Source organism: Pseudoflavonifractor sp. AF19-9AC (genome assembly GCF_003478995.1).
GTDB lineage: Bacteria > Bacillota > Clostridia > Oscillospirales > Oscillospiraceae > Lawsonibacter.
In genome coordinates, this window is record NZ_QUGI01000002.1 from 214,034 (window position 1) to 310,525 (window position 96,492).

Consider the following 96,492-nt stretch of genomic DNA (forward strand, 5'->3'; position numbering starts at 1 on the left):
GGGGTGTTTGGCTTATGACGTTAAGCCTCAGATTGCTTTAGGCATCAACCTGGAAGCCGATGGTCATGGTAGCGGTAGTGGTACCATTCTCAGCGGTCACAGTAACGGTAATGCTGCTGCTGGCATCAGAAGCACCACTGGCCTTAACGGTTGCGGAACCGCTGACAGCCCAGATACCCTCGTCGGCACAAGTAATGTCGGTGATGGTAACGGTCTTGCCGCCCTTACCGGCCAGGTTCTTGATAACATGAGAGCCAGAGGCATTGATAGTCTGGGTAACCTTAGTCTCCACGCCATCAATCACATAGGTGAAGCCAGTAATCTGAGTGGTGGCCTTGATATCCTCCACAATGATGACCTGGTCGGCAACCTTGTTACTGTCGCTGGTCTTGGTCACGTAGACCTTGTCAGTGGAATCCTTGCTCACGTCGGCTGCGTTCAGTTCGGTGACAGCGCCGGTGTGATCAATGTAGTACACCTCAGTGTTGTTGTTGACAATGTAGGAAGCGCCAGTGGTCTTCAGCACGCCGCCGGTCACCTCAACGCCAACGGTGGAGGGCACGTCGGTGCTGTACTTGGACACCAGAGTGATGATACCATTGCTGTCGGTGGACATGACCTTGTACAGGGTGTTCACAGCCAGATCGGCATCGGCAGCGGGAGTGCTGTCGGTGTTGGCAATGTTATTGATGGCATCCAGCTTCACCTGCTCCACCTTGCCGTTGACAATGGCGTTGAACTGATAATAGTCATCGCCCTTGCCGGACTCGGACTCGGGAACGTAGGTGTAGCTCATGGTGTTGTAGTTGTCGCCGGTGCCGGGGATGTAGACATACTGGCCGTCAGAGCCCTGGATGCTGCTGGAGGCGACCTTAATATACACGAACTTGGCAATGCCGTTATCCACGAAAACCTTATCGGTGGCAGCGACAGCGGTGATGGAGGGCATATTGGCGATGCCGGTATAGACCTTGATCTCGGGATCGGAGGCGGTCTTGGTGTTCACCAGGAAGATGGTATTGTTGTTGCCGATGTAAGAGCCGTTAAAGTTGGCCTTGTTACCAACCAGAGCAGCAGCGGTCAGGCTACCAGTGGTCTTCTCGGTCAGCTCGTACTTGCCCTTGGAATCGACCTTGTAGGTGACGAAGGCGTTGTCAATGGCGGTGGTGGTGGTGTCGTGGTCAGCGGAGACTTTGTTGTCAGCACCACCGGTGCCCTCAACAGCATCCTTGCCGTCAACCTTGGAAACAGTCACGATCTTGTTGGTGCCGTCGGGCATCAGCAGGCGAACCTGACCATAATTGGTCTGGCCCAGCTCGGTGCCGTTGACCCAAGCGGACTCCAGAACGAAAGCGTAGTTGTCGGTGGCCTTGTTGGTGTTCTTCTCAGCCTTGATGATGTTGTTGGCACCGTCCAGATAGAAGGTGTACTCGTTGGTGTAGTCAGCGCTCCAGCTGTTGTTGGCGTTAGCCAGACCAGAGTTGGCATAGGCGGTGCCATTCACAACCAGCTTAGTACCGTCCTGCATGCCGGTAACAGTACCGGTGACAGAAGCGGCCTTGGTGATGTAGGTGGTAACCTTGCCGTCGCCGTCGGTCTCAGTGCCCTTGTAAGCCAGGACCACGTCACCCTTCTTCAGGCCTTCATAGCCCACCACGGTCTTGGTGGTGTTGGCAGCAACATAGCCGCCCATGCCGGTGACACCGGGAACAATCACGCGAGTCTCGTTGTCCACAACCTTGGTGGCAGCATCAGCGGTCAGGGTGTAAACGGTGGGCTCGATGACCACGACGCGATCAACCTGGTTGGCAGTAGTGGCGTTCATGTAGAACTCGATGGTAGAGCCAACCTTCAGAGCATAGGTGTTGGCAACAGCGGCCGCGCCGTTCACGGAAACGACAGTGCCGCTATTGGCGTAGGTGTAGGTCTTCTTCAGCACGTCGGTGACATACTGAGCCACAGTCTTGCCGGACTTGTTAACCACGGCAACGTTGGTAGCCTCGTTGGCGGAGAAAGCAACGTTCTCACCCTTATAAGTCCACTGCTTGCCGGGACGCTTGAAGTCGTCCTGCTGAGAAGCGGTCAGCTTCAGGTCGCCCTTGTACAGCTTCTCGCCCAGCTGAACGGCGTAAGAAGTGGTACCGGTGACCACGGCATCGCCGAAATCATCAGCATAAGAAGCAGTGCTCAGCACGTACTCATACTTGACCTCGCCGATGATGGTGACATCGCCGGTGATGATGGTGGAGCCGCTCTTAACGGCCTCAACAGTATTGGCCTTCAGAGTGTTCAGAGCGATCTGAGCCACATCGTTGCGGGTCATGGCGACGGTAGCGCCGCTCTCAATGCCCTTGAACAGGTCGATCTTGGAGCCCTGCTTCACGGTGGCCAGCTGCCAGTCAGAACCGAAGTCGCTGGTGTACTGGAAGTAACCCAGAGCCTTCATCATCATCAGAGCAGCCTGAGCGGTGGTGACGGAGTCATTGAAGCCGAACTGCTTGTCGTTGTAGCCGGCGGCGATGCCGTTGGCCAGGCAGGCGGCCACAAAGCCCTTGCCCCAGTCGGGCACGTCAGTGAAGGTCAGGTTGGTGCCAGCATAATCGTTGACATCCAGACCCAGCATGTTGGTCATGACCACGGCCATTTCGCCGCGGGTGACCTTCTGGTCGGGGTTGAAGTTGCCGTTGGTGTCACCAGTCATGACGCCAATGGCCTTGATGACCTCAATGGCCTCCACGTTGTCAGCGGAGTCCACATCGGCATAGCTCGCGGCGCCGGTGCCGACCACCATCATGCCCAGGAGCATGACGGAAGCCAGAGCCAGGCTGAGAGCCCGCTTCAGGTTTCTCATTGGAATTCCTCCTTCTAAATTTGACCCTCCGGTTTTTAACTTTTCGGGTCTGTTTCGGGCCTCACGGCCCATTTTTTCAGGTTTCGGGGAACTTTTTCGGTCATTTAGGCCGGTATAACTCCCCTTGCCTCTGCAAGTATAATACCAGACCCAACCCCCAAAGTCAACGGCTTGGACCGAAGTGTAACAAAACCGTAATATTGGGGTGAATAGGCCATTTTGGAGGAATTTCATCACTTTTTTACCGGTTTTATCCGGGTATCTCCCAGCGGCGGACGGGGTTTCGGACACATTTCCGGCCCCCTGAAGCGACACTTTTGCATGTGTCTTCATTAAAATTATTTTTTCCACCGCCTGTGGCATCTCTGTGTGCAACTTTGATGGAAATTGCCCCGCCGCCCGGCGCAGCGGCGGGAGAGGGATGGGTTTTCCACCACCCGGTCAGGAGGGTGGGGAAGATCATAGGGACAGTCTGTGTCCAAACTTTGTTTTTGGTTGTCACTCTTTATGCAGGGATCAATGACCCCATTAGTCCGCCGATTCGTGCTCCTATACTTAAATGAAAAAAAGAGTATTTCGTCCCCCGGGGCGAGTGACTTTCTGTGCAGACAGAAAGTCACCAAAGATCCGTCAAAGGGGAGAGGGATTTCGATTTCCCTCTCCCCTTTGAAATCCCCACTCCTTGAAACGACCAATCTCGTCCTCGCGGACTTCATATCCTTCGCCTCGTCCTAAAGGACAAGGCTCACTCATTTCGTCGCTCGTTCTCTCCCAATAGAACCCGCTTCGCTGGGCTTCCATTGGGTCCCCACTGCGTCCCCCCTATTGGATGTACCCCCCGGGGGTTGGTGCTGCCCTGGAAGGTTCAGCGGAAAATCGGCGGGACAGGCGACGAAACGCGCTGGCGGACGCCGCCCCGGAACGCGGGTACGTCTCACCGCACCGTTCCGCCAATCCCGCGCACGCCCCGGTGACGGGGCGGCCCGCCTGAGCCCTCCCGCGAGGGCAAAACGTTAGGCGCGTTGTATCTTGTAGGAGCAGGAGGTAATCCAACCGCCTCTTAGCGGCAGCGGTTGGCGCTTAGACACCAATCCTGGGCTTTTCCCGCGCCGGTAAGATATTTTCTGCGTTCTTGATGGCTCCCCCGTAAACATATCAGGGGGTCCGGGGTGGAGGCGGCATAAAAACACGGAGTGTTTTTCCAGACGCCGTCCCCCGGTGGCGTTTTGCCTACTTTGCCGACACGGGCAAAGTAGGTCGCCCCGGAGGACGAAATCATCCCCCGCCAAATCAACACCCTAAAACAAGAACCGGTAGGAGCGACGAAAACGGTCACTCCTACCGGTTTCTTTTCTTACGGGCGCAGAGGCGAAGCGTAGCTTCGCAGAAAGTTCTTTGCCAAGCTTTCTTTCAAGAAAGCGGGGAAGCCGCCCTCCTTACATCATATAAGGAAGGCGGCTTTGTTGTTGTACGCTATTGGGCGCTTTTCAGACCTCCATAATAACAGGCAAGATCATGGGAGAGCGCTTGTGATTTCATGTCTTGGCCCGGGAAAGTAAATTCCCCGGGCCGCCGCGCCTGCGGGCGCGCCCCAGCTCTCGCCGGGGCCCCAGACCAAGCGCATCAGACCTCCATAATAACAGGCAAGATCATGGGAGAGCGCTTGGTCTTTTTATAAAGGTAATTGGACAGGTCGCCCTTGATGACACCCTTGATGGCCGACCAGTCCTTGGCATACCGGGTGTCTACGCTCTCGATGGCCTCCAGAGCCACCTGGCGCAGCTCCTCCATCAGGCCCTCGGACTCCTTGACGTAGACAAAGCCCCGGGTGATGATGTCCGGCCCGGACACCAGCGCGCCGTCCTCGCCCGACATGGACAGCACCACCACGATCATGCCGTCCTGAGCCAGGTGACGCCGGTCCCGCAGCACCACGCTGCCCACGTCGCCCACGCCGTAGCCATCCACAAAGACCTGGCCGGCAGTGACGGTGCCGGTGATCTTGGCCGACTTCTGGGTCAGCTCCATCACCTGGCCGATATCCGCGATGAGAATATTCCGGGGATCCATACCCATCTGCTGGGCCAGCTTGGAGTGGATCTGCAGCATGCGCTGCTCGCCGTGAACGGGGATGAAATACTTGGGCTTCACCAGGGCGTGGACGATCTTCAGCTCCTCCTGGCAGGCGTGGCCGGAGACGTGGAGGGCACGCTCCCGCTCGTTGAGCACCTCGGCTCCCTTGCGGTAGAGCTCATTGACCACGTTGCCGATAGCATTCTCGTTGCCGGGAATGGCGCTGGCGGAGATGATGACCCGGTCGCCGGGCATGATCTCCACCTGGCGGTGGGTGTTGAAGGCCATGCGGGTGAGGGCGGACATGGTCTCGCCCTGGCTGCCGGTGGTGATGATGCACACCTTGTTCTTGGGCAGGGACTTGATGTGGTTCAGGTCCATGAGCACCCCGTCAGGGACATTCATATAGCCCAGCTCGGTGGACACCTTCATAATATTCTCCATGGACCGGCCCGAAACGGCCACCTTCCGGCCGTACCGGGCGGCCACGTCGATGATCTGCTGGATGCGGTCCACGTTGGAGGCAAAAGTGGTGACAATGATGCGCTCTTCGCAGCCCCGGAACAGGGCATCGAAGGAGGCACCCACGCTGCGCTCGGAGCGGGTGTAGCCCGGGCGCTCCACGTTGGTGGAGTCGGCCAGCAGGGCCAGCACGCCCTCCTTGCCCAGCTCGCCCAGGCGGGCCAGGTCGATCATGCCCCCCTGGATGGGAGTGGTGTCGATCTTAAAGTCACCGGTGTGAACGCAGGTGCCCACCGGGCACTTGATGGCAAAGCCGCAGGCGTCGGCAATGGAGTGGTTCACGTGGATGAACTCCACGCTGAACTTGCCCGCCTTGACCACGCTGCCCGGCTCACAGGTGATGAGCTTGGTGCGGTCCAGGAGACGGTGCTCCTCCAGCTTCAGCTTGATGAGCCCTGCGCTCATGCGGGTGGCATAGATGGGGGCGGTGACGGAGCGCAGCACGTAGGGCAGAGCGCCGATGTGGTCTTCGTGGCCGTGGGTGATGAAGATACCCCGGATCTTGTTCTGATTCTTGATGAGGTAGCTCACGTCGGGAATGACCACGTCGATGCCGTACATGTCGTCATCAGGGAAGCCCATGCCGCAGTCCACCACAATGATGTCCCCGCCGTACTCATAGACGGTCATATTCTTGCCGATCTCATTGAGGCCGCCCAGAGAAATAATTTTCAGTTTTTCTGCCATAAATACTCCTTTATTCCTTGAAAATGGGTGATGTATGGGACAGAATGGCCGCAATGAACCGGCTATGCTCCTGGCACAGCGGTAAGACGGAAAGAAGGCGCCGGGCCGGCCCTGCCTCGCCGGTTAAAGCGCACATTCCCTTCGTCTGGGCTTCTGTCCTTCGGTTGTATCCGCGGTCCGCTCCGTCTGTGTGCAATTACGGTTGGGAGGCGCGGAATTTATTTAGACGCGGTGGGCGAAAGCCGCCGGCTGCCGCGTATAAATCCAGAATATAGCAGGTACAGTATAGCACATTTTTCATAAAAGTACACTATACGTTTGTAGAGAATCTATTTGTCGCTTTTTTCCGCCCCTTGGGCATCCCGCCGGGCGATTTGCCGGTCCAGCTGGGCCGCCTGGTGGGCGTAGAAGTCGCACAGCTCCGCGGCCAGCTCCAGATCTGGGCCCTCCGCCACCACACGCAGGGCCGACCGCCGGGCCAGAGGGGCCAGGTACACCCAGCCCTCCCCCGACCGCAGCCGCAGGCCGTCCCCCTGGGGCGTGCAGCCCCGCTCCCGAGCCAGAGCCTCCATCACCGTCCCCCGGTTTGCCGACAGAGGCACCTCCCGCTTCCAGGTGGAGAACCGGGGCGTCTTGGAGATGAGGATCTCCAGGCTCTGCCCGGCCGTCCCCATGCGGGCGCAGATCCGGGCCGCCGCGCTGGGGGCCGACCACATCCAGGGCTGCTCCCCGTGGAGGCGGCGGGCCTCCTCCCCGTCACGGCCCAGGCGTAGGATGGTGCCGCTGTACCCGGCGGCCACCAGCTCCACTGCGGCGGTGGCCTGCTGGGGCACCGCCGCCCGGCCCAGGCCGTTTTCCATCTCAATGAGCACCGCCAGGGTGAGCAGCTGCCCGGAATCCAGCAGAGCGCCCCGCTCATCCCGTGCGGTGAGGCGGAAGCCCCCGTGGCCGGCATAAAAGGCGGGGATACCGGGCTGCCACCGGTCCTCCACATGGCAGCCCAGGGCCAGCAGCGCCTCCCGCACCGCCCGGTTTTCCGCCGTGTCCGTCCCTACCGCCGCCCGCACCCGCCGCAGAGGGGCGCGGCCCAGGGCGGCCTTGGCGGCCACCGCCTCTCCCACCTCCTGGGGCGTGATCTCCAGCCGCTCCAGCCGGCCCACCCGGTCGCCCCGGGCCCGAAAAAAGTCGCCCCGGGCCAGGGTGTGCTCCAGCTGCCGCTGCCGCTCCCGCTCCAGGGGCAGGCCCAAGGCGTCAAAGAGGTGAAGGTAAACCTGGCCGCCGTCCGTCTCCTCCACAAAAAGGGAGACGGGCAGCTCCCGCTCCCGGGCCAGCCAGGCGCCCTGGACCGGGCACTCCAGACCGTGAGTCAGGGGACGTCCTCCGGCGGCGGCCACTCCCGCCACCGCCGCCCGGGCCAGCATGCGGGCCCCGGGCCGGTCACTGCACCCCAGTCCCACTCGTCCCGCCGCCCCCAGGGCACTGCCCAGGGCCACCAGACTTTCGGGGCCCAGGTCCTCCCCCAGCACCCCCTGGATGACGCCCTCCTCCCCAAAGCGCAGGGCGCCCTTCTGGCTGCCGCTGGTCACGGACTTGGTAAGCCGGCAGCCGGCGGAGGCGCTCTGCCCCGGCCACAGGCACACCCGCTCCAGCAGCACCGACTCCTCCTCCGCCAGGGCATTTTCGCCCAGCACCGCGCCCTCGTTGAGCACCGCGCCCCGGCGCACCGCCGCGTCCCGGCACAAAATGGCTCCGTACAGAGTGGACCGAGGCCCCGCAGCCGCCCGGGGCAGCAGCACCGACCGCTGGACCATGGCCCGCTCCCCCACCCGGACGCCCCGCTCCAGCACGGTGTGGGGGCCCAAGAGGCACCCCTCTCCCAGCTCCACGTCCTCCCCAATGAAGCAGGGGGGCACCACCTTCACGGAGCGGGGAATGGGCTTGGCGCTCCAGATGCCGGGGGAGCGCTGCGGAAGGCCGGGCTCTACCTTCAATTTCCCGCTCAGGGCATCGCACACACACTCCAGATAGGCGCCGCAGTCCCGCAGATCCCGCCAGCAGCCCTCCAGAGGGACGCTGTGGAGCTTCTCCCCCCGGCGCAGCAGCTCCGGAAACAGGTCTCGGTTCAGATCGGGGCACTCGCCCTGAGGCAGCGCCTCCAGGGTCCTTGGGGAGAGAATGCAGATGCCGGTGCTGACCAGGCTGGTGCCCACCTGGCTCCAGTCTGGCTTGTCCACAAAGCCCTGTACCTGCCCCGCCCCGTCGGCCACCACCAGGCCGTACTCCGGCGGGTCGGTGCGGCGGCTGAGCACCAGGGTGGCCGCCGGGGCCATCTGACGGTGGACCTCCACCGCCCGCGTGAGGTCCAGATCGCACACACACCCTCCGCCCATCACCAGGAAGTCCTCCTCCCCCAGATGGGGCAGGCAGTGCCGCACGCTTCCCGCGGTGCCCAGGGGGTCCTCCTCTTCCACGTAATGAAGTTCCACCCCCAGCCGTGTCCCGTCCCCGAAAAAGGCCCGGATTTCCTGGTCCCGACTGCCCAGGGCCACATACAGCTGGGTAAACCCGTGGTGCCGGAGCAGGGCAATGGTGTGCTCCATCACCGGCCGCCCCAGCAGGGGCAGCATGGGCTTGGGCGTGCCCAGAGACATGGGGCGCAGGCGCACCCCCGCGCCCCCCGCCAGAATCACCGCCTTCATCACATCCCACCGTCCTTTCCTCATTGCCCCCTAGTATTCCCGCCCCGCCCGCCTTTCATCCCCGCTTGTTCTCCGGGCGCAAGTATGCTATACTTTTCCCCAGAAATCAGGACAGGAGGCGGCGCATATGGACATCCGGCCCGGCCGGTACCGCCATTTTAAAGGCGGCGAATACGAGGTGCTGGGGGTGGCCTCCCACTCGGAGACCCAGGAGCCCATGGTGGTGTACCGGGCGCTCTATGGGGAGCGGGGGCTGTGGGTACGCCCCGCCGCCATGTGGAATGAGTGGGTGGAGCGGGACGGCTACGCCGGACCCCGGTTCACCTTTGTGGAGGACCAGACATGAACATTCAGATTTTCGGCAAGAGCAAGTGCTTCGACACCAAGAAGGCGGAGCGTTGGTTTAAGGAGCGGCGGGTGAAGTTCCAGAGCGTGGACGTGCGCAAGTACGGCATGAGCCTGGGCGAGCTGGCCAGCGTGAAGAACGCCGTGGGGCTGGAGGCCATGGTGGACCCGGGCCACCCGGACGCGGTGCTGCTGAGCTACCTGGCCTCCAACGAGGCCAAGCTGGACAAGCTCTTTGAGGACCCCACCCTCCTCCGCACCCCCATCGTGCGCAACGGGAAGCAGGCCACCGTGGGCTACTGCCCCCAGGTGTGGGAGACCTGGTCATAAGAAAGCAGGCGGAGCCGCCGAAAAAAGCGGCTCCGCCTTGTTTTTTTGCCGACCGGATGGTATGCTTTAGAAAAGTCCGGTTTATGGGACACACTTTCCGGTAGGCTTTTCTTATCCCGGCATCCTTTTGTTGTTGAGGAGGAGAGAACATGGCAAAAAGTGCCTTTCAGAAGACCAAGCTGCTCCATCTGGCCCAGCTGCTGCTCCACGAGACCGACGAAGACCACCCCATCACCGTGGCCCGGATGATTGAGGAGCTGGGCCGCTATGACATCAAGGCCGAGCGCAAAAGCATCTACGACGACCTGGAGGCCCTGCGCTCCTTCGGGCTGGACGTGCAGTGCCGGAAGGGGAAGTCCCCGGGTTGGTTCATCGGGGAGCGGGAATTTGAGCTGCCCGAGGTAAAGCTCCTCATGGATGCGGTGCAGTCCTCCCGCTTTCTCACCCAGAAGAAGAGCGACGCCCTCATCCGCAAGCTGGAGCGGCTCTCCAGCGTCCACCAGGCCCGGCAGCTCCAGCGGCAGGTGTACGTCAGCGGCCGCATCAAGGTGATGAACGAGAGCATCTATTATAATGTGGACAAGCTCCACACCGCCATTGCCGGACAGAAGGCCATCACTTTCAAATACTTTGACTACGACATTCGCCGCCAGAAGGTCTTCCACCGGGAGGGACGGCGGTACACCGTCTCCCCCTACGGCCTCATCTGGAACAACGAGAACTACTACCTGGTGGCCTTCGACCACCTGAATCAGGAGATGCGCCACTACCGGGCGGACAAGATGTGTGAGATTGTGGTCACCAATCTGGACCGCCAGGGCCGGGAGCGCTACCCCGACTTTCAAATCGCCCAGTACGGCCAGAAGCACTTCGGCATGTACTCCGGCCGGGAGGTGACGGTCACCCTCCGGGGGAAAAACTCCATGGCAGGGGTGGTGTGGGACCGGTTCGGCCAGGAGGTCATTCTGGTCCCGGACGGGGAGGAGCACTTCACCGTCACCCTGCCGGTGGTGATGAGCCCCCAGTTTTTCGGCTGGCTCTTCGGCCTGGACGGCGGGCTGGTGCTCACCGGTCCCCGTCAGGCGGTGGAGGCCTACCGTCAGAAGCTGTCCGCCGCCGCGGCGGAGCTCTCCACCTGATTGGTCCCCGTCCCCCGCTCCTGGACGCACACCAGATCGTAAAGCCGCAGCAGCGCCGCCGCCAGCACCAGGAAGGCGGCCCCGAAATTCAGGTTGGCGGAGCACTCCGCCCGTCCCCCGGTGCCCCGGGTACTCTGCCAGGTCTCCAGGCTGAGGCCGAAGAAGTAAAGGAGTGCCCCCACCACAATGGCGCTGGCGGGCAGGCGCAGGGGAAATACGTCGGGAAATTTTCCCTCCTCCCCGGCCAAATATCGGCACAGGGCCTCCCGCTGGAGGGCGGTGGCCTTCCAGGAGAGAAACAGGGAAAAGACCATGAGGGCCAGGAAGACCAGGGCCCCATCCACGTCCTCCAGCTGCTTCTGAAGCTCTTCCCGCTCCGAATCTTCCATAAAAACGCACCCCCTCGGTTCAGTTTATCCCGAGGGGTGCGTTTTGTGCGTCAATTCAGGTATTTAGAGCCTCAAGCCAGGGTGGCCAGCTCCACAAAGCGGGTGAGCATGGTGGCCACCTCAGCCCGGGTACTGTTGGCCCGGGGGTTCAAATTGCCCCGGTCGTCCCCGGACAGAATGCCGTTGGCGCAGGCCCACTCCATGGCCTCTCTGGCCCAGGGGGAGACCGTATCTCCGTCCCCGAAGCCGGACAGGGAGCCGCCCTTGGCGGCCACGCCCATCTGCTGGGCACAGCGGTAGAGCATCAGGGCCATGTCCTCCCGGGCAATGGGGGCGTCGGGGGCAAAGGAATTGCCGCCCACGCCGCCGGTGATGCCCTGCTCCACCGCCCAGCTGGCGGCCTGGGCATACCAGGCGTCCGAGGGCACATCCTGGAAGGTATGGCTCTGGCCGGCGGCAGGGTTGCCCTCCAGCTTGTGGAGCACTGTGACCACCATGGCCCGGGTCATGGGCAGGTGGGGAGCAAAGCGGCCGCTGTCCACGCCGGAGAACAGGGTGCGGCTGGTGACAAAGCCCACCTGAGAGGCAAACCAGTCGCCGGCCTTCACGTCGCTGTAGGTCTGGGTGTTGTCCACCAGCTCAATGCGGGCGGAGCTGTCCAGACGGACGGTGAGCCCATCTTTGGTGAGAATGGACTTGGGCAGCACCCGGCGGGTGCCGTCCTCCTTCACCAGCACGGCCACGGTGCCAGGCTTGGGGGTGCAGGGGATGGTCAGGGAGGCCTGCTTCACGCCCTGGGGCAAAGTGACTACGGCGCTCACCGCCCCCGCGGGGGTGGTGGTCACCACCGCGCTGGCCCCGGTCTTTTCGTCGGTGACATTGGTGATCACATCTTCACCCGGCTCCACAGGGGGAACCTCTCCACCGCCAGCACCTCCGCCGCCGGTACTGCCACCACCGCCAGCACCACCGCCGCCGGTACCGCCTCCGCCTCCGGCGGGGGGATCCACGGGCTCCTTGTCTGCGGTGGGCACCTGGAGCATGGCGTTCCAGGCGTCCCGTCGGGCCTGCTGGACCGCCTCAAAAGAGGCGGCGGTGCGGATATCCGCCTGGCCCTTCTCCAGGGCGCTGGCCAGGGCGGCCTGACCCTTGGCGGAGTAGTCCTGCAGGTTCAGGGTCTCATACTCCTGCTGGAGGGTCTGGGCGGCGCTGCGCTTGTGCCCCGCCAGCTCGTGGCGGCTGGACAGGTCGGAGCGCACACTGGCGGACATGTAATAGGTCAATGTTCTGTCCAGTCCATCATAGGAGGCCAGGGCGCTCTGATAGGCGTCCAGGTCCTCGGCGCGGACCTGGCTCATGGGCCGCTGGCTGAGGCCCTCCTCCAGGTCCTCCAGCCACTGGGCCGCCTGGCCCAGAGTCATGAGCTTCTCTACCTGGGGCTGGATCTGGGCGGACGCCGCTCCCAGCACCAGGTTCTGGTCCTCTTCTCCCTCCAGGGGGCAGTACTGGGCCAGGTTGCCCTGCCCGGCACCCTCCAGGGCCTGCTGGGCCAGGCTGTGGGCCTGGGCGGCATTCGCCTGGGTCAGCTTACCGCCGGAAAGATAGGCCAGGGCTTCGCTGTGGGCACTCTCCTAGCGGTCCACCACGTGGTCAATCCGCTCCCGGGCGGTGGGCACGGCCTCCATGTCCGCAATGCCCTTGTCCAGGGCGGTCTGCATGGCGGGCTTCTCCTGGGCGCCCTTGATGTTGTTCACTGCCTGGGTATAGGCGGCAGAGAGGGAATCCCAGTCCTCGCTGGTGTAGGGCAGGGTACCCTCCGTGGCCGAAGCCAGCTCCTGGAACGCCTCCTCCAGCTGGGTCAAATAGGGCTTTTGTATCTCACTGAGAGGCTGACGCCACACGGCATACAGAGTGACTGTGCCGGTGCCGTCGCTGAGATTGAGCACTTGAGCCTCGTTGGGATAGCGCACCGGGCCGTCGGGCTCCAGAGCCCAGCCGGCAAACTCCATGCCGGTCTTTTCGTAGACGTTGGCGGTGAGTTTGACGGCGGTGCCGTAGGTGGCGGAAATGGTGTCCATCGTGCCATCGGTGGCCCCATTCCCGTCCAGCTGAATGGTGTAGGAATTGGGCGTCCAGCGGGCATAGAGGGTCACCCGGTCGCCGTCGGTCTTGGCTCCGGCCAGATTCTTCACCTGCGCTCCGTCGATGAGCGGCTTATCGTCCTCCCCGCTCAGCTGGCTCCACTTCTCAAAGGTGTAGCCCCGGCGCTGGAACTGGTTTTCCGTCAGCTTGAAGGTCTCTCCCCACTTGGCGGAAAGGGGGGCCATGGAGCCCGTGCCGCCGTTGGGAGAGAAGTAAACGGTATACTGATTGGGAACGCGGCGGCTGTACAGGGTCTGGCCCTCGGCCTTCAATTCCTTGGGGGCGGGAATCTGGTACTCCTTATCCAGGAACCACTCCGCCCGGTCGTGGCCCTCAATGGGGTCCTGCTCCTCGTAGTCATCCAGATAGACGGTCAGCTGGGGGGTGTTGGGCAGCTTGATGGTCTCCACCATGTTGTTCCGGGCCACAAAGCCGCCCCCCTCCAGCTTCAGGTTGCCGCTCATGTCCAGGGTGGTCAGCTTATTGTGATCGATGTGGAGAAAGCGCAGCTCGGACAGGTGGGTTACATGGATGGAGGTCAGCCGGTTGGAGAAGGTCTCAATAAACTCCAGGGCGGTGTTGTCCGTCAAATCCAGCGTCTCAAGGAGGTTGTTCCAGCAGTAGAGGGAAAGCAGGCTGGTACAGCCGGAGAGGTCCAGCTCCGTCAGCTTGTTCATCTCGCAGTTGAGGGCCACCAGGTCTCCATGGCCCGAGACGTCCAGCCGGGTCAGCTGATTGTAGCCACAGTAGAGGGAACGCAGCTTGGGATTTTGGCTCATATCCAGCTCGGTTAGCTGGTTGTAGGAGCAGTACAGCCGGGTCAGGTTTGGGTTTCCGGAGAGATCCAGCTCACTCAGCTTGTTCTGAGAGCAGTCCAGCGTCTCCAGATTGGGGAAGGCGGCCAGGCCCTCCAGGCTGGTCAGGCCCTGGCCGGACAGGTCCAGGGAGGTCACCGCCTGGCGCTCGGCCAGGGTCAGGATCCCATCGGCACCGGCCCCATTCAGGTTGTGGGCATCCTTCAGCCAGGCAATGAGCTTTCCGTCCGAAAAGGTCTCGGAAATGGTCAGATCGCCGGCAAGCGGCTCTGTCCGCCCCTGCACCAGGGCAGCGGAGGGCAGGGTCAGCTGGCCCGCCAGCATCAGTGCGGCAGCCGCCGCAGAAATACGTCTTACATACAGTTTCATAGGTTCTCCCAAAGGTAAAATGATCTCATGGTCCGCAGGCGTATGTCGGCCCATTATACCGGTCCCCTCCCCACTGTGCCAACGGGGGAATCGCTGGAAGTTTGCCGTTTTTATCTTCAAAAATTATGTGAAAGGTTGTATCTTGCTATTTTTCAGAACTTTTCCCTCATTTCCCCAACATTTTCCCACTCTTTTTATAGGGAAAATTGCATCCCGTTCTGTGTTTTTATGCCCTTCTCCCGGATATCATGGCAAAAAAGGCCCGGAGGGAACCCCCTCCGGGCGCAGGCCGCGGAAATGTCTTGGGAGGACTTTTCCGCGGCCTGTATTCCGTTACTTTTTCGCCCCATCCGGGGCAAAAAAGTCCTCGCTTTGCTCGCCGCATCCCTTATGTTACAAGGGATGCGGGGAATTTTATTTCATTCGAGGCGGGCCGCTGCCCCCTCGAGCTCCCCCGCCCATTTTTGAACCAGCCGCCTCACTTCAGAGAGATTTGAACGAACCGAGGCCCGGAGGGGGTTCCCTCCGGGCCTTTTTTCAATGCATACGTGATAAACCTGTTTCAGGGGGCGAACCACTGGTTCAGCACCTGGGCCACTCCGTCCTCCTGGTTATATCCGGTAACGAGATCGGCTGCCGCCTTGGTATCGGGGGCGGCGTTGGCCATGGCCACTCCCACACCGGCGGCTCTCAGCATGGAGATGTCGTTGGTGCCGTCACCGAAGGCGGCCGTCTCCTTGGGATCCACCCCCAGCGCCTCACACAGGGCCAGCAGGGCGTGGCCCTTGGTGGCCCGGGCATCGTTGAGCTCCAGGTTCTCCGGCATGGAGATGGACAGCACCGTCTCCGGGTACCGCTTCTCCAGCCAGGCCTTCACCCGGGCCCGCTCCTGGAGGTCCGGGAAATAGAACTGCATCTTCTGAATGTCGCTGCCCGCTGCCCGGACGGTCGCCCGGAAGTCCTCGCAGCGGTGGCGGGTCATGTGCACCAGGCGGATGGACTCCGGGTCGCGGATGTAGTGCTCCAGGTTGTCCAGGTAGCGCCCGTCCATATACCCGTCGTCATTCTGGAAGCAGTCCACCGTGGCGTCGATGGACTCCATATCGTCGAAAATCCGCTCCGCCGTGGCCAGGGGGATCTCCGAGCGGTAGAGGACCCTGTCCTCCTTCCGGTCGTAGGCCTTGGCCCCGTTCATCAAAATGAAGTAGCGGAGGAAGGGCAGCTCCCGCACCATCTCCGGAATGCCCCGGTAGATGCGCCCGGTGGCAATGACGATCTCCGCCCCAGCCCGGGCCGCCCGCTCCAGGGCCGCCCGGTTGCCCGGGGAGAGGGTCTTCTCGTGGGTGAGCAGGGTGCCGTCCAGGTCGGTCAAGATGAGCTTTGGCTGCATATCCTCACATCCTTAAAACTTGGCCCCGCCGAACTCGGCCAGCTGCAGGCCCTTGTTCCGGTCCTGCACCCACTGGATGGACCACTGGGAGGCAAACAGCAGCAGCTGATTGCCCTTGTAGTCCTCCACCAGCTTGGCGTCGTTGGGCAGCAGCAGGTCCTCCTCCTTGAGGGCGGGGGCGTCCTCGTCCTCCTTCACGATCCACCGCAGGTACTCGTAGGGCAGGCCCTCCTTGTAGAGCTCCACGTTGTACTCGCTGCGCAGCCGGTACTCCAGCACGTCAAACTGCAGGGTGCCCACCACGCCCACAATGACCTCCTCCATACCGGTGTAGGGGGTCTTGAAGATCTGGATGGCGCCCTCCTGGGCGATCTGCTCCACACCCTTCAAAAACTGCTTGCGCTTCATGGTGTCAATGGAGCGGATGCGCTGGAAGTGCTCGGGAGCGAAGGTGGGAATGGGGTCAAACTTAAACTTCTTGCTGGGAGAGCACAGGGTATCGCCAATGGAGAAGATGCCCGGGTCAAAGACGCCGATGATGTCTCCAGCGTAGGCCTCCTCAATGATCTCACGCTCCGCGGCCATGAGCTGCTGGGGCCGGGACAGACGGATCTTCTTGCCGCCCTGGACGTGGTAGACTTCCTTGTCCGCCTCAAACTTGCCGGAGACCACCCGCATGAAGGCGATGCGGTCCCGGTGGGCCTTGTTCATGTTGGCCTGGATTTTAAAGACGAAGGCGGAGAAGTCGTCCTCAAAGGAGTCGATGATCTCGTCTCCCGCCTTCCGGGGCAGGGGGGCGGTGGTCATACGGAGGAACTCCTCCAGGAAGGGCTCCACGCCGAAGTTGGTGAGGGCGGAGCCGAAGAACACGGGGGACAGCTTGCCGTGGCGCACCCGGTCCAGATCAAAGTCGCAGCTGGCGCCGTCCAGCAGCTCGATCTCGTCCACCAGCTGGTCCCGCTTGGATGCCCCAATCAGGTCGGCCAGGGCGGGGTCGTCGGGCTCAATGACGGTGGCGGTGGCCGCCTTGGCGTTGGTGTTGGAGGTGAAGTGGATGACCTTCCGGTTCTGCCGGTCGTAGACGCCCTTGAACTCCTTGCCGCAGCCGATGGGCCAGTTCATGGCGTAGGTGTCGATACCCAGTTCCTTCTCCAGCTCCTCACAAAGCTCAAAGGGGTCTCGGGCCTCCCGGTCCATCTTGTTGATGAAGGTGAAAATGGGGATGTCCCGCATGGCGCACACCTTAAAGAGCTTCCGGGTCTGGGCCTCCACGCCCTTGGCAGCGTCGATGACCATGACGGCGGAGTCGGCGGCCATGAGGGTGCGGTAGGTGTCCTCGGAGAAGTCCTGGTGGCCGGGGGTGTCCAGAATATTGATGCAGAAACCTTCGTACTGGAACTGCATCACCGAGGAGGTCACCGAAATGCCGCGCTGCTTCTCGATCTCCATCCAGTCGGAGGTGGCGGCCCGGGTATTCTTCTTGCCCTTGACCTGGCCGGCCTGGGCGATGGCTCCGCCGTAGAGCAGGAACTTTTCCGTCAGGGTGGTCTTACCTGCGTCCGGGTGGGAGATGATGGCAAAGGTTCTCCGGCGCTTGATTTCCGATTCGTACTGTGACAAAAGGGTCCACTCCCTTACAAAAATTCTGATTAAGCAAATTATTTTACCACAAAAGCGCCCCCTCCCGCAAGAGGAGGGGGCGCTTTTTCCAAAAAAGGACGGCGGAGGACCGGGCGCTTCGGTCCTCCGCCGAACGTTTCCCATTTATGCGGCCAGGTCTCCCTCCGCGCCCAGAATCTTGTGGGCGTGGTCCAGGGCCTCCTGGAGCTTTCCATAGGCGGACTTGTTCACCAGGGTGCTGGTGCCCGCCTCATACTCCTCCATGGCCTGGTGGATGTTCAGCAGGAAGCGTTTCTCCCCCACAGGGGCGCTGTCCCGGTGAATCATGTAGTAGGGCACATAGCCCACCTTGGTGACCGTGGTGGTCCCGTCGGGGGCCTTGGTGAGCTCCAGGTCCAGGATGGCGGTGGTCATGGTGGCGGGAGAGGGATCATACTGGTTGGAGATAAAGTTGCCCAGGGAGTAGCACACAAAGCCCTCCCGCGCCTGGCCGTCCCAGCCGGTGACCGAGATGGTCTCGTAGGGCTGGAGCACGTGGGGGTGGCCCCCCAGCACCAGGTCGGCCCCCTGCTCCACCAGGAACTTGGCCAGCTCGGTCTGGTGGCTGTTGGGGGAGTTTTGGTACTCGACACCCCAGTGGATCATCACGGCGATGAGGTCGGTGTCCAGGGACCGGGCGTACTCCAGATCGGCCTTCAGCCGGTCGTAGTCGGGATTGGCCAGGGTGGTGTAGTAGTCCAGGTTGAAGAGGTTCACGGCGTACATCTTGTCCGAGTCCAGTCGATAGCCGTTGAGGCCATAGGTGTAGGACAGGAAGGCCACGGAGATGCCCCCCACGTCGGCCACATGGATGCCGTGGTTTTTATCCAGCTCCTCCTGGGAGCGCTGAGAACCCACATGGGCCAGACCCACTTCGTCCAGCACGTCCAGGGTGCGGTTGATGCCGTCGATGCCCTTGTCTCGGCTGTGGTTATTGGCGGTGGACAGCAGGTCGAAGCCCGCCTCCTTGGCGGCGTAGGCCAGGGCGTCGGGGGAGTTGAAGGCGGGAAAGCCGGAGTAGTTGGGGCCGCCGGCCAGGGTGGTTTCCAGATTGGCCACGGCGTAGTCCGCCTCCTCCAGCTGCTGGGCGGCAAACTGGAACATATGGCTGTAATCGTACTCCCCCGTCTCCGCCACGTAGGCGTCCTTGGTGATGGGCATGTGGCTCATCACGTCTCCGGCCACCATCAGCCGGGACACCACGGGCTCCGGCTCCGGTTCCGGTTCCGGCTCGGGCTGGGGATCGGTCGTCTGAGACTGGGAGGCGGAGGACTGCTCCCCGCCCTGGGAGGCCTCGCCCCGGGGGACATGGGCGCAGCCGGGGAGCAGCAGCGCCAGCGTCAGCGCAAAAGCAAGCAATTTTTTCACAGGACTTCTCCATTTCCGTCAATCAAAATGTTGGCCGCCCGGGGTATCCAAACAGGGCCCTCTTGGTCGAACCCTGTCGAAGCGGCTCAGATGCCCCCATTATATCCGCCCCGGAGGAAAAAGTAAAGCGCCCCAGGGCGGAAAGGCGGTTGACAAGGGCGGCGATATCCCGTAATATTTTTAGTACCAAACAATCAAAACCGACGTCCAAGTGTCCCTCCGGGCGGGGAGCCCGGCGGGAAGAATAGGAAACCGGGTGCAAGACCCGGACGGTACCGCCGCTGTAAGCGGGGGAACGGCGCGGGCGGCGAAAGCCGGCCATTGGGGAAACCTGAGAAGGCTCCGCGCCTTGGGCCGGCCTTGCCCGGCCCCTCCCGCAAGTCAGAAGACCTGCTTGGACCTTTGCTCCGCCCTGTGGAAGGGCGGGGTCGTTCTTCACGCGGGAAACGGCCGCGGCGGCTCAGGCCGCCGCGGCCTTCTTTGCATGGGAACCCGGAAAGGAGGCCGCTTCCACATGAAACAAACCGCTCGTCTCTTTGCCGTCCTGGCCCTCACCGCCGCCCTCACCCTGGGGACGGCTCTGCCCGCTCTGGGGGCTCAAACGGCCCAAATTGACCAGGCGCTGAACCGCGCCGCCGACTACGTCTCCGCCGCCGTGCCCAACCCCCAGGTGTCCTCCACCGGAGGGGAGTGGGCGGTGCTGGGTCTGGCCCGGTGCGGCCGGCTCACCCAGAGCCAGCGCACCGCCTACCTGGCCGCCCTGGAGCACACTCTGGAGGAGACCCAGGGCGTGCTGTCCCAGCGGAAGTACTCCGAGTATGCCCGTGTGGTGCTGGCCCTCACCGCCCTGGGGGAGGACCCCCGGAGCGTGGGGGGCTATGACCTCACTGCCCCCCTGCTGGACACCGAGATGGTGGCGTGGCAGGGCATCAACGGCCCCACCTTTGCCCTGCTGGCCCTGAACGGCGGAGACTATCCCGGCTCGGAGGCCAAAGAGCACTACCTCCAGAACCTTCTCCAGGCCCAGGGGACGGACGGAGGCTGGTCCCTGGCGGGGAGCAAGGGGGACCCGGACGTCACCGCCCAGGCTCTTCAGGCCCTGGCCGCCTACGAAGCCACCAGCCCGGAGGTGGCCCGGGCCATTGCGCGGGGTCTTGACTGTCTGGAAGCATTGTGGAAAAGCGGCTCCTTTGTCACCTCGGAGAGCTGCGCCCAGGCCCTCATCGCCTACGCTGCCCTGAACCGCACCGCCCCCCAGGGAATGGTGGAGGAGCTTCTCTCCTACCAGCAGCCGGACGGCAGCTTTGCCCACCTGCCCGGGGGCAAGAGTGACCTGATGGCCAGCGAGCAGGCCCTGTGCGCCCTCACCGCCCTGGCCCGGCAGGAGCGAAACCTCTTCCCCCTCTATGACATGACCGCCGCCGGGACGGAGCAGGCCAACCCAGACCGACTCACCGCCCTGTTCCGGGCCCGCCCGGCCTGCGCCGCGCCCGACCCCCGGGCCGCCTGACCCGGGCTTAGGAGGAGACCACCTTGAAGAAGAAACAAATCATCATCGCTGCGGCGGCCGTGCTCATTCTGCTGGCCGCCGCCTTCTGGTACGGCGGGGACGCCCCCGGCCTCCAGGGCTGGAGCCTCTCCCAGGATGCCACTCAGAGTTCCGCCGGCTCGTCCCAGGATTCTTCCACCGATTCGTCCGGCCCTTCCTCCTCCGCGGAGCCGGAGGGGGACAACTCCGCTTCGGACGGCGCATCGGCGGAGGGCAGCACCTCTGGGGAGAACACCCAGCCTGCCCCCCAGGAGCCCGGCTCCTCCGCCCAGGGCCAGAACACCTCGGACCAGAGCACGCCCACTCCCGACACATCCTCCAAACCGGAGGAGACAACACCCCCCACTGACCCCCAGCCGGAGACTCCCTCCTCCAGCCAGAACACCCAGCCGGAGGAGCAGGCCACCACCTGCTCCATCTCCATCGTCTGCACCACGGTGCTGGACCACCTGGACTGGCTGACCCCGGGCAAGGAGGACATTCTCCCCGCCGGCGGCGTCATGCTGGCGGCTACCGAGGTGGAGCCCCAGGAGGGGGAGACCGTCTTTTCCCTCCTCCAGCGGATCACCCGGGAAAACGGCATTCCCATGGAGGCCAGCTTCACCCCCGGCACCGGCTCTGCCTATGTGGAGGGCATCGGCAACCTCTATGAATTTGACTGCGGCCAGCGCTCGGGCTGGCTCTACTTTGTCAACGGCATCTCCCCGGGGTACAGCTGCTCGGAGTACACCCTGAAGCCCGGGGACCGGGTGGAGTGGGTCTACACCTGCGATCTGGGTCAGGACGTGGGCGCCACCGTGGCGGGAGGCTAAGTTATGACCTTCTCCAACTGCCATCCGGCGGTGCCGGCCCTGTGGTTTGCCCTGGTACTGGCCTTCACCGTCACCACCTTCCATCCCCTGCTGCTGGGGATTGCCCTGCTCTCCTGCTGGCTGTGGTGGGGACGGCTGGGGGAGCGGCCCGGCACGGGGCGGCTTCTGCCCCTGCTGGTGCTGGCCGCCCTCTTCAACCCCCTGTTCAGCCACGCGGGGGTGACGGTGCTTGCCTACTTCCCGAGCGGCAACCCCCTCACCTTGGAGTCGGTGCTCTTCGGGCTGGGGGCCGCCCTGATGCTGTGGGCCGCCCTGGCCTGTGTGGGCTGCCTGGGCCGGGTGATGACGGCGGACAAGTGGATGTGCCTGCTGGGCCGGGCCGTCCCCATTTTGTCCCTGCTGCTGTCCATGACCCTGGGGGCCATTCCCCGGCTGCGGGCCCGGTTTGCCCAAGTGTCCGCCGCCCAGCGCCGGGTGGGCCGCCGGGGGGATACCCGGCTGGAGCGGGCCCGGCTGGGCCTTCGGAACCTGGGCGTGGTGCTGGCCTGGTCCATGGAGGACGCCCTGGTGCGCTCCGACTCCATGGAGGGCCGGGGCTACGGCCTGCCCGGCCGCACCAGCTACACCAACTACCGCCTGGAGTCCGGGGACCGGGAGCTGCTCATTTTCCTGGCCTGCGCCGGGGGCTACCTGCTGCTCATGGGGCTGCAGGGGGCCCTGTCCTGGCAGTACTACCCCATGGTGAAATGGAGTGGTCTCAGTCTGTGGTCCCTGTCCGCTCTGGTGGACTGGACCCTGTTATGCGCCCTGCCCCTGTATCTGGAGTGGAAGGAGGAACGGGAATGGCACAGCTCCAACTGAATGACCTGACCTTCTTCTACCCCGGCCAGACCGCCCCCGCCCTAAGCAAGGTGAACCTCACCGTGGAGCGGGGGGAATTTCTGGTGCTGTGCGGCCCCTCGGGCAGCGGAAAGAGCACCCTCCTGCGGCTTTTGAAGCCCGCCCTCGCCCCCCACGGCCGGGTGGAGGGCACCCGCCTGTGGGAGGGCCGTCCTCTGGAGGCGCTGGACCGGAGGGAGCAGGCCCAGTCCATCGGCTTTGTCCTCCAGAGTCCAGAGGAGCAGATCGTCACCGACAAAGTGTGGCATGAGCTGGCCTTCGGCCTAGAGAGTTTAGGCTATTCCCAGACGGCCATCCGGGCCCGGGTGGCCGAGATGGCCGCCTTTTTCGGCCTGGAGGGCTGGTTCCACCGGGACACCGCCTCCCTGTCCGGGGGGCAGAAGCAGCTTCTCAATCTGGCCGCCGTCATGGCCCTGGGGCCCCAGGTACTGCTGCTGGACGAACCCACCAGCCAGCTGGACCCCATGGGGGCCCAGAGCTTTCTGGACTGTCTGGGGCGGGTGAACCGAGAGCTGGGTACCACAGTGGTACTGTGCGAGCACCGGCTGGAGGAAGCCCTGCCCCTGGCCGGGCGGTGTGGCGTGCTGGACCGGGGGCGGCTTCTGGTGTGCGCCCCGCCCCGGGAGACGGCCGCTTACCTCCGAAGCAATCAACATTCAATGGCCTCCGCCATGCCCACCCCCGTGCGGGTGTGGGCGGCCACAAAGGGCGAGGGAGACTGTCCTCTCACCGTGGGGGAGGGCCGGAACTGGCTCTCCGGCTATTTTCAAATCCACCCCTTGACCCCGCCGCCCCGGTTGGAGCCCTTCCCTGAGACGGAGCCCGCCCTGGAGGCCCGGGAGGTATGGTTTGGCTACCGGCGGGAGGAGCCGGTGCTGCGGGGGCTGTCCCTCCGGGTGCCTGTTGGGTCCCTGTGCGCCCTCATGGGGGGCAACGGGGCGGGCAAGTCCACCCTGCTCCACCTGCTCTCCCGGGGAAACCGGCCCCAGAAGGGGGAGCTGCAGCTGCTGGGCCGACCTCTGGAGGACTGGAGCGAGACTGAGCTCTTTCAGGGTGCCCTGGCCCTGCTGCCCCAGGACCCCAAGGCCCTCTTTGTGGGCCGCACAGTGGAGGAGGACCTGGCGGAGGTGGAGCCCAGCCGGGAAGGACGGGCCGATCTGGTGCGCCTGTGCCGCCTGGAGCATCTGCTGTCCCGCCATCCCTACGACCTGTCCGGGGGCGAGCAGCAGCGGGCCGCTCTGGCCAAGGTGCTCCTCACCCGGCCAAAGGTGCTGCTGCTGGACGAGCCCACCAAAGGGATAGACCAGCCCTTCCGGGAGGAGCTGGCGGAGCTGCTCACCGCCCTGCGGAAAACCGGGGTCACCCTCCTTATGGTGAGCCACGACATTGAATTCTGCGCCCGCTGCGCCACCCACTGCGCCCTCCTCTTTGACGGGGGCATCACTGCCTGGGGGGATCCCCGGGACTTCTTTGCCCAAAATTCCTTCTACTCCACCGCCGCCTGCCGCATGGCCCGGGACCTGGTCCCCGGAGTCATTACCCCGCCCCAGCTCATTGCCGCCTGCGGGGGAACGGAGGCCGCGGTGCAAACCTCCCAAGCTCCTGGGAAGCAGGAACCGACGGAACCGGCGCAAGCGCCCCTTGCCCCGTCCCAAACGTCTCCCTCCCACAGAAGGCGCTCCCCTATGCCCCAGCGGCTGGGCCTTCTGGCCCTGGTGGTCTGTCTGGCGGCCGGAGTGCTGGCCTGGCGGGGTGTGCCCTGGCTGGCGGGGCTGGCGTCGGGGGCCTGGCTTCCCTCCCTGCTGTGGCTGGGAGCGGCCGCTGTGGCTCTGTGGCTGCTGGGGCTGGGACGGCGGGCTCTGACCCGTCCAAAGCCTGTCCGGGTCAAGGGCGAGGGCCGGTGGCTCACCGCCCTCTTCCTCCTGGTGCTGTGCCCCCTCACTCTGCTGGCGGGCATGTATCTATTGCAGGACCGGAAGTACTATTTCATCTCCCTGCTGGTGCTGCTGGAGGCCCTCATTCCCCTCCTGCTGAAGACGGAGCGCCGTGCGCCCCCCGCCCGGGAGCTGGTGGTGCTGTCGGTACTCATCGCCCTGGCGGTGGCCGGGCGGGGCGCCCTCTTCATGCTGCCCCAGTTCAAGCCGGTGGTGGCCGTGGTCATTGTGGCCGGGGTTGCCCTGGGCGGACAGGGGGGCTTCCTGGTGGGGGCGGGCGCCATGCTGGTGTCCAACTTCTTCTATGTCCAGGGTGCCTGGACCCCCTGGCAGATGGCCGGGGCCGGGCTAATCGGCCTGCTGGCGGGCTGGCTGGCCCCGATGGTGGGCCGAAACCGGGTGACCCTGTGTCTCTTCGGCTTTGTGTCCACCGTGGTGGTGTACGGCGGCCTTTTAAACACCGCCTCCCTGCTCATGTTCCAGCCCAATCCCACCTGGGAGATGCTGGTCACCTCCCTGGCCCTGGGCTTTCCCCTGGATCTGGTCCACGGGGCGGCCACCGCCTTCTTCCTGTGGGCGGCGGGACCCGCCCTGCTGGAGAAGCTGGAACGGGTGAAATTAAAATACGGACTCAACGGGCCGGAATAAGGCAAACAAAAAGCGGTGCCGCTCTCCTAAGAGAGCGGCACCGCTTTGTTACATTCTAAGGGACTTTTTAAGGGGTGGCTTAGAAAATGCCCTGAGCCATCATGGCGTCAGCAACCTTCTGGAAGCCCACGATGTTGGCGCCGGCCACCAGGTCATAGCCCAGGCCATAGCGCTCAGCGACCTCAACAGAGGACTCGTAGATGTTCTTCATGATGCCCTTCAGCTTGGCGTCCACTTCCTCGGCGCTCCAGTACAGGCGCTCGGCGTTCTGAGCCATCTCCAGCTCGGACACGGACACGCCGCCGGCGTTGACAGCCTTGGAGGGGGCGACCACCATGTGCTTCTGGCTCTTCAGGAACTCCAGAGCCTCGTTGGTGGTGGGCATGTTGGCGACCTCGATGTAGTACTTCACGCCGGACTCGGCAATCTTCTTGGCCCAATCCAGGTTGACGTCGTTCTGGGTAGCGGCGGGCATGTAGATGTCCACGTCCTTGACGCCCCAGCACTTCTGGCCTTCCACGAACTCGCAGCCGAACTTCTCAGCATAGGGCTTGCAGTGCATGGGATCCTTGGCGCGCATCTCCAGGATGTAGTTGAGCTTCTCCTCGGTGTCCACGCCGTCGGGATCGTGGATGTAGCCGTCGGGGCCGGCAAAGTAGGTGACCTTGGCGCCCAGCTCAGCAGCCTTCTTCATGATGCCCCAGCCCACGTTGCCGTAGCCGGAAATGGCGATGCGCTTGCCCTTGATGTCCTCGCCGTCGTGCTTCAGAGCCTCGACCAGGTAGTAGACAGCGCCGTAGCCAGTGGCCTCGGGACGCAGGATGGAACCGCCGGTGCACACGGCCTTGCCGGACAGAGCGCCGAACTCGGCAGCGCCCACCAGACGGCGGTACTGGCCATACATATAGCCGATCTCACGGCCGCCGCAGCCCAGGTCGCCGGCGGGGCAGTCGATGTCCTGGCCGATGTGACGATACAGCTCGCTGATGAAGGCCTGGCAGAAACGCATGACCTCGGCGTCGCTCTTGCCGCGAGGATCGAAGTCGGAACCGCCCTTGGCGCCGCCGATGGGCAGGCCGGTCATGGCGTCCTTGAACACCTGCTCAAAGCCCAGGAACTTGATGATGGACAGGTTGACGGAGGGGTCAAAGCGGATGCCGCCCTTGTAGGGGCCGAGGGCCGCGTTGTACTGAACGCGGTAGCCGCGGTTGACATGCCACACGTGGTTGTCGTCCTCCCAGGTCACGCGGAACTCGATGGCGCGCTCGGGCTCGACCATGCGCTCCAGCAGAGCAGCCTTCTCATACTCGGGGTGGGCGTTGATGACGGGCTCCAGAGAGGTCAGAACCTCCTCCACAGTCTGCAGGAACTCGGGCTCGTTGGCGTTCTTTGCTTTGGTGTCGGCCAGGACGCGTTCGATGTACTTGTTCATGATACATTCCTCCTAAACAATAAATCGGGCCTGTAATGACGGATTTCTTGCATTTACGGGGCGATTCAGGGTTCAAAATGAAAAAACGGTTGTTTTTTCCTTCTTTATGTATAGCATACCACAAATCCCGAAAGAGTAAAGCATAATTTTTGTTGAGGTCACCACAACCAAATAACTGTGGTTGGTGGGCTTTCCCACTTTACTGTGATGGTGAGCCAGGAAAAAACAGCCCTTCTCACAAAAAAGAAGGGCTGTTTTTGTATATAATGCAAGTTTTCAGTCAAAGGCCAGACCCAGATAGGCCACAGAGTCCCAATCCCAGCTCCGGGACAGCTCCGGAGCGAGCCATTTGAGCATGCCGAATTGGCCCTTTGTCCGGTTGGCGGCGCACTCATCGGCCATCCGGGGACCACGGACCAGCCAACGCCGGGCGGGGGCCACCCGCCCAAGATCGGAGAGGGCCAGCCGGCAGGCCTCCGGGCTGCCCAGATACTCCTTTAATACCACCAGACCGTCTCCCGCATCCTCGGCGCACAGGCACAGGGGACCGGCAGCGGTATCCCCTACAAAGAGGCCTCCCGTCCCCAGGGCGCAGCACCCGGCCTGATACCGGATGGCGTCCTCGGGGTAGGCAATGTGGGGCAGGTCCGCCAGGAGGGTCTCCCGCACCCGGCCATACACCCCGGGGTCGGCCTGACGGAGGACGGGCGCCCCGGCCGGGGGCAGCTCCTCCGGGGTGAGGGAGAGCTCCATGTGGCGGAAGCACTCCCCGAAGCCGTTGGCCCCAAAGAAGTTGTGCAGGGAGGGCTGGGCAGGGACGGTGGTCACCGCCGGAATGCCCAGGGAACGGAAGTAGTCGTCCGCCCAGGCCAGCAGCCGGCCGGACAGGCCGCGGCTGCGCCAGTCCGGGTGGGTGGCCACGGCGTAGAGGTAGGCGGAGCGGTATTCCCCCCGGCCGGGCACCACAAATTGGGTGTCAAACCAGGCGGTCATGGCCCGCACAGCCCCCTCCGCCTCCAGCACCAGCACCCGCTCTGTGCGGTAATAGGTGGCAAAGAAGTTGTCCACATAGGCCCCGTCATCCCCGAAGGCCAGGCACCAAAGCTCCCGCAGGGCGGGGATGTCCTCCCGCCGGGACAGGCGTACTTGCATAGCGGCTCCTTTCTCAGTAGGAAACAGGGCGGCGGAAGGCTCCGCCGCCCTGTTGGATTTCTTGTTTATAAATGGGGGTATACATCGCTCTTCCGGGGGACGATAAGGGCGCAGACCAGGTAGGCCCAGAAGCCGAAGGATCCCGCAAAAAAGGCGATGACCCATCCTACCCGCACCAGGGTGGGGTCCACGTCAAAGTACTCCGCAATGCCGCCGCACACGCCGGCCAGCATCTTGTAGGGGCCCTCTGTCCGATAAAGCCGTTTTCCGTTCATATCCAATCTCCTTTCCGGGGACCGCCCAGCCGGAAGGCAGAGGCGGCACGTCCCACTTCAGGGGTTTCTCTTCTCTTTCAGGATACGCGAACGGGATGAAAAAATCCATAGGGGAAAGATTAAAAATCCTTAAAATTTCCTCTTTCCCCGCCGCAGCAGCCACAGCCGCCGGGCCAGCAGGGCGGCGGAGATGGTGAAAAACACCTCCAGCGCACTGGTGACCATGCCCCCGGCGGCAAAGAGGACGCCGGAGAAAAAGACGATGCCGCCCCAGTCCCGCAGGTGGTAGGTCCAGCCCTCCAGCTCCTCCCGGCGGCAGGCCAGGCACACCGCCAGCAGCGCCAGCATCAGCAGCACGCAGGCCAGGGCGGCCAGCAGAACATGGAGCTGAGCAAAGCGGGGAAAGTTGTCGGGCAGATAGGGGACCAGCAGGGCGCCGGTCAGACACAGGCAGGCAGCGCTCCCCAGGGCCCGCACGGTGATCCGTCCCCTCCGCCGGGGCAGGGTCCGGGCCAGGGCCAGGAGGATGGTGAAAAAATAGGCGGCCGCCAGAATCCCCCACAGCACAAAGCCCCGGTAGTAGTCCTTTCCCGTCACGGCCAGGACGGAAAAGTTGGTGCGGAACCAGGCCATGCTGCCGGCAAAGAGCAGGGTGTAGGCGGGAATCAGAAAGCAGGCCGTCACATCCGCCAGCAGCCGGGGCCAGTCCGTTTTCCGCCCTTTCAACTGCGCTCCACCTTAGCCACCAGGTCCCCCTTCTCATTGAAGCGGACGGCGCGGATGTCGTTGCCGGTGTTCTTCTTGATCTCATCCAGCCGCAGGCCCTCGGGCACCGAGGACACCAGGGAGAAGGCCACGCCGTGGCGCTTGGCCCGTCCGGTGCGGCCGATGCGGTGGATGTAGTACTCGTTCTCGTCGGGCACGTCGTAGTTAAAGACGGCGTCCACATCGTCAATATCCAGACCACGGGCAGCCACGTCGGTGGCCACCAGTACCCGAATCTGGCCGTCCCGGAACTTCTTCAGGGTCTTCTCCCGGGCGGACTGCTGGATATCCCCGTGGATGGCCTGGCAGGAGATTCCCCGCATGGACAGCAGCCCCGCCAGCCGGTCGGTCATGTTCTTGGTGTTGCAGAAGGCGATGACCCGCTCATAGCCACCCATGGCCAGCAGCCGGGCCATGGTGTCCGCCTTCTCCCCCCGGTCCACCTCCAGGCGGTACTGGGCGATGTCGGGCTTATTGGCCTGGTCGGCGTGGACGGTGATCTCCACCGGCTCCCGCTGGTACACCCAGGAGATGTCCAGCACCTCCCGGGAGATGGTGGCGGAAAAGAGGCCCAGATTGCGCCGCTTGGGCATCTTGTCCAGAATGTGAGTCACGTCCCGGACAAAGCCCATGTCCAGCATCCGGTCGGCCTCGTCCAGCACTACGGTCTGCACCTTGTCCAGCTTCACCGTGCGCCGCTTCATGTGGTCCATCAGCCGTCCCGGGGTGGCCACCACGATCTGGGGGTCCTTCTTCAGCTGGGTGATCTGCTTGTCAATGGGCTGTCCGCCGTAGAGGCACACCACCCGCACGCCCTCCTTGAAGGCGCACAGGTCCCGCAGCTCGTCCTGGATCTGGATGGCCAGCTCCCGGGTGGGGGCCAACACCAGAGCCAGAATGTCCCGGCTCTCCGGGTCGATGTGCTCCACCATGGGGATGCCGAAGGCAAAGGTCTTGCCCGTGCCGGTGGGGGCCTTGGCAATGACGTCCTTCCAGTCCATAAAATAGGGGATGGCCCCGGTCTGGATGGGTGTGGCCTCCACATAGCCCTTCTTCTCAATGGCCCGCATCAGCTCGGGGGACAAGCCCAGCTGGTCGTAACGGGCATGCTCATTTACGGTCTGTCCGTTGATTTCCATGGATTCTTCGTTCCTTCCTCTGTCTGTTGTGATCCAAGGCCTACCCAACCGCACAGAAGATGTGAAACGCCGTTTTTCCCGGCGCGGCCCCGAATCCGCAGGGCAGCTCAGCCGCCCCATAACAATCCAGGATATATTATACCCGTTTTTTCTTCCTTTGTCCATTGTTTCCCCCATTTTGCCCCTTGAGCGGCCAAAAAGGAACCCGTCCGCCGCGGTTTCAGCGGCGGACGGGCTCCTTTGTCAAGAGGAAGGGAAAATGAGAAACAAGGGTTGGAAATTGGGATTACCAGTTGAAGCCGCCGAAGGGCCACTGATAGTAGTAGCCGTTTCCGCTCTGCCCCTGCTGGCTCTGCTGGTTGTCCTGCTGGAGCTGGTTGGCAGACTCGGTCTCGGCATTCTTCTCGTCGAAGGTAATGGAGATCTTCTGCTCCTGCTGGTCCCGGACAATGGTGAGGGTCGCGGTGTCTCCGGCCTTGTAGTTGGTGGACAGAGCGGCGGTAAGGGCGGTGGAGGAGTCCACGGCGGTGTCGTCAATGGCGGTAATAATGTCGTTGACCTGCAGGCCGGCCTTCTGAGCACAGGAGCCCTCGGCCACATACTTGACCACGGCGCCGGCGGAGATGCCGTAGCTCTGGGCCTCCGCGGAGACGTCCTGCACCTGGACGCCCATGTAGGGCTTACCGGTGACATAGCCGTGCTCGATAAGATCGGAGAGAATCTCCTTCACATCGTTGATGGGGAGGGCGAAGCCAAGGCCCTCGGCGCTGACGCCGGACTGGGACTGGGTGTACTTGGCGGAGACGATGCCCACCACGTTGCCGTAGCTGTCAAACAGCGGGCCGCCGGAGTTGCCGGGGTTGATGGCACAGTTGGTCTGCAGCACGTTGAGGGTGGTGGAGACGGTGTTTCCGTTGGAGTCAGTGCTGGAGGTGGTGATGAGCCGGTCCAGAGCGGAGACAATACCGTCGGTGAGGGAGTAGGTCAGCTCGCCCAGGGGGTTGCCGATGGCGTAGACGGTCTCGCCTACCACCAGCTGGTCGCTGTTGCCCAGGGTGACGGGCTGCAGGCCGGTGGCGTCAATCTTGATGATGGCCACGTCGTTGTCCTGCTCGCCGCCCACCAGCTTGGCGGTGTACTTGTCGCCGCTGGCGAAGGAGACCTCGATGGTGACGGAGGAGTCCTCCACCGCGTCCTCAATGACGTGGTAGTTGGTGACGATGTAGCCGTCCTGGGTGAGCACGAAGCCCGAGCCAGAGGCAGCGGAGGTGGTGGTCTGGCCGAAGATATTTACGGTGGTGTTCACCGTGATGCCCACACAGGAGGCCAGGTTGGCGGCGTAGAGCTGCTCGGCGGTCATGGGCTGGCCATTGTTGTTGTTGACCACCGTTTCCACCTGGGGTCGCTCGCCCTCATAAACCACGGTCTCGGGCTGATTCATCTGGGCATACAGGGCAGCGCCTCCTACGCCGGCTCCGCCGCCCAGCACCACGCAGGCCAGCAGCAGAGCTGCAATGCGCAGACCGGTCTTTTTCTTTTTGGGGGCTTTCTGGGAAGGAACGGGGCCGCCAGTGGTGGGAATGGGATCGGTGTAATCACCGAAGCCGCCCCGATAACCATCATTTTCACTATTGTAGAAATTGAATTCGTTGTTCTCCATAATTCCTACGCTCCTTTGTTACACCGGACCTCCGGGAGCTCCGGTTCCTTTTTACGGGACTTATCTTACCGTATAAATATGAAAAAATCATGAAGAAAAAAACATCGTTTTTTGAACTTTCCCAAAATAAATTTTGACCGGTGGAAAAAGAGGGGCTGCTTGCCGCCCCAAACGGACGGCAAACAGCCCCGATATCCGGTTTTTTCAGGCCTTTGGCGGGTGGTGGGAGAGAATGGCGGCGGTGTCCCGGGCGGCGGCGGCCAAATCCAGCCGCAGGCCGTGGAACATGCCCATTCCCGCCAGATTCAGCAGCACCAAAAGGCAGATGGGGCCCAGAATCATGCCCAGCACCCCCGCTACCTTCATGCCCACATAAATGCTTACCAGGGAGAGAATGGGGGACAGCCCCGTCTGATCGCCCACAAATTTGGGCTCCATCACCCGGCGGAACAGGGCGATGACGCCCCAGATGGCCATCAACTCAATGGCTGTGGGGTAGTCCCGGGTAAACAGGGCGATGAAGGCCCAGGGCACCATGACGGTGCCCGCGCCGATAATGGGAATAAAATCCAGAATAGCCAGGCCCAGGGCCAGCAGCAGCCCGTAGGGCTGGCGGATGAGCAGGAAGCCCCCCAGCAGGATGAAGAACACCCCCACCGAGAGGAGAAACTCCGCCTTCAGATAGCCGCCGAAGGCCCCCAGGGCGGTGGAGTGCACCTGGCGGCAGAAGTGGAGCAGTCCGTCCCCCATACCCTGGGCGGCCCGGGAGCGCAGGTAGGGGTAGTCAGCGGTAAGGAAGAAGGTGGCCATGAGGAAGATCACCAGGGCCACCACAAAGGAGGGCACACCCAGGGCCTTGTTGGTGGTGTAGTCCACCAGGGTGTTGAGCAGATTGGGGGTGGCGGTGGACAGCCATTCCAGCAGTCCGTCGGTCACCGACTGCACCGTCTCGTTCATCTGGGGCGGCACCAGGGTCCACAGGCGGGCAAACAGCTCCTCCGTCTGGTCCAGGGCCCCCTGGAGGCCGTCCAGCAGCCCCTGCCAGTTCTGGGCCAGGGAGACCAGCTCATTGACTGCGGCATAGCCCAGAAAGCCGATGGCCGCGCCCAGCGCGCCGAAGACCAGAATCATCAAAAATCCGGTGAGCACCGGACGGGACAGGCCCAGCTTCCGCTGAAGCCACTTCACCATGGGGTTCAGAATCGCCGCCGTGATGAGGGCAGCGAGAAAGGGAGCGAACAGGGACAGCAGGCCTCTTCCGAAAACGGCCAGCAGCACCACAACGACGATGGTCAGCACCAGACGGATCCCCAGTCGGAACCACAGCCAGCCCCGCTCCCGCCAAGTCAGTTGTCCGGGATTCATGGATCAGTCCTCCTCCTTGCATATTGTGTCAAGCATACCACAAAAAAGATGAAGAAATTGTAAAACCTGTTTGTCCCAAAATTAAATCTTTATAAAAAACAGGGCCGGGGGGAACAATCCCCCCGACCCGAATCGTTTAGGTCCAGTAGACGACCCCCACCAGGTTGGGGCCGGCGTTGATGGCGATGACGCCGCCGATGTGGTACTCCATGGCAGGCTCCTGGCCCAGGGCCTGGACAGCCGCCTCGTGGAGCTTATCCGACTGCACATCGTTGTTGCCCCGGATGAGCAGATAGGGGCTGTCGGGACGGCGCTCCTTCTGGCACAGGTCCAGCAGGGTGGGGATGACGTTCTTCTCCCCCCGCACCTTGGTAAGGATCTTGGAGTCCCCGTTGTCAAAGGTCATGATGGGCTTCAGACCCAGAGCGTCTCCCACAAAGGCGGCCGCGGCGGGCACCCGGCCCGACTTCTTGGCAAAGCGCAGATCCAGGGGGGCGAACACCACCCGCACCCGGTCGATCCAGTCCTGGATAAAGGCCACGATCTCCCCGGCCTCTTTTCCCTGGGCGGCCAGCTTGGCGGCCTCCACCACGGGGTAGCCGTAGCTCATGGTGTAGTTATGGGAGTCAATGATGTGGATGTGGAAGGTGTCCTTGGCCTCGGGGTGGTCCTCGTAAAACTCCTCCCGGGCCTGAATGGAATTCTGATAGGTGGCCGAGCCCTTGGAGTTGATGGAGGTGTGGATGAGGTCGGTGTACCCCTCCTTCCAGGCCTGCTCAAAGCACTCCTGGAACAAAAAGGCGGTCAGTTGGGCATGGGTGGGAATCTGAGGGGCGGCCAGCAGCATGCCGTAAAACTCCTCGGGGGTAAAGTCCACCCCGTCCTGATACTCCTTGTCCCCCATGGCAATGGGGAAGGGGAGCACCTGAATGTTCAGCTCCTCCCGCAGGGCGGCGGGAATGTCGGCGGCGGAATCGGTCAAAAACTTAATGCGAGCCATATTGGCCTCCTTCATTCATTGTATGTATCAAAATGCCTCCCAACCGGGAGAACGGGTCTCTGCCGTAACATGGTCATTATCCCAGAAAGCCCTTTTGTTGTCAATGCGGGGAGGCGTTCAGATTCCCTCCAGATTCAGGGCTTTTTGGGGCGCAGAGGACGGCGGGTGCCGTCGGGATACTGAATGACGGTGCTGTTGAGCTGGGCGGTGAGGCTCTTCTTGTAGGCCTCGATATACTCCCGTCGCAGAACATCCCGCTCGGCAATTTCCTCCGGGGTCAGTCCCTCGGGGGTCTTGGCCTTCCGGGCCAGGATATTGATCCGTTCAATTTTTTCCTTTGTCATCATGGCGTTGGTACCTCCCGCTCAAAAATCAAGTCAATGCGGTCAATCTGTCCGGTGCCCCGCTGGGTGGTGGGCAGCCAGCCCACATAGCGCCAGCCCTCCGCCGCCCGCTGGACGATGATATCCCGGTGTCCGCTGGTATCGATGCGCACGCCTCCGAAGAGGTTGTAGCCCGTGCCCCACTCCGTTTCCAGAGAGACAAAGTCGTATTCCAGCATACTGCCGACCTCCTTATTAAACGTACCGTTCCAGCACCAGCATGGTGCGGCCCTTTTTGGACTGGCCGGGGACCTCCTTTACCACGCACTTGCCCAGACCCCGGCAGGTGAGCACGTCCCCCTCCTCAATGAGCTTGTCCCCCTTCAGGCACTCCCGGTGGTTGACGGCCACCTTGCCCGCGGAGATGTAGGCGGCGGCCTTGGACCGGGACAGAGAGAAGCCCGCTCCCAGCACCGCATCCAGCCGGGGGGAGGCCACCGTGTCCCGGATGGTCTTCACCTGCACCGGGGCGGGGGTGAGCTGGTTCAGAGTGATCTCTTTGAGGCGCACCTTGTACCGCCCGGCCCCCTCCCACTGGGAGAGGAGAATGGGCAGGGCCTCCCGCAATGCCACCACCTGGCAGCGGCCCGGACCGGGCAGCAGAATGTCCCCCAGCTTTTCCCGGGTCAATCCCAGGCCCATGAGGGAGCCCAGAATGTCCCGGTGTCCCAAAGAGGCCTCGGCGGGAAAGGCGGCCTCCAGAGCCCCCAGGGGCCCCTCCGGGTCGGACACCGCGTCGTCCTCCTCCTGCCAGTCGGGGAGGAAGAGGCAGACCTGGCGCTCCGCCCCCTCATAGCCGCCCCAGAACCGGTGGCGGGGGTGGCCCCAGACGGAGAGCAGATCGGACACCGAGGCCTGCTCCCCCGGGGAGAGAAAGGGGGTGTGGGCGGGGACGCCCCGGTCCTGGGCCAGCTCCAGCTTGTCCAGCGCCCGGGCCAGCAGCATCCGCTCCTCGCCGCTGCGGGCGCAGCGGTCCAGCAGCTCCTTCTTGTTCACGCGCTCCTCCCCCTTCCAAAATGGTATGACCAGTATATGCGAGCTCCGCCGCCCTTGTCAATGGCGGAAGGGCAGCAGAAAGGCAGCCGTCTGGGGACGGCTGCCCGGTAAAGTGTCCTTACAGCTTCTGCTCGGACACCCAGGTGATGAAGCGGTCGGCCAGCTCCAGCTGCTTTGGGTCCAGCCCCCGCAGCTTCTCGGCCACATTCTTCCAGGCCTCGTCCCGGCTGCGCACCGAGCCCACCAGAAATTCGTCGGGGGTGGTATCCAGCACAATGGCCAGGCGCATAATCAGTTCCGTGGAAGGGATGGAAACACCACGTTCTACGCTGGAGAGATACTTGTAGGCCATATCCGCTCTCTCCTCCACCTCTGCCTGCGTCATGCCCAATTCCTTGCGGCGCCGGGCAATATGCCGCCCAATCTGCTTGTAATCTAATTCCATGCTGCACCTCCCGAATACACATTTAACTAAAGCATATGGGGACTGCGCGCATATTAAACCAGCTACAAGCGCGAATTTCTTCTTGACACTTTATTATTTCGTATTTTAAAATTGAATTACTTGTTGTAACACGAAAAGGAGGCATCTCAGCATGTATCAAAAAATGTATTACACCCTCTTCAACGCCATCACCACGGCCCTGGACCAACTGGAACGGGGCGTAGTCCCGGCGGCCATTCTCACCCTGAAAACCGCCCAGATGGACGCGGAAGACCTGTTTCTGGACGACGGAGAGGAACTCACCGAAACAGAAAACAAAGACGGCTACCCTTGACCGGCAGCCGCCTTTTTTCTTCTATCCACGCTCTGAAACCCAGGAAAGGAAGGAATCCGCCAGCGCCAACTGCTCCCGGCTCATCCCCCGCAGCTTTTCCGCCACGTTTTTCCACTCCTCCGGCTCCTCCCGCCGGACCGTTCCGGCCAACAGCTCATCCGGAGTGACGTCCAGGGCCTGGCAAATCCGCACAAAGACCTCCAGGCTTGGGATGGACTTGGCCCGCTCAATGTTGGAGAGATAATTGCTGTTGATATCGCACCGCTCGCACACCTGCACCTGCTTGAGCCCCAGTGCCTTTCTCCGCGCCGCGATCCGCTGTCCGATGGTTCCATAGTCCAAGGCCATGTCATCACCTCATTTTCTTCCCTGTGTCCCTATTTTAGTGGTGTACCCCTCTCGTAAAAATAATCTATAAGTTGTTTTTACACTTGACATAGTATTTTTTGAGCATTATAGTTGATTTATAACTTTAAAGTGTAGTTTTAGGGGGTATCTATGGACACAAATTCTCCCCATCTGTTGGAGCATCTGGCTCACCTGGCCGGGCTCACATATCTCTCTGATCTGCGCTGGGCGGCCCCTGCATCTTTCACTCTGTACAAGGCCCTTGCGAACACCCCGGCCGCAGCCTTTTCTCTCCGGCAGTGGCAGGAGGCTCTGGCCTATCTGACGGGCGAGCCGCGCGCTCCGGCCAGCGCTGATTTGTGCCGGCAGCGCCTTCTGGAGCACTTCTCCCAGACAAATTCCGGAAGAAACACCGGTACTTTCCCCCTTGACACCGGGAGCGGCGGGTGATATAGTGTCTGCGTAAAATGGCGCAGACGGAGAAGAGGCCGCGTCTGCCGCGCTCAGAGAGGGGCATGTTTGGTGCGATTGCCCCGCGCAGGTATGCGGCCGGTACCACTCCTGAGCCGCTGGCGAATGCAGAATGCAGAATGCAGAATGCAGAATGGGTCCTCCCCTCTGCCCTGTGCTCTCGTTCGGCAGAAAGCTGGGCCGGGCCCTCCCGTTACAGAGGTCACAAAGCGGCAAGTGATCACGTTTCGCCTGCTCGCGACGCGCGGCTTCCCTCCAACTCGGGCTGGTGTCCGGGCCCTGCGGCCCTCCCCTCGCCCTCGTTCCGGTCCATCCGCGCTGCTCGCGACGGCTCAAACGCCTCTTGCAAGCAGGGTGGAACCGTGGAGCATCAGAGCGCGGAAAATAGACACGCAGGGAAGCTTGGAGCAAAGCGAGGGCGCGAAACCAAGGCCGCCGCAGGCGGGCTGTTTCAAGTCCGAGTCGGAGCGAAAGCGACCCGGCCGCGTGTCCAATTTGCAGCGTGACTAGGATACGATGCCTCACCCCTGACACACCATCAGGGGTGAGGCGTTTTTTCTTGCCCCTCAGAACACGTGGGCGGCTCTCTGCCGCCCCCACGGACGGTTAAGGAGGTATATATCATGTCCGAAGAAGTGAAAAACGAGTTTACCTTTGAAAATCCCGAGTACCGCAAGACCTATTGGCACACCTGCTCCCACGTCCTGGCTCAGGCCATGAAGCGTCTGCACCCCGAGGTGAAGCTGGCCATCGGTCCCGCCATTGAAAATGGCTTCTACTACGACTTTGACACCCCCCGCCCCTTCACCCCCGAGGACCTGGAGGCCCTGGAGGCGGAGATGCGGAAGATCTGCAAGGAGAAGCTGAAGCTGGAGCGCTTTGAGCTGCCCCGGGCCGAGGCCCTGAAGCTGATGGAGGAGAAGGAGGAGCCCTACAAGGTGGAGCTCATCAACGACCTGCCCGAGGACGCGGTCATCTCCTTCTACAAGCAGGGCGAGTTCACCGACCTGTGCGCCGGCCCCCACCTGGACTCCACCGGCCGCATCAAGGGCAACGCCGTCAAGCTCACCAGCGCCACCGGCGCCTACTGGCGGGGCGACTCCAGCCGCAAGATGCTCCAGCGCATCTACGGCGTGGCCTTCCCCAAGAAGGATGAGCTGGACGAGTACCTGGCCAAGCAGGCCGAGGCTCTGAAGCGGGACCACAACAAGCTGGGCCGCGAGCTGGAGTACTTCACCACCGTGGACGTCATCGGCCAGGGCCTGCCCGTGCTGCTGCCCAAGGGTGCCCGTGTGGTGCAGCTGATGCAGCGCTGGATTGAGGACACCGAGCAGAAGCGGGGCTACCTGCTGACCAAGACCCCCCTCATGGCCAAGCGGGACCTCTACAAGATCTCCGGCCACTGGGACCACTACCTGGACGGCATGTTCATCCTGGGCGACCCCTATGACGAGACCAAGGAGTGCTTCGCCCTGCGCCCCATGACCTGCCCCTTCCAGTATCAGGTCTTCCTGAACCGCCAGCGCTCCTACCGCGACCTGCCCATGCGCCTGGGTGAGACCTCCACCCTGTTCCGCAACGAGGACTCCGGCGAGATGCACGGCCTCATCCGTGTCCGCCAGTTCACCATCTCCGAGGGCCACCTCATCCTCCGCCCCGACCAGCTGGAGGAGGAGTTCAAGGGCTGCCTGGACCTGGCCAAGTACTGTCTTGGCACCCTGGGCCTGCTGGACAAGTGCACCTTCCGCTTCTCCCAGTGGGATCCCGCCAACCCCAACAACAAGTACGAGGGTACCGCCGAGCAGTGGGAGCACGCCCAGAGCGTCATGGCCCAGATTCTGAAGGACCTGGACGTGGAGTACACCATCGGCATCGACGAGGCCGCCTTCTACGGCCCCAAGCTGGACATCCAGTACAAGAACGTCTACGGCAAGGAGGACACCCTGGTCACCATCCAGATCGACATGCTCCTGGCCGAGAAGTTCGGCATGTACTACATTGACGAGAACGGCGAGAAGAAGCTGCCCTATATTATCCACCGCACCTCCATGGGCTGCTACGAGCGCACCCTGGCCTACCTCATCGAGGAGTACGCCGGCGCTCTGCCCACCTGGCTGGCCCCCGAGCAGGTCCGCTTCCTCCCCGTCACCGACCGCGCCGCCGACTACTGCGCCGACCTGGCCCGCAAACTCTCCGACCAGGGCTACCGGGTTGAGGTGGACTACCGCAACGAGAAGATCGGCAAGAAGATCCGCGAGGCCCAGCTGGACAAGGTCCCCTATATGCTGGTCATCGGTGACCGGGATATGGAGAACGGCACCGTCTCCCCCCGCCACCGCGCCGACGGCGACCTGGGCGCCATGTCCTTCGAGGAGTTTGCCGCCCTGCTCAAGGACGTGGTGGACTCCAAGGCCAAGAAGTAATTCCCCTTTATTTGTGCATAACCGGTCCGTCTCAGGGAACGCTGAGACGGACCGGTTTTTAGCGTGTCGAGGGACCTCGACACGCTTCAAAAAACGCAGGCGTTTTTTGAGCAGCTGCAGCCCGCTGCAGCGCACTCGCTTTGCTCGCACGTTTGCGGGCTGAGAAGTGTTTTTTTCGACGCACATGTCGCCGAAAAAACAAATTTCAATTTATTTCGCCGCCCGCTGGCGGCGAAACTCTGCCGAGGGCTTTCTCCGCTGCAAGCCCGCTGCATGTTTCCTGTTTTGTCCCTAAAAAATAAATAAGAATTATTCTCATTTTCTTCTGGACTTCTGCCCAAACCTGTGCTATGCTTCAAACAGAAGAAAGCACACCATTCCGCCGCCCTTCGGGGCCGCTGTTTTGAGGAGGAACTCCGCCATGAAAAATCCCAAGGCTATGTATGCCCTGAGCTATGGCCTGTTTGTGCTCTCCGCCCGCCAGGGGGAGAAGGACAACGGCTGCATCATCAACACCGCCATGCAGGTCACCACCGAGCCCAACCGCATCATCATCACCGTCAACAAGAGCAACTATACCCATGATATGGTACTGGCCACCGGCCGCTTCACCCTGTCCGTCCTGTCCGAGAAGGCGGAGTTTTCCACCTTCCAGCGCTTCGGCTTCCAGTCGGGCCGGGATGTGGACAAGTTTGCCGGCTTTGAGGCTGACGCCGTCCGGGGCGACAACGGCATTCTCCGGGTGACCAAGGGCGTCTGCGCCTGGCTCAGCGCCAAGGTGGTCTCCACCATCGACCTGGGCACCCACACTCTGTTCCTGGCCGATGTGGAGGACGGGGACGTGCTGAACTCCGATCCCGCCGCCACCTACACCTACTATCAGGCCAACATCAAGCCCAAGCCCCAGGCCGCCGCTCCCTCGGAGAAGAAGCGCTGGGTGTGCGTGGTGTGCGGCTATGTGTATGAGGGCGATTTCCTCCCCGAGGACTTCATCTGCCCCTGGTGCAAGCACCCCGCCTCGGACTTTGAGCCCCTGCCTTGATAAAACCTCTGTTTTTCCGCCGGAAGCCTCTTTCCGGCGGAATTTTTTTGCTCTATTTGCGCAACCAAATGCCCCGCCCTGCGTCTAAAGAATTAGAAAGGAGGCCTGCGGCCATGGGAAAACGAATTGTGGTGATTTTGGCGGGACTGGCTCTTGCGGCGGGGCTGCTGATCTGGTACGCTTTTTTCCGGGGGAACCGGCCCTTTGCTGGTCTGGAGGCGGGCGACCTCCGGGCCGCCTCGGTCCGCTTGTCGCCCCCTGATGTGACATTCACTCTGACCGAGGCGGAGCGGGAGGAGCTGGCAGGCCTTCTGCAAAAGGTGGTCACCCGCCGCCGGGACGACAGCTGGCGGGAGTACGCCGGCCAGGGGGTGACCTACTCCCTGACCCTCCGGGACGGCACCACCCGCACGGTGATGGCTTTCAGCCCCTTCCTGGTGGTGGACGGGGTGGGCTATCGGACGGAGCACGCCCCCTGTGAGGCTCTGAACCGGTTTGGAAACCGAATTTTGTCGGAACGCGGATAGGGAGAGGAGGTCCCCTGTGGAAGACAGCATGATTGTGGAGCTGTACTGGGCCCGCTCGGAGCAGGCCATCGAGGAGAGCGACCGGAAATACGGCCGCTACTGCCTGTCCATCGCCCGGAGCATTGTGGAGCTGGAGGAGGATGCGGAGGAGTGCGTCAACGACACCTGGCTGCGCTCCTGGAACGCCATGCCGCCCCAGCGTCCGGGGGTGCTCTCCGCCTTTTTCGGCAAAATCACCCGGAACCTCTCCCTGGACCGCTGGCGGAAAAACCGGGCGGCCAAGCGGGGCGGCAGCCAGGTGGAGGTGGCCCTGCTGGAGCTGGAGGACTGCCTGCCCGACCGGAACACCCCGGAGCGGCATCTGGAGGCAGCGGAGACCGCCCGGGTGATCTCTGACTTTCTGAGAACGCAGCCGGAGCTGGACCGGACCTTATTTGTGCGGCGGTATTTTCATCTGGAGTCCCTGGCGGCTCTGGAGGCCCGCTTCGGCCTCACTGAGGGCCAGGTGAAGTCCCGGCTCCACCGCACCCGCAAACGGCTAAGGCACATTCTGGAGGAGGAGGGAGCCGGCCTATGACATCGGAGCATTTACTGGAGGCCATGGGCCTTCTGGATGACGACCTGATCGTCCAGGCGGAGCAGGCCCCCGCCCGGAAGCCTGTCCCCTGGCAGCGGTGGCTGGGGCTGTGCGCCTGTCTGGCCCTGGTGCTCCTTGTAGGCCGGGGTGTGGTGCAGAACTGGAGCGGCATCAACTCCTCCAACGGGGCAGGGGCCAGTACCTCCGCCGGGGGAGGTGCACCCTCCGGCGATGTGGGGAGTGCCGGCACCTCCTCAGGTTCCGTCTCCCTCCCGGACGGCTCGGTCTACATCCTGCTGGACAACCGGAGCTACCTCTCCACCGAGGAGACCGTCCCAGAGCTGCCTGACGGAGCGGAAGAGGTGGGCCTCCTGTCGGAGGCAGCGGAGGGCGCCTCCTCCCCCAGCACCAATGGGACCGCCTATGTGGGCTGCGCCCTCTATGCCGGGGCGGATGGATTGCTCTATGTCCAGTCGGACCAGGGGGACTATGAGGTCTTTGCCCTGGCGGAGCCCTCCTTCTAATCCTTGTGAAAAAACATGGGCCCGCGCAGATGCGCGGGCCCATGTTTTTTCGATCTTTATTTTTCCGTTTTTTCCTGGTCCTCCATGACCCGGACCTGAATTTCCATCACCCGGCGGTGCTCCACCTTGGTGACAGTGACGTCCAGTCCCTCGGCCTGGAAGTGGTCGCCCTCCTCGGGCACCCGGCCCACCTGCTCCATCACCCAGCCGGAGACGGTGGCGGCGTCGCACTCGCCCTTCACCTGGAACAGGTCGTACATGTCGTCCAGGTCGGCGGAGCAGGCGATGAGATAGCTGCCGTCCTCCTGCTTCTGGAAGGTCTCAATGACCTCGTCGTGCTCATCCCAGATTTCGCCCACCAGCTCCTCCAGGATGTCCTCCAGAGTGGCAATGCCCTCGGTGCCGCCGTATTCGTCCACCACCACGGCCATATGGGCCTTGTTCTTCTGCAGAATCCGCAGAAGCTCGGAGATCTTGGTGTTGCCGGTGGTGTAAAAGACAGGGGCCTTCAGGTTCTTCACCATGGTCTCGCCCCGGTAGCGTGCGGCGTAGAAGTCCTTCTCGTGGATGACGCCCACGATGTTGTCGATGGTCTCGTGGTAGAGGGGGATGCGGGAGTAGCCGCTCTCCACAAACAGGGCGGCCACCTCCTCCATGGAGCTGTCCTCCTCAGCGGCCACCAGATCCACCCGGGGGGTGAGGATCTCGGAGACCTCCAAATCGTTGAACTCGATAGCGTTGCGGATGAGGTCGCTCTCATGCTCGTCCAGACCGCCCTCGGTCTCAGCCTGGTCCACCATGCCCACCAGCTCCTCTTCGGTGATGCCGTCGCCGCCGCTGTTGCGGATGACCATGGACAAAAGCCGCTTCCACTGGCCGAACAGGAAGTTCAGGGGGGCCAGCACCAGCAGGAACAGCCGCAGCAGGGGAGTGGCAAACATGGCCCAGCTCTCGGGGTGCTCCTTGGCCAGGCTCTTGGGGGACACCTCGCCGAAGATGAGGATGACCACCGTCAGCACAATGGCGGACACCGTGGGGCCCCGGAGGTCATCAATGAGCTTGATGAACAGCACCGCGCCGATGGTGGTGGCCACGTTGTTGACAATGTTGTTGCCGATGAGGATGGTGGACAGCAGCTTGTCATAGTCCTCCGCCAAAGCCAGGGTCCTGGCCGCCCGCCGGTCGCCGGCGTCCGCCTTGGTACGCAGGCGGATGCGGTTGAGGGAGGTAAAGGCCGTCTCGGTGGCGGAGAAATAGGCGGACATGGCCACCAGGAAGAGAAGTGCGACAATCATGCCTATACTGGCACTGTCAAGTTCCATGTGGAAAATATCAACTCTGCTTTCTTCTTAAAATTAAACACATAATATTATGTATTTGGTGAGGAGTATATCATACCTTCCCCGGGAATGCAACGGATATCCCGGGGCAAAAGGCCGGATTTTTGCCTTCCGGGGCAATTTTATCAGGAATTTAACACAAAAAAGGTCAAAAAAAGACTTGACTGTCCTCTGCGGACTGTGGTATAGTAATTCTACCTGTGAAAAGGGGCTTTTTTGTCGTGCGCATTTTTACGGTGTCTGCGCCCGAACCCCTCCCCCGTATGAGGCCACAGGGAGGCAATGGGCCGGACCCCACCGTAGCGTCTGACACTGGTATTGTGTCTTTGCGTCGCTGGATCCGGCCTGCGGGCTGAATCCGGCGTTTTGCTTTTTTCGGCACTCGCCCGTGTTTTTGACCCGACCACACGGCGGCCCACCCCCGGGACGGACCGCTCAACTTTAAAAGGAGGTGCCGAACAAATGGCAAGCAAGGCCGGCGCGCGCATCAAGATCACCCTGCGGTGCTCTGAGTGCAAGCAGAGAAACTACAACACCATGAAGAACAAGAAGAATACCCCTGACCGCCTGGAGCTGAACAAGTATTGCCCCTTCTGCAGAAAGCACACGGTCCACAATGAGACCAAGTAATTTGGTCCCTCAGGCTGAAAGGAAAGAAGGGTAACAATGGCTGAAAACGAAAAGCTGGAGCAGACCACTCCGTCTGGCTCTGACAAGGCCGCCAAGGCCAAGAAGGACAAAAAGTCCGACAAAAAGCCCGGCTTCTTCGCCCGCATCGGCAAGTGGATCAAGGAGATGAAGGTCGAGCTGAAGAAGGTCCAGTGGCCCACCCGCAAGCAGACGGTCAACAATACCCTGATCGTAATTGCCTGCGTCATTGTGGTGGGTGTGTTCATCTGGATTTTCGATTACCTGGCCGGCAGCGTCATCGACATCATCATTAATCTGCTGGGTTAAGGGTGACGGACATGGCTGACAACGCGAACTGGTATGTGGTGCACACCTATTCCGGCTATGAGAATACGGTGAAGGCCACCATCGAGAAGTATGTGGAAAACCGGAACATGCGGGATTTGATTCACGAGATCAGCATCCCCATGGAGACGGTCACCGAAATTACCGACAACGGCCCCAAGGACGTGGAACGCAAGGTGTTCCCCGGCTACGTGCTGGTGAAGATGGTCATGAACGACGAGACCTGGCACGTTATCCGCAACATCCGGGGCGTCACCGGCTTCCTGGGCGAGGGAAACAAAGCGATCCCCCTGTCCGATGCCGACGTGGCTGCTCTGGGCGTGGAGAAGCGGGAAGTCGTGGTCAGCTATCAGGTGGGCGACAGCGTGCGCATCACCGACGGCGCGCTGGAATCCTTCCTGGGCACTGTGGAAGAGATTGACCTGGACCGCAGCAAGGTCCGCGTGGTAGTGTCCATGTTTGGACGCGAGACCCCCGTGGAGCTGGAGCTGGACCAGGTGGAGCCCGCCAACTGAGTTTTCCCGCATTGCGTTTCCCCGCGGCCTGAGGAGGCCGCCCAACGTGGGAGGGACAGAAAAGTCCCGCCAATGGGCCTTCGGCCCAACCAAACCACATTTATAATGGAGGTGCTCTTTCGTGGCACAGAAAGTAACTGGATATGTAAAACTGCAGATTCCCGCCGGCAAGGCAACCCCCGCTCCCCCTGTTGGTCCCGCTCTGGGCCAGCACGGCGTGAACATTGCCGCCTTCACCAAGGAGTTCAATGAGCGCACCAAGAACGACGTGGGCATGATCATCCCCGTCATCATCACTGTGTACGCCGACCGCTCCTTCACCTTCGTGACCAAGACTCCCCCTGCTGCCATTCTCATCAAGAAGGCCTGCAACATCGAGTCCGGCTCCGGTGTGCCCAACAAGACCAAGGTGGCCACCATCAGCAAGGAAGACGTGCGCAAGATCGCCGAGACCAAGATGCCCGACCTGAACGCCGCCAGCGTCGAGGCCGCCATGAGCATGATCGCCGGTACTGCCCGCTCCATGGGCGTCGTCGTGGGCGAGTAAGGAGGGTGCAGAAATGTTTAGAGGCAAGAAGTATCAGGACAGTGTCAAGAAGATTGACAAGAACACTCTGTATGACACCAACGAGGCCATGGGCCTTGTGGTAGAGACCGCTACCGCCAAGTTCGACGAGACCGTCGAGCTGCACGTGAAGCTGGGCGTTGACTCCCGTCACGCCGACCAGCAGGTGCGTGGCGCCATCGTGCTGCCCCACGGCACCGGTAAGACCCAGCGCGTGCTGGTTTTCGCCAAGGCCGCCAAGGCCGACGAGGCCCGTGCCGCCGGCGCCGACTACGTAGGCGAGATGGACCTGGTGGAGAAGATCCAGAAGGAAAACTGGTTCGACTTCGACGTGGTCGTGGCCACCCCCGACATGATGGGCGTTGTGGGCCGTCTGGGTAAGGTTCTGGGCCCCAAGGGCCTGATGCCCTCCCCCAAGGCCGGCACCGTCACCATGGACGTGACCAAGGCTGTCAACGAGATCAAGGCCGGTAAGGTTGAGTATCGTCTGGACAAGACCAACATCATCCACTGCCCCATCGGCAAGGTCTCCTTCGGCGCTGAGAAGCTCTCCGAGAACTTCAACGCCATCATGGGCGCCATCATCAAGGCCAAGCCCGCCGCTGCCAAGGGCCAGTATATCAAGAGCTGCACCGTGGCTTCCACCATGGGCCCCGGCATCAAGATCAACGGCGCCAAGCTGGCTTAAGTTAAGCGTCTGAGCCGTCGCGAGCAGCACGGATGGACCGGAGCGAGGCCTGCAAACCAGGACGGGCAAATGCCCGGCCGTTTGCGGGCCGAGTCGCAGGGAAGCCGTGCGTCGTGAGCAGGCGAAGCGTGATATCAGGCTGACAGCCCAACTTTTTCCCAATTTGTTCTCTCCCCCGGACAGGTTTTGCTTGACAAAACCTGTCCGGGGTGATAGAATCTCCTATGCGTTCAAAGACAGCAGGTATCCGGCTTGCCGGATGTAAGTCCTGCCGAGAGTGCTTTCAGAAGAATACTTTTGATTGTACTGTCCTCCTGTCCTTTGACGCGGAGGATTTTTATTTTGTTGGAGGTGAATCCAAAAATGCCTAACGCAAAGGTCCTTTCCGAGAAGCAGGCCATCGTGGCCGCCCTGACCGAGCAGCTGCAGAATGCCGCCAGCGGCGTTCTGGTTGACTACAAGGGCATCACCGTGGCTGAGGATACCGCTCTGCGCGTTGAGCTGCGTAAGAACGACGTGCAGTACGGCGTGGTGAAGAACACCCTGACCCGTTTTGCCATGAACAACGTCGGTCTCAGCGAGCTGGACGACGTGCTCAACGGCACCACTTCTCTGGCTACCTGCGCCAGCGATCCCATCGCTCCCATGCGTGTGATCAACAAGTTCGCCAAGCAGCTCAATGGTAAGTTCACCATCAAGGGCGGCTTCATGGACGGCAAGGTGATCTCCCTGGAGGAGATCATGGCTCTGGCCGAGCTGCCCTCCAAGGAGACCCTGCAGGCTCAGGCTCTGGGCATGATGCTGGCTCCCATTACCAGCCTGGCTATCGTCCTGAAGGCCATCGCCGAGAAGAACGGCGAGCCCGCCGCTGCCGAGGAGGCTGCTCCCGCCGAGGAGGCCCCCGCTGCCGAGTAATTCGGCCCTTTGCTCCTGCGTGGAGCTTACAAACATTATTTTAAAATCAAACCATTTATTTAGGAGGTATTTTCACCATGGCTAGTGAGAAGATTACTGCCCTCATCGAGGAAGTGAAGGCCCTGACCGTTCTGGAGCTGTCCGAGCTGGTTAAGGCTCTGGAGGAAGAGTTCGGCGTGTCCGCCGCCGCTATGGCTGCTCCCGCCGCTGGCGGCGCTGCTGCTGAGGCTGTCGAGGAGAAGACCGAGTTTGACGTGGTTCTGGCTGGCTTCGACGCCGCTGCCAAGATCAAGGTCATCAAGGCTGTCCGCGAGATCACCGGTCTGGGCCTGGCTGAGGCCAAGGCTGTTGTCGAGGGCGCTCCCAAGGCTCTGAAGGAGGCCGTGTCCAAGGACGAGGCCGAGGAGATGAAGAAGAAGCTGGAAGAGGCCGGCGCCAAGGTCGAGCTGAAGTAAGTTTCTTCCCTCAAACCGTACAAAAAAAGATGAGAGGCTTTTGCCTCTCATCTTTTTTTATGTTCACAGCAGCAGCGCGATCAGGGGCAGCGTGACCATGCACAGCAGACTGGACAGGCAGACCATCCGGGCCGCCAGTTCCCGGTCGCTCTCATAGCGCTGGGCCATGGCGGTGACCACCGCCGCGCTGGGCATGGACATAATAATGAGAATCACGCTGGTAATGAGGGGATTGGGAATGGGCAGCAGCAGGAGCAGCACCCAGGTGAGCAGCGGCAGGAGAATGAGCCGGGTCACCACACAGGTAATGGCGTCCCGGTCCCGGAACAGGCTGGGCAGGGGGCTGGCTGCCAGGCTCATGCCCGTAATCAGCATGGACAGGGGCGTGGTGATGTTGGAGAGATGCTGCAAAGGGGTGAAAATGACCTCAGGCACAGGGATCTGGGCGGCATAGAAGATAAGGCCCAGCAGGATGGCTCCATTTACCGCACTGAACAGCACCTGCTTCACCGTCAGCCGAGTTTTCTCCCCGCCGGCGCATCGGTCCAGGGACACCTGAGTGGCTCCCAGGCTGTACATCAGAATGTTGAAGGGAATGCCCAGCATGACGGCCAGGGCCAATCCCTCATCCCCAAAGAGGGCATAGGCCACGGGAAAGCCCATAAAGCCGTTGTTGCAGAAGGTGGCCGCCAGCATCCAGACGCCCTGCCGCCCCTTGGGCACCCGGAACACCCGCACCAGCCCGGCGCTCACCGCTGCGTAAAGGAAAAACAGAACCGTGCTCACCACCACGATAATCACAGCGTCCCGGACAAAGCTGGGATCAAAGGGCCGAATCATAGAGGTGAAGATGGTGGCAGGCAGGGCCACCTTCAACAGCAGACTGGTGAGGGCGCCGGTGGAGGACAGGGGCACCAGTCCGCCCCGCACCATGCCGTAGCCCACCCCAATGAGCAGAAACAGGCCCACCAAGTTGGACAATAATACTTCAATTGACAGCTGCGTATCCGCCGCCTCCTCTCTCATGCAAGGGAAAACCGCCGGTTATACCGGCGGTTTTGTGTTGGATCTCCAAATGATCAGCGGTTCTTGAAGCCGGGCAGCTTCTCCTTATTCAGGAAGGCAGCCATGGCGTCCTTCTGATCCTCGGTGGCAAAGCACAGGGCAAAGGCCTCGCTCTCATAGGCCACGCCGGTGTTCATGTCGGTCTGCAGGCCCTTGCGGATGGCGGCCTTGGACTGGCGGACGGCCACCTGGGCGTTGGCGGCAATGGCGTTGGCCAGCTTCAGGGCCTCCTCCATCAGCGCCTCGGGGGCATAGACCTCGCTCACCAGGCCGATCTCCTTGGCCCGGGCGGCGTTGATGTTCCGGGCGGTGAGGATGAGCTCCATGGCCCGGGAAGCCCCCACAATCCGGGGCAGGCGCTGGGTGCCGCCGAAGCCGGGGGTGATGCCCAGTCCCACCTCGGGCTGGCCGAACTTGGCCTTCTCGCTGGCCAGACGGATGTCACAGGCCATGGCCAGCTCGCAGCCACCGCCCAGAGCAAAGCCGTTAACGGCGGCGATGGTGGGCTTGCTGAGATTCTCCAGCTTCAGGAAGACCCGGTTGCCCAGCACGCCGAAGGCCTTGGCCTGGGCGGCGGTGAGCTGGGACATCTGGCCGATGTCCGCGCCGGCCACAAAGGAGCGGCCCGCGCCGGTGAGCACCACAGTGAGAATCTCCTCGTTCTCCTCCACCTGGTCCAGCACGGCGTCCAGATCCCGGAGCACCTGGTCATTGAGGGCGTTGAGGGCCTCGGGGCGGTTCATGGTAACGACGGCCACGGGGCCATTCTGCTCAAGGGTCACAAAAGCCATGATTGTTTCCTCCTTAAATGTTCCGTTTTCTGCGGGGGCGCCCCGTAGGGCACACATCCCGGTGATTCAATGGCACTATTATAATGCGTACAGAACAAAACCACAAGCCTCTTTTCCCCATTTCTCCCGGGGCATGAACGGGCGGCAGGGTGAATACTCTGTTGGAGAAGGAGGGATGGCAGTGGAGGAGCGCAGACTGTCCGCCGGGCGTGGGGCCCTGTTTCTGACGGCGCTTGGGGCGGCGTCCCAGCTGCTGGGCTTTGGCTACCGGGTGGCCCTGTCCCGGCTGGTGGGGGCCCAGGTGATGGGGCTCTACCAGCTCATCATGCCCGTCTACTCGGTGCTGCTGTCCCTGACGGCGGTGGGACTGACGGCGGCGGTGTCCAATCTGGTCCCCCAGCATCTGGCCCTCCAAAACAGCCGGGGTGCCCACCAGACTCTGCGCACCTGTCTGCGCCTCTTCTTCCTGCTGCTCATCCCCCTGGGCGCTGCGGTCATTGGGGGCTCCGACTTCATCTCCGTCCGTTTTCTGGGGGACGCCCGGACCCAGCTGGGCCTCATCCTCCTCATCCCCTGCACCGCCCTCACCGGGGTGGAGAATATGCACAAGCACTTCTTCTACGGCTCCGGGCTGGTAAAGCCCCCGGCGGTGGTGGAGCTGCTGGAGCAGCTCATCCGCACCGGGGCGGTGCTGGGGCTGCTGGTGCTGTTTCTGCCCCAGTATCCCGAGCGGGTAGTGGGCCTCATTGTGTGCGGCATGGTGGTCTGCGAGGTGTTCTCCTCCCTCACGCTGCTGCTCCTCTGCCGCCGCCGGAGACACCGTCTGGGGCTCGCCGGGCCGGGGGAGACCTCCGGGGCCCGCCGCCGGCGCATCGCCGCCATTGCCCTGCCTGTGGGGGCCAACGCCCTGCTGGGGAACCTGCTGGGGGCGGCCAACGCCGCCCTCATCCCTCAGAAGCTGGTGGAGGGGGGCATGGCCCGGGAGGCGGCCATGGCCCAGTTCGGCGTCATCTGCGGCATGACCCTGCCCATGCTGGCCCTGCCCACAGTTTTTCTGGGCCCCCTGAATCTGGTGCTGGTCCCCCGGCTGGCCCGGGCCTGCGCCCTGGAGCGGAGGGGCGAGGTGAGCCGTCTGGCCGGGCGGGCCATGGGGGTGGTCTCCCTCCTCACGCTGCCCTCCATGGCCCTGATGGTGGTGCTGGGCCCCGATCTGGGGCGGGTCATGTTCAACCAGCCGGATGTGGGGGAGTTTCTCATCCCCCTGGCCGTCACCATGGCCCTGAGCTGCTACTGCTCGGTGCTGGGCTCCATTCTCAACGGCATCGGGCAGCAGAAGGCGGTGGCCGCCGTCTCCCTGCTGGGGGGCGGGCTGCAGCTGCTGTTCACCATGGCTCTGGTCCCTCTGCCCGGGGTGGGCATGGGGGGCTATGTGGCCGGAGCCTTGGCCTCGGCGGCGGTGGAGACAGTCCTGTGTCTGTGGCTGGCGGTACGCCGGGCGGGGCTGCGTCTGGCCCTGTTCCGGTGGCTCACCGCCCCGGGGCTGGCCGCCCTGCTGGCCGCCCTCAACGCCAATCTGCTGCTCCGGGTGCTGAAGGACAGCGGCCTGTCCCCCCTGGCCGCCGGGCTCTCCTGCCTGGTGTTTGCCTTGGTACTCTATCTGGCTGCCCTCCACGCCCAGGGGGTCTCCCTGCTCCGGGCGCTGTCTGTGGGGCCCCGGAGGGCAAAAAAATAGACGCCCTCCGGCGTCCTCCCTTGTCCCCAGGCAAAGAAATAACCCTTGACTGCCCGTTTCGTAATCCGCTGCAGCCAAGGGTTATTTCTGTGAACTCTTGTTATCTAACATCATATGGTTACCTCTCTTTCTATTGAATGGCCACATACCGTTTCATTGCTCGGCTTCCCTGAAATCAAATTCTCAACCTGATTTGTAACCGCTGTTGCGATTTTAACTTCCTCATACGTGAGGCAACGGACGTTGGAATGTTTTCTTTGGATAGCCTGCTATTGATGATGGTATGCGCATACCCTGTGTCAAGCTGCCTGGTCTACATTCGAATCGGATGTGGCTTGGGGTTCTCCTTTCCTGGGTCAGGGTTCCTTGCTGTTTTGCGGAGGTTCCTTTCCTCTGGTCAAGGGTCCTGCTTTGGTGCCGCACCATGTTTCGATCGGATGCGCGTTTTGCTGGGGTTCTTACATATTCTTGCGTCTGACCTTGCATTCTGACGTCAGGTGCTGGGGTTCTACTTAGTACATGGGACTCATCCTTTCTGGCTATAATGTAGCACATCACCACACTGATGTCAAGGAGTTTTTGTGTGATTTTTTAATCTCTATGATGTTTTTACAAAACACATTGTGCAATTCATGCACTTTTTACAAAGAAGGAGCGTTTCAAGGGTCATTTCCCTTAAAACGCTCCTTTTGCAAGTTTACTCCATTCCGCCCTCAGCTTGCCGTCCCTCCGAAAAGCAGCGTCGGGTTCCAGAATGGGCGGGGGAGCTCGAGGGGACGGCAGCCCGCCTCGTATGGAATCAAATTCCCCGCAGTCCTTGCTGCGCAAGGACTGCGGGGAGCAAAGCGAGGACTTTTTTGACAGACTGAGGGCGGGGGCCCGGGAATTCCCGGGCCCCCGCCCTGTTGGTCTTACATCTGGTCCGGCGGAGGGTCCCCCGCCAGGGTGTCCATAAAGCAGTAGTAGGGCTCCAGAAACCGGAAGCCCTCCAGAATCTGGTCGGCCAACTCCGGGGTGAACAGCAGCCCCTCGCAGTTGTGATCGCTGGACAGCACAATCTGCCGCCGGTTATACCAGGGGAAGAGCAGCGGACCGGGGTCGCCCTTGGGGCGCTTATATTCCGCCCCCTCCAGCACAAACTCCTCCTGCCGGTTCAGGCGGCGGGCCAGCGTCTCCAGGGACTTGGGATCCCGGTCGATGCGCGCACGGAGCTTGGCCATGGTCAGGGGCGTGGGGTCGTAGGCCCCCATGCCGTAGCTGTAATACTCCGGGGCCAGCTCAAAGTAGAAGCAGGGGGCGCCGCCCTCCGACTGGCCGGGCCGCCGGAGGGAAAACCACATATGGTCCTTATAGGGCCCGCGGCCATAGAGCCGCCGGGCATCCCGGTAGATGCGGCTGACCTTCACCATAAGGTCCAGCTTGGGGTAGGCCTCATGCATGGCCTCCCCCACCTGGGCGGCCAGCTCCCGCAGGGGGGCGTCCACCAGGGTGAGGTATTCCTGCTTATGCTCTAAAAACCAGCTGCGCTCGTTGTTGAATCGAATCCCCCAGAGAAAGTCCACGCTGCCCTGGGAAAAGCCTTGAAACATGAAATGGTTCCTCTTTCTTTCGTGGGATGCAATGCCTCAGGCGGCCTGGCTGCCCGAGGGGTTCTGGGCGGAGGAGGAGCTGCTGGCTCCCCCCTGTCCGCCCGCTGTTCCGGTGCCGGGGTCGGTGGTGCCGGTACCCGGATCGGTGGTTCCCGTGCCGGGATCCGTGGTGCCGGTGCCAGGATCCGTCGTTCCGGTTCCGGGGTCGGTCGTTCCAGTGCCAGGATCGGTGGTTCCCGTGCCGGGATCTGTGGTGCCGGTACCGGGGTCAGTGGTTCCGGTGCCGGGATCGGTGGTCTCGCCGGGCTTGGGGGGCTTTCCGTCCACCCAGGTGGAGGGATCACCGTCGGCGGGGTTATAGAGGATGGTCTTGGGACGCATCTTGTACTTGCTGAAGCCCATGTCCTGCTTCTCCAGCAGGTTGCCGTCCTTGTCGTACACATAGCGGTAGGTCTGGGAGGACCAGCCAGTGTAGGGGTTCTGCTTGGAGTCCACCTTGGTGGTACCCTGAGGGATGGAGGAATCTGCCTTGTACTGGGTAGTGGGGTCCACCCGGTCAAAGACGCTGCTCTTGGGCACGGCGTAGATGCCCTCATCGTTGGTGCCGTAAATCTGCACGGTGAGGTAGCGGGCGCCGTTCTTATCGTAGCTCTTGGTGACGATCTTCACCGGATAATCGGTGCTGTTTTTGAAGCGGAAGTCGGCCGCACCGTAATAGACGGTGGCGTCCATGCCCTGGGTGACGTAGCCGGTGTTGTAGGTATGGGCGTGGCGCTCCACCACCTCCAGATTGGTGTGGAGGACGGCGTAGTAGATGGTGGAGGAGGTCTGGCAGATGCCGCCGCCCACCTCGTCCACCGAGTCGCCGCCGGAGTACACCGGGGCGGCCAGATAGCCCTTGTCCGCGGAGCGGCTGCCGGTGGTGTTGTTGTAGGAGAACTCCTCCCCCGGCATGAGCACCACGCCGTTACAGGCGGAGGCGGACAGCTTCACATTGTGCTTGCGGTTGGCCGAGCCGGACACCTTGGTGGTGCCCTCTCCCAGCAGGTCCCGGAACAGCTTGGCCTCCAGGCTCTCCTTGGTCTCCTTGGGCTGGGTGATGGTCAGGGGGATTCGCACGGTCTCCCCCTCGGCGGCCTGGGCAAAGGCGGTCTTGGCCGCCGCCACGTCAAAGTCCACGCCCACCACGGCCTCGCTCACCTCCAGGGTGTCCGGGTCCACCTGAGCATCCTGGGCCTCGGTGTGCAGCTCGGCGTACATGGCGTCAAAATCGGGGTCCTGGGGAGCCGTCTCGTGGGCGGGCAGCTCCACGGCCTGGGGCTGCTGGGCGTTCTCCGCCCCCATGGTGGCGGCCACCGCCTCCCCCAGGGCAGTCAAAACAGTCTCCTGCGCAGCCTGGCGGTCGATGGTGACGCCGGTGACTCCCTTGGTGAGCACCAGCTCTTCCCCCTCTACGGCGTAGCTGGCGTCCACCAGAGCGCCGCCCACCTGCTGGTCGGCCTCGTCCATGAGGGCTTCAAACTGCTGCTGACCGCTCTGGCTCAGGGCAAACTCGGGGGCCAGATCGCACCCCATCCCCATCAGGCGGCCCAGATAGGCTCCGCCCTGGAGCAGGAAGTTCTCCCGGCCCGACTCCCAGGCGCTCTGGGCCCAGGCGTCCGCGTCCAGCTCCACCACGCCGCCATCCAGGGTGCCCTCCCAATGGCCATAGGCCAGAGGCAGGGACACCGACCGGGCGGCATGCTCCAGCTCCTGGGACAAAGTCTGGGCGGCTGCGTCCACGGTCTGTCCCGACACATCCACCCCGGCCACCGAGGTGTGGGGGAAAATGGTCCGGGACTGGCCTGCCCAGGCACACAGGCCCAGATAGGCGGCCGCCAGCACCCCCACCACAACGCCGGCAATGATCAGGCCCTTCTTGGGCTTCCCCGGCTTTTGTTCCACACGTTGTCCTTCCATATGCTTCCCTCCACGCTCCGCCCGAGGGCAAAGCGCTTTATAATCTGAATCCTTTGGCGGCAAAAGGCCGCGTTTAGCAACATTATAGCACCAGATTCCCGGTGATAGCAATTACAGAACAGTTACAATGCCCTCTCTCCCCAGAGCCGCGACAAAAAATACCGCCCTCAGACCATTTACATTTTCCACACGCCGCGGTATGATAATACAAGCGAGAGGGACGGTAGTTTCTTCATGGAATTTTAAGGAGAAATCAATCTCCCTTTGAGCGGAATCTGTTATTCTTATGAACAAACAGAGGGGAAAAGACTATCCAAGTTGCGCGGAGGGAGATTCATGTCGGACTATCAGGACCGTGGAGGACGGAACGGCAGTTTACTTTACTGGATCGTTGCAGCCATGCTGCTGCTGACCGGAGTCGCCGCCCCCATCGGCTTTTTGATGATTGTGTTCAAGCTGCTGGGGGGCACCAGACGGGCGCCCCGGCGGGGCAGCCAGCAGGGCCGCCATCCCTATTACACTCAGCAGGCGGGACAGACCCCGGTGGGGGCCCGCACCTCTGCTCCCTACGCCTCTCAGGAGGCCGAGGGCAGCACGGCCAAGTCCACACGGGGCCGGAAGTCGGCCGCCCAGGACCAGATTGCCCTGCTCACCGGCCAGGCCAAGAAGCTGACCATCATCGGCGGCATTGTGGCCGCCCTCTTCGGCTTTGCCTCCATCATGGCAGTCAGCAGCAGCCTGTGGATTCTGCCCGATGTGACCTGGTTCCTGGAGGAGACACTGCCTGTGCTGTGCTTCTTCTTCGGCGGCCTGGGCTGTCTGTGGGCGGGCGTGCACAAGCGGAAGCAGGCCAGCCGGTACCGCAGCTATGTGGCCATGATCGGCAGCAACAAGTCCGTGTCCATCGCCTCCCTGGCCTCGGCCACCGGCCGCTCCGTGAACCGGGTGCGGGATGACCTGGAGGATATGCTGGACGACGGCATGTTCCCCCGCGCCTTCCTGGACTATGGAGGCGGCATGCTGGTTCTCTCCGGCGGCGGAATCAGCTCCAAGCCGGAGGAGCCCGCCCAGCCCAAAAAGCCTGCCAAGGAGGAATCCCGCCAGGAGCAGGACGCCATTCTGCTGGAGATCAAAGCGGTGAACGACGCGGTGGACAACGAAAAGCTCTCCGCCCAGATTGACCGCATCGGGGTCATCACCGCCAAGATTCTGGAGTATCAGCGGCAGCACCCGGAAAAATCTCCCCAGCTTCACAGCTTCCTGAGCTACTACCTGCCCACCACCCTGAAGATTCTCCGGGCGTACAGCCAGCTGGAGGACCAGGAGGTGTCCGGCGAGAACATTACCTCTGCCATGGAGCGCATTGAGGGCATGATGGATAAGGTGGTGGAGGGCTTTGAGAAGCAGCTGGACCAGCTCTTCCAGGGCGACGCCATGGACATCACCACCGACGTGGAGGTGCTGGAGCGGATGCTGGCCAAGGACGGCCTGTCCGACCAGGACGGCATGTCTCTGAAGCTCTGATTCCTGTAAATAAGTACGCCGCCGGGCTCAAAGCCCGGCGGCGTTTTTCTGTCCTTATTTCGTTACGCGATGATAGGTGACATAGCAGTAGCGGACGCCGTCCTGCTCCATGACCTCCGAGGGCTCCTCCGCCTGCCAGGCCGGGTCCTCGTCCAGGTTAGGAAACCAGCAGTCGGCGGGAAACTCCTTCTGAATTTTGGTCACGTAGGCCGTGTCGCACTGGCCGATGAGGGCGTTGTAGACTGACGCGCCGCCGATGACAAAGGCGTCCTCCGGCGCCTGTGCCAGCAGCTCCTCCATGGTGTGGTACACCTCGCCCCCCTCGGGGGCAAAGTCCGGGTTGCGGGACAAAATCAGGTTCCGCCGCCCCTTCAGGGGCCGTCCGCCCGGGAAGGTGGCCATGGTCTTCCGCCCCAGAATCAGGGGGTGGCCCATGGTCAGGGCCTTGAAGCGCTTCAAATCCTCCCTAAGGTAGATGAGCTGGTCGCCATCCTTTCCGATGCCCCAGTTCTCATCCACCGCTACAATGACATTCATAGCTGTGCCTCTCTTCACTCTGTTCTCACACCGCAACGGGGATCTTTTCCCCGATGGGGTGGGCCTGGTAGCCCTCCAGAGAGACGCTGTCCTTGGTGAAGGCATAGAAGTCGGTCACCGTGGGGTCCAGGGTGAATTTGGGGGCGGGGTAGGGCTCCCGCTCCAGCATCTGCTCCACCACGGGCACATGGCGGTCGTAGATGTGGCAGTCGGCGATGACATGGACCAGCTCCCCGGCCTCCAGGCCGGACACCTGGGCGATCATGTGCAGCAGCACGGCGTACTGCATTACGTTCCAGCCGTTGGCGGTGAGCATGTCCTGGGAGCGCTGGTTCAGAATGCCGTTGAGGGTGTTGCCGCTGACGTTGAAGGTCATGGAATATGCACAGGGGTAGAGGGCCATTTCGCTCAGGTCGTGGTGGTTATAGAGGCTGGTCAGGATGCGCCGGGAGCCGGGGTCGTGCTTCAGGTCCCAGAGCACCTTGTCCACCTGGTCCATGTCCCCCTGGGGATAGTGGTGCTTCACCCCCAGCTGGTAGCCGTAGGCCTTGCCGATGGAGCCGTTCTCATCCGCCCAGGCGTCCCAAACGTGGCTGCTCAGGTCATGGACGTTGTTGGACTTCTTCTGCCAGATCCACAGAAGCTCGTCCACCGCCGACTTGAGGTATTGCTTGCGCACGGTGAGGATGGGGAACTCCTCCTTCAGATTATAGCGGTTGACCACACCGAAGAGCTTGATGGTGTGGGCGGGGGAGCCGTCCTCCCACCGGGGCCGGACCGGGCGGTCGGTGTCCCAGACACCCTTAGACAGAATATCCTTACAGTTCTGAATAAACACCTGATCGGCGTAACTCATGGCTAAATCCTCCTGTAATTTGCTGCTTTGCGTCCTTTTATTGTACCACAGGCTGTCCCCCTTGGAAAAGAGGTTTTTTGCCTTTCTGTGTTGAAATGTTCCCGCCGGACATGGTACACTGGTTCCAATGAAAAAGGACGGGACGGACAGGCGGTTTTTCCGCTCCGGACCGGTCTGTATGGAGGTACATTATGTCCTGCAAAGAGGAATTTATTGAGATTTTCAAAGAGAACATCACCCGGGAGGGCGCGGACAAGCTGCTGGACTACCTGGAGCACAAGAGCGACTTCTTCACCGCCCCCGCCTCCGCCCGGTACCACGGGGCCTACGAGGGCGGGCTGTGTGAGCACAGCCTCAACGTGTACCACTGTCTGGTGGACTACCTCCAGCGGGAGCGGGTGCAGGAGCTGTACGGCCTGGAGTACAGCCCCGAGTCTATCGCCATTGTCTCCCTTCTCCACGACCTGTGCAAAATCGGCTGCTACAAGAAGGGCTTCCGCAACGTGAAGAACGACGCCACCGGCCAGTGGGAGAAGGTACCCACCTACTCCTTCGATGACCCCCTGCCCTACGGACACGGGGAGAAGAGCGTCTACATCACCAACGGCTTCATCCGCCTCACCCGGGAAGAGGCCATGGCCATCCGCTGGCACATGGGCTTCTCCGGCCCGGAGGACAACCGCACCGTGGGCCAGGCTTTTCAGAAGTACCCCCTGGCCTTCGCCCTGGCCACCGCCGACATGGAGGCCTCCTACTTCCTGGAGGGGGAGGAGAACTGACCTCCGCCCCACTGAACGCAACACGCCGCGGCACCGGAATCCTTCCGGCGCCGCGGCGCGTTTTGTTTTTCCGGCTCACCGGGCCTCCCGGCGGGCGGCCATCAGCTCGGTGAGGGTGTCCAGCCGGGTCTCAAACTGGGCGGGGGAGAAGGCTCCCGGGTCCCCCTGGTCGCCGTCAAAGCTGACCACGGGGAGCTCCAGCTCGTCCCGCAGCCGCCGCTCCACCTCCTGGAGGTCGCCGCACCAGGGGCGGCAGGACCGGTTATAGTGGACGAGCACGCCGTCCACCCCATAGCGCCAGCACAGCTTTGCCCGCATGGCCACCCCCTCCTCCAGGGACACGCCGTTGATGGTCTCGCAGTAGGCCCGGGCCAGGCTCTCCAGATCCTGGCAGCAAAAGCCCAGGGAATGGCTGATGGGGTCGGCCACCACCCGGATGTGCCGCTTGTCCAGCAGCTCCACCACCTGGCCCAGCACCGGCCAACAGGGGGTGCCCTCCCAGTAGATGCGGTATTCCTCTCCCTCCGGCCTGCGGGCGGCCAGCTCCCGGGCCAGCTCCAGCAGCCGCTCCTCCATCTCCGGACGGCATCGGCCGGTGACCATCAGGGGCATGTAATCAAAGATCTCCATGCTCCGCAGGGGAGAGGGGCGTGCCATGGCACAGTCCAGCACCCGCTGCCAGGCCCGGGCGGACCGCTCCTCCCAAAGGCAGGCCTCCTGAAACTTCTGGGGGTCCCACTGCTGTCCCGTCAGCTCCTCCAGCTGGCGGATGGCCGCTTTTAGCTGCCCCAGCAGATAGTTTACCTGCCCTTGGGAGACCTGGCTCTGGCGGTAGGGGAAATTCAGCAGCACCAGGGGGACCTGCAGCGTCCGGGCCATGGCCTCATACCACTGCACCATGCCAGAGCAGATGTTGTCGCAGCACAGCAGCACATCGGGCTTTGGCAGTCCCCCGTCCCAGGCCAGGGCCATGCCCATGCGCACATAGGAACAGAGGTCGGCGCAGTAGCCCAGCCCCTCGGCCCGGCGGCAGAGCCGACCGCTCTCTCCCTTCCCGGCGGCGGCCGCCGCCGCACTCTCCGGGCAGATGACCTCCATACCCAAGGCCGCGGGGATCTCCAGGGGGAATTTGGTGGACATCCAGGCCACCGGCTTACGGGCGTTCATGGCCGTCTCAGCTCCGCTGGACGGCCCGGCTCATGGCGGACATGGCGCCGTTCTTCTTCAGAATATACACCAGCACCCAGGCGATGATCGACCCGGTGACCGCCACGGTCATGAAGGGGATGAAATAGGTGAAGAGGCCGCAGGCCTTGCCCAGGAAATACCGGGCAATGGGGAAGGCCAGGATGGAGGCCACCACGCCGGTGCCGATCATCTCGCCCAGGCAGGCCGCCCACACCCGATGGAACCGCTGGTACAGAAGGCCCGCCAGCAGAGCGCCGCACATGCTGCCGGGGAAGGCCATAATGGTGCCGGTGCCCAGCAGGTTGCGGATGAGGCTGACGCAGAAGGCCATAGCCAGGGAGTACCAGGGCCCCAGGAAGACACCGGCCACCACGTTGACCACGCTCTGGGTGGGGCAGCAGCGGGTGAAGCCCACGGGGATGGACAGAGTACCTCCCACCACGCCCACGGCGGTGAGAATGCCCGCCAGCGCCACGGACATGGCCAGGCGGTTCTCCTTCGTGTAATTGGACATAAAAAAACACCTCTCTTGTAAAGTTCATGGGGGAATACCGCAAAACAGAGCAGCGACATCCCTCCGGCGGCATAACGCCGCATACAGGGTCCCCGGGCCGGACACACACCGCCCCGCGGGGTTCGGTCGAGGCTTACTGGCCTCCTCTCACGCCGGAACACGGCTTCCCATCGCTGCAGTTCTGGCCCGGGCACAGGGCGCTCCCCCTCTGCCCGCTCCCGGCTCTGAGCCGGGGCGCCGCGGTATTCTCCTCCCACGTCCTTTCCAAAAGAAGTGTAAGTGGACAAACAAAAACGGGACGGCCCAATCTGGGCCGCCCCGCAATGCAATCATACGATCCCTATGACTTCCTACGGTGGCATTACCCACATCAGGTTAGAGGGTCGAGGCGCCAAGCCTCCTCTCAGCCCGCTGCCGCGAGCTCCCCTGTTTGCGCTGTTATCATACGACCTTTTTGCCCCCGTGTCAAGTCTGGCTTTCTTCCGGGAGCTCCTTCTGTTCCAGGATGTCCATGAACTCCTGGCCGGTGATGGTCTCGTGGTCGTAGAGGTACTGGGCCAGCTGGTGGAGCTTGCCCTCGTTCTCCTTCAGAATGTTCATGGCCTTCTCATACTGCCGGCCCACCACCTGGGTGACCTTCCGGTCCATGCGGGCCTGGGTCTCGGGGGAGCAGGCCAGGGAGGCGTCACCCCCCAGGTACTGGTTGGTCATGGTCTCGAAGGCCACAAAGCCGAACTCGTCGCTCATGCCGTAGCGGGCGATCATGGCCCGGGCCAGCTTGGTGGCCTGCTCAATGTCGTTGGAGGCTCCGGTGGTGATGGAGCGGAACACCAGCTCCTCGGCGGCCCGGCCGCCGGTGTAGGTGGCAATCTTGTTCAGCAGCTCCTCCTTGGACATGAGGAAGTGGTCCCCCTCGTCTACCTGGAGGGTGTAGCCCAGGGCGCCGGAGGTGCGGGGAATGATGGTGATCTTCTGCACCGGGGCGGAGTGGGACTGCATGGCCGCCACCAGGGCGTGGCCCGTCTCGTGGTAGGCCACAATCTTCTTCTCCTCGTCGGAGAGGACCCGGCTCTTCTTCTGGTAGCCGGCGATGACCACCTCCACGCTCTCCTCCAGGTCCGCCTGGGTGGCGTACTGCCGCCCGTCCCGCACCGCCCGCAGGGCGGCCTCGTTGACGATGTTGGCCAGCTCCGCGCCGGAAGCGCCCGCGGCCGTCTTGGCGATGGGGGTGAAGTCCACGTCCTCCGCCAAGCGGATCTTCCGGGCGTGGACCTTCAGAATGTCAATGCGCCCCTGGAGGTCGGGTAGCTCCACGGGGATGCGCCGGTCAAAGCGGCCGGGACGCAGCAGGGCAGGGTCCAGGGAGTCGGGGCGGTTGGTGGCGGCCAGCACCACCACGCCCTTGGAGCCGTCAAAGCCGTCCATCTCCGTGAGAAGCTGGTTCAGGGTCTGCTCCCGCTCGTCGTTGCCCGCGATCTGGCCGTCACGCTTCTTGCCGATGGTGTCGATCTCGTCAATGAACACAATGCAGGGGGCCTTCTCGTTGGCCTGCTTGAAGAGGTCCCGCACCTTGGCAGCGCCCCGGCCCACAAACATCTCCACAAACTCGCTGCCGGCGATGGAGAAGAAGGGGACGTTGGCCTCGCCGGCCACCGCCTTGGCCAGCAGGGTCTTGCCGGTGCCCGGAGGGCCCACCAGCAGAGCGCCCTTGGGCAGGCGGGCGCCGATCTGGCGGTACTTCTCCGGGTCGTGGAGGAAGTCCACGATCTCACCCAGCAGTTCCTTGGCCTCGTCCTCGCCGGCCACGTCGGAAAAGCGGATTCCGGTGGAGGAGGGGACGTACACCTTGGCTCCCGAGCCGCCGCCCATACCGAACATCATGCCGTCGCCGCCGCCCATGGCCTTCTGCATCCGCTTGCGGATGAAGTAGCCGATGAGCAGGAAGGGCAGCAGGGGCAGCACCCACCCCACCAGAATGGAGGTGAGCAGGCCTGGCTGGGTGTCGATGCGGTTGAGCTGGCCCCCGTGGTCGTAGACCCGCTGGACCAGGTCGGTGTCGCTGTCGATGGCGATAGTCTTGTAAATGTTCTCCTGGGCCTTGTCGGTGAAGGTGATTTCATCTCCCTCGATCTGCACAAGGCCAATGTTGTCGTCGTAGGTCATGGACATGAAGTCGGTATAGCTGACCTCTTTGACCTGTTTTTCCAGCACCGACGGGAAAAAGGTCATGTTCAATACCATCAAGATGAGCATAGCCACCACGTAATAGAAAATCAGCGGCTTTTTGGACGGTTGTTTCACTTCCTGCACACAATATCATCCTCTCAAATGTTACACGCGGCCTCCGCCGCACGGGGTTTTATTAACAGGTTAATTAACAGTATAGTCTACCCATGAAGAATTTCCATGAGAGTGTGTGAATATTCTGTGTCAAATTTGTAAACACGGGGGGCAGCAGGCAAAAAAATACCGGATGGAGAACCATCCGGCAAGGAGTCTTGAATTAAATGTGGGCCAGCTGCTCCAGACGGCGCTGAGGAATGCGCTCCCGGAAGAAGGAGATGCGGGGCAGCACCCGAATGAGCAGAGAGCCGAGAATGCAGCAGGCCAGCAGTTCACCCAGGCCCACGGTGAAGGCGTTGAAAGCGTAGGCGGGCCAGAAGGCAGGACCGAAGCCGCCCGCCTGGTACCAGGCGCACTCAGCGCCCACAATGACGGCGTTGCACAGCACAGGGGGCAGGGGAGCCAGCCACTGGTTGGGCATCCGCTGAGTCATGAGGCAGGCCAGCAGGGTAGCTGCGGTGCCGAAAATCACATCCAGGGAGTAGGGGGAAAACAGATTGGCGATGAAGCAGCCCACCACCAGCCCCGGCGTGGCGGCGGGGAAGAAGAAGGGCAGCACGGTGAGGGCCTCGGACAGGCGGGCCTGGACAGGGCCATACTGGGGGATGGGCAGCGTCACCGTCAAGACGGCGTACACGGCGGCCAGAATGGCGGCAAAGGTGAGATCACGGGTGTTGAATTTGGACATAAAAAAACCTCCATTTTTTGTTTAGAGAACGGCGAAGCCTTGGGCTTCCCGAACGAACACGGCAGGCTATGCCGCCGTGCTTGGACGAGATGGTATAAAACTCGTCAACAGGCATCTTACCACACCCCAATCCGTTTGTCCAGACGGAATTGTGCCTGTCCCTTGCGGGAGGGAGGCGGAGTGTAGTACAATAGAGAAAATCACACCTTTGGAGGCGTCCCATGGAGCAAACAACGGAACTTGACAACAAGGCCCTGCTCTCGGCGGTGGAGCGGATGGGCCGGGAAAATACCCGGGAGAACCGGGAGGCGGTGCTGGATGCGGTCATCTCCTCCGCCCGGTTTCTGGCCCCGGTGAACATTCTCTCCCCGGAGGAGGCCACCGTCTCCGGCGGGGAGGGCACCGCCATCCAGTTCCAGCTGCTGCCCAATCAGGAGGGCCAGCCCTTCTTTCCCGCCTTCACTGGCTGGGAGGAGCTGCGGAAGCTGTGCGGACCCAAAAACCAGCAGACGCTGCTTTTGTCCTTCGACGACTACGCCGCCATGATTCTCCGGGACAACCGGGGGGCGGGCTTTGTCATCGACCCCTTTGGCTGCTGCCTGTCCTTTGACCGGGCCATGGTGGAGCACCTGGTGGGCCGAAAGGCGGAGCAAAATCAGTAAACAAAACCCATCCCCGGCTCTTAAACGAGCCGGGGATGGGTTTTTTGTTGGTTCTAAACCAGGCGGGTACAGCCGGCAAGATCGGGGACCTCGGCCAGCCGCTGGGGGTCACTTCCGCGGAAGGAGACCCGTTTGGCATCCCAGGCAAGCCCCACGGCGTACCAGCTTCCGTCCGCCCCCTGCACCAGCAGGTACTCCTCCTTCTGGCCGGTCCAGGGCAGCCGCCCCTCCAACCAACGGCTGGCGCACCAAATTTCTTCCGCCTCCAGGGTAGCGCCCGTCTCCTCCACGCACCGCTCCACCGCCTGGACAAAGGCCTCGGTACCGCCGTCCTCCCGCTGGTAGGCCAGCAGAATGTCCTGCGCCCGGCAGAGGTCGTGGGGACCGCCCGCCAGGAAGAGCCCCAGCAAAAGGCACACCGCCCAGGCCGCCGCCTGACGGTTCCGGTTCTGCCGGCTGGACTTCCAGGCCGCAATGGCCCGCACCCGCCGGGCAATGTCGCACTCGCCGAAGGCCGTGGGCACATCCCACAAAAGCCTTCCGCTGCCCAGCTCCACCAGCATCCGGGCGTACTCCCGCCGTTCGTCTCCGTCCAGCCGCTCCAGCACCGCCCGGTCGCAGGCCAGCTCCAGATCCCGGCAGAAGCACCGGTAGCCCAGCCACATCAGGGGATTGTACCAGTAGAGCAGGACCCCGCTGAGGTAGAGCTTGCACCAGCAGTGGCGCAGGCGGATGTGCTGCGCCTCGTGGAGCAGCACCAGGCGCATCCGCTCCGGGGACAGCTCCTCCTGGACATAGATGCCGTAGCTGGCCCCGGTCTCCCGGGCGGTTCCGCCCCACAGGACAAAGCTGGTGGGCAGGTCTTTGCACACCCGAATCATGGTGGTCTCCCGCTCCAGCTCCGGAATCCCCCGGCGCAGGGGGTCCTCCCGTGAGAGCAGCCGACCCTCATAGGCCTTCCGCTCCAGTCTCTCACTCCGCCGGGCGCACCACCAGGCCAGCCCCAGCGCGACAGCCGCCCACAGGACCGTCAGGGCGGTCATCACCCCGTCGCTGAGGGAGACATCTGCCAGCTTGCCTCCGGGCAGGGCCAGGTGATAGAGCCCCGGACTCTGATATCTTCCGGGCAGAATGGCGGGGAGTTCGCCTGCATAAGAGCCAAAATCCGAAGTCCGGGTGACCAGCAGAGTGCGCAGGGTGACGGGCAGCAGGTTCAGCTGGTTGGCCAGGTCATAGGCCCAGGGGAGGTAGGCGGAAAGCCACACAACCGCCCACAGCACCACCCGCTGCTGGGGCGTACAGATCCGGCACAGGAGGGGACGCAGCAGGAGCAGCACCCCGATTTCCGCCCCCAGAACCAGGCCCAGATTGAGGAGCTGGAGAAACAGATCGATCAAAAATTCCATGGTCCGCTCCTTTCCGTCACGCCGCTCCGGACATTCCCTCCGTCTCTTCCCAGGAAATGGGGGCACAGCCGGACAGATCCGGTGTGTCGGGAATGGTCACCTCCATCAGGTGGGCGTCCAGATCATCCCGATAGAAGCCCATGAGCGCTTTCCACCAGCCCCCCGCCTCATCCTGGAAGTAGACATGGGTGTAGCCGTTGTCGTCGCCGCGAATCCACAGCGGCTCCTCCTCATCGGGGACAATGTGCTGCTGGGCCATCTCCCCGGCCAGCCAGGTCCAGCCGCCGCCTTTTTCCAGGTCGGCCACCAAATCCGCCGTGATTGCCCGCTCCCAGGGACCGCCCAGAAACAGCGAGGCGGCCAGCAGCAGCGCCACCACCCAGCCCAGCAGCCGCCGGGCGTCCAGATCGTCCGACTCGTCCTCAGGCACCCAGCGGGTGGCCGCCTTCACCCGGCGGGAGGCGTCGCACTCCCCGAAGGTGGTGAGCCCGCCCCACCGGGGCTTGTCGCAGGCCAGGTCCACCAGGGTGTGAGCATAGGCCCGGCGCTCTTCCTCCCCCAGCTGCTTCAGCACCCGCCGGTCACAGGCCAGCTCCATGTCCCGCCGGGTGAAGTGGTAGGCCAGCCAGACCACGGGATTCCAGAAAAAGATACACACCACCACCACGGCCAGCCCCTGGAGCCAGGGATCGTGGCGGCGCACATGCTCCCGCTCGTGGAGGAGCACCAGCCGCAGCTGCTCCTCCGTCAGCTCCTTCTGAAGGGCAATCTCATGCCGTCCCCAGCTTCGGACCACAAAGCTGGTGGGCAGGTTGGGGCACAGGCGGACCACCAAATCGTCCTCCTGGTCCACCCGCAGACGCTGGTACTGCTCCCGGTCCAGCTCCGTGCCGGACCGGGCCATCCGCTTGACCCCCCAGTCGCTGCGGGCGGCCAGGAACAGAGTCACCGCCAGAAAGAGAAGCCCCAGCCACCCCAGGGTCCAAATTCCCTCCTGGGTAATGGAGAAGGGGATGGTCGCCCCGCCGGGCAGGACCAGGCGGTAGGAGCCCGCCTCCTGCAGCACAGGCAGGAACAGGGGATAGCCCCGCTCCGCCCGTGGAATGAGCAGACTGCGCAGGGTGGGCACCGGCAGTTCAATCCGGGCCAGGGGCAGAAACAGCTGGGGCGCAAAGCCCCCGATCCAGCCCACGCCCCACAGGAACACCCGCTGCCCCGGAGTGAGCAGGCGGCAGAGCACCGGCCGCAGGAGCAGGATGATTCCCATGACGATGCCGCACCACAGCCCCAGATCGAGGAACAGGTTGAAATAACTGTTAAAAAAATTATGCAGCAGCTCCATACCAGCCCCGTCCTTTCCTGTCGATTGTTCTCTCAGCTTACCCGGGTATAGCCGTCCAGAAAGGCCTGTCTCATGGGCCCCACACTGACCCAGTCGTATTTCTCCCCCGTCCAGTCGGAAAAGGTGATGCTGTACCACTGGCCCGTCTCGTCCAGCACCACCAGAGCCTCCGCCCTCTTGCTCCAGACTTCCCTTGGCTGCCAGTCCGGCTGTTCTAGCTTTTGGGCTACCTGGTCCATCCAGGCCCCGCTCTCCAGATATTCCGGCCACCGCGGAGGCTCATAAGCAGGCTTCCAGCTCTGATACACCGGGCCGCCGCAGAAGAAAAACACAAACAGCACCGATGCCAGCAGCAGGGACAGGGCCTCCAGCTCCTCCCGAACCGGCTTCCACCTGGCCGCCCGGCGTACCCGCAGCGCGGCGTCGCACTCCCCAAAGGAGGTAACGCTCCCCCACAGGTGCTTTCCCGAGGCCAGCTCCACCAGGGTGCGGGCATAGTCCCGCCGCTCCGCTGGCTCCAGCTTCTCCAGCACCGCTGCGTCGCAGGCCAGCTCCATGTCCCGGCAGGTGAGCCGGCAGGCCAGCCATAGGATGGGATTCCACCAGTACAGCGCGGTCAAGCTGCCCACCATAAGTCCCTTATAAGCCGGATGATGCAGGCGGATGTGCTCCAGCTCGTGGGGCAGCACCAGACGCATCCGCTCCGGGGGCAGCTCCTTCTGGAGGCAGATGACATAGCGAATGCCGTCCTTCCTTCCGGTGTCGTGGCCCCGGCGGACAAAGCTGGTGGGCAGGTTTTCACAAAGGCGCACCGCTACCCGTTGGTCCGTGATGCCGTACTCCGCCAGGGCCGCCCGGTCCATGCGCTCACCTGCCAGGCTCAGCCGCTTCAAGCGCCTCTCCTGCCGGTTCTCCCAAAGCACCACGCCCACCACGGTCACCAGCCAGACCAGGGCAAGCGCTGTCAGCAGCGTCTCATAGTGGGGGATGGCCACTTCCGTCCCTCCGGGCAGCATCAGCTGGACCTCCGTTCCGGCCTCGCTCCAGAAAAAGGCGGGGTAGGAGGATTGCCCTCCTCTCTGCGCCACCCGCGGAACCACCAGAGAGCGGAAGGTAACGGGCAGCAGCTGGTAGCGCCCCAGGGAGCTGTACGTCGTCGCCAGCACACCCAGCAGCCAGCCCGCATACCAAAGCACCACCTGGTGCTGGGGCCGCAGCAGCCGCCCGGTCAACGGGCGCAGAAGGATCAGCGCCCCGAAGGTGAGGCCCAGAACCAGCCCCATGTTCAAATAGAGGACCGCCAGTTCCGCAAGCCAGTTCAGCATACCTTACCCCTCCCCCATGGTCCGGTCGATGAGCTCCTTCAGCTCCTCCGCCTCCTTCTGGGTCAGCTTCCGCCCGCTTAAAAAGGCGGTGAGGAAAGGGGAGAGGCCCCCGGCCATCTTCTCCAGATGCTCGCCCTCCGCCCGCACCGCCTGGGCCCGGGTGAGAAGGGGGGTGACCAGGGTCTCCTCGTGGCGCACCACTCCCTTGTTCTTCAGCTTGCGCAGCACGGTGTAGGTGGTGGATTTGTTCCACCCCAGCTTCTCCCCGCACAGCTCCACCAGGCGGGTGGAATTGACCGCCCCGCTGTCCCACAGCACCTGCATCAGCCGGTATTCTCCGTCAAAGAGCTTTTCCACGTCTGTCCCTCCCTTCAGTTTATCTTAATAAACCTCTTTCTGCTGTCAGTTTATCACAATAAAACCCTCCCGTCAACTGCAAGTTTATTAAAATAAACCAAGGGGACAGCCGCCCTCCGCCCGGACATTTTGGCTCTTCGCGGCGATCCAAAAAACCGGGCGCGGCAAGATTGCCGCGCCCGGTCGTTTCCCAGGCGAAAGGCCCCCGGCACAGCCGGGGGCCTTGTGGATTCACAGGGATGGCCGCTCACCTCAGGCGGTTTCGCCGCACGGCCCGCCGGAAATTCACCACCGCACAGCCGAGGAACAGGCACACGGCCAGCGCGCTGATGAACAGACTCAGCCCGTCCCCCTCCCCCTCTACGAACCCGTTGAACCAGAAAAAGTATCCGGCCAGAAGGAGTTCCCCCGCCCCGGTCAGGGCAAAGAACACGGGCCCCCTCTCCCGTCGGGGCCTTACCGTCACCGGCTTTCCCTGAAGCACGGCCCGCCGCACCAGATTCCTCCAGGCCAGCATGTAGCGCGACAAGTTTTTTGAGAAATTGGGACAGCATACTTGAGAAAAAACGGGCCAATCTTAGAAGCATTTCCGAGCCTGCTCGCTTGCGTCAACCGCCCCCCCAGAAGCACGGGAGCGGCACACGCAAGAGGGCGGGATCAAAGCATACGGGAGGAGCGACGAATAGCCGCCCCTCCCGTGCTTTTTGCCCTCTTGTGGGGTTAGGTTACTACCGGCCATTTACGGGCCGTTTTGCGGGCCTCTACGGCCCTTCGGCGGGTGTCCCTGCGGCGTTACTCCTCCGGCTCGAGAGTGCCTTCCTCCTGCGCCGCCAGATACTCGGCGACGGGGATGATGTACTCCTCGGGCAGGGACTCAATATCGCGCTTGCTGTTCTTCACCAGAACGGCATAGACGGAAATCATGTACTCTTTCACTTTCATTTTGCTTGTCCTCCTTCAATCTGCTTGATCTTACTTTCGAGGCTCGAGACCTTCTCCGTGAGCCCCATGACCTCCTCGAAGAGACCGGCGATCGCCTCATAGAGGTCGATGTTCTGCTCCTCCGCTTCTTCCGCCCTCTGACGCTCGATCTCGGTGATCGGCATCTTAGGGGTCAGATACTTCATGCTCTGGTTCATTCGTAAGCACCTCCAAACCCGGAGATCGAAACCTCTCCCTCATAGCCCTCGTTCTTCTCGATGGTGAAGCGGACATTCACGCCCCACTTTTCGGCGGTCTTGGACTGGTTGAGGAAGTTGTAGACCCGGTTGATCGCGACCTGCGCCGTGATGTCCTCCCACGCCGGGGAGGCATCAAAGGCATTGTTACACGCTTCGACCTTGGCGACCGATCCCTCGATATGCCATGTAGGCGTGATGAGGATCTTCGTCGCCCGGGCGTCCGTCTCCTCCGGCTGCGCGAACTGGAAGGCGATGACGGTCTCCTTCTTGGAGAAGTTCCAGACCCTCACACTCGTCGCGAAGTTGCCGTCAACGGCCTCGACGCGGAGCTGGTGATCCCCATTTGCGAGGACGAGCCAATTCTCACGGGAGAGCTCGATCGTCTCCTCCTGGCCGAGCGTAGCTTGATAGCTGCGGATCTGCTTGTCGTCGACGAACTCGGTGACGACCACGTTGTCGCCCTCGACGTCGGTGACGGTGTACTTCTCGGCGAAGCTGCCCGTCTGCTGGCCGAGGTCTTCGTCCTGCCCAGAGATAGCTGGAGCCGAGTTCGTCCGCTTAAAGGTGAGGCGACGGTAGGTTGTGCCGCCCTGCCCATCGGTGGCGGTGATGACGAGGTTGTTGACCGTATTGAGGCCCAGGGCGTAGAGCTTTTCTGAGGTGATAGAGACCGAGAGCTGCTCTCCCTTCGGGGCGTTGTTGATGGTGCGGAGCGTTTCGTCGTTCAGCATCTCGACGACCGTGACTTCGTCGCCGTCCGCGTCGTCGACGGTGTAATTGTAGGTGAAGCCGATGTTCTTGTCTCCGAGGTTGGTGTCCGAGCCGGAAATGGTCGGGGCGGAGTTGACTCGGGTGAATGTCCATGTCCGAGTAGCGGTTCCACCCTGGCCGTCCGTTACGACGACCTTGACCGTGTGGCTCCCGAGGGAGTGCTCTCGGATGTTGATCGAGATGGTGTTTTTTGCTTTTCGCGTCGGGGCGAACGACTTCGTCGTTCGCCCATCAATCGACTCCGTCGCCGCGAGGACGTCGCCGGAGTCGGCGTCGTCGACCGTGTACTCGATCGTGAAGTTCTGGTTCTTATCTCCGAGATTGCGGTCACTGTCAGAGATCAGAGGGTCAGTGTTCAGAATTTCAAGGACGGGGCGGAAACCGAGGCGCGCGTTCCGATAGGACGAGACGTTCCAAAACCAGAGGCGGGCCGAATCGTACCCACGGCGCGCGCGGTACGACGCCCCCTCCGCGTAGGTCTCTTGACACCAGGAGTACACATAGAACCAGTTCCAAAACTTGTTGTGGGCACTGTTGAGGTCGGTCGAGTTGGTGCTGCTGTCCAGGTCAGAGGAAACCGGAGCAGGGAGGCCGGAGATGACCTCCTCGCGGGTGATGAACCTGTCCCACTCGTTGTTGGTCGGTGTTCCTCCCGCGTAGGAGTCCCCATTCCTTCGATTGCTGCCGCCGGTGAGAAGACGGCACTTGTATTTTGCCCCGTCGATGGTGACGGTCTTGCCGGTGACGTAGCCCTGCCCGTTCAAATCGTCCCACGAGACATTGACCAGGATGACGCGGTCGCAAATGAGAAGGGTCTTGTCTCCGTCCTTGATCTTGACCCATTGGAGCTTGTTCGCGTCTGCGCTGGGGGTGTCCCCGAAGGTATAGTTCGCCATGCTGCCGGACATCGAGGGGATGTCGCCAGCAGCAGACGCGCCGGACGGTGTCGTATCATTACGCCACGGCCTTGTGGGCCGCTTGAGGATTGCGCCGTTGTTGTAGAAGCCGCCGAGCTTGACGGTTCCGAGATATTGCGCCATAAGGGATCGCTCCTTCCGTTTTAATGAAGCGGTAGGGCGCGAATATCTTCTTCGCGAGGTTGTAGGCGCTGGCCCACCGAGCGAACCCGAGCCACGAGTTGACCGCCTGGACGACCGCCGCCCGCGTGATCTTGCCTTCCCTCAGCTTCCGAACCATCGCTTTAATGCGCCGCTTCTCCCGCCGCTTGGACTCGGTGCGGATCATTAAATGGGTGGCCTTGATTTTGAAGCCGTAGGCGTTCACGCCCTGCCGCATATAGAAAACCTTTGTCTTTTTGTTGGTGTCAAGGTGTAACCTCACGCGGAGGAACTCCTTGATCTTCGCCAGCCACTCCCGGGCGATCTCCTTGCTCGGTGCAATAATGACAATGTCGTCCATGTACCGGGTGTAGAGCTTCGCGCCGAGGAAGCGGACGCAAAATTGATCGAGCTCGTTGAGGTAGATGTTCGCGAAGTCCTGGGAGCTGACATTCCCGAGCGGGATGCCTCTCTCGCCCTCCGGTGAGCTGTCAATCACTTTGCAAAGAAGCCGGTAAAACCGAAGGAGATCCCCGTACATGTCGGGGTGCTTCTTCTTGAGCTTCTTGAACCGCTTCGCAAGGATTTTCTTGAGCAGGTCGCGGTCGATGGAATAGAAGAACTTCCGGGCGTCGATCTTGATGACGGCCACGTCGTCGCCCCATTTCATACGGGCGACCCTCATGTCGTGCTGCACTTTGAAGGCGGCGCGGATCGGGCCCCTCCCGTACTGGCAAGCAAACGAGCCATTGATGAACACGGGCCGGAACATGTTTTGCAGCTCCTCGTGGATGACGAGCTGCACCACCTTGTCGCGGAGCTTCGGGATGGAGAGGTCTCTCCGCTTTGGCTCCGTGATGACGGTGAAGTGATACGGGCCCGGCGTGTACTTTGAGCTCTTGAGCTCGCGCCAGAGGTCGACGTTGTTCTTCTCCCGGAAAAGATCGTACTTGACGGCCTCCCGGGTGTACTTTCTTTGCCCTCTTAGGGCTTGCTTGTAGCCGACCTTTATCCTCTCGTAGCCGACCGCCTCCTCATAGGTGGCAAGCGGCATGATCGGTGGGATCGGCGGGTGTTTAATGTTCTGCGCGGTTTTAATAAATAAGGGGAATTTCGTCATCGTGGCATCCTTTCCTTTTCAGAAACGGCTTGGCACCTATGACGCGGGTTTATACCCACATTGTAGACTTGCCCCGGCCTCCCAATACGAGAGGGCGGGCCGGAGGTTCGTCACTGTTTTTACGCCGTCAGAGACAAGGCGAAGGATTACCTCTCCCTTGAAGTATAACAAGGACACGCACTCGAAGCCGTAGCCGCGAATGACGTAATAACCTACAAGGCGGGGCGGAAACCGAGGTTCGCGTTCCGATTGGACGAGTCGTTCCAATTCCAGTTGCGGGCCGAATTGTACCCACGGTTCGCGCGGTTCGACGCCATACAGAGATAACCCTAAGTAGGTGCGGTTTACTTTTTTATCGGTTGTTGATGAAGTGCTTTTGCAAGCCTCCAATAATGCGCCCCAGCTCGTTGAGTTTCGTTTGCAGCTCGTGGACTTTCTTCTCGGTGATGTACTTCTGCGTCCGGGCGACTCCAAACAGCACGAGGAGAAGCGTCTTCTCGGCGTCCGCCTCGTCCAGCCATTCGAGCCGCTTCTTGACGGTGGTGAGGTTGTTCGCCATGACCGCCGCGCGGATCAGCCGGAAGCATGATTGCTTGATCTCCTGCGACAAACTATACTTTTCAGCCTGGGGGAAGTTCTTGAGCAAGGGGTAGACATCCCGTTCGAGTAGGATTTCAGCCTTCTTTTGAAGTATTGACGGTTCCAATGTAGCAGCACCTCGCATTTCTAATGCGGGCGATCTCGGTGATGTCCCCGAAGAACTCGAAGCCGTAGTCGGTGAGCTTTACCTTTGCGGGCTCCCCTGTGATGGAGCTGTGTCCCTCAATAACAAGGACGTCCTTCCCTTCGAGAGTGAGACCGCTCGCGGTCATAAGGACGAGCTCGTTGTCCGAGAGTTCTCGACACCTTTCACATACCGGGCAAAGCTCGCCGAAAAAGTTCCCGAGTATGCAGCTTGTTTCTTTGAGGGTGCAAGCGACCCTATACATAGAGTTTTCTCGCCACGGGGTCATAGATGCCGGAGGTGATCGCGACGGCGTCCACGGAGTCAAAATTGATGAGAAAGACGTTGTTCGTCATGTTGTTGAGGGTGGCGTCTTTCAGCACTTTGATCTCTTTCTGCGCGTCGGCGATCTGGGCCTCGTGGAGAATGACGGCTTCGCGGTTCGCGAAGATGCCGTCGTCCATGTGGTTCATGTTCGTCTGACTAACCGGCGTTCCTTCCTGGATGACCTCGCCCGTCTCGACATCTTCGACGTGGTCGAGCCATCCGATTTTTTGATAGCTATTCACTTTCGATCTGTACCTCCGTTTCTTTTTCAATGATGGTGTATTTGAAGGCCACATAAAGACCCTTGCTCGGCGGTTTCTCGAACTCCCGGTCGGACTGTGCGACGATGTCTCCGTCCGTGTCTACGAGCTGCACGTTCGCCACGTTTCCGGTGACGGTGTCGTCGAAATAGATATAGATCTTCACGGTGTCCGCCGTGACGAGCTTGCGGAACGGCTCGACCGTCTTCGGCGCTCCGTTCAGCGTATAGGCCGCGTGGTCAATCGAGTCGGCGAAGCGCCGCCCGATTTTCTCAATCCCGACCGATGTGATTGTCTTCGGCATGGTTTTCTCCTCCTTCCGTCATAAATGTCACCCCGGAGCAGCGAAGCACCGGAGAACAAACGGGGTAGATCTTCGCGCCGGTGCTTGCCTTCGAGCCCACCTCCATATTAGAGGAGAGGCCCTCATACATAACAAAGGCGCACGGTTGATAGAACTTTTCGGAGGCCGCGATCGTTCCCACCTTCGGGAACTCGACCTCGCCGGAGCCCGGAGAGCTGCTCGCGTGAACTTCGGACGCCAGAAGGTGCCCGACACTGACCACCCGGGGCCAGACGCCGCAAACAATTTCCCCGCAACGCGGATACCTCGAGAAGCCGGAAAAGGTCTTCGAGTGGATCTCAATGCCTCCCCCGGACTCCGCTCCGTATGCAGGTTTTGAGCTGCCTTCCTTGACCTTCCGAACCTCGGCGTCAATGACTGCGAGGTTGTTGACGCCGCTTTGCTTCGAGCCCTTGAGGAATACGATGAACTCGGCCCACCTCTCGGGGTCTTGATAGGAGAACGGCTCGATCGTGCTCTGCTCGTATCCGAGAGAGGTCAACGCATAGAGGATGCCGCTCTTTGTTCCGCCCCATTCAGAGATGATCCCCTTCATGGATAGGCGGGCCCGATAGTTTTCAATGCTCTCGCCCTCAAGCCTCGGCATGTCCCGATCCTGTCCGTGTACCGGAAGCATGACCGGGCTCGCGGTCGCGACATTGAGCTCATCCCGAAGCCGGAAGGCGTCCTTCTTCATGCCGTCGAAAATGCGTCCGATGACCTTGAAGAAGATGAAGAACTGATTCGCCGCCCGTTTCCCTCGTTTCAACGGGGCAAAGAGAAGGTCGAACATATACGCGCCGAAGGTGTCGAACCGTTTCATCCGATCACTCCCTTCTCACTGTCACAGAGACGGAGCCGAGAGTGATGACCTTGTCCTTCTCGAGCACCACGTCCTCGGCGGGGGTGATGATCTCCGCGTTCGTGGCGGCGCTGTAGTTGCTGCGGATTGCGAAGTTGATGTCGGAGCGCCGGAGCTCGTTGAACCTCCGGCCCTTTCGGACGGCGAGCAGCTCGGCAAGGATCGCGGAGATCCTGTTCTTGATGTCCTCGTCCTCCGACACGTCAGAGGTCGAGACCGTGACCTCGATGTCCTGGGAAACCGTTGTAGAAGACTTCACAAGAACATTATCGTATGGCCCGGCAATCTTGTTAACGGCATCCCGAACTTCGTCGAGAAGTCCTTCCGTCGCCTCTCCCGCCGTCCCTGTTACAATCACGTCGACCGTCCCTTGCCCTCTCGGGTGGTCACAGTCAGCCTGTGCAAATAGGACGCCCTGGACGGCCTCCGCTGCATTGATGAATGTGTCCTCAATAGACCGGGCCGCGAGCTCCGACCAGGATCGGAGCGCCCGCGTTCGGAGCCCCTCGTCGTCCTCGGTGTCGCTTCCTTCCCGGACGATCCAGTCCTCGCCGTTTGAGATGCCGTCGATCCCATTGAGGAACGTGAGGCTCCGGGTGATCTGTCCTTCCGGCACATTGTACCGAGAGCCCTCTTTCTCCGCTTCTACCAGGACATCCACCGACCGGCTCCCTTTTTGCAGAACCGCCGCCTCTATGGCAAAGAAGCGAAGCTCCTCTCCGTTGATGTCCTTTTGCGTCTTGAAGATGTGGCCCTTCTCGATCTTCACGGCCTCGCCCTGGTCGTTCGTCCTGGACAGTGTGACGAGGCCCTGCGCCTTCTGGGCCTTCTTGCGCTTCTTCCCGTAGTCTGCCGCCTTAATGTCGAGCCATGCGCCGGTGGAGTGTGTGAGGGTCATATTGTTCAGAATGGCCCGTAGTAACTCCGTGAACTCGATCTTAATGCGGAGGACTATCAAGAGCAGCGTATAGAAGACGCCGCCCGAATGGAAGTTCGTGATTGCGAAGCCTTCTTCTTTCAGCTCGGCGATCTTCTCCTCTTTGAGCGTTTCAAGCTCGGGAACCGGGAGAACTTCGTCGAGTATTGCTTTGTCGATCATGTTGTTATCACCTCCACGCCGACCGCACTAATGACGACATTGAGCTCCCGGGGCTCCTCCTCGTCCGCAAACTGGAAGGAGCAGCGGAGCCGGAAGGTGTCGTCCGAAAATCCGACGTCGATCTCTATGCTCTCGGGCACGATGACCTCCCGCTTTTGAAGGCCCAGCCGCGCCCGCTGCGCGATTTCAAGCCGCACAAGATCGTCGTCTTCGGATTGAATGAAGTCGTATAGCCCCCAGCCGAACGAAGCGTCATAAAAGAGATCCCCGGGCTGTGTGAGCGCTTCGAGGATGATGTTCTGATAGAGACATTCAAGCCCCGAACAGAGGGGCGCGTCTCCGTCTGCCGCTTGCGTGAGGGCCCATTCATCATTGAGTCGGATGTCGGTGTCGTGTAACCCTGTCATAGCTGCACCTCCCCAATGATCGCCGGGCTGTCCCCGTATGCCATCGCAACGGCCACGAAGGCCCCGGCCTTATATTGTCCTTTGGATCTGACGCCAGGGAGAGGAGGGAAGCTCTCGTCCTCGTTCCCCCAGCGATCGACGACGGTGAGGGTGTATTCGTTCCAATGCGCCGTTATGTGGCCCTTGAAGCTGCTCCCGGTCTCGTCGTTATGAATGACAAGATCCTCGAGATCGAACGTCTCGCCGAGCTGCGTCGCCTTGCTGACGGTGGCGTAGACCACGGCGGGGCTCTTTGCGTGGGGGTACTCCTGCGCGATGATCTTCCTCGCGACCGCCCTCATCATCTGCTCAAGCATTTCCCGCCCCTCCTTTCTTAGAAATAAATCTTCGTGCGGATGAAGCCGTTCTCGCTGGTAGACGAGACGACCTTCGAGACCTCGAACTCTCCGCTCACTTTAGGGTGCTTCACACTGATTTTGTGGGAGTGTCGGACAAAGGGGGCCGAGACCGTCTCGAGCTCCCACGAGCCGCCGCTCCTGGTGAGGGCGATGATGTTGACGCCATACTCGAAGATGTAGGTCTTGTCCTGCTCCGGCTTCTCTCCCCAATAGAACACGCCCCCAGAGAAGAAAAACGGCTGTTTGATGTTCCATGCTGCATGTACGGCATTGATCGCCTCGATGACGTTCATCTGCCGAATGGGAAGCCGTTTCCGTTCCGGGTATCCCTTGGAGGAGAGCTTCATCTTCGAGAGCCCGGCCTTCCCGAGAAAGTAGGCGATCATCTCCTGCGGAGTTGTGTCGAGGAATGTGTTGTTGATCTGCGTCTCCTCGAGGAGAAGCATCTCGTCCTTGAGAGTCACTTCGTCGGTGAAGCCTCCTCCGTTGTACGGCTTGGAGACGTAGCCGGTGAAGACCTCCTCAAAGACATTGTTATACCCGAGCTCAATCGCTGCCGGGTCTTTCCGGGCGAGTGAGATCTTCGGTTGAAACTGCTCCGTGAAGCGGATCTTCGCCCAATCAAAATAAGAAGACTTCGAGGAGTAGACCTCGATCTCTACGCCCTTGTCGAAGGTGTAGGGGCCAGCGCGGGCCGCGATTTGAGGGTAGAATAATTCGAGCGTTTCCATCCTGTTCCTCCTCTCGGGTTAGTATGGCATCTGTGAGACCTTGTCGAGAGCTGCCGCCGTGCTTGCATCGTCGACGGCTGGGGACTTCCCTCGGCTCGTCTGCAAGTATTTTTGATAGTCAGAAGACAAGGTCGTTTGCTGCTGGGTTCCGCCGGAGCTCCCGCCAGAGGAGCCGCCGCCGGACGAAGATCCCGACGAGCTGCTCGTCGTCTGTATGGTCTGCGGGACGTACTCCCAGAACTCAAGGGAGACGGTGAGCTGCTCCTTCTTGTTCTCCATTTTGTGAGTGAGCCCCTTGAATAGAACCTTGTCGACGCCGTGCGCTGCCGTGTCTTCGCTGACAATAGAGAGCGGCTTCGGGACTGACTGGCCGGGCGTTCGGAAGATCGCCCGAAGCGTCTCGAGCCGCTGGTACTTCGTTTGCGTTGGCGTGTCGTCGAGAATGAGTTCGATATTGACCTTCGCGTCCTCGTAGCCCGTCGCCTGTTTGGGCTTTGTGGCGCTGCCCTCGACCTCTTGCTCGTCGATCTGGGCCGACTCCTTGACCTCGATACTCTTAACAAGGCCAGGGAGGACGACCCCGTTCACCTTGACGATCTGGTCTTCGGTGTAAATCATTGTCGTCTCTCCCTCCTTGTTATGCCGGTGCCGGTTCGGCGTCTTGATCGTCTGCGGGTTCCTCGCTGCCGTTGGCCTCGGCGTAGTCCTCGACCTCCTTGAGCATCGCGAGGAGCTGCTCGAGGTCTTTGATCTTCTTGAGGTCGACCGGGATGAGCAGCTTTTGAATGATGACTTGCTTGCCGGAGCTGCCCTCGCCGGAGCCTCCGCTCTCGGAGCCTTCCTTCTTGCCGCCTCCGCTTGTGAGGTCGACCTTCTGGACGGGCTCGCGTTCGAGCGTAGCCTTCGCGCCGTCGAGCCCCTTCTCGATTGCCTGGGCGGGTGCATCCTGCGCCAGCTCGAGGCCGTGGGCGTAGGTTGTCATCGTGCGTTGTCCCGAGAGGGTCAGCGTCGAGAGAGGGCCTTCTTTCGCGTCGGAGAAGGGGAGCATATTTCGGATGCGCTGCAAGCCGCCCTTTACCGCGTCGACCGCGCCCGTGAACGCCGATTTGATACCGTTCGCGAATGTGGTGACGACGCGCTTGCCCGACTCAAAGAACCACGTCACGGCTCCCGTGACCGTGTTCTTGATCGCGGTGATTCCATTCGAGAACGCCGTCTTGACGGCTGTGAACCGTTCGGACACGCCCGAGGCTATGTTCGTCACGAAGCCGACAAACTTGTCACGGATCGCCGAGAGCCGCCCGCCGGTGAGATTATCCAGGAAGGTAAAGCCCGCCGTATAGATGCCCTTGACGCCCTCGACCGCTGCCGCTGCTGCACCACGGATTCCCCCGCCGTGCGCCTCGTATGCGGATCGCATGTTGTCGAGGTTCTGGGAGACCGTCGCCTTCGCTGCGTTCATGACGGAGCCGATGACGTTGCCGATGCCGGAGAAGATCGCCGACGCGACCTCAAGAGCTGCGCCGAGCTTCTCCTTGAAAAAGTCGATGATTGCGTTGACCGCGTTTCGGAACCACTCGCACTTGTTGTAGAGCAGCACCAGGGCCGCGATGAGGGCCACGATGCCGATCACGATCCAGGTGACAGGGTTCGCCAGGAGTGCCGCTGTAAAGCTCCACACGCTCGATATGAGCGGCGTGAGCGCTCCCTTCGCTAATAGGAACCCGGCCTTGAGGAGCTTGAACCCGGAGATTACCTTCGTGATAATCAAGCCAACGCCGGAGACGACGGCGATGACCGTGCCCGCTATGGTGAGGAAGCCGCCGATCGCCAGGACGACGAGCATGATGACCCGGACGAGCTCCTGGTTCTCCTCGACCCACGAGCCGACCTTCGTGAGCACCTGCTCGCCGGTCGACATGAGATCGTTGATTGTCGGGAGTAAGCTATTCCCGATCGACTCCTTCACGTTCTGGATGCGCTGCGTGAGCCGTTCAAACCGTTCGGGCTCCGTTTCGTTGATTGCGTTCGCCATCTCCGTGGCGACGCCGGTGCCGGAGCCGAGGGCGTCGTACATGGTGAGGATGTTCCCTTGCAGGTCTCCGCACTTGTTGTAGAGCAGGTCGATGAGGTCGACGGCCTCGTCCGTTCCGAAGGCTTCGGCGATCTCCTGCTTCTCCATCGCGTCGATGGTCTCGCCGTATTTGCCCCGGAGCTGGTCGAGGATCTCCGGCATACTCTTTAGTTGGTTGTTGGCGTCCAGGAACGACAAGCCCAGGGCGTCGCCGCCCTTCGCTGCCGCGCCCAGGAACGCCGCGTACTTCGTGCCCGCCTCCGAGCCGCTCATGGTGCCTTGCAGCATACCGAGGATGGTGAGCTGCTCCTCGAGGGGGACGTTCGCGTTTGTTGCCGACGCGCCCAGGCTCTCGATGCTCGAGGCCATTTCCGAGCCCGTCGTCTTGAACTGCTGCACCGACTTCGCGATACCCGCCGAGAACATCTCGCCGAACTCGATGTCGCTCATGTCGTCGTAGTAGTTCTTATAGATGCCGTAGCCCGTGGCAAACAATGACGTCATCTCGCCGACCGTCGACTTTGTGGCCTTTGCCGTTAGGCCCGCGAGACTGGTGAACTCCGCGACGCCCTCGTCCGAGAGCGTCGCGATGCCGCTCTTGATGTCGTAGGCTGCCGCGATGAAGTCGGCCTTCGTCGTTCCGGCCCATTGGTCGGAGAACTGCCGGGCGGCGTCTTCCACGACGCCGAGATCCTTCACGCCCAGGGAGGCGAGCTCGCCGATCGCTCTCCGGGTTTCAAATGTAGCCTCGACCGGGGACAGCACCGCCCCCGTGATCTGCGAGCCGACCTCCTGCATGACGGCCCCCGTCTTTGCCATATTGCCGAGCGCTGCGTTTGCCTTTTGCAGCTTTGAGACGGTGCCGTTGACGCTTGATGTGACTCCGGCCATAGGCCCGGTGAGGTTGTCGATCATGTTCATTATGAGGGACAGCCGGAACACGGACTCTAAGCTCATGCTTTGCCTTTCACCTCCTAACAAAACGATGGAGGCGACCTTGTGCTCTTAAAAGAGGCGACCGATGCCGCCCGGCTAATCCGACGCGAACACGTCCGCGATCGCCTGGGCGACGATCCTCTCCTCGAGCTCCTGGATGTACCTCGCTTTCGCGACGTACCGGAGGAACTCGTCGAGGCCGATCTCCTCAATGTCGAAGTCCTCTAAAAGAGCCGGAGGGAGGAAGCGGTAGATTTCCAGGAGACCGGACTCCACCACGTTCCCCCTCACCTCCGAGAGCTGCTCTTTTAGAGCATCTTCAAATTTGTCTGTTTGGAGAGGCCCAGCATCCCGAGCAGCTTCTCACCGATGGAGAGCGCCAGGGCCGGGAACTCCTCAAGGTTCGCCTCGAGAGACGCCCGGCTCTCCTCGACCACGTTGTCAAAGAGGAACACCTTGAGCGCCTTCGTCGCGCCCTGGGCGGTGGTCTTAACATATCTGTCATAGCTCGCCGTGGAGGGGCGCTTGAAGAAGAACTCGACATTCTTCTCGGTCTCGTCATCGACCTCGATCGTCGCGCCGACGCGGTAGACCTTGCCGTATTTCTCCTTGAGCTCCTCCGTCTGGGACTTCTGCGCGGTGTCTTTCTTGATTTCTTCCATGGTTTCGTGTCCTCCTATTCTCGATTATCTTGAGATGGTTTTTACTTCGTGGGCTCGACGCCGTCCTCCACAATGCCGCCGACGATCATGAGGTCGATGTCGACAGTGAGGGACTTGTCGCCCTGTGCTGCCTTGTGGCTGCGCTTGATCGGGACGACCTTCTTCAGCTCGTCGATGCGGGTGCGCTCGCCTTCGTTGGCGTAGGAGACGACCACGGAAGGCCACTCGAGGCCATAGAAGGGGACGCCCTTCGCCTTGCAATAGGCAAGGACGTCGTCGTAGTCATCCCGGAGCATAGACATTTTACCGGACGCTTTATAGTTGCCCTTGCCATAGCCCCGGGGACGGTTGCCCTTGCCGTAGCTTTCTTCCATGTCCTGCTCGTCGTCGTAGCTGATTTCCTGCACGACCAGGACGAGGCCCGGGATCTTGACGTCAACGTCGCCCCAGCTATAGGTCTGACCGTTTACTTTAAGGGACATAACTCTTTAACCTCCTTCCCTTATTCGCTGGGCTGTGCCCTGCCGAGGTCGACCTCGACCTCGCGGATATAGCCCCGGGAGACATAGCGGATCTTGACCCGCATAGTCTCGTCCTCGAGGATGGTCTCCGCCTGTCCTTCCGGGACGGTGATCTCGGCGGAGCTGATCTCCTTCGCGTCGATCATCCGCTGCAAGGGGACGAACATGAACTTCGCCCGGGTCTCAAGCTCGCCCTGCACGTCCTCGAGGTCGATGTCATCGTTCAGCAGGAGGAGCCCTTCCTTCCGGGTCTCCCGGATGATCTTGTTCTTGACGCGGACGTCCTCGGCGTAGCGGAAGTCGCTCCCGTCCGGGCTCATCATCTTCGTATGGTAGACATAGAAGTCGTCGAGCCCGTCGTATTCCCGGAACGTCAGATAGCCCGCGAGATCCAGGAGCTCGATGATGGAGTTGTCCATCTCGGCGGGGAGCAGTTCGAGGAGCTTCGTCTTCGGGATGCCGAAGCCCGCCTCCGTCCTGGTCTTGCCGATGGACTCCTGCACCGCTGCCTTTGCGTAGAGGCCACACACAAGGCCCGCGAGGTTGGTGATCTGGGTCGAGCCGTCCAGCTTGACCAGACGGCCCCAGGCGGTGACGACCTGGATGTCGTAGTTCTTGACCTTCTTCCGCTTGGCCTCCATCTCGAGGGCCCAGTCAGTGAGATCCCCGCCGCCCATCATGTCGGGCTCGTCCTCCTCGTCGCCGGTCGTGGGATACTTGGCCTCGAATACCACGAACACAGGCTTGTGGTAGACGTCGCGGAGCTCGATTTGCGCCTCGCTCACCGCCTGCCAGAGATCGAGGTCACTCTCGCCGACGACGTGGATGAACTCATACTCCTCGGCGAACTTCTGGAGCTTTGTGAACGCCGCCAGGACGTCGCCGTTCGTCATGGTGGGCGCGGTGGTGGTGAAGCTGTAGGAGTCGTTCACAAGGAACGAGCTCGGCTTCTGGTCTTCCTCGGTCGCCTCGGTGAACTTGAGCTTGAGGCCGGTTCCGGTGATCTCATACTCGCCATTGACGGGGACGGTGATCTCGTCCGTGAAGGTGTTTCCCCCGTCGATAGAGTACACAAAGGCGGCGGTGTTGAGCTGCCCTTGCGCGGTGAACTTAACCACCACGGAGAAGGCGTTCGTCGGAGAGCCGTCGACGGTAACGGAGCCGCCGCCGTCGCCGGTCTTAGAAACGATTCCCAGCTCGCCCGCCGTAGTAGCGGAGACCGGGAGACAGTAGATCCGGGACGCGCCGAACTGCACGGAGTCCATGACAGCGTCAGCCAGAGGAGACAGGCCGAGGCGATCCTTGATTTTGGTCGCGTCCATGTCTCCGGTGATGATGATCGGGGTGTCCGACACAATGGGGGAGACGCCGATCTTGAGACTCTTACCGTCTCCCGTCGCGGTGGCGAAGCCGAGAAGGCCGTCCGTTACGGTATGCTTAACATCTCGAAGCATTACTTCTTGACCTCCTTCTTCCCGGAGCCGCCCCTCATAGGAGCGTTCTCAAATTTCTTGACCGCCTCGAGGAACTCCTCCTCGGTGACGGCTTTGCCGGGCTTCCAGCCCTGGGCGCTGCATACGCCCGCAAACACGGCCCGCCCGACTTTGTGCTTGCTGCGAAGCTCCCCGACGTCATAGAGCGCCGGGGCCTTCTTGTTCTGTTCCCCCGTTGCGGTGGGGGTCGATGCCGCTTTAGTTGCCATCTGCAATCTCCTTTCCGTCGTTCTTTGCTATGGACTCGACCTCGACGTCCGTGACCTTTGCGAAGTTCGTGTCCCTATAGAGTCCGCCGTCAAACCGTATCCGAATTTGAACGGCGACTTGTGCTTTGAGAATAGAGTCGTCCTTGTCGACCCAATCGGCCCCCTCGACCTCGATCGGAACATAATCGCCGTTGACGTATATGCCCCGGTCGAGCTTCGAGAGGAACGCCCCGAACATACTCTCGACGGCCTCGTCGGTGTAGTCTCCGATTATCACAGTGAAGGTGAGAGCCCGGTCGAAGACCTTTCTCCTCTTTTTCTGCGCTCCCTCTTGGTCTCTATATCGTGTTTTGGAGCCGTTTCGGAGAAGGGCCTCCGACTCGAACAGCACCGCGCCGATGTGACTCTCTTGACTCTTTTCGAGACCCTTTTGAGTTGTGTACGGTTTAGACTTTAGGCCCGCCGCCTTGAGCTTTTCGAGGAGGTATTTCTTGCTTTGTTCATAGAGCATTTAGTCGTCCCTCCCGATGAACTCCTCGGTCGTCGCCTTGATCTCCTGCATGTCCTCGTCCGATAGGCCGAGAAACGGGCGGGCGGGGATGTTGACTTTGACCTGCTTCTTGCTGACCCACTGGCCGCCAACCTGGAAGCGGAGGTTCTTCGCCTTCCGGGCCCGGATGGTGCGCCCCTGGTCTCCAAATTGGTGTGTCGCTGCGTGCTTTGCGTTCGTGCCGACCGCGAACCCCGAGGCGTCCGCCGTCACTTGGATCGAGTTGCGGAGCTGCGAGGAGTCGATGAGGGTCTTCCCCCCGGTGGTCGCCGCCCGGATGGAGGTCTTCCACCTCCTGCCGTCCGGCGCTCGTCCCTCCTTGAAACGCTCAAGGGTGGACTCTCGGACGCCTTCGCCGAGGGCCATGTTGAGGCTCCTTCGGTCTATTTCCGAGTATCGCCGCATTTTTCGGAGGAGTGCGGCGGTCTCTCCTTCAAGGCGGATACTATACACGAACTACATCCCCCTCATCTTCGCCCGCGTGAATAGACGGGGGTTTGACTTTGCCGAAAATCCGGTAGCTGCCGCGCTCGCCGGATCTTCGGTCTCGGTGCCGATCGAGACCTTCCCCTCTGCGACGAGGGTGAGGAACTTGATCGCCGCGTTGTATCGGTTGAGATAGGTCTTTTGGTCGGTGCTCTCGTCGATGCCGATACGGGAAAACAGGTTATAGACCGCGATGTCCTTCGAGAACTTGTTCAGAACCCGAGGGGCCGGGGAGATCGGGACGGTGTACCTCTTAGCGAGATAGCCGTCGATCTCCGCGTCGGCGTCGGCGATCGCCGCTTCGATGAGCGGCTCAACGAGCTCCTCACGCTCGGCGGGGTCTTCGATGAAGGTGTCGCCGATGATCGCGTTGAGGGCGTCGTCCTTGAGCATCTCCCGGACTTCTTCCTTTGTGCTATAGCTCACGGCGCTCCCTCCTTGCTCTTTCCGTCTCGACTTTACTCGGCGGTTCCGTCGCTGCCGTATGCCATCTGCCAGAAGCCGAAGCCAGCGTTGCCGCGATAGTCCGCGCCATAGATGAAGGTCTTCCGCATGAAGACATTGTTGTCGGTTTCGGCGGTCAAGGATACGAACTTCGCCTTCTTGCGCTGCTGCCAAATGAGGGGGCGGATGGGCCGGGTGGTGCAAAGCAGATACCACGCGGAGTCATGCCCGGCGAGCTGGGGGACGACGAGAGGCTTCGCGGTGCCCTGCATGGTGTTCTTGGTGCCGTTGATGTAGTCGGCGACCAGGATGTCGCGGGCGGCTACTTCCAGGGCAGGGGGAACGACGAGCAGGTTCGGGACGAGGTTCAGCGCCCGGCCCTTGGAGTTGGTCAAGCCCATCATGGAGGCGCGGGCCGCTGCATAAGAGTCCTTGGTGAGCTTAGCGGTGCTCTTGTTGGTGACGGTCTTCTTTCCGATCTTGTGGGCGTCGGAGAAAAAGGGCTGTCCGTCGTAGCACTTTTCCGAGAAGCCGCCCGCCAGCAGGGAGAAGATGAGCTCGTCGGGATGAGCTGCTGCGGACTCGCCGAGCATCTCGACGGAAGGGTTATAAAGGCCGATCTTGTCGTCCTCGATCGCGTTGCGGTCGACGCCGACGGTGAGCTCGAAGTCCTTGTTCTTGATGGTGTAGTCGCTCGCGCTGAGGTTCTGGATCTCGCGGTCGCCGATCCACTCCCTCATGCCCGGGATGTCACCGAGCCATGCGTAGGTTTCCGAGTCCGTAGTGGACGGGGTAGTGGTGGCGATCTGGGTATAGAGCGGGGTCACGCCTTCAAATGCCCTGTTGAACAGGGTATTGAAGCCGACGTAAATCCCTCTAAGGGACTGCTGATTGACAATCATGTTCTGTTTCCTCCTTGTCGGTGTGAATTAAGCGCCAGCGCCAGCCGTCGCCGGGGTGTAGCCGAAGCCCATCTCGACGGCGACGCCTTCGTCGTCGACGCGAATGACGAGACCGGCGACCGAGGCGCTCGTCGCGGTCTTCGTGACGGTCTGGTCGTCCTCGATGTAGCACGGGCCCAGGACTTCGGCGGCGGCGATCTTGCCGCTGGTGGAGTTCTCGAAGACGAAGATGCCGCGAGCGACGCGGATGACGGCCTCGCCGTCGCCTCCCTTGTTCTCCACGGTCTCCTCGGCCCGGCCCGCCGCCTTGAGGCCGGTCGCCTTCTTGCCGGGGATCGCGTAGCCGTTGGCGTCAATCGCCACGATGGAACCCTGATAGATGGTGGTCGCGCCCTTGACAGGGAGGGCGATGTACTTCCCGCCGAGCTCGGACGTGTCTCTCACATTGGTCAATGCTGCCATGGTCTTATTCCTCCTTCATGCCGTATTTCTTGACGTCGTCGGCGCTGATGCCGAGCTGCTTGCAGACGAGCATCGTCGCCTCATCCAGTTCGTCGCCCTTGAGGGCCAGCGCGTCGCCCCCGGCGATCTCGGACATGGGGACGACCTGGGGAGCTTTCTCAAGGAACGCCTTGAAGCCGTCGGGGCTCTTGAGGGCGTACTCCTTGGCCCACCCTCTCTGTGCCGGGGTGATCTTCCCGCTCTTGAGGGCCAGCTCCACGGCCTCCTCGGCGTCGCGGTCGGCGAGCTTCTCCTCGAGGGCCTTGACGCGCCCGTCGACGCCGCCCTTGAGGGCCATGATGGAAGCGGCGACGTCAGCGGTCGAGGCTCCGGCTTTGAGGCCCAGGAGCTCACAGACGGACTTGTTCGCGACGATGCCGTCGTCCTGGTCTTCGGGCTTGCCGCCCTCTCCGGGCTTCTTGCCGGGAGCCTTGCCGCCCTCCGCCGCCTCCTTGAGTGCCTTGTTCTCCTCGACACAAGCCGAGAGCGCCGTGAGGATCTGCTCCTCGTCCGCGTCTTCGCCCAGGCCGAGCGCTGCCGCGAGCTTCTTGATGAGTTCGTTCATGTTGGTTTCTCCTCCTTGAAATGTGGATGAATTGACAATCGGGGTCATGCCCGCGATCGCTGGGGTGTTGGTGAGGGCGAGGGAGTGGAGGCCCGTCGCCTTGTTGTCCGACTTGCGGACGGTGATGACCGGGGAGAGGTAGCGGTATTCCTTGTTCTCAAGGTACTGCTTCGCGGGAATTGTCCACTCGACCCGGGCCTTGATGTGCCCATCTTCGGCAAACAATTCCTTGACCCACCCGGCGGCGGGGGCTCGTTCTCCCGTGAGTGTCTGGTGCTCATAGTCGACAACAAGGTCGACGCCTCGCTGCGCGATCTGTTCCTTCATCGCCGCGAGGCTCTCCTCGTCGACGTCGAACTCTCCCTTCTGACTCACGACATGACCGAAGGGCAGGACGGAGATGACCTCCGGCGCTCCTCCGACATCCACTTCGCCCCCTTTTAGGGTGAGAAAGTCGTTCATTTTCTGGTGTCTCCTTTGGTGTGGTGCTCACAATCGTCTATAACGCCGTTATCTCGCGTTATAACGGTGCCTTCCTGGTAGGCCCCGGGAATTTCACCCCCGTCCCGTTCGCCCCTTCCCGGGGCCTCTACGGGGGCTATAAAGAGGGGTTCTCTTTTTCTCGCTTTTGGTACGCCTTCACGAGTGCCTCGGGGTAGTCCTTGAGATCCGGCGTGAAGCGTACCTTCGCGGGGTTGGTGGAGAAGTGCGGGTCGGGCATGACCCCGCCCGGCGCTGATTGCTCCACTTTGAGCCCCCGGGCTTCGACCTGCCGCTTTGATAGGGTCTTGACGGTGCAGCGGCACCGGAACCCGTTTGGAGGGAACCAGGAGTCCCACACGGCGCTGTCCGCTGGGAATACCCTGCCGTCCATCGCGAGGTGGCTCGGTCGTGTGTGGGCGTCGTTGACGGCGTCGTACTGCCAATAGGGGCGGAGCTTCATGACGCCCGGGTCTGTCATTTGCTCATAGTGGCCCACGTTGTAGGCCGTTTGGATGTTGGTGCGGAAGATGAGGTCGGCTTGCAGCGGGTCGAGTCCCTCATACCCTTCGGAGGTGAGGAACTCGTTCATCCGGGAGCGGAACTCCGAGAGGGTGTTCCCGTCTTCCAGGGCTGCGAGGATCTCATCATAGAACCGCTTGAGGATCTGGGCCTTCGTGTAGCCGCCGACGGTGAAGGCAAGTCCCCGGTATTTCTCCGCGATACGGTAGAACACGGAGGCGGACACGGGGACGCGCTCCTTGAAATACTGGACGGCCTCCTCGAAGGTCATGTCCTTCCGGTTGAATACGGCCTCAATCTCGTCCATCTTCGAGCGACCTCCCCTCGAGGTCTGCATAGAGCATGACCTTTTGAAGCAGCTCCTCCACGTCGGAGATGTCCATCTCGCCGAACAGGGAGGCGACGGCCTTCTCGTCTTCCATCATGTCGCGGAGCTCCTCAAGGCTCTCGGCTTTCTCAATAATCTTGAGAACGGGGCCGAACGCCTTCTTGAACGCTCCGGCGCTTTTTTTGGTGGCTGCTGCCGCAAGTTGGTCGATGCGTTCCTGCGTCCCGTGGCCCGCTGCGCCCCCGGCCTTGAGCGCGATCGGCGTCTCCGGCGCGGTTGCTTTGAAGGAGAAGGGGCCGATCCCTGCGCCCTGTGCCTGGGTTGCCGGTGTGGCGATCTCCTCGTCTCCCTCCGGTTTCGGGATGGAGAACTTCTTGTAGATGTAGGAGGTCGGAACCTTGAGACCGGCCTCCCGGATGAGCGTCCCGATCACGGTCGCCGTCTGGGTGAGGTCTTCCGACTCCTCGGCGTCGAACCGTAGATAGGGGATGCGCTTGTCCTCCCCGAAGTTATAGAGCACCAGAGGGCGGATGAGGTCGCGCCGGAGCGTGGCCGCGAGTGCCTTGCAGTCTGCGACGGTGAGGTCGTGTCGGACGTCGTTGTGCGTCTTGCTTTGTGCGTAGCTGCCGCCCCCGGAGTCCGAGGTCAAAGTCTGACCGAGGATCGCCTTCGAGACCTGCTCGTCACAATAACGGGCGAGCCGTTCATAGAGGTCGGTCGAGCTGGTCTTTTCGGTGTTGACGAACTCGATCGTCGTGCCGTCCGGGAATATGCCCGCCGCGTCGGCTCCGATAGCGACGAGCGCTTGCATGAGCGCCCGCTTGTCCTCCTCGCTTGCGCCCGGCTGATACTTGCCCAGCCGGAGCGGCATCCCGAACACTTCACAGAACGCGACCCAGTCCTTGAGGGTGTAGTTCTTGAATAGGTACATCCAGGAGACCACACGAAGAACGCCAGCTCGCGAAGGGTGGCCGCTGCGGGCTTTGTACTTGTGTACTATGAACTTGTTCTTAGGAAGAAGGATTCCCTCCGGCGCGTCCTGCGTCCGAACCTTGAAGGAGTCGTCGACGGTGTCCCAGAAGAACCGCTTTTGATGCCGCGAGCGAATGTCCCCGACAACGACGTGCCCTTCGTCATAGCTCCACATAATTTCAGAGACCGCGAAGCCCTTGCCGATTGCGTCCAGGAGGTCGAGCATGACATCCTCAAACCCCTCGATCCCGCCGATCTGCGCTTCTACGAACTCGGCGATCTCCTTGTCTCTCGGGTCGTCCGAGTCGAACGGGATGACCTCGTAGTCGAGGCCCGTGACTGCGTTCTTTCTCGTTTGGAGCTGGGAAAAGAGGTGCGGGTCTTTCTCCTCCATCTCCTCAAAAAGCTCGGCTTGCCGGAGCACATCTCCCGCGTCGGCCTCCTTGAAGATCTCCGCCAGACGGACGGGGGTGAGCCCGTCCGAGGGGTACTCGCTGTACTTGTCCGTCACCTGGGAGACCGCGACCTCTCGCGTCTCCGGTCTCGGTGTCTGCGTAGACCTCAAGAGCCGCCGCCACGGGAACCACTTATTTTTGCTTTGGTCGGCCAAACCGTCCCACCTCCTTTTAGTAGGCCCCGCGTCGGAACTTGATCGCACGGCCTAAAACTGATTTGTAATCCGGTCGACGCCCGACCTTGACCGAGAGGGCCAGGGCGACGGCCATTTGCAGGGCGTCGGGGGCGTCGTCATTCTTTCCCATAGGGTACTTGAGCATCTGGTCAAGGAGCGCCTTGTGCCGCTTCGAGAACTTGAGGTAGCCGTTCTTGACGAAGGGCTGCAAGGACTGGATGCGGGCGTCCTTGTTCTGGACGCTGTTGATCTCCTCGATAGGAAGGTACTCGCCGATCTCGGCGGACTTCTGCCGCATGATCTCGGCAAAATAATATTGGAACTGAACCGTCTCGACGCCGAACTTGTAGAGGGGCTTCTTGTATTCACGCTTGAGCCGACGAGACGCCTCGATCGCGTCCTCAATAATCTTGTCCGGCTTCCGCTTGGCGATGTCAGCGATGACGACGTACATGTAGCCCGTCGAGGTGTCCTTTGCTATGCCGATGATCGCCGAGGTGTCGCTCTTTCGGTTCTTTCCGAGGGAGGGGTCATTCGCCGCCACAAAGAGGAACTTCGGGTCGGAGAAGTCCGGGGGGAGCTGCCCGTCGTCGTAGAAGTCGAACCACTCCTCGGCGAACGCGCAATTCTCCGGGTCTATGGGTTCGTTCTGGATCTCCGACGAGAAGCTCGCCTCGCCCTCGGATACCCTCATAACCATGAGGGCATAGTAGGGGAGCTTTTCTTCCCAGAGGACGGCGGTGCCTTCCAGCATTTCGGCCTCGTTGGCCTTGAAGAAGTCCTCGGCGTCCTCCTTGTGCTTCGGGTTTTCGAGGTCGGTGAAGATCCGCTCCCAGGCGTCCCACAAGGCCGTGTTCGTCGCGAACGAGATGACGCCCTTGTAGCGGACGGCCTCATACTCGGGGTTCTTGGCGACGTTGGCGAGGAGGGCGTCATAGTGGAGCAGCGTCCCGATGTAGACGATGTCCGTGTAGGTGTCGCCCGCCTTCGAGACCGCCTTGTAGAACCAGTCCCGGAGCTTCTTCCGCTGCTCCGGGGTGTTGACGTTCTCGTCGTTCTCAAGGTCGTCGCAAAGAATGAGGTCGGGTCTCCATTGTTTGTGCCGTCTGCCTCGGATCTTCTTCCCAGCGCCCAGGGCCTCGATCTTCACCCCGTTCGATAGGAGGATGACCGACGCCTTCCAGACGCGCCCCTCAAGCTCTCCGAAGTCTTCACGGAGCGCTGCGTTCTCCTCGAGCTCGGTCTTGATGTCGGAGAGGAAGCCCTCCGCCTGTTCCGAGCTGTCCGAGAGGATGATCTCGTAGTGCTTGTAGGCGTACACCGCCGAGTGTATGGAGTCCTTGAAGGTGAAGTTCGTCGACTTGGCATGTCCACGCGGGGCCTCGACTGCCCTCCGGCATCCGTTGGCCCGGCTGATTTGCTTCGCGTCTGTGCTGGGGTTCATGCCCTTCATAACGCCCTCCCGGAAGATCCGGTCGAGCTCCTCGTGGAAGGGAGGCGAGGGTCTGACGAAGTAGTGCGGGAGGTAGGCCCGGCCAAAATAGCCCAGGTCGAACGCTCCGAGCTTCCGGCGTAGACCCTGGGGGCCCGTGAGATCGGCCCCGTCCTGGTACTCCTTGAGGAGCTGCGCCCGGAGCTCGGGGAAGTTGTCCCCCTTCTGGACGTACTGCTCAAACAGTTCCTTTTGATACTCGCGGCTCGCGACGGCCTCCCGGTCTTCCGGCTCCTCGAGTCTCTCGAGGTAGTCCTTGAGGTCAATCTTCGCCATCGTCGAGCACCTTCTCCCTTGCCCTCGAGAGGACGTCGTGCAGCTCCCCGGCGAGTTCCGGGTGCTGCTTGATTGCTGCCATGAGCTCGGCCTCGAGCTGGTCGAAGGCAAGCTCGGCCTTCTTCTTCATGTCCTGCCGGACGCGCTTCTCATAGGTTGCGTTCCGGGCGAGGCTTGCGATGAGACGCCCCGCCTTGTCGAGAGGCATCTCGGCGAAGTCGTCTTCCGCCGTGCTGACTCGCTGCATGAGGCCGTCCATGAGAACCATCGAAGCGGCCTTCGTGTAGTCGAGGTCGGGGTGGGCCTCGACGGCCTGGGCGATCGCTTGCGTCCGCTGCAAGGTCTCGGCGACGCGCTGCGCCGCCTGTGTGCTGCGGATCGCATAGCGCCCGATCGCCGACTTGCTGATCTCGTAGCCCTCCGCCTTGAGCCACGCGGAAAGGTCTTCGTAGGTGTTGGCCGTGTCCGCGAGCCGGACGTCGAGCTCCGTCTTGATGTCGTCCGGGAGCTTGTCGATCGTCGAGCTGATCCGCGTCCTCCGGCGTTCGCCCTTAGACATCTACGCCGGGGTCTTCCCTCGTGCCTTCCACGAGGTCGACGCCCGCCTTCGTGAGCTGGATGACGGCGTCCCGGCGGTATGCGTTGTAGGCCGTCGCTCTCTTGTCCGTGAACTCGATGTAGCCGCCGTCCTCCAAATAGGAGAGCTGCTTCGAGATGTCCGGGACGGTGATGAGGTTGTCGGCGAGAAGCGCGTTCGTCACCTGCCGCACGAGCAGCGAGTTCTGGTTGCCTTTCGCCAGGGCCCGGACGATGTAGCCCCGGATCGCCTTGTTCTGCCGGATCTCCTGCTCCGTCATGTCGTCAAAAAAAGCCATGGTCTTTTATCCCTCCTTTGCCGGGCTCCTGTATAGGAGCTTGTCGAGCTTCTGGTCGATGTTGTTCGAGACCCGGATGAAGTCCTCCCGGGTCGTGTAGATGAGGGGGAGGTCGGCTTTGAGGTCGCCGAGCTCCCCTCGAACGGCGGCGATGTCCTCGGCGTTCTTCTTGTCCGCCGCCTCGAGCTTCGTGATCGCCGACTTCATCTCGCCGATCGCGTTCTTGACTCCCCAGGAGGCGACGCCGATGATCGCCGTGATGACCGTCTGAAAGACGAACATCGCAATCGTTGCTCCGTCCATGCGTCCCCCTCCTTACCGCTGGGAGACCCCATCCTCCGCGCCGCCGATGGTGACGCCGTCAAGCAGCTCCCCGGACAGGGTGAGATAAGGGTCTTCGTTCTTGATGTGAAGGACGGCGTCCTCGATGACGGCGGTGAGGTACTTGTCGAAGCTGCCCAGGTTGTCGGTGATGACCTGCTGCGCCTCGGGTGCGATTGCCGCCTTCACCTCGTCAAAGACCTGCTTGCCCAGGGCGAGCAGCTCCTCACGGCTTGCCGTGCCGTTCTTGACCGCGTCGCGGAGCGCCTTCGCGGTGGTCTGCTCCATCGCGCCGACGGAGACCGTCGCAAGGTTGACCACGTCGTCAAGGGCGTCCTCGAGCACCTTCCGGCCCGCCTCGTCCTTGATCTGCGCTGTCTGCTCCTTGAGCTTGGCCGCGCCCAGCCGGATGTAGTAGACCCCGTAGGCCCCGGCGAGGGCGATGATCGCGAGGACGACGTTGACGAGAGCGTCGCTCGCTGCGCTGGTGATGAGTTCCATGTTCATGTGTGTTTTTGCCTCCTTCTCTAAGCATAAAAAATAAGACTACAAGCACAGCTTGTAGTCTTATTTTAGGGTCGTTTTATGGAATTTGATATACGAAGCGCTTCTAAGAATTACAAGGCCCCTCGTCCTCGTATTCGTCCCCGGGGTCTTCCAGGTAGTCGAAGATCCCGATCTGCCCTTCCGCTTGCCCGGGGCCGCAAATGCGCCGAACCCATCTCTCGGTGACGCCGTACTTCCGGGCGAGTTCCTGGTGGTTGTAGCCGGTGAACTCTTTCTTGATGCGGGCGTCGCGGACGGGGCGGGTGAGGCTCTCGGGCTTCGGGATATAGATCGTAGTGCCTCCGACGATCTCGGCCAGCTTGTAGAAGTTATCCGTCCCGATTGCCTCGGCGATCATCCGATAGAGACCTTCGGAAATCATGTCCAGGGTCAAGTCCTTTACGAGCTCATCCATGTCCTGCGCCCTCCTTTCCGGTTACATTCTGCCGATGATCGCCAGGATCTCGCCGACCATGATCGGCTGATCGAAGCGAGCCTTCCACACGTCGGGGGAGTTGATGATCCCGCGTTGCACCAGGATCTCGAAGCCCTCCTTCTGCCAATCGGGCGTTCCCTCCGGGTAGCCGTCGTTCTCGGGCTCTGCGGGTGCTTGCGGGGTTTCCTGGGCCATGATCTGGCCGAGCAGCTTCACGATGTTCGCGCCGTATCCCGCGCCAGGAACAGCCCACCCGCGCCCCTGGGGATTGTCCGCCGCGCCCAGCCATTCCACATAGGGCGCGACGCCACGGGCGACCAGGGAGAAGCGAGGATCGACGCACTCGTTCACCAGGGCCTCGGTGGAGGCATACGCCTTGAGGTGCTGGATCTGTGCCCGGACGCCGGTGCGCGGGTCGGGGAAGCTCGCCGCCTGTCCGGTGGCGTTTCCGTTGAGGGCTCCGATCCCGGCGTAGTTGTTTTGAGTCGGGAGGACAATCCCGCCGAACTTAAAATAGCCGGTTTCGTGGAGGCTCTGCGCGAAGGCCACGTCGCCCCGGACGCCCTCGGCCTCTCCCTCCTCGATGAACATCTCCGCGAGTTGTTCAAGAGAGCAGCTCGTGAGCTGCGGGGTGGAGTTCTTGCTCCGACAAAATAGTGCCATCTGCTGGGCCGTGGCCTGGGCCTTGCCCATGATCGCCGTCTTCTCGGTTTCGGTGGAGCTCTCCATCCCGAAGAACTCCGCCAGGATGTCGGCCTCTGCGACGGCCAGCTTGTCCAGGTTGGCGTCCTTGGAGAGCCACTTCGTCGCCTTCGTGTTCGTGTGGAAGCTGTGCTCGATGAGCATGTAGTAGGGCGTCCCGACCGCCCGAGCGCCACGGAGGACGCCGTAGTATTCGCCGCCGGAGCTGTTCTTCCGGGTGGCCGTCCGCCCGGCCTGTGTGGTTCCCATAAGCTCGCCGACCTTCTTCGCCAGCTTGAGGGCCAGGGTGTCGACGTTGTTCTTGTTGTCGTAGGCCCGGTAGACGACGGGGTAGTCGACGCTCTCCGTGCCGCAAGCGTTGGAGTGGAGAGAGATGAAGACGTCGCACCCCTTCGAGGCCGTTCCGCGTTCGTAGACGCCGAGGTCGGTGTCGATGCTCGCCCGCGTGGTGACGACCTGGAAGCCCCGGGCCTCGAGCTGGGCCTTGAGCTTGAGATGCAGCGCCCAAACCATCGCGCTTTCGTAGTAGGTCTTCACGACGGGGCTCTGGTTGTATTTGCTGCCGACATGCCCGGCGTCGAGACAAATCTTCTTACTCATGATCCTCACCTTCCTCCTCGTCGGCGTGGAAGATGGGCTCCCCGTCCGCTTCGTTGATCTCCGGCTCCTGCGCCGGTCTGGTGTTGATGTTGTCGTTCATGGTGTGTTGTTTACCTCCTTATAGTTTCCAAACGGGGAGAAAGACTTCGTCGGCAATCTCCCCGATTGTGTATTGTTTTCGGCCCTCCGCTTCCAGACGCCGGAAGAACTTGTCGAGCTCAATCGCGATCTTGAGGGCCTTGAAGACGCCGATCTGCTCCGGGGTGATCTTCGGCACTTCCGGGCCCGCCATAAACTCGACGGCCCGAAGAAGGCGAACCTCCGCGAGAACGGGGTCTCTCTTGATGAACTCCTCCCACTCGGCCCAGGTTTCCCGGGCGAACTTCTTCCGGTTGAGGCGCGGCTTGTCCGGCGGAAGGACTCCTTCCGCTTGGAGCTCCTTCTTCATCTTCGCCCTCTCGGCCTTCTCGCGCTGTGTGAGGCGTTTCTTCTTCGTCGGCATACCGTTCACCCTTAACACGCAAGCGGCCCGCCTGGGGGCTGCTGCGCGGCCTTCTGCTGCTCTATGATGGCCCGCGTGAACTCCGCCGTCTCCACCTGCTGCCGGAGATGCACGGCGGAGGCGAGCACCTGGGCCGTCGAGGTGAGCTCGGAGGCCGTGAGCTTGAGCAGCTCCTCGCGGTCTTCCTTGCTGGTGTGCTCTCCCAGGAAGCGCCGGGAGCGGACGATCTCGTTCACAGCCAGGGCGGCGGCGAGCCTCTCGACAAGCCCCATCGCCCCAGCCTTCCGCCCGCTCACGCCTCCACCTCCGACTCGAGCGGGCCGTAGCCCAGCCGCTCCCGGTAGACATTCGCCGCCCGGATGACCTGGGCGACGGCTGCGTCGCTCGCCAGTCGGTCGCCCAGGCTTCGCCGCTGCTCCGGCGTCGCGCCATTCTCCCGGATGACCTCCGACACCTCCGCCACGTCCCGGGGCGAGATCTCCGTCAGACGGCGGGCCACTCCGGGCGGGAGCCGCTGATAGTGCAAACGGAGGAAGATGATCCCGGTCTCCACCACCATGTCCAGCTCCGTGCCCCGGATGCTCTCTTGCATCCGGTGGATGCCTTCCAGCGCGGCCAGGACATCGAGCTCCCGCTGGTTCTCGTTATCCATCCCGCCCGGCCCCCTTCCGCTGCTCTCTGGCAAGGATCGCCTTGAGGCCCTCGATGACCTTCTCACACTGGGCCGTGTTCAGCCACTCGAGCCGGTCGATGCCGGTCATCCGCTTCACAAAGCCCTCGATCCGGCGCTTGTCGTTGTTCCACCCCAGGGCCTCGGTGAGTGCGTAGATCTTCCGGCGCTGCCGTTCGGTGGTGGGGTTGCCGCCCTCGTCCGTCCGTTTGTCGCCGGTACTCCGGGCGGCGCTGTCCTTCATGTTTTGCAGGACGCGGGCGACGTCGGTGATCTCGCCCTGCGTCAGCTTCTTCATGCTCTCCTTGCCGGTCTCCCGGTACACGACCCCGTGAAGGTCTTCGTCCGAGAGCCGGAGCTCGGGCGACTTCGCGATCGCCCATAGTGTGCGGATGGAGGGGAGCTTCCTTCCGCTGCGTGTTGCTGCCATGATTTACACCTCGTTTCCCCAACAGTCCCAGCCGTGGAACCTTTTCCGGGCAAAGAGTTCGATCCGGGGGACGTCCCCGAACAGCTCCTCGATGCGGCGGCGGACTTCCTCCGGCTTCTCGCTGTGCCGCGTTCTCACGGCCTCCACGAGCTGCGGGATGTTGTTCTTCTGCTTGTACTGAACCATCCGCCCCCGCGTCCCCATGAGACAAAGCTCACAGTTTTTGAGCGTCCAGGGCGCGAGGTTCGAGACGGTCTTCCCGTTGACGGTCTTCTTCGACCACACAAAGGCGACGGTCACATACCGGAACCCCCACGCCCGATAGAGCTCGAGGGCGTCCGGGATGTGGGCGTCGGTGGCCCACATAAAGAGCGCCGCGTCTCGGTGGGCGATGCGCCCGACGTCGAGCTCCTTGAGGGCCTCGGTGGTCATGGTCGGATAGACCGCTTCGAGGGGTTTATAGGTGGTAGAAATTACCCCCCCCCCCCCCCCCCCC

The 96,492-nt window shown here is 61.9% G+C and carries 102 protein-coding genes, 1 pseudogene and 2 riboswitches; of the genes and pseudogenes, 25 read left to right on the forward strand and 78 right to left on the reverse strand.

The genetic code is table 11. From position 1 onward, the window contains the following. Window positions 1-37: 37 nt before the first annotated feature. From DWX58_RS03850 to DWX58_RS15840, 3 genes are all read right to left on the reverse strand, one after another. Complete coding sequence (locus DWX58_RS03850) at window positions 38-2,851, reverse strand: S-layer homology domain-containing protein (RefSeq protein WP_158579209.1); 2,814 nt, start codon at window positions 2,849-2,851, stop codon at window positions 38-40. A 1,623-nt stretch (window positions 2,852-4,474) separates the two neighbouring features. Further along, the gene (locus DWX58_RS03855; protein ID WP_118641683.1) at window positions 4,475-6,133 is read right to left on the reverse strand and encodes a ribonuclease J; all 1,659 of its coding nucleotides are present in this window, start codon (window positions 6,131-6,133) and stop codon (window positions 4,475-4,477) included. Window positions 6,134-6,462: 329 nt separating this feature from the next. Further along, window positions 6,463-8,856, reverse strand: a complete 2,394-nt coding sequence (locus tag DWX58_RS15840; RefSeq protein ID WP_118641684.1) for a sugar phosphate nucleotidyltransferase — start codon at window positions 8,854-8,856, stop codon at window positions 6,463-6,465. Window positions 8,857-8,959: 103 nt separating this feature from the next. Here DWX58_RS15840 and DWX58_RS03865 point away from each other — a divergent pair, with 103 nt between their 5' ends. The 3 genes from DWX58_RS03865 (at window position 8,960) to DWX58_RS03875 (ending at window position 10,646) form a co-directional block, all read left to right on the forward strand. After that, window positions 8,960-9,178: a DUF1653 domain-containing protein gene (locus tag DWX58_RS03865; protein ID WP_199648674.1), complete on the forward strand. Its 219-nt coding sequence runs from the start codon at window positions 8,960-8,962 to the stop codon at window positions 9,176-9,178. Next, window positions 9,175-9,507, forward strand: a complete 333-nt coding sequence (locus DWX58_RS03870) for an ArsC/Spx/MgsR family protein (RefSeq protein WP_118641685.1) — start codon at window positions 9,175-9,177, stop codon at window positions 9,505-9,507. Before DWX58_RS03865 ends, DWX58_RS03870 begins: the two co-directional genes overlap by 4 nt. A 149-nt stretch (window positions 9,508-9,656) precedes the next feature. Then, on the forward strand, window positions 9,657-10,646 hold the full coding sequence (locus DWX58_RS03875) for a WYL domain-containing protein (protein WP_118641686.1): 990 nt from the start codon (window positions 9,657-9,659) through the stop codon (window positions 10,644-10,646). Here DWX58_RS03875 and DWX58_RS03880 read toward each other — a convergent pair. The 6 genes from DWX58_RS03880 to DWX58_RS03905 all read right to left on the reverse strand — a co-directional run bounded on the left by DWX58_RS03880 (window position 10,607) and on the right by DWX58_RS03905 (window position 18,778). Then, window positions 10,607-11,035, reverse strand: a complete 429-nt coding sequence (locus DWX58_RS03880; protein WP_199648676.1) for a hypothetical protein — start codon at window positions 11,033-11,035, stop codon at window positions 10,607-10,609. The genes DWX58_RS03875 and DWX58_RS03880 overlap by 40 nt on opposite strands. A 71-nt stretch (window positions 11,036-11,106) precedes the next feature. Then, on the reverse strand, window positions 11,107-12,504 hold the full coding sequence (locus DWX58_RS03885; RefSeq protein WP_118641687.1) for an S-layer homology domain-containing protein: 1,398 nt from the start codon (window positions 12,502-12,504) through the stop codon (window positions 11,107-11,109). Between the two features lie 162 nt (window positions 12,505-12,666). Further along, window positions 12,667-14,361: a leucine-rich repeat domain-containing protein gene (locus DWX58_RS03890; protein WP_158579210.1), complete on the reverse strand. Its 1,695-nt coding sequence runs from the start codon at window positions 14,359-14,361 to the stop codon at window positions 12,667-12,669. A 562-nt stretch (window positions 14,362-14,923) separates the two neighbouring features. After that, a complete protein-coding gene (locus DWX58_RS03895) occupies window positions 14,924-15,751 on the reverse strand; it encodes an HAD family hydrolase (RefSeq protein WP_118641689.1) in 828 nt (275 codons plus the stop codon). 12 nt (window positions 15,752-15,763) lie between these two features. Then, window positions 15,764-17,371, reverse strand: coding sequence for a peptide chain release factor 3 (locus DWX58_RS03900; RefSeq protein WP_118641690.1), 1,608 nt, complete (start codon window positions 17,369-17,371; stop codon window positions 15,764-15,766). Window positions 17,372-17,515: 144 nt separating this feature from the next. Next, window positions 17,516-18,778 carry a CapA family protein gene (locus DWX58_RS03905; RefSeq protein WP_118641691.1) on the reverse strand — a complete coding sequence of 421 codons (1,263 nt, stop codon included), beginning with the start codon at window positions 18,776-18,778 and terminating at the stop codon, window positions 17,516-17,518. 192 nt (window positions 18,779-18,970) lie between these two features. After that, window positions 18,971-19,191: riboswitch (cobalamin riboswitch) on the forward strand. 101 nt (window positions 19,192-19,292) lie between these two features. On the opposite strand from DWX58_RS03905, the gene DWX58_RS03910 reads away from it, so the two are divergent. The 4 genes from DWX58_RS03910 to DWX58_RS03925 are packed head-to-tail and all read left to right on the forward strand — an operon-like array spanning window position 19,293 to window position 24,621. After that, entirely contained in the window at window positions 19,293-20,288 is a 996-nt protein-coding gene (locus tag DWX58_RS03910) for a hypothetical protein (protein WP_118641692.1), read from the forward strand. A gap of 23 nt (window positions 20,289-20,311) precedes the next feature. Then, window positions 20,312-21,139: a DUF4430 domain-containing protein gene (locus DWX58_RS03915; protein WP_118641693.1), complete on the forward strand. Its 828-nt coding sequence runs from the start codon at window positions 20,312-20,314 to the stop codon at window positions 21,137-21,139. A 3-nt stretch (window positions 21,140-21,142) separates the two neighbouring features. Continuing rightward, window positions 21,143-22,000 carry an energy-coupling factor transporter transmembrane component T gene (locus tag DWX58_RS03920; protein ID WP_118641694.1) on the forward strand — a complete coding sequence of 286 codons (858 nt, stop codon included), beginning with the start codon at window positions 21,143-21,145 and terminating at the stop codon, window positions 21,998-22,000. Then, complete coding sequence (locus DWX58_RS03925; RefSeq protein ID WP_118641695.1) at window positions 21,982-24,621, forward strand: ATP-binding cassette domain-containing protein; 2,640 nt, start codon at window positions 21,982-21,984, stop codon at window positions 24,619-24,621. The genes DWX58_RS03920 and DWX58_RS03925 overlap by 19 nt, the downstream gene beginning before the upstream one ends. Window positions 24,622-24,700: 79 nt before the next feature. On the opposite strand, the gene gdhA is transcribed toward DWX58_RS03925, so the two are convergent. The 12 genes from gdhA to DWX58_RS03985 all read right to left on the reverse strand — a co-directional run bounded on the left by gdhA (window position 24,701) and on the right by DWX58_RS03985 (window position 35,233). After that, entirely contained in the window at window positions 24,701-26,053 is a 1,353-nt protein-coding gene (gene gdhA, locus DWX58_RS03930) for an NADP-specific glutamate dehydrogenase (RefSeq protein ID WP_118641696.1), read from the reverse strand. A gap of 276 nt (window positions 26,054-26,329) precedes the next feature. Next, window positions 26,330-27,205, reverse strand: a complete 876-nt coding sequence (locus DWX58_RS03935; protein ID WP_158579211.1) for a GNAT family N-acetyltransferase — start codon at window positions 27,203-27,205, stop codon at window positions 26,330-26,332. Between the two features lie 65 nt (window positions 27,206-27,270). Next, window positions 27,271-27,480 (reverse strand): PspC domain-containing protein, encoded by a 210-nt coding sequence (locus DWX58_RS03940; RefSeq protein ID WP_118641698.1) that lies wholly within the window; start codon window positions 27,478-27,480, stop codon window positions 27,271-27,273. Window positions 27,481-27,609: 129 nt separating this feature from the next. Further along, complete coding sequence (locus DWX58_RS03945) at window positions 27,610-28,206, reverse strand: hypothetical protein (protein WP_118641699.1); 597 nt, start codon at window positions 28,204-28,206, stop codon at window positions 27,610-27,612. After that, on the reverse strand, window positions 28,203-29,384 hold the full coding sequence (locus DWX58_RS03950) for a DEAD/DEAH box helicase (protein WP_118641700.1): 1,182 nt from the start codon (window positions 29,382-29,384) through the stop codon (window positions 28,203-28,205). Before DWX58_RS03950 ends, DWX58_RS03945 begins: the two co-directional genes overlap by 4 nt. 286 nt (window positions 29,385-29,670) lie before the next feature. Next, window positions 29,671-31,044: a trypsin-like peptidase domain-containing protein gene (locus DWX58_RS03955; RefSeq protein ID WP_118641701.1), complete on the reverse strand. Its 1,374-nt coding sequence runs from the start codon at window positions 31,042-31,044 to the stop codon at window positions 29,671-29,673. Between the two features lie 204 nt (window positions 31,045-31,248). After that, window positions 31,249-32,409, reverse strand: a complete 1,161-nt coding sequence (ytvI, locus tag DWX58_RS03960) for a sporulation integral membrane protein YtvI (RefSeq protein WP_118641702.1) — start codon at window positions 32,407-32,409, stop codon at window positions 31,249-31,251. A 136-nt stretch (window positions 32,410-32,545) separates the two neighbouring features. Then, window positions 32,546-33,409 carry a DegV family protein gene (locus DWX58_RS03965; RefSeq protein ID WP_158579212.1) on the reverse strand — a complete coding sequence of 288 codons (864 nt, stop codon included), beginning with the start codon at window positions 33,407-33,409 and terminating at the stop codon, window positions 32,546-32,548. Window positions 33,410-33,543: 134 nt separating this feature from the next. Next, entirely contained in the window at window positions 33,544-33,753 is a 210-nt protein-coding gene (locus tag DWX58_RS03970) for a DUF896 domain-containing protein (RefSeq protein ID WP_118641975.1), read from the reverse strand. Further along, the gene (locus tag DWX58_RS03975; protein WP_118641704.1) at window positions 33,753-33,971 is read right to left on the reverse strand and encodes a DUF4177 domain-containing protein; all 219 of its coding nucleotides are present in this window, start codon (window positions 33,969-33,971) and stop codon (window positions 33,753-33,755) included. The genes DWX58_RS03970 and DWX58_RS03975 overlap by 1 nt, the downstream gene beginning before the upstream one ends. A 16-nt stretch (window positions 33,972-33,987) precedes the next feature. Continuing rightward, window positions 33,988-34,788 carry a YlmH/Sll1252 family protein gene (locus tag DWX58_RS03980; RefSeq protein ID WP_118641705.1) on the reverse strand — a complete coding sequence of 267 codons (801 nt, stop codon included), beginning with the start codon at window positions 34,786-34,788 and terminating at the stop codon, window positions 33,988-33,990. A 118-nt stretch (window positions 34,789-34,906) separates the two neighbouring features. Further along, the gene (locus DWX58_RS03985) at window positions 34,907-35,233 is read right to left on the reverse strand and encodes a helix-turn-helix transcriptional regulator (protein ID WP_118641706.1); all 327 of its coding nucleotides are present in this window, start codon (window positions 35,231-35,233) and stop codon (window positions 34,907-34,909) included. Between the two features lie 151 nt (window positions 35,234-35,384). On the opposite strand from DWX58_RS03985, the gene DWX58_RS03990 reads away from it, so the two are divergent. Then, window positions 35,385-35,567, forward strand: a complete 183-nt coding sequence (locus DWX58_RS03990) for a hypothetical protein (protein ID WP_118641707.1) — start codon at window positions 35,385-35,387, stop codon at window positions 35,565-35,567. 21 nt (window positions 35,568-35,588) lie between these two features. On the opposite strand, the gene DWX58_RS03995 is transcribed toward DWX58_RS03990, so the two are convergent. After that, entirely contained in the window at window positions 35,589-35,915 is a 327-nt protein-coding gene (locus DWX58_RS03995) for a helix-turn-helix transcriptional regulator (RefSeq protein WP_118641708.1), read from the reverse strand. 150 nt (window positions 35,916-36,065) lie between these two features. On the opposite strand from DWX58_RS03995, the gene DWX58_RS04000 reads away from it, so the two are divergent. From DWX58_RS04000 to DWX58_RS04025, 6 genes are all read left to right on the forward strand, one after another. Further along, window positions 36,066-36,365 (forward strand): hypothetical protein, encoded by a 300-nt coding sequence (locus DWX58_RS04000; protein ID WP_118641709.1) that lies wholly within the window; start codon window positions 36,066-36,068, stop codon window positions 36,363-36,365. A gap of 644 nt (window positions 36,366-37,009) precedes the next feature. Continuing rightward, entirely contained in the window at window positions 37,010-38,809 is a 1,800-nt protein-coding gene (thrS, locus tag DWX58_RS04005; RefSeq protein ID WP_118641710.1) for a threonine--tRNA ligase, read from the forward strand. 421 nt (window positions 38,810-39,230) lie between these two features. Then, window positions 39,231-39,851, forward strand: a complete 621-nt coding sequence (locus DWX58_RS04010; protein ID WP_118641711.1) for a flavin reductase — start codon at window positions 39,231-39,233, stop codon at window positions 39,849-39,851. A gap of 113 nt (window positions 39,852-39,964) precedes the next feature. Then, window positions 39,965-40,378 carry a hypothetical protein gene (locus tag DWX58_RS04015; protein ID WP_118641712.1) on the forward strand — a complete coding sequence of 138 codons (414 nt, stop codon included), beginning with the start codon at window positions 39,965-39,967 and terminating at the stop codon, window positions 40,376-40,378. A 16-nt stretch (window positions 40,379-40,394) separates the two neighbouring features. After that, on the forward strand, window positions 40,395-40,955 hold the full coding sequence (locus tag DWX58_RS04020) for a sigma-70 family RNA polymerase sigma factor (protein ID WP_118641713.1): 561 nt from the start codon (window positions 40,395-40,397) through the stop codon (window positions 40,953-40,955). Then, window positions 40,952-41,479 (forward strand): hypothetical protein, encoded by a 528-nt coding sequence (locus DWX58_RS04025; RefSeq protein WP_118641714.1) that lies wholly within the window; start codon window positions 40,952-40,954, stop codon window positions 41,477-41,479. Before DWX58_RS04020 ends, DWX58_RS04025 begins: the two co-directional genes overlap by 4 nt. A 56-nt stretch (window positions 41,480-41,535) precedes the next feature. Here the strand turns inward: DWX58_RS04025 and DWX58_RS04030 are convergent, their stop codons facing one another. Further along, a complete protein-coding gene (locus tag DWX58_RS04030) occupies window positions 41,536-42,801 on the reverse strand; it encodes a hemolysin family protein (RefSeq protein ID WP_118641715.1) in 1,266 nt (421 codons plus the stop codon). Between the two features lie 480 nt (window positions 42,802-43,281). On the opposite strand from DWX58_RS04030, the gene rpmG reads away from it, so the two are divergent. From rpmG to rplL, 7 genes are all read left to right on the forward strand, one after another. Beyond that, a complete protein-coding gene (gene rpmG, locus DWX58_RS04035) occupies window positions 43,282-43,449 on the forward strand; it encodes a 50S ribosomal protein L33 (protein WP_008980220.1) in 168 nt (55 codons plus the stop codon). Between the two features lie 36 nt (window positions 43,450-43,485). Beyond that, window positions 43,486-43,776, forward strand: a complete 291-nt coding sequence (secE, locus tag DWX58_RS04040; protein ID WP_118641716.1) for a preprotein translocase subunit SecE — start codon at window positions 43,486-43,488, stop codon at window positions 43,774-43,776. 11 nt (window positions 43,777-43,787) lie between these two features. Further along, window positions 43,788-44,309, forward strand: coding sequence for a transcription termination/antitermination protein NusG (nusG, locus tag DWX58_RS04045; protein ID WP_118641717.1), 522 nt, complete (start codon window positions 43,788-43,790; stop codon window positions 44,307-44,309). Window positions 44,310-44,430: 121 nt separating this feature from the next. Beyond that, window positions 44,431-44,856 (forward strand): 50S ribosomal protein L11, encoded by a 426-nt coding sequence (gene rplK, locus DWX58_RS04050; RefSeq protein WP_118641718.1) that lies wholly within the window; start codon window positions 44,431-44,433, stop codon window positions 44,854-44,856. Between the two features lie 13 nt (window positions 44,857-44,869). After that, complete coding sequence (rplA, locus tag DWX58_RS04055; protein WP_118641719.1) at window positions 44,870-45,562, forward strand: 50S ribosomal protein L1; 693 nt, start codon at window positions 44,870-44,872, stop codon at window positions 45,560-45,562. A gap of 363 nt (window positions 45,563-45,925) precedes the next feature. Next, entirely contained in the window at window positions 45,926-46,477 is a 552-nt protein-coding gene (gene rplJ, locus DWX58_RS04060; protein ID WP_118641720.1) for a 50S ribosomal protein L10, read from the forward strand. Between the two features lie 77 nt (window positions 46,478-46,554). Further along, on the forward strand, window positions 46,555-46,932 hold the full coding sequence (gene rplL / locus DWX58_RS04065) for a 50S ribosomal protein L7/L12 (protein ID WP_118641721.1): 378 nt from the start codon (window positions 46,555-46,557) through the stop codon (window positions 46,930-46,932). Window positions 46,933-46,995: 63 nt separating this feature from the next. Here rplL and DWX58_RS04070 read toward each other — a convergent pair whose 3' ends face one another. Together DWX58_RS04070 and DWX58_RS04075 are read right to left on the reverse strand one after the other, a co-directional pair. Next, complete coding sequence (locus DWX58_RS04070) at window positions 46,996-47,913, reverse strand: AEC family transporter (RefSeq protein WP_199648678.1); 918 nt, start codon at window positions 47,911-47,913, stop codon at window positions 46,996-46,998. Window positions 47,914-48,011: 98 nt separating this feature from the next. After that, window positions 48,012-48,788, reverse strand: coding sequence for an enoyl-CoA hydratase-related protein (locus DWX58_RS04075; RefSeq protein WP_118641723.1), 777 nt, complete (start codon window positions 48,786-48,788; stop codon window positions 48,012-48,014). Window positions 48,789-48,969: 181 nt separating this feature from the next. On the opposite strand from DWX58_RS04075, the gene DWX58_RS04080 reads away from it, so the two are divergent. After that, window positions 48,970-50,520, forward strand: coding sequence for an oligosaccharide flippase family protein (locus tag DWX58_RS04080; protein ID WP_243093246.1), 1,551 nt, complete (start codon window positions 48,970-48,972; stop codon window positions 50,518-50,520). 911 nt (window positions 50,521-51,431) lie between these two features. On the opposite strand, the gene DWX58_RS04085 is transcribed toward DWX58_RS04080, so the two are convergent. Together DWX58_RS04085 and DWX58_RS04090 are read right to left on the reverse strand one after the other, a co-directional pair. Then, entirely contained in the window at window positions 51,432-52,109 is a 678-nt protein-coding gene (locus tag DWX58_RS04085) for a DUF2461 domain-containing protein (RefSeq protein WP_118641725.1), read from the reverse strand. 36 nt (window positions 52,110-52,145) lie between these two features. Next, entirely contained in the window at window positions 52,146-54,068 is a 1,923-nt protein-coding gene (locus DWX58_RS04090) for a VanW family protein (RefSeq protein ID WP_118641726.1), read from the reverse strand. 336 nt (window positions 54,069-54,404) lie between these two features. On the opposite strand from DWX58_RS04090, the gene DWX58_RS04095 reads away from it, so the two are divergent. Further along, complete coding sequence (locus DWX58_RS04095) at window positions 54,405-55,592, forward strand: 5-bromo-4-chloroindolyl phosphate hydrolysis family protein (protein WP_118641727.1); 1,188 nt, start codon at window positions 54,405-54,407, stop codon at window positions 55,590-55,592. 54 nt (window positions 55,593-55,646) lie between these two features. Here DWX58_RS04095 and DWX58_RS04100 read toward each other — a convergent pair whose 3' ends face one another. Next, window positions 55,647-56,129 carry a dihydrofolate reductase gene (locus tag DWX58_RS04100; RefSeq protein ID WP_118641728.1) on the reverse strand — a complete coding sequence of 161 codons (483 nt, stop codon included), beginning with the start codon at window positions 56,127-56,129 and terminating at the stop codon, window positions 55,647-55,649. A 25-nt stretch (window positions 56,130-56,154) separates the two neighbouring features. Beyond that, window positions 56,155-56,985: a thymidylate synthase gene (thyA, locus tag DWX58_RS04105; RefSeq protein ID WP_118641729.1), complete on the reverse strand. Its 831-nt coding sequence runs from the start codon at window positions 56,983-56,985 to the stop codon at window positions 56,155-56,157. 191 nt (window positions 56,986-57,176) lie between these two features. Here thyA and DWX58_RS04110 point away from each other — a divergent pair, with 191 nt between their 5' ends. Next, complete coding sequence (locus DWX58_RS04110) at window positions 57,177-57,764, forward strand: hydrolase (RefSeq protein ID WP_118641730.1); 588 nt, start codon at window positions 57,177-57,179, stop codon at window positions 57,762-57,764. A gap of 75 nt (window positions 57,765-57,839) precedes the next feature. Here the strand turns inward: DWX58_RS04110 and DWX58_RS04115 are convergent, their stop codons facing one another. From DWX58_RS04115 to DWX58_RS04130, 4 genes are all read right to left on the reverse strand, one after another. Further along, window positions 57,840-58,931, reverse strand: a complete 1,092-nt coding sequence (locus tag DWX58_RS04115) for a 2-hydroxyacyl-CoA dehydratase family protein (protein ID WP_118641731.1) — start codon at window positions 58,929-58,931, stop codon at window positions 57,840-57,842. Window positions 58,932-58,938: 7 nt separating this feature from the next. Next, window positions 58,939-59,466: an energy coupling factor transporter S component ThiW gene (thiW, locus tag DWX58_RS04120; protein ID WP_243093247.1), complete on the reverse strand. Its 528-nt coding sequence runs from the start codon at window positions 59,464-59,466 to the stop codon at window positions 58,939-58,941. Window positions 59,467-59,796: 330 nt separating this feature from the next. Then, a riboswitch (TPP riboswitch) is annotated at window positions 59,797-59,904 on the reverse strand. 27 nt (window positions 59,905-59,931) lie between these two features. Further along, on the reverse strand, window positions 59,932-61,776 hold the full coding sequence (gene ftsH, locus DWX58_RS04125; protein WP_118641732.1) for an ATP-dependent zinc metalloprotease FtsH: 1,845 nt from the start codon (window positions 61,774-61,776) through the stop codon (window positions 59,932-59,934). Window positions 61,777-61,969: 193 nt separating this feature from the next. Beyond that, window positions 61,970-62,497, reverse strand: a complete 528-nt coding sequence (locus tag DWX58_RS04130; RefSeq protein ID WP_118641733.1) for a QueT transporter family protein — start codon at window positions 62,495-62,497, stop codon at window positions 61,970-61,972. 221 nt (window positions 62,498-62,718) lie between these two features. Here DWX58_RS04130 and DWX58_RS04135 point away from each other — a divergent pair, with 221 nt between their 5' ends. Further along, window positions 62,719-63,159 carry an SseB family protein gene (locus DWX58_RS04135; RefSeq protein ID WP_118641734.1) on the forward strand — a complete coding sequence of 147 codons (441 nt, stop codon included), beginning with the start codon at window positions 62,719-62,721 and terminating at the stop codon, window positions 63,157-63,159. Window positions 63,160-63,212: 53 nt separating this feature from the next. Here the strand turns inward: DWX58_RS04135 and DWX58_RS04140 are convergent, their stop codons facing one another. The 45 genes and pseudogenes from DWX58_RS04140 to DWX58_RS04355 form a co-directional block, all read right to left on the reverse strand. After that, a complete protein-coding gene (locus DWX58_RS04140; protein ID WP_118641735.1) occupies window positions 63,213-64,565 on the reverse strand; it encodes a M56 family metallopeptidase in 1,353 nt (450 codons plus the stop codon). Between the two features lie 16 nt (window positions 64,566-64,581). Next, entirely contained in the window at window positions 64,582-65,907 is a 1,326-nt protein-coding gene (locus DWX58_RS04145; RefSeq protein WP_118641736.1) for a M56 family metallopeptidase, read from the reverse strand. Window positions 65,908-65,939: 32 nt separating this feature from the next. Next, complete coding sequence (locus DWX58_RS04150) at window positions 65,940-67,232, reverse strand: M56 family metallopeptidase (protein WP_118641737.1); 1,293 nt, start codon at window positions 67,230-67,232, stop codon at window positions 65,940-65,942. Window positions 67,233-67,235: 3 nt separating this feature from the next. Further along, the gene (locus DWX58_RS04155) at window positions 67,236-67,589 is read right to left on the reverse strand and encodes a BlaI/MecI/CopY family transcriptional regulator (RefSeq protein WP_243093248.1); all 354 of its coding nucleotides are present in this window, start codon (window positions 67,587-67,589) and stop codon (window positions 67,236-67,238) included. 247 nt (window positions 67,590-67,836) lie between these two features. Further along, window positions 67,837-68,106 carry a hypothetical protein gene (locus DWX58_RS04160; RefSeq protein ID WP_147382231.1) on the reverse strand — a complete coding sequence of 90 codons (270 nt, stop codon included), beginning with the start codon at window positions 68,104-68,106 and terminating at the stop codon, window positions 67,837-67,839. A gap of 275 nt (window positions 68,107-68,381) precedes the next feature. Next, window positions 68,382-68,531, reverse strand: coding sequence for a CD1375 family protein (locus DWX58_RS15320; RefSeq protein ID WP_021920634.1), 150 nt, complete (start codon window positions 68,529-68,531; stop codon window positions 68,382-68,384). Then, entirely contained in the window at window positions 68,528-68,728 is a 201-nt protein-coding gene (locus DWX58_RS04165) for a hypothetical protein (protein WP_021920635.1), read from the reverse strand. The genes DWX58_RS15320 and DWX58_RS04165 overlap by 4 nt, the downstream gene beginning before the upstream one ends. Further along, window positions 68,725-70,581: a hypothetical protein gene (locus DWX58_RS04170; protein ID WP_243093249.1), complete on the reverse strand. Its 1,857-nt coding sequence runs from the start codon at window positions 70,579-70,581 to the stop codon at window positions 68,725-68,727. The genes DWX58_RS04165 and DWX58_RS04170 overlap by 4 nt, the downstream gene beginning before the upstream one ends. Further along, on the reverse strand, window positions 70,496-71,653 hold the full coding sequence (locus tag DWX58_RS04175) for an RNA-directed DNA polymerase (RefSeq protein WP_243093250.1): 1,158 nt from the start codon (window positions 71,651-71,653) through the stop codon (window positions 70,496-70,498). Before DWX58_RS04175 ends, DWX58_RS04170 begins: the two co-directional genes overlap by 86 nt. Window positions 71,654-72,071: 418 nt before the next feature. Continuing rightward, window positions 72,072-72,443, reverse strand: a complete 372-nt coding sequence (locus DWX58_RS04180; protein ID WP_279229849.1) for a four helix bundle protein — start codon at window positions 72,441-72,443, stop codon at window positions 72,072-72,074. Next, the gene (locus tag DWX58_RS15545) at window positions 72,394-72,591 is read right to left on the reverse strand and encodes a hypothetical protein (protein WP_021920639.1); all 198 of its coding nucleotides are present in this window, start codon (window positions 72,589-72,591) and stop codon (window positions 72,394-72,396) included. Before DWX58_RS15545 ends, DWX58_RS04180 begins: the two co-directional genes overlap by 50 nt. A gap of 109 nt (window positions 72,592-72,700) precedes the next feature. Then, complete coding sequence (locus DWX58_RS04190) at window positions 72,701-72,916, reverse strand: hypothetical protein (protein ID WP_243093252.1); 216 nt, start codon at window positions 72,914-72,916, stop codon at window positions 72,701-72,703. An 88-nt stretch (window positions 72,917-73,004) separates the two neighbouring features. After that, entirely contained in the window at window positions 73,005-73,334 is a 330-nt protein-coding gene (locus DWX58_RS04195; RefSeq protein ID WP_021920641.1) for a hypothetical protein, read from the reverse strand. Continuing rightward, window positions 73,303-74,196 carry a serine/arginine repetitive matrix protein 2 gene (locus tag DWX58_RS04200; RefSeq protein ID WP_110441534.1) on the reverse strand — a complete coding sequence of 298 codons (894 nt, stop codon included), beginning with the start codon at window positions 74,194-74,196 and terminating at the stop codon, window positions 73,303-73,305. Before DWX58_RS04200 ends, DWX58_RS04195 begins: the two co-directional genes overlap by 32 nt. Before the next feature lie 4 nt (window positions 74,197-74,200). After that, window positions 74,201-75,334, reverse strand: coding sequence for a baseplate J/gp47 family protein (locus DWX58_RS04205; RefSeq protein ID WP_118641742.1), 1,134 nt, complete (start codon window positions 75,332-75,334; stop codon window positions 74,201-74,203). Continuing rightward, window positions 75,331-75,741, reverse strand: coding sequence for a DUF2634 domain-containing protein (locus DWX58_RS04210; RefSeq protein ID WP_101693001.1), 411 nt, complete (start codon window positions 75,739-75,741; stop codon window positions 75,331-75,333). The genes DWX58_RS04205 and DWX58_RS04210 overlap by 4 nt, the downstream gene beginning before the upstream one ends. Further along, window positions 75,738-76,097, reverse strand: a complete 360-nt coding sequence (locus DWX58_RS04215; RefSeq protein WP_021920645.1) for a hypothetical protein — start codon at window positions 76,095-76,097, stop codon at window positions 75,738-75,740. The genes DWX58_RS04210 and DWX58_RS04215 overlap by 4 nt, the downstream gene beginning before the upstream one ends. Before the next feature lie 17 nt (window positions 76,098-76,114). Next, window positions 76,115-76,870, reverse strand: coding sequence for a serine/arginine repetitive matrix protein 2 (locus tag DWX58_RS04220; RefSeq protein WP_101693000.1), 756 nt, complete (start codon window positions 76,868-76,870; stop codon window positions 76,115-76,117). An 18-nt stretch (window positions 76,871-76,888) separates the two neighbouring features. Then, complete coding sequence (locus DWX58_RS04225; protein ID WP_101692999.1) at window positions 76,889-77,488, reverse strand: transcriptional regulator; 600 nt, start codon at window positions 77,486-77,488, stop codon at window positions 76,889-76,891. A gap of 19 nt (window positions 77,489-77,507) precedes the next feature. After that, on the reverse strand, window positions 77,508-79,901 hold the full coding sequence (locus DWX58_RS04230) for a phage tail tape measure protein (RefSeq protein ID WP_118641743.1): 2,394 nt from the start codon (window positions 79,899-79,901) through the stop codon (window positions 77,508-77,510). Between the two features lie 75 nt (window positions 79,902-79,976). Then, window positions 79,977-80,159: a hypothetical protein gene (locus DWX58_RS04235; protein WP_227108713.1), complete on the reverse strand. Its 183-nt coding sequence runs from the start codon at window positions 80,157-80,159 to the stop codon at window positions 79,977-79,979. Between the two features lie 29 nt (window positions 80,160-80,188). Beyond that, entirely contained in the window at window positions 80,189-80,542 is a 354-nt protein-coding gene (locus tag DWX58_RS04240; protein WP_021920649.1) for a hypothetical protein, read from the reverse strand. A gap of 41 nt (window positions 80,543-80,583) precedes the next feature. After that, window positions 80,584-81,024 (reverse strand): hypothetical protein, encoded by a 441-nt coding sequence (locus tag DWX58_RS04245; protein ID WP_021920650.1) that lies wholly within the window; start codon window positions 81,022-81,024, stop codon window positions 80,584-80,586. A 20-nt stretch (window positions 81,025-81,044) separates the two neighbouring features. Then, the gene (locus tag DWX58_RS04250) at window positions 81,045-82,517 is read right to left on the reverse strand and encodes a DUF2586 domain-containing protein (RefSeq protein WP_118641744.1); all 1,473 of its coding nucleotides are present in this window, start codon (window positions 82,515-82,517) and stop codon (window positions 81,045-81,047) included. After that, window positions 82,517-82,765 carry a hypothetical protein gene (locus DWX58_RS04255; protein ID WP_021920652.1) on the reverse strand — a complete coding sequence of 83 codons (249 nt, stop codon included), beginning with the start codon at window positions 82,763-82,765 and terminating at the stop codon, window positions 82,517-82,519. Before DWX58_RS04255 ends, DWX58_RS04250 begins: the two co-directional genes overlap by 1 nt. After that, the gene (locus tag DWX58_RS04260) at window positions 82,755-83,276 is read right to left on the reverse strand and encodes an SON protein (protein ID WP_118641745.1); all 522 of its coding nucleotides are present in this window, start codon (window positions 83,274-83,276) and stop codon (window positions 82,755-82,757) included. The genes DWX58_RS04255 and DWX58_RS04260 overlap by 11 nt, the downstream gene beginning before the upstream one ends. Further along, the gene (locus tag DWX58_RS04265; RefSeq protein WP_347559151.1) at window positions 83,277-83,720 is read right to left on the reverse strand and encodes a phage virion morphogenesis protein; all 444 of its coding nucleotides are present in this window, start codon (window positions 83,718-83,720) and stop codon (window positions 83,277-83,279) included. A gap of 51 nt (window positions 83,721-83,771) precedes the next feature. Continuing rightward, the gene (locus DWX58_RS04270; protein ID WP_021920655.1) at window positions 83,772-84,227 is read right to left on the reverse strand and encodes a DUF1320 domain-containing protein; all 456 of its coding nucleotides are present in this window, start codon (window positions 84,225-84,227) and stop codon (window positions 83,772-83,774) included. Between the two features lie 32 nt (window positions 84,228-84,259). Further along, on the reverse strand, window positions 84,260-85,147 hold the full coding sequence (locus DWX58_RS04275; protein WP_118641746.1) for a Mu-like prophage major head subunit gpT family protein: 888 nt from the start codon (window positions 85,145-85,147) through the stop codon (window positions 84,260-84,262). Between the two features lie 27 nt (window positions 85,148-85,174). Then, entirely contained in the window at window positions 85,175-85,609 is a 435-nt protein-coding gene (locus DWX58_RS04280) for a hypothetical protein (protein ID WP_021920657.1), read from the reverse strand. A gap of 4 nt (window positions 85,610-85,613) precedes the next feature. Then, complete coding sequence (locus DWX58_RS04285) at window positions 85,614-86,675, reverse strand: phage protease (RefSeq protein WP_021920658.1); 1,062 nt, start codon at window positions 86,673-86,675, stop codon at window positions 85,614-85,616. 136 nt (window positions 86,676-86,811) lie between these two features. Further along, on the reverse strand, window positions 86,812-87,522 hold the full coding sequence (locus tag DWX58_RS04290) for a phage minor head protein (RefSeq protein WP_118641747.1): 711 nt from the start codon (window positions 87,520-87,522) through the stop codon (window positions 86,812-86,814). Next, on the reverse strand, window positions 87,509-89,125 hold the full coding sequence (locus tag DWX58_RS04295) for a DUF935 domain-containing protein (protein WP_347559148.1): 1,617 nt from the start codon (window positions 89,123-89,125) through the stop codon (window positions 87,509-87,511). Before DWX58_RS04295 ends, DWX58_RS04290 begins: the two co-directional genes overlap by 14 nt. 16 nt (window positions 89,126-89,141) lie before the next feature. After that, window positions 89,142-90,914 carry a phage terminase large subunit gene (gene terL / locus DWX58_RS04300; protein WP_021920661.1) on the reverse strand — a complete coding sequence of 591 codons (1,773 nt, stop codon included), beginning with the start codon at window positions 90,912-90,914 and terminating at the stop codon, window positions 89,142-89,144. After that, window positions 90,901-91,473, reverse strand: coding sequence for a DUF3486 family protein (locus DWX58_RS04305; RefSeq protein ID WP_021920662.1), 573 nt, complete (start codon window positions 91,471-91,473; stop codon window positions 90,901-90,903). Before DWX58_RS04305 ends, terL begins: the two co-directional genes overlap by 14 nt. Then, window positions 91,466-91,789, reverse strand: a complete 324-nt coding sequence (locus DWX58_RS04310; protein ID WP_021920663.1) for a hypothetical protein — start codon at window positions 91,787-91,789, stop codon at window positions 91,466-91,468. Before DWX58_RS04310 ends, DWX58_RS04305 begins: the two co-directional genes overlap by 8 nt. A 6-nt stretch (window positions 91,790-91,795) precedes the next feature. After that, on the reverse strand, window positions 91,796-92,092 hold the full coding sequence (locus DWX58_RS04315; protein WP_021920664.1) for a hypothetical protein: 297 nt from the start codon (window positions 92,090-92,092) through the stop codon (window positions 91,796-91,798). 12 nt (window positions 92,093-92,104) lie between these two features. Then, window positions 92,105-92,617, reverse strand: a complete 513-nt coding sequence (locus tag DWX58_RS04320; protein ID WP_021920665.1) for a hypothetical protein — start codon at window positions 92,615-92,617, stop codon at window positions 92,105-92,107. 103 nt (window positions 92,618-92,720) lie between these two features. Then, window positions 92,721-93,074, reverse strand: a pseudogene (locus tag DWX58_RS04325) (Mor transcription activator family protein); the annotation flags it as partial. 18 nt (window positions 93,075-93,092) lie between these two features. Then, window positions 93,093-94,394, reverse strand: a complete 1,302-nt coding sequence (locus tag DWX58_RS04330) for an N-acetylmuramoyl-L-alanine amidase (RefSeq protein WP_118641748.1) — start codon at window positions 94,392-94,394, stop codon at window positions 93,093-93,095. Window positions 94,395-94,512: 118 nt separating this feature from the next. Next, window positions 94,513-94,896 (reverse strand): addiction module toxin RelE, encoded by a 384-nt coding sequence (locus DWX58_RS04335; RefSeq protein WP_118641979.1) that lies wholly within the window; start codon window positions 94,894-94,896, stop codon window positions 94,513-94,515. A gap of 11 nt (window positions 94,897-94,907) precedes the next feature. Then, a complete protein-coding gene (locus tag DWX58_RS04340) occupies window positions 94,908-95,168 on the reverse strand; it encodes a hypothetical protein (protein WP_147382232.1) in 261 nt (86 codons plus the stop codon). Between the two features lie 20 nt (window positions 95,169-95,188). Continuing rightward, window positions 95,189-95,488 carry a hypothetical protein gene (locus DWX58_RS04345; RefSeq protein WP_147382233.1) on the reverse strand — a complete coding sequence of 100 codons (300 nt, stop codon included), beginning with the start codon at window positions 95,486-95,488 and terminating at the stop codon, window positions 95,189-95,191. Between the two features lie 52 nt (window positions 95,489-95,540). Next, the gene (locus DWX58_RS04350; protein ID WP_021920672.1) at window positions 95,541-95,996 is read right to left on the reverse strand and encodes a regulatory protein GemA; all 456 of its coding nucleotides are present in this window, start codon (window positions 95,994-95,996) and stop codon (window positions 95,541-95,543) included. 3 nt (window positions 95,997-95,999) lie between these two features. Then, on the reverse strand, window positions 96,000-96,492 hold a 493-nt coding region (locus DWX58_RS04355; RefSeq protein WP_243093253.1), incomplete at its 5' end, for an MT-A70 family methyltransferase.

What these genes read in the sequence shown, in the direction of transcription:
- DWX58_RS03935 (WP_158579211.1), bottom strand. Translation starts at nt 27,205, where the DNA reads ATGCAAGTACGCCTGTCCCGGCGGGAGGACATCCCCGCCCTGCGGGAG.
- DWX58_RS04030 (WP_118641715.1), bottom strand. Translation starts at nt 42,801, where the DNA reads ATGGAACTTGACAGTGCCAGTATAGGCATGATTGTCGCACTTCTCTTC.
- DWX58_RS04170 (WP_243093249.1), bottom strand. Translation starts at nt 70,581, where the DNA reads ATGGCGCAATATCTCGGAACCGTCAAGCTCGGCGGCTTCTACAACAAC.
- DWX58_RS04140 (WP_118641735.1), bottom strand. Translation starts at nt 64,565, where the DNA reads ATGGAATTTTTGATCGATCTGTTTCTCCAGCTCCTCAATCTGGGCCTG.
- DWX58_RS04260 (WP_118641745.1), bottom strand. Translation starts at nt 83,276, where the DNA reads ATGCTCTATGAACAAAGCAAGAAATACCTCCTCGAAAAGCTCAAGGCG.
- DWX58_RS04320 (WP_021920665.1), bottom strand. Translation starts at nt 92,617, where the DNA reads ATGAACATGGAACTCATCACCAGCGCAGCGAGCGACGCTCTCGTCAAC.
- DWX58_RS04175 (WP_243093250.1), bottom strand. Translation starts at nt 71,653, where the DNA reads ATGCCGCTTGCCACCTATGAGGAGGCGGTCGGCTACGAGAGGATAAAG.
- DWX58_RS03875 (WP_118641686.1), top strand. Translation starts at nt 9,657, where the DNA reads ATGGCAAAAAGTGCCTTTCAGAAGACCAAGCTGCTCCATCTGGCCCAG.
- DWX58_RS03865 (WP_199648674.1), top strand. Translation starts at nt 8,960, where the DNA reads ATGGACATCCGGCCCGGCCGGTACCGCCATTTTAAAGGCGGCGAATAC.
- rplJ (WP_118641720.1), top strand. Translation starts at nt 45,926, where the DNA reads ATGCCTAACGCAAAGGTCCTTTCCGAGAAGCAGGCCATCGTGGCCGCC.
- DWX58_RS04335 (WP_118641979.1), bottom strand. Translation starts at nt 94,896, where the DNA reads ATGCCGACGAAGAAGAAACGCCTCACACAGCGCGAGAAGGCCGAGAGG.
- DWX58_RS04180 (WP_279229849.1), bottom strand. Translation starts at nt 72,443, where the DNA reads ATGCGAGGTGCTGCTACATTGGAACCGTCAATACTTCAAAAGAAGGCT.
- DWX58_RS04090 (WP_118641726.1), bottom strand. Translation starts at nt 54,068, where the DNA reads ATGGAAGGACAACGTGTGGAACAAAAGCCGGGGAAGCCCAAGAAGGGC.
- DWX58_RS03870 (WP_118641685.1), top strand. Translation starts at nt 9,175, where the DNA reads ATGAACATTCAGATTTTCGGCAAGAGCAAGTGCTTCGACACCAAGAAG.
- DWX58_RS03965 (WP_158579212.1), bottom strand. Translation starts at nt 33,409, where the DNA reads ATGGCTCGCATTAAGTTTTTGACCGATTCCGCCGCCGACATTCCCGCC.
- DWX58_RS03910 (WP_118641692.1), top strand. Translation starts at nt 19,293, where the DNA reads ATGAAACAAACCGCTCGTCTCTTTGCCGTCCTGGCCCTCACCGCCGCC.
- DWX58_RS04210 (WP_101693001.1), bottom strand. Translation starts at nt 75,741, where the DNA reads ATGACAGGGTTACACGACACCGACATCCGACTCAATGATGAATGGGCC.
- DWX58_RS04075 (WP_118641723.1), bottom strand. Translation starts at nt 48,788, where the DNA reads ATGGCTTTTGTGACCCTTGAGCAGAATGGCCCCGTGGCCGTCGTTACC.
- DWX58_RS04145 (WP_118641736.1), bottom strand. Translation starts at nt 65,907, where the DNA reads ATGGAGCTGCTGCATAATTTTTTTAACAGTTATTTCAACCTGTTCCTC.
- DWX58_RS04305 (WP_021920662.1), bottom strand. Translation starts at nt 91,473, where the DNA reads ATGTCTAAGGGCGAACGCCGGAGGACGCGGATCAGCTCGACGATCGAC.
- DWX58_RS04255 (WP_021920652.1), bottom strand. Translation starts at nt 82,765, where the DNA reads ATGGCAACTAAAGCGGCATCGACCCCCACCGCAACGGGGGAACAGAAC.
- DWX58_RS03880 (WP_199648676.1), bottom strand. Translation starts at nt 11,035, where the DNA reads ATGGAAGATTCGGAGCGGGAAGAGCTTCAGAAGCAGCTGGAGGACGTG.
- DWX58_RS04340 (WP_147382232.1), bottom strand. Translation starts at nt 95,168, where the DNA reads ATGGGGCTTGTCGAGAGGCTCGCCGCCGCCCTGGCTGTGAACGAGATC.
- DWX58_RS03975 (WP_118641704.1), bottom strand. Translation starts at nt 33,971, where the DNA reads ATGCTGGAATACGACTTTGTCTCTCTGGAAACGGAGTGGGGCACGGGC.
- DWX58_RS04240 (WP_021920649.1), bottom strand. Translation starts at nt 80,542, where the DNA reads ATGGAAGAAATCAAGAAAGACACCGCGCAGAAGTCCCAGACGGAGGAG.
- DWX58_RS04280 (WP_021920657.1), bottom strand. Translation starts at nt 85,609, where the DNA reads ATGGCAGCATTGACCAATGTGAGAGACACGTCCGAGCTCGGCGGGAAG.
- DWX58_RS03940 (WP_118641698.1), bottom strand. Translation starts at nt 27,480, where the DNA reads ATGAACGGAAAACGGCTTTATCGGACAGAGGGCCCCTACAAGATGCTG.
- DWX58_RS03985 (WP_118641706.1), bottom strand. Translation starts at nt 35,233, where the DNA reads ATGGAATTAGATTACAAGCAGATTGGGCGGCATATTGCCCGGCGCCGC.
- DWX58_RS04190 (WP_243093252.1), bottom strand. Translation starts at nt 72,916, where the DNA reads ATGAACCACATGGACGACGGCATCTTCGCGAACCGCGAAGCCGTCATT.
- DWX58_RS04025 (WP_118641714.1), top strand. Translation starts at nt 40,952, where the DNA reads ATGACATCGGAGCATTTACTGGAGGCCATGGGCCTTCTGGATGACGAC.
- nusG (WP_118641717.1), top strand. Translation starts at nt 43,788, where the DNA reads ATGGCTGACAACGCGAACTGGTATGTGGTGCACACCTATTCCGGCTAT.
- DWX58_RS04165 (WP_021920635.1), bottom strand. Translation starts at nt 68,728, where the DNA reads ATGAACCAGAGCATGAAGTATCTGACCCCTAAGATGCCGATCACCGAG.
- rplA (WP_118641719.1), top strand. Translation starts at nt 44,870, where the DNA reads ATGTTTAGAGGCAAGAAGTATCAGGACAGTGTCAAGAAGATTGACAAG.
- DWX58_RS04310 (WP_021920663.1), bottom strand. Translation starts at nt 91,789, where the DNA reads ATGGCTTTTTTTGACGACATGACGGAGCAGGAGATCCGGCAGAACAAG.
- DWX58_RS04245 (WP_021920650.1), bottom strand. Translation starts at nt 81,024, where the DNA reads ATGTCCCTTAAAGTAAACGGTCAGACCTATAGCTGGGGCGACGTTGAC.
- DWX58_RS04230 (WP_118641743.1), bottom strand. Translation starts at nt 79,901, where the DNA reads ATGAGCTTAGAGTCCGTGTTCCGGCTGTCCCTCATAATGAACATGATC.
- DWX58_RS03990 (WP_118641707.1), top strand. Translation starts at nt 35,385, where the DNA reads ATGTATCAAAAAATGTATTACACCCTCTTCAACGCCATCACCACGGCC.
- DWX58_RS04285 (WP_021920658.1), bottom strand. Translation starts at nt 86,675, where the DNA reads ATGAACGACTTTCTCACCCTAAAAGGGGGCGAAGTGGATGTCGGAGGA.
- thiW (WP_243093247.1), bottom strand. Translation starts at nt 59,466, where the DNA reads ATGTCCAATTACACGAAGGAGAACCGCCTGGCCATGTCCGTGGCGCTG.
- DWX58_RS04345 (WP_147382233.1), bottom strand. Translation starts at nt 95,488, where the DNA reads ATGCAAGAGAGCATCCGGGGCACGGAGCTGGACATGGTGGTGGAGACC.
- rplL (WP_118641721.1), top strand. Translation starts at nt 46,555, where the DNA reads ATGGCTAGTGAGAAGATTACTGCCCTCATCGAGGAAGTGAAGGCCCTG.
- DWX58_RS04315 (WP_021920664.1), bottom strand. Translation starts at nt 92,092, where the DNA reads ATGGACGGAGCAACGATTGCGATGTTCGTCTTTCAGACGGTCATCACG.
- DWX58_RS04000 (WP_118641709.1), top strand. Translation starts at nt 36,066, where the DNA reads ATGGACACAAATTCTCCCCATCTGTTGGAGCATCTGGCTCACCTGGCC.
- DWX58_RS04130 (WP_118641733.1), bottom strand. Translation starts at nt 62,497, where the DNA reads ATGTCCAAATTCAACACCCGTGATCTCACCTTTGCCGCCATTCTGGCC.
- DWX58_RS04160 (WP_147382231.1), bottom strand. Translation starts at nt 68,106, where the DNA reads ATGCTGGCCTGGAGGAATCTGGTGCGGCGGGCCGTGCTTCAGGGAAAG.
- thyA (WP_118641729.1), bottom strand. Translation starts at nt 56,985, where the DNA reads ATGAGTTACGCCGATCAGGTGTTTATTCAGAACTGTAAGGATATTCTG.
- DWX58_RS04135 (WP_118641734.1), top strand. Translation starts at nt 62,719, where the DNA reads ATGGAGCAAACAACGGAACTTGACAACAAGGCCCTGCTCTCGGCGGTG.
- DWX58_RS04250 (WP_118641744.1), bottom strand. Translation starts at nt 82,517, where the DNA reads ATGCTTCGAGATGTTAAGCATACCGTAACGGACGGCCTTCTCGGCTTC.
- DWX58_RS04205 (WP_118641742.1), bottom strand. Translation starts at nt 75,334, where the DNA reads ATGATCGACAAAGCAATACTCGACGAAGTTCTCCCGGTTCCCGAGCTT.
- DWX58_RS15545 (WP_021920639.1), bottom strand. Translation starts at nt 72,591, where the DNA reads ATGACCGCGAGCGGTCTCACTCTCGAAGGGAAGGACGTCCTTGTTATT.
- DWX58_RS03855 (WP_118641683.1), bottom strand. Translation starts at nt 6,133, where the DNA reads ATGGCAGAAAAACTGAAAATTATTTCTCTGGGCGGCCTCAATGAGATC.
- DWX58_RS04330 (WP_118641748.1), bottom strand. Translation starts at nt 94,394, where the DNA reads ATGAGTAAGAAGATTTGTCTCGACGCCGGGCATGTCGGCAGCAAATAC.
- DWX58_RS04290 (WP_118641747.1), bottom strand. Translation starts at nt 87,522, where the DNA reads ATGGACGAGATTGAGGCCGTATTCAACCGGAAGGACATGACCTTCGAG.
- DWX58_RS15320 (WP_021920634.1), bottom strand. Translation starts at nt 68,531, where the DNA reads ATGAAAGTGAAAGAGTACATGATTTCCGTCTATGCCGTTCTGGTGAAG.
- DWX58_RS04095 (WP_118641727.1), top strand. Translation starts at nt 54,405, where the DNA reads ATGTCGGACTATCAGGACCGTGGAGGACGGAACGGCAGTTTACTTTAC.
- DWX58_RS04215 (WP_021920645.1), bottom strand. Translation starts at nt 76,097, where the DNA reads ATGCTTGAGCAGATGATGAGGGCGGTCGCGAGGAAGATCATCGCGCAG.
- DWX58_RS04265 (WP_347559151.1), bottom strand. Translation starts at nt 83,720, where the DNA reads ATGCGGCGATACTCGGAAATAGACCGAAGGAGCCTCAACATGGCCCTC.
- DWX58_RS03895 (WP_118641689.1), bottom strand. Translation starts at nt 15,751, where the DNA reads ATGCAGCCAAAGCTCATCTTGACCGACCTGGACGGCACCCTGCTCACC.
- DWX58_RS04010 (WP_118641711.1), top strand. Translation starts at nt 39,231, where the DNA reads ATGAAAAATCCCAAGGCTATGTATGCCCTGAGCTATGGCCTGTTTGTG.
- DWX58_RS04110 (WP_118641730.1), top strand. Translation starts at nt 57,177, where the DNA reads ATGTCCTGCAAAGAGGAATTTATTGAGATTTTCAAAGAGAACATCACC.
- DWX58_RS04150 (WP_118641737.1), bottom strand. Translation starts at nt 67,232, where the DNA reads ATGCTGAACTGGCTTGCGGAACTGGCGGTCCTCTATTTGAACATGGGG.
- DWX58_RS04085 (WP_118641725.1), bottom strand. Translation starts at nt 52,109, where the DNA reads ATGTTTCAAGGCTTTTCCCAGGGCAGCGTGGACTTTCTCTGGGGGATT.
- DWX58_RS04225 (WP_101692999.1), bottom strand. Translation starts at nt 77,488, where the DNA reads ATGATTTACACCGAAGACCAGATCGTCAAGGTGAACGGGGTCGTCCTC.
- DWX58_RS03920 (WP_118641694.1), top strand. Translation starts at nt 21,143, where the DNA reads ATGACCTTCTCCAACTGCCATCCGGCGGTGCCGGCCCTGTGGTTTGCC.
- terL (WP_021920661.1), bottom strand. Translation starts at nt 90,914, where the DNA reads ATGGCGAAGATTGACCTCAAGGACTACCTCGAGAGACTCGAGGAGCCG.
- DWX58_RS04220 (WP_101693000.1), bottom strand. Translation starts at nt 76,870, where the DNA reads ATGGAAACGCTCGAATTATTCTACCCTCAAATCGCGGCCCGCGCTGGC.
- DWX58_RS04275 (WP_118641746.1), bottom strand. Translation starts at nt 85,147, where the DNA reads ATGATTGTCAATCAGCAGTCCCTTAGAGGGATTTACGTCGGCTTCAAT.
- DWX58_RS03970 (WP_118641975.1), bottom strand. Translation starts at nt 33,753, where the DNA reads ATGACAAAGGAAAAAATTGAACGGATCAATATCCTGGCCCGGAAGGCC.
- DWX58_RS03995 (WP_118641708.1), bottom strand. Translation starts at nt 35,915, where the DNA reads ATGGCCTTGGACTATGGAACCATCGGACAGCGGATCGCGGCGCGGAGA.
- DWX58_RS03950 (WP_118641700.1), bottom strand. Translation starts at nt 29,384, where the DNA reads ATGGAAATCAACGGACAGACCGTAAATGAGCATGCCCGTTACGACCAG.
- secE (WP_118641716.1), top strand. Translation starts at nt 43,486, where the DNA reads ATGGCTGAAAACGAAAAGCTGGAGCAGACCACTCCGTCTGGCTCTGAC.
- DWX58_RS15840 (WP_118641684.1), bottom strand. Translation starts at nt 8,856, where the DNA reads ATGAGGAAAGGACGGTGGGATGTGATGAAGGCGGTGATTCTGGCGGGG.
- rpmG (WP_008980220.1), top strand. Translation starts at nt 43,282, where the DNA reads ATGGCAAGCAAGGCCGGCGCGCGCATCAAGATCACCCTGCGGTGCTCT.
- DWX58_RS04015 (WP_118641712.1), top strand. Translation starts at nt 39,965, where the DNA reads ATGGGAAAACGAATTGTGGTGATTTTGGCGGGACTGGCTCTTGCGGCG.
- thrS (WP_118641710.1), top strand. Translation starts at nt 37,010, where the DNA reads ATGTCCGAAGAAGTGAAAAACGAGTTTACCTTTGAAAATCCCGAGTAC.
- DWX58_RS04200 (WP_110441534.1), bottom strand. Translation starts at nt 74,196, where the DNA reads ATGAAACGGTTCGACACCTTCGGCGCGTATATGTTCGACCTTCTCTTT.
- ytvI (WP_118641702.1), bottom strand. Translation starts at nt 32,409, where the DNA reads ATGAATCCCGGACAACTGACTTGGCGGGAGCGGGGCTGGCTGTGGTTC.
- DWX58_RS03925 (WP_118641695.1), top strand. Translation starts at nt 21,982, where the DNA reads ATGGCACAGCTCCAACTGAATGACCTGACCTTCTTCTACCCCGGCCAG.
- DWX58_RS04100 (WP_118641728.1), bottom strand. Translation starts at nt 56,129, where the DNA reads ATGAATGTCATTGTAGCGGTGGATGAGAACTGGGGCATCGGAAAGGAT.
- DWX58_RS04115 (WP_118641731.1), bottom strand. Translation starts at nt 58,931, where the DNA reads ATGAACGCCCGTAAGCCGGTGGCCTGGATGTCCACCAAATTCCCCCTG.
- DWX58_RS03850 (WP_158579209.1), bottom strand. Translation starts at nt 2,851, where the DNA reads ATGAGAAACCTGAAGCGGGCTCTCAGCCTGGCTCTGGCTTCCGTCATG.
- DWX58_RS03955 (WP_118641701.1), bottom strand. Translation starts at nt 31,044, where the DNA reads ATGGAGAACAACGAATTCAATTTCTACAATAGTGAAAATGATGGTTAT.
- DWX58_RS04195 (WP_021920641.1), bottom strand. Translation starts at nt 73,334, where the DNA reads ATGCCGAAGACAATCACATCGGTCGGGATTGAGAAAATCGGGCGGCGC.
- DWX58_RS03890 (WP_158579210.1), bottom strand. Translation starts at nt 14,361, where the DNA reads ATGAAACTGTATGTAAGACGTATTTCTGCGGCGGCTGCCGCACTGATG.
- gdhA (WP_118641696.1), bottom strand. Translation starts at nt 26,053, where the DNA reads ATGAACAAGTACATCGAACGCGTCCTGGCCGACACCAAAGCAAAGAAC.
- DWX58_RS04350 (WP_021920672.1), bottom strand. Translation starts at nt 95,996, where the DNA reads ATGGCAGCAACACGCAGCGGAAGGAAGCTCCCCTCCATCCGCACACTA.